The organism is Mycoplasma buteonis, assembly GCF_000733865.1.
Taxonomy (GTDB): domain Bacteria; phylum Bacillota_I; class Bacilli_A; order Mycoplasmatales; family Metamycoplasmataceae; genus Mycoplasmopsis; species Mycoplasmopsis buteonis.
This window is the reverse complement of the sequence record NZ_JPOK01000004.1, coordinates 57,672-173,014: the sequence shown is the minus strand read 5'-3', so window position 1 is coordinate 173,014 and position 115,343 is coordinate 57,672. Positions and strand designations below refer to the sequence as shown.

96 protein-coding genes, 5 tRNA genes and 1 pseudogene (2 of these 102 cut by a window edge) are annotated in these 115,343 nt (G+C 28.4%); 51 read left to right on the top strand and 51 right to left on the bottom strand.

The features are described from left to right. Nucleotides 1-42, top strand: the end of a protein-coding gene (locus EI91_RS00745; protein ID WP_036451965.1) for a M13 family metallopeptidase. 1,863 nt of this gene lie to the left of the window's left edge; only the last 42 of its 1,905 coding nucleotides appear in the window; the start codon falls outside the window, past its left edge; the stop codon is at nt 40-42. Nucleotides 43-143: 101 nt separating this feature from the next. Here EI91_RS00745 and rplT read toward each other — a convergent pair whose 3' ends face one another. From rplT to infC, 3 genes are read right to left on the bottom strand one after another with little or no spacing between them, the layout of a single operon-like run. Then, nucleotides 144-494 carry a 50S ribosomal protein L20 gene (gene rplT, locus EI91_RS00740; RefSeq protein WP_036451964.1) on the bottom strand — a complete coding sequence of 117 codons (351 nt, stop codon included), beginning with the start codon at nt 492-494 and terminating at the stop codon, nt 144-146. Nucleotides 495-554: 60 nt separating this feature from the next. Further along, entirely contained in the window at nt 555-743 is a 189-nt protein-coding gene (gene rpmI / locus EI91_RS00735) for a 50S ribosomal protein L35 (protein ID WP_036451962.1), read from the bottom strand. Next, nucleotides 724-1,326, bottom strand: a complete 603-nt coding sequence (infC, locus tag EI91_RS00730) for a translation initiation factor IF-3 (RefSeq protein ID WP_036451960.1) — start codon at nt 1,324-1,326, stop codon at nt 724-726. The genes rpmI and infC overlap by 20 nt, the downstream gene beginning before the upstream one ends. 448 nt (nt 1,327-1,774) lie before the next feature. Between infC and EI91_RS00725 the strand changes: the two genes are divergently transcribed. The 3 genes from EI91_RS00725 (at nt 1,775) to EI91_RS00715 (ending at nt 2,916) form a co-directional block, all read left to right on the top strand. Next, nucleotides 1,775-1,858: transfer RNA gene (locus tag EI91_RS00725), tRNA-Tyr, on the top strand. Nucleotides 1,859-1,861: 3 nt separating this feature from the next. After that, nucleotides 1,862-1,936 (top strand) — tRNA-Gln (locus EI91_RS00720). A gap of 68 nt (nt 1,937-2,004) precedes the next feature. Next, nucleotides 2,005-2,916 carry an ROK family protein gene (locus EI91_RS00715; protein ID WP_036451958.1) on the top strand — a complete coding sequence of 304 codons (912 nt, stop codon included), beginning with the start codon at nt 2,005-2,007 and terminating at the stop codon, nt 2,914-2,916. Nucleotides 2,917-2,972: 56 nt separating this feature from the next. Here the strand turns inward: EI91_RS00715 and EI91_RS00710 are convergent. From EI91_RS00710 to proS, 6 genes are all read right to left on the bottom strand, one after another. Continuing rightward, a tRNA-Trp gene (locus EI91_RS00710) sits at nt 2,973-3,047 on the bottom strand. Nucleotides 3,048-3,070: 23 nt separating this feature from the next. Further along, entirely contained in the window at nt 3,071-3,283 is a 213-nt protein-coding gene (locus EI91_RS00705) for a phosphopantetheine-binding protein (protein ID WP_036451956.1), read from the bottom strand. Nucleotides 3,284-3,306: 23 nt separating this feature from the next. Then, nucleotides 3,307-3,738, bottom strand: a complete 432-nt coding sequence (locus EI91_RS00700; RefSeq protein WP_036451954.1) for an MHO_1590 family protein — start codon at nt 3,736-3,738, stop codon at nt 3,307-3,309. 1 nt (nt 3,739) lies between these two features. Beyond that, nucleotides 3,740-4,849: a hypothetical protein gene (locus EI91_RS00695; protein WP_036451952.1), complete on the bottom strand. Its 1,110-nt coding sequence runs from the start codon at nt 4,847-4,849 to the stop codon at nt 3,740-3,742. Beyond that, complete coding sequence (locus tag EI91_RS00690) at nt 4,842-5,243, bottom strand: MG284/MPN403 family protein (RefSeq protein ID WP_036451950.1); 402 nt, start codon at nt 5,241-5,243, stop codon at nt 4,842-4,844. Before EI91_RS00690 ends, EI91_RS00695 begins: the two co-directional genes overlap by 8 nt. A 194-nt stretch (nt 5,244-5,437) precedes the next feature. Next, a complete protein-coding gene (gene proS / locus EI91_RS00685; RefSeq protein WP_036451948.1) occupies nt 5,438-6,880 on the bottom strand; it encodes a proline--tRNA ligase in 1,443 nt (480 codons plus the stop codon). Between the two features lie 131 nt (nt 6,881-7,011). On the opposite strand from proS, the gene EI91_RS00680 reads away from it, so the two are divergent. The 4 genes from EI91_RS00680 (at nt 7,012) to pfkA (ending at nt 12,563) form a co-directional block, all read left to right on the top strand. Continuing rightward, nucleotides 7,012-8,112: an SLAC1 family transporter gene (locus tag EI91_RS00680; protein WP_156954220.1), complete on the top strand. Its 1,101-nt coding sequence runs from the start codon at nt 7,012-7,014 to the stop codon at nt 8,110-8,112. A 128-nt stretch (nt 8,113-8,240) separates the two neighbouring features. Beyond that, entirely contained in the window at nt 8,241-10,730 is a 2,490-nt protein-coding gene (locus EI91_RS00675) for a valine--tRNA ligase (RefSeq protein WP_036451944.1), read from the top strand. Then, nucleotides 10,718-11,548, top strand: coding sequence for a bifunctional 5,10-methylenetetrahydrofolate dehydrogenase/5,10-methenyltetrahydrofolate cyclohydrolase (locus EI91_RS00670; RefSeq protein WP_036451941.1), 831 nt, complete (start codon nt 10,718-10,720; stop codon nt 11,546-11,548). Before EI91_RS00675 ends, EI91_RS00670 begins: the two co-directional genes overlap by 13 nt. Before the next feature lie 37 nt (nt 11,549-11,585). After that, complete coding sequence (gene pfkA, locus EI91_RS00665; protein ID WP_036451939.1) at nt 11,586-12,563, top strand: 6-phosphofructokinase; 978 nt, start codon at nt 11,586-11,588, stop codon at nt 12,561-12,563. Nucleotides 12,564-12,677: 114 nt separating this feature from the next. On the opposite strand, the gene rplL is transcribed toward pfkA, so the two are convergent. From rplL to EI91_RS00610, 11 genes are all read right to left on the bottom strand, one after another. Then, nucleotides 12,678-13,049 carry a 50S ribosomal protein L7/L12 gene (rplL, locus tag EI91_RS00660; protein ID WP_036451938.1) on the bottom strand — a complete coding sequence of 124 codons (372 nt, stop codon included), beginning with the start codon at nt 13,047-13,049 and terminating at the stop codon, nt 12,678-12,680. A gap of 31 nt (nt 13,050-13,080) precedes the next feature. Further along, a complete protein-coding gene (gene rplJ, locus EI91_RS00655) occupies nt 13,081-13,578 on the bottom strand; it encodes a 50S ribosomal protein L10 (protein ID WP_036451937.1) in 498 nt (165 codons plus the stop codon). A gap of 183 nt (nt 13,579-13,761) precedes the next feature. After that, nucleotides 13,762-14,241, bottom strand: coding sequence for a hypothetical protein (locus EI91_RS00650; protein WP_036451936.1), 480 nt, complete (start codon nt 14,239-14,241; stop codon nt 13,762-13,764). A 1-nt stretch (nt 14,242) separates the two neighbouring features. Next, nucleotides 14,243-15,091, bottom strand: a complete 849-nt coding sequence (locus EI91_RS00645; protein ID WP_169738026.1) for an HAD family hydrolase — start codon at nt 15,089-15,091, stop codon at nt 14,243-14,245. Beyond that, entirely contained in the window at nt 15,075-15,809 is a 735-nt protein-coding gene (locus EI91_RS00640) for an L-ribulose-5-phosphate 4-epimerase (protein WP_036451935.1), read from the bottom strand. Before EI91_RS00640 ends, EI91_RS00645 begins: the two co-directional genes overlap by 17 nt. 1 nt (nt 15,810) lies before the next feature. Beyond that, on the bottom strand, nt 15,811-16,692 hold the full coding sequence (locus tag EI91_RS00635) for an L-ribulose-5-phosphate 3-epimerase (RefSeq protein WP_036451933.1): 882 nt from the start codon (nt 16,690-16,692) through the stop codon (nt 15,811-15,813). Next, a complete protein-coding gene (locus tag EI91_RS00630) occupies nt 16,667-17,323 on the bottom strand; it encodes a 3-keto-L-gulonate-6-phosphate decarboxylase UlaD (RefSeq protein WP_036451932.1) in 657 nt (218 codons plus the stop codon). Before EI91_RS00630 ends, EI91_RS00635 begins: the two co-directional genes overlap by 26 nt. An 8-nt stretch (nt 17,324-17,331) precedes the next feature. Next, entirely contained in the window at nt 17,332-17,817 is a 486-nt protein-coding gene (locus tag EI91_RS00625) for a PTS sugar transporter subunit IIA (RefSeq protein WP_036451930.1), read from the bottom strand. 24 nt (nt 17,818-17,841) lie between these two features. Then, nucleotides 17,842-18,114 carry a PTS sugar transporter subunit IIB gene (locus EI91_RS00620; protein ID WP_036451928.1) on the bottom strand — a complete coding sequence of 91 codons (273 nt, stop codon included), beginning with the start codon at nt 18,112-18,114 and terminating at the stop codon, nt 17,842-17,844. Nucleotides 18,115-18,207: 93 nt separating this feature from the next. Then, complete coding sequence (locus EI91_RS00615; RefSeq protein WP_036451926.1) at nt 18,208-19,929, bottom strand: PTS ascorbate transporter subunit IIC; 1,722 nt, start codon at nt 19,927-19,929, stop codon at nt 18,208-18,210. A 43-nt stretch (nt 19,930-19,972) separates the two neighbouring features. Next, on the bottom strand, nt 19,973-21,034 hold the full coding sequence (locus EI91_RS00610) for a phospho-furanose lactonase (protein WP_036451924.1): 1,062 nt from the start codon (nt 21,032-21,034) through the stop codon (nt 19,973-19,975). 250 nt (nt 21,035-21,284) lie between these two features. On the opposite strand from EI91_RS00610, the gene EI91_RS00605 reads away from it, so the two are divergent. From EI91_RS00605 to gap, 8 genes are all read left to right on the top strand, one after another. Next, entirely contained in the window at nt 21,285-22,148 is an 864-nt protein-coding gene (locus tag EI91_RS00605; protein WP_036451922.1) for a MurR/RpiR family transcriptional regulator, read from the top strand. A gap of 62 nt (nt 22,149-22,210) precedes the next feature. Beyond that, nucleotides 22,211-25,189 carry a DNA polymerase III subunit alpha gene (gene dnaE / locus EI91_RS00600; protein ID WP_036451920.1) on the top strand — a complete coding sequence of 993 codons (2,979 nt, stop codon included), beginning with the start codon at nt 22,211-22,213 and terminating at the stop codon, nt 25,187-25,189. Continuing rightward, nucleotides 25,176-26,066 carry a 5'-3' exonuclease gene (locus EI91_RS00595; RefSeq protein ID WP_036451918.1) on the top strand — a complete coding sequence of 297 codons (891 nt, stop codon included), beginning with the start codon at nt 25,176-25,178 and terminating at the stop codon, nt 26,064-26,066. The genes dnaE and EI91_RS00595 overlap by 14 nt, the downstream gene beginning before the upstream one ends. Continuing rightward, complete coding sequence (locus EI91_RS00590) at nt 26,060-26,629, top strand: nucleoside/nucleotide kinase family protein (RefSeq protein WP_036451916.1); 570 nt, start codon at nt 26,060-26,062, stop codon at nt 26,627-26,629. The genes EI91_RS00595 and EI91_RS00590 overlap by 7 nt, the downstream gene beginning before the upstream one ends. Nucleotides 26,630-26,665: 36 nt before the next feature. Continuing rightward, nucleotides 26,666-27,661, top strand: coding sequence for a replication initiation and membrane attachment family protein (locus EI91_RS00585; protein WP_051789150.1), 996 nt, complete (start codon nt 26,666-26,668; stop codon nt 27,659-27,661). Nucleotides 27,662-27,667: 6 nt separating this feature from the next. Then, entirely contained in the window at nt 27,668-28,549 is an 882-nt protein-coding gene (locus EI91_RS00580) for an ATP-binding protein (RefSeq protein ID WP_036451915.1), read from the top strand. Between the two features lies 1 nt (nt 28,550). Next, nucleotides 28,551-29,387 (top strand): methionyl-tRNA formyltransferase, encoded by an 837-nt coding sequence (fmt, locus tag EI91_RS00575; RefSeq protein WP_036451913.1) that lies wholly within the window; start codon nt 28,551-28,553, stop codon nt 29,385-29,387. Nucleotides 29,388-29,559: 172 nt separating this feature from the next. Then, a complete protein-coding gene (gene gap / locus EI91_RS00570) occupies nt 29,560-30,555 on the top strand; it encodes a type I glyceraldehyde-3-phosphate dehydrogenase (protein ID WP_036451912.1) in 996 nt (331 codons plus the stop codon). Between the two features lie 40 nt (nt 30,556-30,595). Here the strand turns inward: gap and dcm are convergent. Beyond that, a pseudogene (dcm, locus tag EI91_RS00565) lies at nt 30,596-31,557 on the bottom strand (DNA (cytosine-5-)-methyltransferase). A gap of 51 nt (nt 31,558-31,608) precedes the next feature. After that, nucleotides 31,609-33,114, bottom strand: coding sequence for a 2,3-bisphosphoglycerate-independent phosphoglycerate mutase (gene gpmI / locus EI91_RS00560; protein WP_036451910.1), 1,506 nt, complete (start codon nt 33,112-33,114; stop codon nt 31,609-31,611). A 320-nt stretch (nt 33,115-33,434) separates the two neighbouring features. Between gpmI and EI91_RS00555 the strand changes: the two genes are divergently transcribed. The 3 genes from EI91_RS00555 to EI91_RS00545 all read left to right on the top strand — a co-directional run bounded on the left by EI91_RS00555 (nt 33,435) and on the right by EI91_RS00545 (nt 37,893). After that, a complete protein-coding gene (locus EI91_RS00555) occupies nt 33,435-33,704 on the top strand; it encodes a hypothetical protein (RefSeq protein ID WP_084177980.1) in 270 nt (89 codons plus the stop codon). Then, nucleotides 33,697-37,329, top strand: a complete 3,633-nt coding sequence (locus tag EI91_RS00550) for an AAA domain-containing protein (protein WP_051789149.1) — start codon at nt 33,697-33,699, stop codon at nt 37,327-37,329. The genes EI91_RS00555 and EI91_RS00550 overlap by 8 nt, the downstream gene beginning before the upstream one ends. A 237-nt stretch (nt 37,330-37,566) precedes the next feature. Then, on the top strand, nt 37,567-37,893 hold the full coding sequence (locus tag EI91_RS00545; protein ID WP_036451907.1) for a hypothetical protein: 327 nt from the start codon (nt 37,567-37,569) through the stop codon (nt 37,891-37,893). Between the two features lie 659 nt (nt 37,894-38,552). On the opposite strand, the gene uvrC is transcribed toward EI91_RS00545, so the two are convergent. From uvrC to EI91_RS00500, 8 genes are all read right to left on the bottom strand, one after another. Then, complete coding sequence (gene uvrC, locus EI91_RS00535) at nt 38,553-40,289, bottom strand: excinuclease ABC subunit UvrC (protein WP_036451904.1); 1,737 nt, start codon at nt 40,287-40,289, stop codon at nt 38,553-38,555. 76 nt (nt 40,290-40,365) lie between these two features. Next, complete coding sequence (trmB, locus tag EI91_RS00530; RefSeq protein ID WP_036451902.1) at nt 40,366-40,977, bottom strand: tRNA (guanosine(46)-N7)-methyltransferase TrmB; 612 nt, start codon at nt 40,975-40,977, stop codon at nt 40,366-40,368. A gap of 1 nt (nt 40,978) precedes the next feature. Beyond that, entirely contained in the window at nt 40,979-41,698 is a 720-nt protein-coding gene (gene prmC, locus EI91_RS00525; protein ID WP_036451900.1) for a peptide chain release factor N(5)-glutamine methyltransferase, read from the bottom strand. Next, nucleotides 41,698-42,777, bottom strand: a complete 1,080-nt coding sequence (gene prfA / locus EI91_RS00520) for a peptide chain release factor 1 (RefSeq protein ID WP_036451899.1) — start codon at nt 42,775-42,777, stop codon at nt 41,698-41,700. Before prfA ends, prmC begins: the two co-directional genes overlap by 1 nt. A 65-nt stretch (nt 42,778-42,842) precedes the next feature. Further along, the gene (gene argH, locus EI91_RS00515) at nt 42,843-44,234 is read right to left on the bottom strand and encodes an argininosuccinate lyase (protein WP_036451897.1); all 1,392 of its coding nucleotides are present in this window, start codon (nt 44,232-44,234) and stop codon (nt 42,843-42,845) included. 8 nt (nt 44,235-44,242) lie between these two features. Then, nucleotides 44,243-45,466 carry an argininosuccinate synthase gene (locus tag EI91_RS00510; protein WP_036451895.1) on the bottom strand — a complete coding sequence of 408 codons (1,224 nt, stop codon included), beginning with the start codon at nt 45,464-45,466 and terminating at the stop codon, nt 44,243-44,245. A gap of 105 nt (nt 45,467-45,571) precedes the next feature. Next, nucleotides 45,572-46,726, bottom strand: a complete 1,155-nt coding sequence (thiI, locus tag EI91_RS00505; protein WP_036451894.1) for a tRNA uracil 4-sulfurtransferase ThiI — start codon at nt 46,724-46,726, stop codon at nt 45,572-45,574. Between the two features lie 8 nt (nt 46,727-46,734). After that, nucleotides 46,735-48,228 carry a hypothetical protein gene (locus tag EI91_RS00500; RefSeq protein WP_156954218.1) on the bottom strand — a complete coding sequence of 498 codons (1,494 nt, stop codon included), beginning with the start codon at nt 48,226-48,228 and terminating at the stop codon, nt 46,735-46,737. Nucleotides 48,229-48,428: 200 nt separating this feature from the next. On the opposite strand from EI91_RS00500, the gene EI91_RS00495 reads away from it, so the two are divergent. After that, the gene (locus EI91_RS00495) at nt 48,429-49,937 is read left to right on the top strand and encodes an ABC transporter ATP-binding protein (RefSeq protein ID WP_211245399.1); all 1,509 of its coding nucleotides are present in this window, start codon (nt 48,429-48,431) and stop codon (nt 49,935-49,937) included. 213 nt (nt 49,938-50,150) lie between these two features. Then, the gene (locus tag EI91_RS00490) at nt 50,151-52,064 is read left to right on the top strand and encodes an ABC transporter ATP-binding protein (protein WP_051789148.1); all 1,914 of its coding nucleotides are present in this window, start codon (nt 50,151-50,153) and stop codon (nt 52,062-52,064) included. 35 nt (nt 52,065-52,099) lie between these two features. Here EI91_RS00490 and EI91_RS00485 read toward each other — a convergent pair whose 3' ends face one another. Then, nucleotides 52,100-53,083: an MAGa7180 family putative nuclease gene (locus EI91_RS00485; protein WP_036451892.1), complete on the bottom strand. Its 984-nt coding sequence runs from the start codon at nt 53,081-53,083 to the stop codon at nt 52,100-52,102. After that, nucleotides 53,083-53,721, bottom strand: a complete 639-nt coding sequence (locus EI91_RS00480; protein ID WP_036451891.1) for a hypothetical protein — start codon at nt 53,719-53,721, stop codon at nt 53,083-53,085. The genes EI91_RS00485 and EI91_RS00480 overlap by 1 nt, the downstream gene beginning before the upstream one ends. A 362-nt stretch (nt 53,722-54,083) precedes the next feature. Between EI91_RS00480 and EI91_RS00475 the strand changes: the two genes are divergently transcribed. The 7 genes from EI91_RS00475 (at nt 54,084) to EI91_RS00445 (ending at nt 66,608) form a co-directional block, all read left to right on the top strand. After that, a complete protein-coding gene (locus EI91_RS00475; RefSeq protein WP_036451889.1) occupies nt 54,084-56,648 on the top strand; it encodes a PTS sugar transporter subunit IIABC in 2,565 nt (854 codons plus the stop codon). 154 nt (nt 56,649-56,802) lie between these two features. Beyond that, nucleotides 56,803-57,429 (top strand): uracil phosphoribosyltransferase, encoded by a 627-nt coding sequence (gene upp, locus EI91_RS00470; RefSeq protein ID WP_036451887.1) that lies wholly within the window; start codon nt 56,803-56,805, stop codon nt 57,427-57,429. After that, entirely contained in the window at nt 57,416-58,141 is a 726-nt protein-coding gene (locus EI91_RS00465) for an MPN527 family putative ECF transporter permease subunit (RefSeq protein ID WP_036451885.1), read from the top strand. The genes upp and EI91_RS00465 overlap by 14 nt, the downstream gene beginning before the upstream one ends. A gap of 8 nt (nt 58,142-58,149) precedes the next feature. Beyond that, nucleotides 58,150-60,495 (top strand): class I tRNA ligase family protein, encoded by a 2,346-nt coding sequence (locus EI91_RS00460; protein ID WP_036451883.1) that lies wholly within the window; start codon nt 58,150-58,152, stop codon nt 60,493-60,495. Between the two features lie 9 nt (nt 60,496-60,504). Further along, the gene (gene lon / locus EI91_RS00455; RefSeq protein WP_036451882.1) at nt 60,505-63,225 is read left to right on the top strand and encodes an endopeptidase La; all 2,721 of its coding nucleotides are present in this window, start codon (nt 60,505-60,507) and stop codon (nt 63,223-63,225) included. A gap of 1 nt (nt 63,226) precedes the next feature. Further along, nucleotides 63,227-64,678: an amino acid permease gene (locus tag EI91_RS00450; protein ID WP_036451879.1), complete on the top strand. Its 1,452-nt coding sequence runs from the start codon at nt 63,227-63,229 to the stop codon at nt 64,676-64,678. A 445-nt stretch (nt 64,679-65,123) separates the two neighbouring features. After that, the gene (locus EI91_RS00445) at nt 65,124-66,608 is read left to right on the top strand and encodes a hypothetical protein (RefSeq protein ID WP_036451877.1); all 1,485 of its coding nucleotides are present in this window, start codon (nt 65,124-65,126) and stop codon (nt 66,606-66,608) included. Nucleotides 66,609-66,839: 231 nt separating this feature from the next. Here EI91_RS00445 and EI91_RS00440 read toward each other — a convergent pair whose 3' ends face one another. Then, on the bottom strand, nt 66,840-67,436 hold the full coding sequence (locus tag EI91_RS00440; protein ID WP_036451875.1) for an FMN-dependent NADH-azoreductase: 597 nt from the start codon (nt 67,434-67,436) through the stop codon (nt 66,840-66,842). Nucleotides 67,437-67,630: 194 nt separating this feature from the next. Between EI91_RS00440 and EI91_RS00435 the strand changes: the two genes are divergently transcribed. From EI91_RS00435 to EI91_RS00380, 12 genes are all read left to right on the top strand, one after another. Then, the gene (locus tag EI91_RS00435) at nt 67,631-68,818 is read left to right on the top strand and encodes a phosphopentomutase (RefSeq protein WP_036451874.1); all 1,188 of its coding nucleotides are present in this window, start codon (nt 67,631-67,633) and stop codon (nt 68,816-68,818) included. A 146-nt stretch (nt 68,819-68,964) separates the two neighbouring features. Next, the gene (gene rbfA / locus EI91_RS00430) at nt 68,965-69,300 is read left to right on the top strand and encodes a 30S ribosome-binding factor RbfA (RefSeq protein WP_036451872.1); all 336 of its coding nucleotides are present in this window, start codon (nt 68,965-68,967) and stop codon (nt 69,298-69,300) included. Between the two features lie 130 nt (nt 69,301-69,430). Next, on the top strand, nt 69,431-75,661 hold the full coding sequence (locus EI91_RS00425; RefSeq protein WP_036451870.1) for a hypothetical protein: 6,231 nt from the start codon (nt 69,431-69,433) through the stop codon (nt 75,659-75,661). A gap of 243 nt (nt 75,662-75,904) precedes the next feature. Next, nucleotides 75,905-77,041 carry a methionine adenosyltransferase gene (metK, locus tag EI91_RS00420; protein WP_036451867.1) on the top strand — a complete coding sequence of 379 codons (1,137 nt, stop codon included), beginning with the start codon at nt 75,905-75,907 and terminating at the stop codon, nt 77,039-77,041. Next, nucleotides 77,041-77,478, top strand: coding sequence for an NUDIX domain-containing protein (locus EI91_RS00415; protein ID WP_036451866.1), 438 nt, complete (start codon nt 77,041-77,043; stop codon nt 77,476-77,478). Before metK ends, EI91_RS00415 begins: the two co-directional genes overlap by 1 nt. An 82-nt stretch (nt 77,479-77,560) precedes the next feature. After that, nucleotides 77,561-77,806, top strand: coding sequence for a hypothetical protein (locus EI91_RS00410; protein WP_036451865.1), 246 nt, complete (start codon nt 77,561-77,563; stop codon nt 77,804-77,806). After that, nucleotides 77,806-78,399, top strand: coding sequence for a diadenylate cyclase (locus EI91_RS00405; protein ID WP_036451863.1), 594 nt, complete (start codon nt 77,806-77,808; stop codon nt 78,397-78,399). The genes EI91_RS00410 and EI91_RS00405 overlap by 1 nt, the downstream gene beginning before the upstream one ends. After that, nucleotides 78,399-79,880 carry a magnesium transporter gene (gene mgtE / locus EI91_RS00400; RefSeq protein WP_051789147.1) on the top strand — a complete coding sequence of 494 codons (1,482 nt, stop codon included), beginning with the start codon at nt 78,399-78,401 and terminating at the stop codon, nt 79,878-79,880. Before EI91_RS00405 ends, mgtE begins: the two co-directional genes overlap by 1 nt. Before the next feature lie 12 nt (nt 79,881-79,892). After that, a complete protein-coding gene (locus EI91_RS00395; RefSeq protein WP_036451861.1) occupies nt 79,893-80,228 on the top strand; it encodes a hypothetical protein in 336 nt (111 codons plus the stop codon). Nucleotides 80,229-80,235: 7 nt separating this feature from the next. Then, a complete protein-coding gene (locus EI91_RS00390; protein ID WP_051789146.1) occupies nt 80,236-80,862 on the top strand; it encodes an MHJ_0274 family protein in 627 nt (208 codons plus the stop codon). Continuing rightward, a complete protein-coding gene (pgsA, locus tag EI91_RS00385; protein ID WP_036451859.1) occupies nt 80,837-81,478 on the top strand; it encodes a CDP-diacylglycerol--glycerol-3-phosphate 3-phosphatidyltransferase in 642 nt (213 codons plus the stop codon). The genes EI91_RS00390 and pgsA overlap by 26 nt, the downstream gene beginning before the upstream one ends. Continuing rightward, a complete protein-coding gene (locus EI91_RS00380) occupies nt 81,478-82,266 on the top strand; it encodes a hypothetical protein (protein WP_036451857.1) in 789 nt (262 codons plus the stop codon). The genes pgsA and EI91_RS00380 overlap by 1 nt, the downstream gene beginning before the upstream one ends. On the opposite strand, the gene EI91_RS00375 is transcribed toward EI91_RS00380, so the two are convergent. The 13 genes from EI91_RS00375 to EI91_RS00315 all read right to left on the bottom strand — a co-directional run bounded on the left by EI91_RS00375 (nt 82,263) and on the right by EI91_RS00315 (nt 93,022). After that, entirely contained in the window at nt 82,263-82,532 is a 270-nt protein-coding gene (locus EI91_RS00375) for a hypothetical protein (protein ID WP_036451854.1), read from the bottom strand. The two genes, EI91_RS00380 and EI91_RS00375, sit on opposite strands and share 4 nt — an antisense overlap. Before the next feature lies 1 nt (nt 82,533). Further along, complete coding sequence (locus EI91_RS00370) at nt 82,534-83,373, bottom strand: DegV family protein (protein ID WP_036451852.1); 840 nt, start codon at nt 83,371-83,373, stop codon at nt 82,534-82,536. Between the two features lie 84 nt (nt 83,374-83,457). After that, a complete protein-coding gene (locus EI91_RS00365) occupies nt 83,458-84,672 on the bottom strand; it encodes a CNNM domain-containing protein (protein WP_036451850.1) in 1,215 nt (404 codons plus the stop codon). A gap of 52 nt (nt 84,673-84,724) precedes the next feature. Beyond that, the gene (locus EI91_RS00360; protein ID WP_036451845.1) at nt 84,725-86,251 is read right to left on the bottom strand and encodes a DnaB-like helicase C-terminal domain-containing protein; all 1,527 of its coding nucleotides are present in this window, start codon (nt 86,249-86,251) and stop codon (nt 84,725-84,727) included. Beyond that, the gene (gene rplI, locus EI91_RS00355; RefSeq protein WP_036451842.1) at nt 86,238-86,696 is read right to left on the bottom strand and encodes a 50S ribosomal protein L9; all 459 of its coding nucleotides are present in this window, start codon (nt 86,694-86,696) and stop codon (nt 86,238-86,240) included. The genes EI91_RS00360 and rplI overlap by 14 nt, the downstream gene beginning before the upstream one ends. Further along, nucleotides 86,677-88,689, bottom strand: a complete 2,013-nt coding sequence (locus EI91_RS00350; protein WP_036451837.1) for a GGDEF domain-containing protein — start codon at nt 88,687-88,689, stop codon at nt 86,677-86,679. Before EI91_RS00350 ends, rplI begins: the two co-directional genes overlap by 20 nt. Before the next feature lie 96 nt (nt 88,690-88,785). Beyond that, nucleotides 88,786-89,898 (bottom strand): ZIP family metal transporter, encoded by a 1,113-nt coding sequence (locus EI91_RS00345; protein ID WP_084177979.1) that lies wholly within the window; start codon nt 89,896-89,898, stop codon nt 88,786-88,788. A gap of 17 nt (nt 89,899-89,915) precedes the next feature. Continuing rightward, a complete protein-coding gene (locus tag EI91_RS00340; protein ID WP_036451835.1) occupies nt 89,916-90,647 on the bottom strand; it encodes a YebC/PmpR family DNA-binding transcriptional regulator in 732 nt (243 codons plus the stop codon). A 10-nt stretch (nt 90,648-90,657) separates the two neighbouring features. Beyond that, on the bottom strand, nt 90,658-91,449 hold the full coding sequence (gene nadE / locus EI91_RS00335) for an NAD(+) synthase (RefSeq protein WP_036451832.1): 792 nt from the start codon (nt 91,447-91,449) through the stop codon (nt 90,658-90,660). Nucleotides 91,450-91,550: 101 nt separating this feature from the next. Continuing rightward, a complete protein-coding gene (gene rpsT, locus EI91_RS00330) occupies nt 91,551-91,811 on the bottom strand; it encodes a 30S ribosomal protein S20 (RefSeq protein ID WP_036451830.1) in 261 nt (86 codons plus the stop codon). Nucleotides 91,812-91,907: 96 nt separating this feature from the next. Continuing rightward, on the bottom strand, nt 91,908-92,648 hold the full coding sequence (locus tag EI91_RS00325) for a DUF5378 family protein (protein WP_036451827.1): 741 nt from the start codon (nt 92,646-92,648) through the stop codon (nt 91,908-91,910). 215 nt (nt 92,649-92,863) lie between these two features. Beyond that, nucleotides 92,864-92,940 (bottom strand) — tRNA-Arg (locus EI91_RS00320). Between the two features lie 7 nt (nt 92,941-92,947). Then, nucleotides 92,948-93,022 (bottom strand) — tRNA-Cys (locus EI91_RS00315). A gap of 346 nt (nt 93,023-93,368) precedes the next feature. On the opposite strand from EI91_RS00315, the gene EI91_RS00310 reads away from it, so the two are divergent. From EI91_RS00310 to gyrA, 8 genes are all read left to right on the top strand, one after another. Then, nucleotides 93,369-95,762, top strand: coding sequence for a variable surface lipoprotein (locus EI91_RS00310; protein WP_036451825.1), 2,394 nt, complete (start codon nt 93,369-93,371; stop codon nt 95,760-95,762). Beyond that, nucleotides 95,653-96,270 carry a hypothetical protein gene (locus EI91_RS00305; RefSeq protein WP_156954217.1) on the top strand — a complete coding sequence of 206 codons (618 nt, stop codon included), beginning with the start codon at nt 95,653-95,655 and terminating at the stop codon, nt 96,268-96,270. The genes EI91_RS00310 and EI91_RS00305 overlap by 110 nt, the downstream gene beginning before the upstream one ends. 102 nt (nt 96,271-96,372) lie before the next feature. Continuing rightward, a complete protein-coding gene (locus EI91_RS00300) occupies nt 96,373-96,810 on the top strand; it encodes a hypothetical protein (protein WP_036451820.1) in 438 nt (145 codons plus the stop codon). Nucleotides 96,811-97,141: 331 nt separating this feature from the next. Then, nucleotides 97,142-98,179: a hypothetical protein gene (locus EI91_RS00295; protein WP_156954216.1), complete on the top strand. Its 1,038-nt coding sequence runs from the start codon at nt 97,142-97,144 to the stop codon at nt 98,177-98,179. Nucleotides 98,180-98,263: 84 nt separating this feature from the next. Further along, nucleotides 98,264-99,289, top strand: coding sequence for a nicotinate phosphoribosyltransferase (locus EI91_RS00290; protein WP_036451814.1), 1,026 nt, complete (start codon nt 98,264-98,266; stop codon nt 99,287-99,289). Beyond that, complete coding sequence (locus EI91_RS00285) at nt 99,289-99,648, top strand: hypothetical protein (RefSeq protein WP_051789145.1); 360 nt, start codon at nt 99,289-99,291, stop codon at nt 99,646-99,648. The genes EI91_RS00290 and EI91_RS00285 overlap by 1 nt, the downstream gene beginning before the upstream one ends. 74 nt (nt 99,649-99,722) lie before the next feature. Then, nucleotides 99,723-100,139 (top strand): MscL family protein, encoded by a 417-nt coding sequence (locus tag EI91_RS00280; RefSeq protein ID WP_036451811.1) that lies wholly within the window; start codon nt 99,723-99,725, stop codon nt 100,137-100,139. A gap of 145 nt (nt 100,140-100,284) precedes the next feature. Next, nucleotides 100,285-102,933, top strand: a complete 2,649-nt coding sequence (gene gyrA, locus EI91_RS00275) for a DNA gyrase subunit A (protein WP_036451808.1) — start codon at nt 100,285-100,287, stop codon at nt 102,931-102,933. Between the two features lie 492 nt (nt 102,934-103,425). Here gyrA and EI91_RS00270 read toward each other — a convergent pair whose 3' ends face one another. Beyond that, on the bottom strand, nt 103,426-103,899 hold the full coding sequence (locus tag EI91_RS00270) for an ATP synthase subunit B family protein (protein WP_036451805.1): 474 nt from the start codon (nt 103,897-103,899) through the stop codon (nt 103,426-103,428). Continuing rightward, nucleotides 103,889-107,155 carry a preprotein translocase subunit SecA gene (gene secA / locus EI91_RS00265; RefSeq protein WP_051789144.1) on the bottom strand — a complete coding sequence of 1,089 codons (3,267 nt, stop codon included), beginning with the start codon at nt 107,153-107,155 and terminating at the stop codon, nt 103,889-103,891. The genes EI91_RS00270 and secA overlap by 11 nt, the downstream gene beginning before the upstream one ends. A 170-nt stretch (nt 107,156-107,325) precedes the next feature. Here secA and trpS point away from each other — a divergent pair, with 170 nt between their 5' ends. From trpS to EI91_RS00250, 3 genes are all read left to right on the top strand, one after another. Further along, nucleotides 107,326-108,327 carry a tryptophan--tRNA ligase gene (gene trpS, locus EI91_RS00260; RefSeq protein ID WP_036451802.1) on the top strand — a complete coding sequence of 334 codons (1,002 nt, stop codon included), beginning with the start codon at nt 107,326-107,328 and terminating at the stop codon, nt 108,325-108,327. 194 nt (nt 108,328-108,521) lie between these two features. Next, a complete protein-coding gene (gene thrS, locus EI91_RS00255) occupies nt 108,522-110,267 on the top strand; it encodes a threonine--tRNA ligase (protein WP_036451800.1) in 1,746 nt (581 codons plus the stop codon). Nucleotides 110,268-110,297: 30 nt separating this feature from the next. Beyond that, complete coding sequence (locus EI91_RS00250; RefSeq protein ID WP_036451798.1) at nt 110,298-110,801, top strand: hypothetical protein; 504 nt, start codon at nt 110,298-110,300, stop codon at nt 110,799-110,801. A 43-nt stretch (nt 110,802-110,844) separates the two neighbouring features. On the opposite strand, the gene EI91_RS00245 is transcribed toward EI91_RS00250, so the two are convergent. The 3 genes from EI91_RS00245 to EI91_RS00235 form a co-directional block, all read right to left on the bottom strand. Then, complete coding sequence (locus EI91_RS00245; RefSeq protein WP_036451795.1) at nt 110,845-113,031, bottom strand: IdeS/Mac family cysteine endopeptidase; 2,187 nt, start codon at nt 113,029-113,031, stop codon at nt 110,845-110,847. Nucleotides 113,032-113,181: 150 nt separating this feature from the next. Next, the gene (locus EI91_RS00240) at nt 113,182-114,366 is read right to left on the bottom strand and encodes a phosphoglycerate kinase (RefSeq protein ID WP_036451792.1); all 1,185 of its coding nucleotides are present in this window, start codon (nt 114,364-114,366) and stop codon (nt 113,182-113,184) included. Nucleotides 114,367-114,485: 119 nt separating this feature from the next. Beyond that, on the bottom strand, nt 114,486-115,343 hold the final stretch of the coding sequence (locus EI91_RS00235) for a coiled-coil domain-containing protein (RefSeq protein ID WP_036451789.1). The gene runs 7,446 nt beyond the window's last position; 858 of the gene's 8,304 nt are visible here — the last part of the coding sequence; its start codon lies beyond the right edge, outside the window — the gene reads right to left on this strand; it ends in the stop codon at nt 114,486-114,488.

Genomic DNA, 115,343 nt, shown 5'->3' with positions numbered 1-115,343 from the left:
GGAATGTATGTAGCTCCAGAAAAAAGAGTAAAAATTTGATAATTAAAATTATTAAAAAAAGCCGACATTTAATTTTGTCGGCTTTTTATTTGTTTATGAATTTTAATAAAAAAGTTGAGTAAAACTCAACTTCTATAAAATAATTAAGCTTGTTTTGCAATTTCGATTAACATTGAAAATGTTTTAGGTTCGTTAATTGCTAATTCTGAAAGCATTTTACGGTTAATTGATACATTAGCTTTTTTAAGTCCGTTAATAAATTTTGAATAACTTAATCCTTCAGCTCTAATAGCTGCATTAATACGAGCGATTCATAATTTACGGTAGTTTCTTTTAACTTGTTTACGGTCTCTGAAAGCGTATGTTCAACCTTTAACAACTTGTTGTTTTGCAACTTTGTAACCGATTGATTTGTGTCCAAAGTACCCTTTAGCTAATTTTAATCATTTTTTACGTCTTGCTCTTGTAACTGTTCCACCTTTAACTCTTGCCATAAATATTTTCCTTTCTTAAATAATAAATATTTTTTATCTTGAAAAAATAAATTAACAAGATTAGATTAATGCTTTAAATCTTTTAAGGTCACTTCTTGACATTAGAGCAGATTTACGTGATTGACGTTTTTGTTTAGTTGTTTTGTTTTGTGCTAAGTGTGAACGGTAAGCCTGCTCACGCATAATTTTACCAGTTCCAGTAACTTTAATACGTTTTTTTAACGCACTTTTAGTTTTCATCTTTGGCATTTAATTCTCCTTCTTTAGTCTCTTGACTTTGTTCTTTTAGATATTTAGCGATTTTTTGCTTATTTGGTTGGAGATTCATATCAAGAAAACGGTCATTGACAAGTTTTGGTTCTGTAGATTTATCAGCAACATCTTCTAATGTAGCATAAAACCTTTCGAGTGTTCCTAATCCTAAGTCTTTTCTTCCGATTTCACGACCTCTTAATTTAAGTGATACTTTGATACGGTCACCTTTTAATAAAAACTCACGAGCTTTACGACTTTTAGTCAATAAATCATTTTCACCAATCATCGGTGTTAAACGAACTTCACGATTTTGAATTATTGTTTGTTTTTCTTTTAATTCTTTTTGTTTTTTCTTACGATCGTATTTAAATTTACCGTAATCAATAATACGAGCAATTGGTTTTGGTGATACACTAATTAAAACTAAATCCTTACCTTCGCTTTTAGCGATTTCGATAGCTTCTTTTGTGTATTTAACACCAATTTTTTCTCCTTCTGCTCCTAAAAGAAAAACTTGTTTAAACGGAATGTTTCCGTTAACGTAATGTTCTTGTTGTGGTTTTTTCTTGTCTTGCATATGCTCCTTCAAATAAATAGTGGTTAACCACCTCCCTACTAAAAAAGGTATCAGAATTATTGATACATTAATTGTAGCTAAACCCAAGGCTATGACCATCAGGTGAGAAGTGAAATTCTACTTTTCTGCAATTATGTTATTTATTGCTTTTATATTTTAGCATATATTAAGTAAAACCAAAACCTACAACTTAAAAGGTTTTTCATAAAAAAGTGACTTTTAAACCTAAAAACATACATTAAAAATAATATTTTAATTTTGCTATAAAAAATATTTTAATTAATAATTCAAAATACCTTATTTAATTAAAATTTATTTTTTTCTTCAAAAATTTGATAAAATAAATTTGCTAATTTATTTACTTCAATTTTATATTTTGATTGTTCTAGCAAAAAAATAAATTTTATGAATATAATTAAAATTGTGGTATAATAATTAAGCACTTTATGGGAGGATAGCAAAGCGGCCAAATGCGGGTGGCTGTAACCCACTTTCTTCGGATTCGGGGGTTCGAATCCCTCTCCTCCCACCATTTTGTCCTATAGCCAAGCGGTAAGGCAGCGGGTTTTGGTTCCGCCATGCGTTAGTTCGAATCTAACTAGGACAGCCATATCGTCGTAAGGCGATTTTTTTATTGCTTTTTAATTTAAACTATTCATATTTTTTTATAATTAAAATATGAAAAAATATGATTATTCTGAATTTGCTGCAGTTGATATTGGTGGAACTAATACTAGAATAGGTTTTTTTAATGATAAAGGTGAAATTATTAAAAAAGAAAAGACGAATACTGATTATAATTTTGCTGAATCAACACTAAAATGAGTTGTAGATAAAATTAATCAATACGAAATTAAATACTTAGCTTTATGTATTCCTGGACCAAGCGATTATGAGCAAGGAAAAGTTTTAAAAAGTCCTAATTTAGGTGGTACTTGAGAAAATTTTGATGTTAAGAATTATTTATTAAAAAATTCAAATTTAATTGATATTTTATTTGAAAATGATGCTAACGCTATGGCATATTCAAATCATAAAGCACATAATTTAAAAAATAATGAAATATCACAATTTTTTACTATCTCAACAGGTTTTGGGGCAGGATTAATTATTGATGGGAAAATTTTTCATGGTAATAAATATTATGCACAAGAAATTGCACAATTACCAATCTCTGAAAAACCATTTTTAGGTGATCATAGATTAAAAAATCCCTTCGCTTTAGAGTTACATTGTTCTGGAAGTGGTATTGAAACAAAATCTAAATTTTTTAAATTATCAAATTCTTCTGGAGAAACATTTAAACTAGCAAGCGAGGGAAATGCTTTAGCTTTAAAAATCATTCAAGAAGCTAAAGTATCTCTTGCACGTATGTTTTCAATATCTGCAGCTATGATAGCTCCCAATTATTTTTTTATTGGTGGAAGCTTAGCATTAAATCAAAAAACTTTTGTTTTAGAAGCGTTTGAACTTGCTAAGAAATATAGCGATTTAAATCATTTTAATGACACTAAATTAATATTTGATAAATCAGGAGATGATTCTGCTTTATTTGGTTTATACCACTTAATTAAAGATAAAAATATATAAAATAGCTACCGATTGGTAGCTATTTTATATTTAAGTCCATTTTTAAAATAAAAAAATGGCAGGAGTAGCAGGATTCGAACCCACAACACACGGGGTTGAAGCCCGTTGTTCTACCGTTGAACTATACTCCTAAGCAAAGTAATTATACCACAAATTACTTATTTAAAAGAGAAATTACATCTTTTATGGTTTTAACTTTACTTAGTTCTTCATCGGATATACGTGTGTTAAATTCTTGTTCTGCTTCAAAAATCAACATTGCAAGATCTAATGAATCTATTTTTAAATCAGAAATTAAATCATCAGGATTTACTTTTCTTTTTGCTAATTTTTCAAATGATTTTAAAACTTTTTCTTCTATTTTCATAATTTTATTATATTGAATTATAACTATTCTAGAAAAATTTTATAACTTTTATATTCTGGTTCACTATCAGAATTTAAATATTTTAAATTTAATATTATGTAGTCGTCTTCCTTTGTATTACCTTTAACTATTTCATAGTCAAAATCAATATTACCTTCTGTTTCTTTAAAACGAGAAGTTATATTCTTGATTATTTGTAAAACGATTTCATTATCAATAAATTTAAGTCCGGTTGCATCATTTTTGACATACATATTAAATGTATTTGCTTTAATTTTTGGGAAACTATTTTTATTTTTTTCTGTTGTTCTTTTCTTGAATTTGTCATCTTCTTTAATCCTTTTTGTGTTATATATTTTTGAGTTGTATCAATAAATACCAAAGCTAATTGCTGATAAAATAACACCTACTGAAAAAATAGAAATTATTATTTTTAGTTTTTTTGAATAAAACATTTTATTTTTTTAAAAATCAAGAAAATTGTCAATCAGACTTGGTAATAATTTCTTGATACTTAGACATATCAAAACTAAAACGATATGAATTTTGAATAATAGGTTTTATTTCTTCGATTTTTAATTCTTTATTTTTAGGAATATAATTAGCATCAGTTCAATTTATTGAATTTTTAAAATTGCGTGCAACTTGTGCTTCAAAAAAATCAGTGTTTAAGATTAATGCGGTTTGCATATTCCCAGTAAAACGCTTTGGAACTTGCAAGCCTTTAATTACTGTTATATCTTTGGTTAAAATCAAATCATCTTGCGTTAAATTAGCTTCAAAATTGCTATTTAAAACTAAATCAAATATTTGTTTTGAATTATCTGAATTTTTTAATTCCTTAAGTAAAGGAATTTTAGTTTTAACAAATGGTAAAAAAGTAAAATTATCAGCTTTAAATTTAAATAGACCTTTTTGTGATTTATTTTGATCCTTATCAATAACACTTTCTTTTTGCCTAACAAAGAAAATAATTTCTGCTATTGATTTAGTAAATTTATCATAAAATAAATCATTTCATTTGATTTTGAAAACAGCTTCTGAATAGTAAATTTGAGTTTTTTCTTCCTTACTAAAACAAATTGCTGTATAGTATGGAAAAATTATTGAATTATATTTATATATGTTTGAAATATTGAGTTTAATTTTTTCAAATGGTGAAAAAAGAACGGCATATTTACAAAGTATTTTATTTGGGTACTGTTGACTGTAAATATGTAAGTCCAATCTTTCTATTTTATCAAAAGGTATGTCTGCATCTTTGCTAGTTATTTGTGTATTACTTTTAACTTTGGAATTTTGAATAATTGGCTTTTGATTTATATAGAAATCAATTTTTCAATTTTTATAATCTCTTATAGATTTAATATTTAAATCAATATTTGAATTTTTAATATTACTAGATAATATTTTTTCAATACCGAATTTAATTTTTAAACCGATAAAATCAAATTCGTTTTTTAATTTAGGATCATCATTTATTTCGTATTTTGTGTCCAAATATTGATTTTGTATTTTAAACTCATTTTCAAAACTTATTGCATAAATATCAGCTTCACTATACATCAAAATTATTAAAGTAGAAATTAACGAATTCTTTTACTGCTAGTCTTTTCTTCTTATAAAAGGTTGTTTTTGAAAAATAATCTAAGTATCAATGTGGATTATTGCTAGATTCACTATCTAAATGACATTTTTCTATAATTCAAGCATTTTCTTTATCCATCATACTTAATATTAAAGAAATCAAACTACCTTTACCATTAAGCTTTTCTTCGATTAATTTCATTTGTTTTTGAATTTCTAAATCGTTTACCTTATTCATCAATTCGTACTTTAGTGTGAAAAGGTCATATCGAAGTTGTTTTCGGTACGCTTCATATGTCCTAAAAACACTTTTAAGAAATTCAAGTTGTTGTGTATATAATTCATCATCATCAGATTTATTATTTGTTTTCATACCACTCTTTTCATTTTGTGGATTCTTAATAACTTGCCCTCCTAATTTAAATATTAAGAAAAGAAAAAAGTGCCAATAATGGCACAGTTGTATATTCAACTATTAAGCATTAATTTAATATTTCAATAAATTTACACTTAAATTTACATTTTTTAAAAAATATACCACAGTTAATAGTGGTATTTTAAATATTACTAATATGCTTTAGCAAAAATGACATAACGATTTGTTCTTTTTTTGCAGTCTTTAAAGATACATTCAACATCTTTTTCAGGTTTGTCAATAACTTTTGGAATACATCTTGTAGATGCACCTGTTTCTTCTTTAATTTTTTCTTCAGCAGCGCCTAGACAACAAAATGGAGCTGTAACAAATTTATTTTGAGCAATTTCTTTTTTGAAATCTTCATAGTTATAAACGAAAACAGTATTATTTTTTAATCTTTCTTCTGCTTTTTCATAAAGATTATTATGAATTTCATCAAGTAGAAGTCCTACGGTTGTTTTAACGTCTTCAACTTTTACTAAAATTTTATTTTCAACATCATCTCTACGCACAATTGTAACCATATTATTTTCTAAGTCTCTTGGTCCTATTTCTATTCTTAATGGAACACCTTGAATTTCACTATTTGCTGCTTTAAAACCTGGATTTTTGTCTGTCGAATCTAATCTAACTCTAAATTTAAGATTTAAATCTACAAAAAGTTTTTGAGCAACTTCTGAAACTTGTGGAGCTTTTTTGTTGAATAGCTCTAAAATATCAACCTGAACTGGTGCGACTCTAGGAGGTACAATAATTCCTCTGTTGTCTCCGTGTGTCATAATTAAGGCACCAATTAATCTTGTAGTAACACCTCAAGATGTTTGGTAAACATATTCTTGTTGATTTTCTTTATTTCTAAAAGATATATTGTAAGCTTTTGAAAAATTTTGAGCTAGATAATGACTAGTTCCAGTTTGTAATGCTTTTCCATCTTTCATCATAGCTTCAATTGTGTATGTGGAACAAGCACCAGCAAATTTTTCGTGTGGCGTTTTTTTACCAACAATTGTTGGAATAGCTAAATAATTTTTTAAAAATTTAGCATATGTACTAATCATCAAACGAGTAAATTTTCTTGCTTCTAGCGGATCTGAATGACATGTATGACCCTCTTGTCACAAGAATTCTCTAGTTCTTAAAAAAGGATTTGTTGTTTTTTCTCAACGAACAACGTTAGCTCATTGATTATAAATTAATGGAAGGTCATTGTATGAATTAATTGAACTTTTGAAAAATTCAGCAAATAAAACCTCTGATGTTGGACGAATTACTAATTTTTCACTTAATTCACGATTTCCAACATGTGTAACAGTTGCTAATTCAGGATTAAATCCTTCAACATGTTCTTTTTCAATTTCGAATAATGATTGTGGAATAAAGAGTGGAAGATAAACATTTTGAACACCTTTTTCTTTAAAAATAGCATTTAAATTTTGTTGAATTAATTCTCAAATTCCATAAGCATTTGGTTTGAAAATTAATGTACCTTTTGCAGGACCATAAGCAATTAAATTACCATTTTTAACAACATCTGTATATCATTTTGCAAAATCAGTTTCTAATGGTGTTATTTTTTCTAATTCTTTTTTCATATTAAAAATTTTACATATTTTAATTAAAAAAAAATAAAAAAGTATATTTTTACTTATTAAATAAAACTTTTATTTTTAATTAGTGTCAAAATTATTTTTTTAGTTATAAAATTTTATTTGTTATGAAAAACTTGAATAAATGAAAAAACGTGCCACTTGGAATTAACTCAATAGCATTAGGAACTATGGGAATTGCAACATCTCTTTCTTTTTTATCTACTGAGTTTTTTGAAAGATTTTTTGCTACACAAACAACAATTAATAATTTAAATTATTTTTTACTTGCAGTTTATATTCTGTGCATTTTCATTTGTTTATTTTATTTATTTTTTGTTATATCAAAATATCTTATTTTAAAATTTCAACATTTACCAGACGAGTTTAATAAACCAACCATGGTAGGTTCTATTGGTGTTACTTTACTTTGTTTATGTATAATTTCCAATTCTATCGGGTGAATTATCACAACATTCGTTATCGATCCAAACACAAGGTATTATTCTTTAATTTTTCCTAATATTCTAGTTTTTCTAGCTAATGTTTTTCAATTAATTTATATGTTTTTATTTTTCAAAAAGTATATTTTAGGTAAAAACTGAACAAAAGAAAAAGCTTATGGTTCTTGATTTGTTCCTTTAGTTGGAATTGGTATTTCGGCAGCTTATGCAGATCATTTAGGTGATGTTTTACCAATTTGATACTGACAAAGTATATGATTTTTATCTTTTTTATCTTTTTTATTTACTTCACCTATTTTCTTATACCGTTTTCTATTTAAACCACATACAGATACAAAACATATTCCATCCATGGCTATTTATTCATCTCCAGCAAATATGCTTGGGTTAGGATTTTTAGTGGCTTTTAATCCTGATAGAGGTAAAGAATTACAAAGTAATTTTTTAAATAATGAATATTGCTATCAGGTAGTTTCTATCTTTTTGTTTTGCTGATCGATTTTAGGTGTTTTAATTTATGCAGTAATTTTTGTAAAATCAATGAAGATTAAAAATTATTGATTTACTTATGGAGCATTAACTTTCCCTGCTTCGGTATCTGCTAGTGGAACAGCATATTTTGCTCGCTATTTATTTCTAGAGCATTTTACTGCAATTTATTGATTTTTATATATTGTTGCAATAATTTTATTTTTTATGAGTTTATATGTAGTTATTTACCTAAATTTTAAATATATGAAATTATTAACTCAAATTTTTAAAAAGAAGTTTTAAACCTAGTTTTTTAAAGCTAGGTTTTAAATTGCTAATTATACATATTTTTTATTTACTGTGTTAAAAAAATAAATAATTTATAATTATGTATATTAATATAAAGTTTAATTTTATGATAAGGAGCAACTATGGATAAAAGCTATAATCACAAGCTAGTAGAAGATGGTTTAGAACAAAAATGACGTGATAAAAAGTTTTTTATGACACATGACGAACTTAAAAAACCATTTTCAATTTTACTTCCGCCACCCAATGTTACAGGTAAACTACACTTAGGACACGCACTTGATGTTTATATTCCTGATACTATTATTCGTTACAAAAAGCTGCAAGGATATGATGTTTTATGACTACCTGGGATGGATCATGCTGGTATTGCTACACAAAGCAAAGTAGAAGATGTTCTTTTTAAGTCTACAGGTAAAAATCGTCATGATTTTGGTCGTGAAAAGTTTTTAGAAAAAATTTGAGAGTGAAAAGATGAATATGCTAGTTTATTCCGTAAACAATGAGCGAAACTTGGCCTTGCTCTTGATTACAATTTAGAGCGTTTTACTTTGGATGATGATGCAAATCAAGCTGTATTAAAAGTGTTTGTAGATTTATATAATAAAGGTTTTATTTATCGTGGTGTTAGAGCTATTAATTGAGATATTAAGTTACAAACAGCTTTATCAAATATAGAAGTAAATAACGAACCTACTGAACAAAAAATGTACTACATTAAGTACAAGATTAAAGATACAAATGATTATTTGGTTATAGCTACAGTTAGAACAGAAACACTTCTTAGTGATGTTGCTGTTGTATTCGCTCCTAATGATGATAGATATCAAAAATATTTAGGTAAAGTAGTTATTCATCCCATTACTCAAAAAGAGCTTCCTATTATCGCTGATTCATATGTAGATCCTGAATTTGGTACTGGATTAATGAAACTTAGCGCTCATGCTGAAGCTGATATTTCAATCATTCAAAAATTAGGTTTAGAAATTATTGAAACAATTGATAAAAATGGTTATATTAATGCTCCTGGTTCAGAATTTCATGGTTTAGAACGTTTTGAAGCGCGTGAAAAAATTGCTAATTATCTTAGTGAAAACAACTTTATTGAAAAAATTGAAACTACCGTTTCAAATGTTGGTATTAGCGATCGCTCAAAAACTGTTGTTGAAACCTTAGTTCTACCTCAGTGATTTGTAAAAATGGATCATTTTAGAGATTTAATTTTAAATAACTTAAATTCTGATGAGGCTGTAGAATTTTATCCTAAGCGTTTTAGAGCAACACTTGAAAAATGAATGGAAAACGTTTATGATTGAACAATTTCGCGTCAATTATGATGAGGTCACAGAATTCCGGCTTGGTATGACGAAGAAGGTAATATCAAAGTCCAAATTGAATCACCTGGTAGTGAATGAGTTCAAGATTCTGACGTTTTAGATACATGATTTAGTTCTGGTATTGCTCCTTTTACATTTTTAAATTGACCAAAGCAAAATAAATTACTTGATAGATATTATCCTTATTCACTTTTAGTAACGGGATATGACTTAATTTTCTTTTGAGTTGCAAGAATGTACTTCTTTGGATTAGAATTTATGGATAAAATACCTTTTAAAAACCTATTACTTCATGGATTAATCCGTGATTCACAAGGTAGAAAGATGTCTAAATCTTTAAATAATGGTGTTGATCCAATGGATATGGTAGAGCAATATGGTTCTGATTCATTGAGATGATTTTTATTAACTAACACTTCTCCTGGTATGGATATTAGATTTTCAACAGAAAAAGTTGAAGCAGCTTGAAGAGTTAACAATAAATTATGAAATATTGCTAAATATATTTCTGACATGCCTGAAGATGCTAATAATGAGTTAACAAATGCTGATTATTGAATTATGAATAAATTGGCAAATTTATCAAATCAAATCAATCAAAATATGGATAATTATGAATTTGCAGTGATTGGTTCTGAAATTTATAAATATTTATTTAGCGATTTAAGTAGTTGATATGTTGAGCTTCTCAAAACTAATCCATCTAAAAAAGGTGCTTTATTAGTTTTAGAAAAAACATTGATTGTTTTACATCCATTTTTACCATTTATAACCGATAGAATTTATTCAACAGTGTTTAATAAAGAAATTTTAGAACAACAATGACCGGTATTTAATGATGATAAAAATACTCAATATATTGATGATTTAATCGAAATTGTTACTGCTATTAGAAAATATCGTGAAGATAATCAAATTTCTAAAAAAGATGTTATTGAATATTGTTTAACTTCAGAAATTAGCACTCTAGCAAGTGACACAATTAATAAACTTGCTTTTGCAAAAGAAACTTTAAACAACGATTATCTAATTGCTTTAAAAGAAAATAATTTATACATCAAAATTTCAAGCGAACAAAAAGAAAAAAATAAGAATTTATTATTAAATCAGATTGAATTTGTAAAATCAGAAATCATGCGTGCTGAAAAAATGTTAGCAAATGAAAACTTTGTTAAAAAAGCGCCTAAAGAAAAAATAGAATTAGAGCAAAATAAATTAAATAAATATAAGAGTGATTTAAAACAATACGAGGAGGAACTAAAATGCAAATATTAAGTGGTAAAGAATTAGCTAAAAGCGAATTAGAACAACTTAAAAAAGATTTAGAAGACTTAAATTTAAGTAGACAACCTAGATTAGCAATTGTTCAAGTGGGTGATAATCCAGCTTCAACTAAATACGTTGAGCAAAAAAGAAAAAAATGTGAAGAAGTAGGTATCGAAGTTAAGGTTCATCATTTTAGAGAAAATATTTCTCAAAATAGATTACTAATGAAATTAGACGATATTAATGAATATTCTGATGGTGTAATTATTCAACTTCCACTGCCACATCATATACCAAAACAGGTTATTTTAGATGCGGTTCCTTATGATAAAGACATTGATGGTTTAAGTACAAAAAACGAATTTAAACTTTATAACGATAACAAAGAAAAGCACTTTATTCCAGCAACAGCTAGAGCTGTATTAGAATTAATGGAACACTATAAAATTGATGTAAAAGATAAAAAAGTTTGTGTTGTAGGTAGAAGTCACCTTGTTGGTAAGCCGCTAGCTCACATTATTAAAAGAATGGGAGCTAATGTAGCTACATATGACGAAAATACTGGAATTAAGGGTATTGAAAATGCTGATATTATAATAGTTGCAATTGGTGTAGCTAAATATGTAAAAGCAGAAAATGTAAAAGAAGGTGCTATTATTATTGATGTTGGTACAAACTTAGATGATAAAGTGACAACAGACATTTGCGGTGATGTTGATTATGAAGATGTTAAAGATAAAGTATCAGCAATTACTCCGGTTCCTGGTGGAGTTGGACCCATGACAGTTGTTTGTTTACTTAAAAATTTAGTAGATATTTTTAGATAAGAGTAAAATTAATAAAAAATATTAGGAGAAATGAATTATGAGAAAAATTGCAATTCTAACTTCTGGTGGTGATGCTCCAGGTATGAATAATGCTGTTCGTGCTGTTGTAAAACAAGCGCAAGCAAACGGTTTAGAAGCTTTTGTAGTTTATGAAGGATACAAAGGTTTATACAACAACAATATTGTAAGTGCTAAAAATTTAGATGTTGACGCTTATTTAAACCAAGGTGGAACATTTATTTATTCAGCTCGTTTTCCAGAGTTTAAACAACCTGAAGTTAGAGAAAAAGCTGCCAAAAACTTAAAAGACTTAGATATTGATGCTTTAGTTGTAGTTGGTGGAGATGGAAGTTATCAAGGAGCTCAATTATTACACGAATTAGGTGTAAAAACTATTGGACTTCCAGGAACAATTGATAATGATATTGCTTCAAGTGATTATACAATTGGATATGATACAGCTTTAAATACAATTGTGGACGCTGTGGATAAAATTAGAGATACTGCAAAAAGTCATAAAAGAATTATGATTGTTGAAGTTATGGGTAATATGTGTGGTGATTTAGCTTTATATTCAGGTTTAGCTACTGGTGCTGAAATTATTGCTACTAGCCAATATCGTTTATCTGAAGAAGAAATTATCAATAAAGCAGTTGAATTAACTAAACAAGAAGGCAGAAGAAGCGTTATTGTTATCGTTTCTGAAAAATGTTATAAAGTATCAGAACTTGAAAAACAAATTCAAGCTGCTACAGGATGAGATACTAGAACTAACTCATTAAATCATATTCAACGTGGTGGAACACCTACTGCACAAGAAAGAATTTTATCAACTTTAATGGGAATGAAAGCTGTTGAATACCTTTTAGAAGGTAAAAGCGGTTTAGCTATCGGTATCATTAATAATGATATTGTAGGAGTTCCTATTCTTGAAGCTTTAAGCATGGAAAACAAAGCAAAAGAAAAAGCAGTTGCTCGTGCAATTAAATTTAATAAACTTAACCAAGCAAAATAAAATTATCGGCAATAGCCGATTTTTTAATATAGTCTAACTTTAATAGACACAAATATGGAAGAATAAAAAAATTCACATTGTAGAATGTGAATTTTATATTATTTATTGAATTAATTATTCAACTGAAACATCAGCTCCAGCTTCAACTAAAGCAGCTCTCATTGCTTCAGCTTCTTCTGGTTTAACGTCTTCTTTAAGAACTGCTGGTAATGAGTCAACGATTTTCTTAGCGTCCATAAGTCCAACATTAAGAAGATCTTTAACAACTTTGATAATAGCAACTTTTTTACCGTTATCAGCTTTAAGAACAACTTTAACGCTTGATTTTTCTTCAGCTCCACCTTCGGCTGGTGCTGCAGCAACTGCAACAGCTGCCATAGGGTCGATACCGAATTCTTCTTTCATTGCGTCAACAAGTTCCATAACTTCTTTAATTGACATTTCTTTTAATGATTCAATAAATGTTTCTTTTGTTAATTTAGCCATTTTATTTTTTCCTTTCGTATGCTAATTTATATTATTCTGATTTACCTTCACTTACTAATTTAAGTGATAATGACATTTGTTGTAATGGTGCCATCATTGAACGTGCAAGGATTCCAAGTGCTTCTTCGTATGTAGGAAGTGAAGCAACCATTTTAACTCCAGCAGCGTCAACAACTTTACCTTCAAATGTACCTGCTTTAACAACCATTAATTTGTGTTTTTTAGCAAATGCCACAAGTAGTTTAGCAGCAGACATTTGATCGTTTTGTGAAAAAGCAAAAATGTTAGGTCCTACTAAATGATCTGCTAAGTCAGCAAGTCCAGCTTGTTCAGCAGCAATTTTAACTAATCTGTTTTTGAAAACTTTAATTTCAACACCCATTTGTTTAGCTTCTTTTCTGAATTCTTGTAACTCAGCAACTGTAAGTCCACGGTATTCAGCAAATGCTAAAGCTTGTGAATTTTGAATTCTGTCTAAAATTTCAGCAACAACTTCTCTTTTAGCTGCTCTTAATTTTGATTCTGACATCTTTTGCCTCCTTTCAAAATTTTTGGTGCAATACAACAAGTTAATGACATACACTCGGCAACATATTTAAGCTGTGCAGTTGCTGTCTTTATGTATTGCCTTTATATTATATTAAAAAGTCTGAAATTTTAAAGTGGTTTTAAAAATAAAAAAGCCCTACAAAATAGGGCTTAACACTTTAATTTAATTAAATTCGTCTTTTTTGATTATATTAATTTCGAAATCAAAACCATTATTAAACACAAATTGATAAGCTTCATCTGAATTTAATTTACCTTTTGATTCTAAAGCAAATTTTAAAAAGCTAGAAGTTGGGAAAGAAAAAGCTTTTCCTTTTTGGATATTTTTTAATCCTTTTTGTGTAATTTTAATTTGAATTTGATCTGTTAACATTACAATAAAATCTTTTTGATGAGTTAGTAAATTAGGATTAAGACGAATTTCACTATTATGTATTTTTTGGATTTGATTAAAAGCACGGAAAGATGAATCACCATTTAAACTTATTCAACATGGTGTAGTTTCTAAGTTTAAAAATTTAATACATTGTTGAAATTCCAAAAATGGTCGATAAGCTCATTTGTGCATTGACATAGTCCAAATTGGTGGTTGATATCATCATTTATTATCAACATAATTAATTCTAATTTTCTTTAAACTCATACTATTTTGTGATTAAGTTAATAAACTTAGCCACTCCTTCATTTTCATTTGTATCGGTTACATAATCTGCAATTGATTGAACTTTTTCGTGAGCATTTCCCATTGCAACTGAATAACCTACTGTTTTTAACATTTCGATGTCATTTAGTGCGTCACCAAAAGCCACAGCACGTTTTAAATCTCAATTTTGCTCAGCAAAAAGCTTTTTAATAGCATTACCTTTGTTTTGATTTAAAGGCATAATGTCAAGTACATTACTTTGTGAAGCTACCACATATAAATTTTTAAATTGTTTTAAAAATTCTAGCAAATCAGGAATTTTGTTTTGAACTTTTTCTCTAAGCACTAATAATTTTAATACATTAATTTCTGAATCTTGCTCTAGAACTTTGTAAAAACTAATTTGTTCATAATCTCAGTGATTTGGGTGCTTTACATCTTGATAAGGATAAATTCTTAAATCAAATCAAGAAGGGTGGTTAAAATTTTGCCCAAACATTTTTGTTTTAGTGTAACTAAGGTAGTCAATTTGATTAGTTTCAAAGTATTTAGTAATTTGTTTTGCTTCATCATGATCAAGTTTTCCTAAAATTTCAACTTCATCTTTTTGTCAGTTCAAAACAATTGTACTACCATTAATTGCAATGAGCGGATCACTAATTTCTAAGCTGGTAAAAAGTTCTCTATTCATATAATAAGGTCTACCGGTTGCTATTATCACTTTTTTACCTAGTGTTTTTAGTTTTAAAAGAGCTTCTTTTGTGTTTTGTGTAACTTGACGATTATTATTTAATAAAGTACCATCTAAATCAAAGATAAAGTAATCAAAGTCACTAATTTTTTTGTCCATAAGTAGCATTTTTACCATGTTTTCTTTGATAATGTCTTTCAACTAATGCATCTTGCGCTAAGTGACTTTCGTTATTTGTTACTATCATTGTTTTAATTGCCATTTCAGCAATAGTTTCCATTGTTAATGCGATATTAACTGCATCTTTTGGACTTTTAAATGATCAAGCAAATGGTCCGTGTTCTCTAACAAGAGTTCCTGGTGTTGCTTTAAAATCAAGTTTACGATTTTTGAACATTTCTAAAATAACTAACCCTGTGTTGTGTTCGTATTCACCATTAATTTCTTCAGGAGTTAAAGCACGTGCACATGGAATCGGTCCATAAAAATTATCTGCATGTGTTGTTCCATAGCATGGGATATCTTTTCCAGCTTGCGCAAATGCAACAGCATTTTTACTATGTGTATGCACGATTCCTTTAATTTCTGGATTATTTTTATAAATTAATGTATGAGTTGGAGTATCAACAGATGGGTTATATTTTGAATCATAAATGTTGTTATCTAAATCTGTTACTACTAAATCTAGCGGTGATAATTCTTGATAAGAAACACCACTAGGCTTAATAACCATAAATTTACGATCTTTGGTAATCCCTGAAACATTACCTCAAGTATGAATGACTAGTCCATATTCAACCAGCAACATGTTAGCGTTATAAACTTCTTGTTTTAAAGCATTAATTTCTTGAATATATTCTTGTGGAATTTGTCTCATCTTAATTATCACCTCCTACTTTTGCTCAGCTATCGTGATAGAATTTTTTAGCATCAGCAATATATTTGATTGCTTCTTCTTTAGTTTCATCTTCTTTATTTAAAGATCACATTTCAATCATAATAGGTTGATTGAGTTTTAAATCTTTTAAAATTTGGAGCATAAATGGAAAATCAACTGTTCCAGTTCCAAATGGTATATCGCGGAATTTTCCTGGAACAGTATCTTTGAAGTGAAAAGCAATGAGTTTATTTTTAGCTAACTCAAATTCATTATATAAATCTTTTTTATTAGCTCATTGATAAATATTTCCTAAATCAGGATAAATTCCTAAATATGGACTATTAACTTTGTTTACATAAGTTAGTGCACGAGAATTTGTTCCCATAAAACGGGTATCCATAATTTCAAATGCTAACATTACTGAATGTTTAGATGCTAATTGTGTTGCTTTTTTAATTCCTTCTAAAAAATATTTTTTAGTCTCAGCATCGGATTCTTCATAATAAACATCATATCCGGCTAGTTGTACTGTTCTAATACCTAATTTTTTAGCTAAAATAATAGCTTTTTCCATAATTTCCATAGCACGTTCTCTAATTTTTGAATCATGAGAACCAAAAGGAAACTTACGATGTCCACTTAATGTCATTGAATTAAAATTAAATTGATGTTTAACTAATAATTCTTGTGCATGACGAATTTCGTTTTCGCTTCAATCAAGTCTCGCTAAACGCATATCTGTTTCATCAACAGAAAATTCCATAAAATCATAACCAGCTGCTTTAGCAATTAAAATTTTTTCTTCTAGTGAGAATTTGTTATTAATTGCTTTTTCATAAATTCCGAGTAAACGATTATTTTCAGTATTTTGCAAACTCATCTTTAAATTCCTTAGCCGCTAATTCTGGATTTTCTGCATCTCTTAAGCTACGTCCTGCGATAAAAATATAAATTGGGATATCTTTAAATAATTTAATATCTTCAAGAGCAACTCCACCAGTAACTGTAACTTTAAATCCCATTTCAGCTAATTTTTTAACTGCATCAATATCTCTTTGTCCTCATTTTACACCACTAGCTTGAGAGTCTCTACTGCGGTGTCAAACAACTTGTGGAACTCCAGCTTCTTTTCACTTTTGTGCTTGTTCTCAGCTGAAGTTTGAAGTCATTTCAATTTGAACTTCGTTTGTATCTTTGTGTTCTTTACCAATTTTCATTGTTTCAACAATTGTAGGTACTTCAGCTGCGCAAATACATGTAGTGTAATCTGCACCATTTCCGAAAAACATATTTCCAAAAACCTTACCTGCGTCAGCAATCTTGCCATCAGCAACAATTAGTTTGTCTGGGAAAGCTTTTTTTAGTTCCGCAATTGCTCTTTTACCTTCTGATGCAATTAAAATTGTTCCTACTTCAATGACATCAATATATTTTTCGACTTTTCTTGCAGCTTTAATAGCATCATCGATTGTTAAGTTATCAAGTGCAATTTGTAAAAGTGGTTTACTCATTTTTTCTCCTAAATATTTAAATATTTTGTGTAATCAATTGATTTAATAAATTCAATCACTTCTTCTTTTGACTCCATTTTAGCAATTTTGTCAATATTTGCTGGATCTTCAAAAACAGCAACAATTTGTGGAATAGCAATTTTGACATGTGTTTCACCATCAATTGCAGCAATGCAAATTAACACACTTACTTCCATTCCGTTATCAAATTTAACTGGTTTTTTAAGTGTTACTAGTGAAAAACCATTACCAAAAACAGTTTCTTGTGTTCCTGATGCATGAGGCATAGCTAATCCTGGCATAAGTACATAGTATGGACCATGCTTTGCTGTTGAATCTAAAATAGCTTCATAATATTTTTCATTAATAACTTTTGCATCTTCAAGTGGTTTAGTTGCTAGTTTTACAGCTTCTTTCCAATCTGATGCTTCTTGATGAATTCTAATTGAATCAATTTCAATTAAGGTATCTAATAAATTAAGTTGTTTTGACATATTTTCCTTATTTTGATATTTATTTTATTTATTTGCGTCGTTAAGAGCTTCTTTGATTTCATCTAAGCTCATTACATTTTTTAATCCGTAAACTTTTGCGGTTGTGTTTTTGATTTCTGAGACAAAGTTTGCTGTACATAAAACAACATCAAAGTTGTTAACAACACTTTTTCCTTGTCCTAATCCTAATGCTTCAACATTTCCTTGAATGCCTAATTCTTTAAGAGCTTGTGTTACTTTTAATTTAATAATCATTGATGTTCCCATCCCTGAACCACATAAACATAATACTTTCATAATTTCTCCTTTTTAAATTGTTTTGTAAAGTATATTCCTTTTTATTTTTTATTTAAATAAAATTAATCGGCGTTTGACCGCCGATTAATCCAATTATTCCATAATCAATTGAGGTTTGATTTTGAATACTTTTTGTAATAATGTTGCTTTTGTTTGACGGTTTGTATCAATTAATTGTGAAAGAACAATTAAGGCAACTGGAATTACACCACCAACTACAATACCTGATGCAATTGGGCTTGGTGAAGCAAGCAATGCTAATCCAAAGAAGAAGTTTCAGTCAAACATTCCTAAGAATCCACCTTTAAATGGCATTGATAATCCTGCATATTCTGTTGGTAATGAGCTTTGTGTGTGTTTAAGAGCTCATAATCCTGCGGCGATAACAAAGATTTCAATAAATCCAAAAATTGCTGGAACAATTAATGATGCTTTATATCCACCTGAAGCATTAGCAAATACTCCAATTGATCCTGAGTTAAAGAATAATGTAATGAATAATGGAATTACAATTGGAACTGCACCACTTGTTGCTCTTGAAATACCAATTAAGATACCTACAGCAATAAATTGTGCAACTGTACCAGCAGCAAAACCATATGTTACTGAGTTCATACTAAATCCGTATGTAGCAGCAACGTCAACAGCGATAACTGCACCTGGTGCAAGTTTTTCTGCAATACCTTGGAATGATTGTTGAAGTTCTGTAACGAACATTCTAACTCCGGCTTGAAGTACAAGAATTGATGTTACGAGTTTCATTGAACCAAGTAAAATATTAATTACTCAAAATTGAGCATCAACGTTTCATTGTCCGTATGCAGCACCATTTACTGAACCATCTGGTAATCCAAATGGTTTTGTACTTGCGAATTGAATAATTAAAATTAATGTTAAGAATAATACGAAAATTAATAATGTTTGAGTAAAAATATTGTCTTCAAAGATTTTTACTTTATTACTAATTTTTTTAGTTTCAGCTGATTCTTCTTTTTTACCAAAGTATTTACCAATTCCATAAGCAATTGATAATCCAAGCATTTGTTGGTGTCCAACACAGAAACCAGCTTTTTCTGTAACAACATCTGAACCTTTAATTGTTGCAGATGATCCTACTGATCAGTAAAGTCCAAGAACAAGTCCACTAATTAAGATTGTTCCTGCAACAGCACCTGTTGAGGCAGCAAATGTTTGAAGACTTCCTGAACCTTGTGTAAAGAACATTGTAAAGAATGTAACGGGAACAACGACAGCTGCTTGTTGGAACATTACGTGTCCTGTAAGCATTACTGAGTGCATGTTAGTTCATTTACGTAAAATAACCATTACAATATTGAAAGCGAAACCAATAAGTAATGCGTATGCGATTCAAGCTTCATAACCTGCATTTAATGATTTAAGTCATGCAGCTGAATCATTTCATACGAAATAAGGATCTAATGGTGTAATATCTGTTCCAAGATTTCCGATAGCAGCGAAAATTGGTTTAGCCATACCAACAAGTACTGATGCACCAATTTTAAGCATGATAACACCAATCATTGCTTTAACCATTCCAAGGAATGAATCGGTAAATCCTCTTCCCAGAATTAAATATCCTGCGAATACCACCACTCCGATAAGAATTGTTACTGATCCTAATAAGTTAGAAACAAGAACTTTACTAACGAAGAAACTTGATGCTTTACCAAAATCATCGTTGTAAACTCCCATTCTAACTCCGTAGGTAATACCAGCCATTACTAAGAAAGCTAGTAAAACAATTCCTAACCAAAGGATGGCTTTAAAATTAAATTTTTTGCCATTTGCTTTCATAATTAGTCCTTTAATAAGAAATTAAGTTAAGGTTTTAAAAATATTAGTCTAATTTTAAGTCTTTTTTAAGTTGTTTTAACTCAGGTGAAACTTTTGATTCATCGTAAACACGTGGTTCATCGAATGCAAGAATTTCGCGTGGGTTATTAATAAGCATATCATCGATAGCTTCTTGAGAAACTCCAAGTTGTTTTAATAATGGAATAAATCTATCAAATAAGTAAGCTAAACCAAATGTTTCTTTACCTTTTGTAATTCCATAGTTTCTTTGGTAAAGAATTCTACCTGCGTCTAGGCTTAATGTAATGTGTTTTTGTAATCCTTTATCAACTAAGTATTTAATGTTTTCAGCTAAAGTTGAATCTGGATAATATTTAACACGGTCAGGCCCATCTAAACAAAGTGTAACACCAGTTTCTTTAATAATTTTTTCATAGTAGTATTTATCTGGGTTTTTGTTTAAGTGTGAAATTTGAATTTTGCGTGGGTTAGCACCAAAATCAATTAAGTGTTGAGCAACTTCAAGAGCCATTGTACCTAATTGTGTATGCACTAGAATTGGACAACCTGTTTGAATTGATGTTCTAGCAGCAACTTCTAATGCTTTAAGTTCAAGTCTGTCAATTGCAGCGTAACCTGTACCAGCTTTAATAATTCCAGCTTTTGCTTTTGAACGTTTTACAACTGGTCCGTTGTAGTTATATTCGTCCATACCTTCTTCAATTTCAGCAACACACATTTTAACAATGTCTGCTGTTGGAACTGTTGCTAATCAAGAGCAGTATTTGTCATAGAATTTAGCTTTGTGAAATCCTGTTGACATAATAACGTGTCCACCAAGTGGTTTAACAGCTTCAGCAATTTGAAGTGTTTTAATTACGTCTCTACCTACATTAGGTGGATCCATAGTAACTATTGTTGAACCACCTCTGTTAATGAATTCTTTGAATTCCGCTACAGAAGCATCCACATTTAACATTAAAAAGTCAATGTGTTCTTCAACTTCTGGTCCACCGTTTTTAATAAAGTGATCATGACAATCTGTCACACCAAGTTGTGAAGCAGGAATGTCACCAAAAACAGTTCTTGCGAATTTTTCTTTCATAAAACTCCTTTATATAATAATGTTTTAAAAGTCCAAATAGAAGAGTTTATTAAGTTTTTTGCAACTTCTATTCACTAATATTTTGAACTTTTTTAAGGCTTTGTCACATCGAAAAATGTAAAAAATTTACAAAAAGTTTTATAATTATTCAAAATAACACAATTGTGTAGTGAAAAAGCGTAACTTTTTTACATTTGCTTAAAAAAGCATAATGAAAAAATGTGGAAATTTTTCCAGTTTTTGGAGTTTTATGAAAAAAAGTGTTAATGAAGCATGCAAAGTTAAGAAACCAATTCTAAAAGGAATTTCTGGACTGTCAAAAAATGATTATAAGATTTTGGAATTCATCAATTGTTTTGATGGAGATTTTTTTGATTATAACATTCGTGATTTTGCAGCAGAAATTAATATTTCAGTGGCATCAGTTTCTCGGTTTGCAAATAAATATGGTTTTAAAAATTACCAAGCTTTAACTATATATATTAATAAGTCTATTCAAAAATTTATTGATCAATATCCTATTTCAGAAGATAAGAATAATAATCTATCAACCATTCGTTCAGGAATTAAATATGTTTTTGATAACTTATATAACCAAGAGTTACTATCAGCTACTGAGCAAGCAGCATCACTCATTAACGAAGCGAACAAAATTTATGTTCTGGGTGCTGGAAGTAGCAAAAGAATGTCTGAAACATTAGTTTCCAATTTATACAAAATAGCTAAAAATGTAATTTCAGAAAATGATTTTCACACTTTTATTCCAGCTTTAGCTTGTGCTACTAAAAATGATGTCTTTGTTTTGTTTTCTGACAACCTAAATTCACCTGAACTTTTTTTCTGCATTGAAGAGTGCCATAATAGAGATGTACCAATTATTTTTATTACTTCAAATAATGATGCAAGCTACTTACATAACAAAGACATAGCAATTGTATATCAAAAAATTTATTCAAGTAATTTAAATATTCCTTTGTCTACAAAAATTTCTCAACTTATGATTGCTGATATTTTATTTGAGTCTATTTTGATTGAAAATCAAGAATTACGCGTTAAGCTAAATGAAGCAATTAAGTTAATGGATAAGTGGAAAAAGAATAAACGCAATTCATAGGATTAGATATTATATTTTTAATATCTAATTTTTTTAATTTTTAAATAAGTTAAAATAAATTTATGCGAAAAAGAATTTATTTACATACAAATACTGAATTTTCATTTCTTTATTCAAAAATTAAATTAATTGATTTATTTAAAAAAGCTTTAGAAAATAAATTAGAGTATCTTCCGTTAACTGATGTTAATAATTTATATGCTTTACCTTATTACTATGATTTGCAAGTTAAAACAGGAATTAAGCCAATTGTTGGGATTGAAACTAAGTTTTATGTTGATGAGCAAAATTACTTTAAAATCATCGTTTTAGCAAAAAATAATGATGGTTTAGCATTAATTAATCAATTAATTTATGCAAACTCTTTAAATCAAAAAATTATGGATTTTAACTTGTTAAAAGATGAAAATTTATACGTTATTGATCATTATGAAAAAGGTATGGTTGCTAAAAAACTTAATTTAAGTGTTGAACAGTTACCTAATAACTTTTATTTTAATAGCAAAAAACCAGTTAATGAAAGAACAGTTTTTGCACCAACTAAAAGAATTTTGGATTTTGAAGATAATGAAATTTTAGGAGTTTTAGATCAAATTGCAGGTAAAGAACATCAAGTCTATACATATTATGAATATTTTGATGATGCAGAGTTTGATGATTTGAGTGAAGAAGTTTACCAAAATATGCTTAAAATGGTTGAGTCTATTAAAATAACTCCACCAGATAACAGTATTAAATTAGCTAAATTTTCTGATAATAGTGATCTTTTATTCAAAAAATTAATTCAAAATGAACGTTTTGAAGAATTAAAACAAAAATATGATTTACAACTATTAAAAGATCGTGTTTTGATGGAATATGAAACAATTAAAAAATTAGGATTTATTGATTATTTTTTAATTATTTGAGATGCACTAAAATGAGCTAGAGAAAACAACATAGAAATAGGTCCAGGACGTGGTAGTGCTTCTGGAAGTTTAATTGCTTATTTATTGCACATTACAGAAATTAATCCTTTAGATTTTGGATTGCTTTTCGAAAGATTTTTAAATGTAGATCGTGTTTCTTTACCTGATATTGATTTAGATATTCAAGATAATAAACGTGATTTACTTTTAAAATATTTACAAAATAAATACGGTTCTGATAAAGTAGCTCTAATTACAACTTTTCAAACTTTAGCATCTAAAAATTCAATTCGTGATGTAGCTAGAATTTTAAAAATACCAACAGCTGATGTAAATAAAATTTCTGCCTCTTTAACTAAATTTGATACTTCATTAACTGAAGCTTATGAAAAAAATAAAAAATATCGAATTTTAGTGTCTCAATATCCAAATTTACATGAATATGCAAGCCAAATTGAAGGTCTTCCACGTCAAACTGGACTTCATGCTGCAGGTGTAGTTATAGCAAGTGAAAAATTAATTAATCAATTTCCAATTTCTTTAAATGAAAATGGTTTTAATCAAATTCAATTCACTATGAATAATTTGGAACAATTTGGTCTTATTAAAATAGATTTTTTAGGTTTAAAAAATCTGACTATTTTACAAGAAATTGAAAGTTTAGTTCCAGTTAATAAGCGTTTTGATTATGTTTTAGGTAATAACTACGCTATCTTTGCTGATCATCAAACTTTTGATTTACTTAACAAATTAACAACAAATGGAATTTTTCAGCTCGAAAGTGATGGTATGAAAAAAGCTATTAAGTTAGTCCATGTTGATAGCTTTGACGATTTATATGCTATTATTTCACTGTTTAGACCAGGTCCAATGCAATACATTGAAGTTTATGCTGCAAATAAAAGAAATCCAAATTTAATTGAAAAAATTCATCCACTTTATGATGAAATAGTAGCTCAAACTTATGGAATTATTGTTTATCAAGAGCAAATTATGCAAATTGCACAAAAAGTTGGTAATTTATCTTTTGCACAAGCTGATTTATTACGTAGAGCAATTTCTAAAAAAGATGAAAGCAAGCTCCATAGCTATAAAAATATGTTTTTTGAAGGTGGTAGAGAAAATAATATTTCATTAGATACACTTGATAGAATCTATTCTAATATTGAAAAATTTGCTGCATATGGATTTAACAAGTCTCATGCGGTTGCTTACGCTCTGATAGCTTATAAATTAGCTTATTATAAAGCTCGCTTTCCTTTTGAATTTTATTCAGTATTATTAAGTAATTCTTCTGGAGATCTATTGACTATTAAAAAATATGCATTAGATGCAAGATCTCAAGGAATCAAGGTAAATTCACCAAAAATTAACATTTCGACAGAAAATGTCGAAATATATCAAAATGAACTTTATTTACCTCTTATTATGATTAAAGGTGTTGGAGTAGTTGCGGTAAACAAAATTGTTTCTGAAATAAGACAAAACGGAAAAATTAATAATTTATTGGAAGGATTAATGAGATTAAAACTAGCAGGTGTCGGTGATTCAGTTTTAACCACATTAATTAAAGCTAACGTTTTTCGTGAATTTGGTAATGTAGAAATGCTTTTAGGTTTTTTTGAAGAATTTACTAATGTTTACAATATTTTTGCAGCGTTACTAAAAAAGAAAACTTTTGAAACAGAAAATGAATCAATTGATTTTTTACGTAGTTTCTTAAAAACTTATAGTTATGACAAAATGCCAATCCCAGTTTTAAGTAGAAATATCGATATGGAAATGCGTTATGAAAGTGAACTTTTAGGAGATATTTACAATGCAATTCCTAACTTAGTTCAATTTAATCAAAAATCAGTAACAGTTGTTCGTCCAAAATTAATAGAACTAACAACTGAAAAAGTGTGAGTATTAGCTTATCTTACTAATGTTCGTAAGCATCCTACAAAAAAAATGGTAACTGTTTCACTAAAAGATGAAACAGCATCAGTTATTTGTTATGGATTTTCATCTGAAATGTTAGAATTAGCTAATAATAATACTCCAAGAATGCTTTTAATTTATATTTCTAATACCGATAAAAACTTCTTAAGAGCTTATGATTGAAAGGAATATGTAGATGAAGACAACTAGTTTAGTAATTGATGGTAACTACTTAATGTTTCAAAGTTTTTATGCAACTTATTATCGAAATCCAAATGATATCTTGCGTTCTAGTAAAGGTGTTCCTACAAACGGAATTTCCGTTTTTTTATCCCAATTAACAAAATTAGTAGAATTCATTAATCCTACTCATTTATTTATTGCTTTTGATGCAAAAGAAAAAACGAAACGTCACGAAATTTTTCAGGATTATAAATCAGGTCGCACTAAAGCACCAAGTGAACTTTTTCAGCAATTTGATTTAATTAAAGAAATTTTAAGTTTAATGCAAATTAATCATCAAGAAATTAGCGGTTTTGAAGCTGATGATTTAATTGCTGCTTACTGCGAAAAAATTGAAGGTGAAAAATTTGTTTTTTCTCACGATCGTGATCTTATGCAACTCATTAATCCTAATACAAAAATTATCAATAAATCAAAAGATTTTGCTAGTGGTTTTAAAGTAATTGATGAAGAAATTTTTCTTTTAGATAACGGATACACTCCTAAACAAGTTATTGACTTTAAAGCTCTAAAAGGTGATGCATCAGATAATTTACCTGGAATTAAAGGGATTGGAGATGTAACCGCAGTTAATTTAATTTCAAATTTTGGCAGTTTTCAAGCTATTTTTGATAATATTAATTCAACACTTATTAAACCTGCAGTTCGTAAAAAATTAGTTGACGGTCAACAAACAGGTCAAATGTGCTATGAATTAACAGTTTTAAATCCTAATGTGCCTAATTTTCAAGACGATTTAAATAATTATTCACTTACTAAAGTTAATCTAGAAGCAGCAATTCCGCTTTTAGATGAACTTGAATTAAAAACCGCAAAAGCAAAATTGCTAAAACCAATATGATAGCTGTTGTTGGTCATGCTTGTGCTGGTAAAACTACAGCATTAAGCAGCTTAGAAATACAAAATTATAAAATTTTATATGCTGATAATTTTGTATCAAATTTATATCAATCAAATTCTGCATTTTTATCAAAGGCTTTAAAAGTTTTGCCAGCAACTTGCTTTGAAAATAATGAACTAAGTAAGGTGAAAATTAAAGCTGAATTAAAAAATAATAATTTAATTTTAAAAGAATTAGAAAGCTTAGTTTTTGAATTCTTATATGAACACTTATTAAAGCACAAATATGATTTTGTTGAAATTGCTAATTTCCATAAATGTGAGAAAAAATTAGTAGGATTATTTAGCAAAATTATTGTGGTCGAAACTCAAAAAGAAATTCGACAAAAATTATGTCAATTAAAAGGTGTGGATAACTACTGATTTAATTGATTTAATAACCAAAATGCTTTTAATTGAAGCGAAAAAGAGACTTTTTGTCAAATTCCAGTTGTTAATATCTTAATTAATAATTTAGAAGAATTAAATAATTTACCAAATAAAATAGTGGAATATTATTATACTTAATAAAATTATTATGGACACTTTTAAAGCAAGGAGAACATGATGCAAAATCAACTACGTTTTACATACTTTGCAATACAGAAGAATACATTTATTTCTAGCGAAGATTTATCGAATTTAAGAGAATTTTATGGTTCAGTTTTAGGAGCAGAACCTATTTTTCTCTATGAATATTTACTTGATTTAGGTAAAAATAGTGATTTTGTACAAACTAATTTTGATTTCAGTGCTCTTACTTTGTTTTTAAATATGGATGCTCAAAAATTAGATTTTGCACGTAAAAGTTTAGAAGCAATTGGACTAATTAATACATATTATGATAATAAAAAAGCTATTACTGTTTTTAGTTTACAAAAACCGCTAGATGCACAAGGTATTAAAAATAATACTTTTATTTCACAACTTATTATTAAGAGATTAGGTAAAAGTCATTTTGATTTTCTTATTAAAAATAAACTTAATAAAATTAATTTACTTACTGGTGAGCAATATGAAGACGCTACTACTAGCTTTTTTGATGTTTTCGACTTTGAAGTTTCACAAACCAACAGCAAGCGTATTGATGAGTTTTTAATTGATTTAGGTAAAAGAACTAAACATGAACTTGAAATTAAGCAAATGGCAAAAACAATTAAAGCTAGTCCAATGCGTTTAGAAATTGGTAATGTGCTTTATTCAAATGAATATGAGGGAATTTTAAAATTAAGTTCTCTAGAATTTTATACACAACTTTTTGATCAACAACCAACTGAAATTGCTCAAAAATATTTATTAGAGTGAAAGAAAACAGTTAAAGATGATCGTGTTATTAATTTAGTTCTTTATTTAGCGTTCTTAAAGCTTGGAACCGCTGCTAAAAAAGGTGAACGTTGTTTTAAATTAGCTAATTCATTAATTAAAGAAGTAAATCAAAAACATATTATTGGATTTGATAATATTGAAAACTACCTTGATGGTAAATTTGAATTTTCAAACGAATACAATGATGTTTATAAACAAAAAAGTTTTTTAAAAGCTTCTTATTTAAATAAGTAGGTTTTTATGGATACAATTAAAAAAATATTAAACCGAGATGGCATCTTCACTTCACGTGAAGATTTAATTATTTCTTTAAAACAATTTAATCCAATTAAAAAAGTTATTAGTAAATATCAAATTTCAGATTCAGAGCTATGGGATAATTTTGTCCAAATGAGTGATTACTTATCTGAACAACAAAATCCTGACGATTTTGTTTATTCAACAAAAATTCAACGTGACTTAGAAGGCAATCTTATTTTTGATAAAAAAATTAACAGTAATGAAAAAGCTAAAAAATATTTATTAACTCAAAATATTTTTTTTAAAAATATCTCAAAACCAGTAATTGATAAACCAATCACTGAGATTGAATGAATTGATGATGTTAACCATTTTGATTTGTTTGAATTTATTATCAATTTAAAAAATAAACTAGAAAAAACAAATAATTTAAAGAAAATTCGCGGTTGCTTTATTGATGGTGAATCAAGTTTATTTCGCAATCAAGTTTTAAGTGCCTTTGCGAACTTCTTTGCAATTAATGATTATTCAACAGCGTATTTAAATGTTAATTATTTAGAAGATGAGTTAAAAAAATCTTTTAATTCTAGTGATTCAGATATAAATTATATTTTAGATACATTAAGTAAATTGGATGTTTTAATTTTGGATGAAATCGGATTTAAAACTTATAATCCTTGATTTTTCGAAAATATCTTGATTAAAATTTTAGAAAATCGTTATATTAATCAAAAAACTACATTTATTGGTTCTTATGTTGATTTAATGAATATTGAGAAGAATATTTCAAACAAAGAAAAAAGAATTTCAAAAATTGCTTTAACTAAATTTAGACACTTAGTTAAGCAATTATGTCAAACAGAAATATGAGTAGGTAAGTAATATGAAAATTATTTTAGCTGGTACACCTGATTTTTCTGTACCAATTTTTGAGGAAATTATTAAAAATTTTGATGTTGTCGCTTTAATTTCACAGCCAGATAGACCGGCTAATCGTGGTTATAAGCTGCAACCAACTCCAACAAAACTTTTAGCAGAGCAATATAATATTCCTGTTTACCAACCTAATAAAATCGGAGATATTTACGAAGAGCTTTCTAAAATTGACTTTGATATATTATTAACTTGTGCTTTTGGTCAATTTATTCCACAAAAGGTTTTAGATTTACCTAAAAAAGCTGCGTTAAACATTCATGGTTCATTACTTCCTAAATATCGTGGTGCTGCACCCATTCAACATGCACTACTTAATGGTGATAAACAAACTGGAATTTCATTAATGTATATGTTTTTAAAAATGGATTCAGGAGATATTATTAAAACTGCTGCTTTAGATATTTTAGAAACTGATACTAGTGACACACTTTTTGAAAAGTTATCTATCTTAGCTACAGAAAATATTACTCATTGACTTAAGGAATTTGAGCAAGATAATTTTACGAAAATTAAGCAAGATGAAGCTCAAGTAATCTTAAGTCCAAAACTAGATAAAGCCGATGCTTTTTTAAGCGAAAACTTAACCTGTGAGAGTGCTTTTAACAAAATCAGAGCTTTTAGCTCAAATCCTGGAGCTTACTACATCTTAAATGATAAGAGAATTAAAATTTATTATGCTTCGAAAACAAAAACTCATAATAATGCTTTAAAATTACAATTTTCTGATGGTTTTCTTTTTGCGACAGATTATCAGTATGAATCCAAAAAAAGAGTTAAACTATAAATGGAAATATTACCATATATTAAAAATCTATTAAATTTAGATTTTTTTTATAATTATAAAACTGTTATAATATCGGTGTAAGATATTAATATCTTATTAAAAGTTAACTTATAAAGTCTTACACAAAATTAAAATAAATAGAAACTTTTCTTAGAAAGGAAAATTAAATTTTATGAAAAAAGTTGCAATCAACGGTTTCGGAAGAATTGGAAGATTATTTTTCCGTAGATTATTAGAAACAAACTCAAACTTAGAAGTTGTTGCTGTTAACGATTTAACAGATCCAAAAACATTAGCACACTTATTAAAATTCGATACAGCTTTCCACAAATTACCATATGAAGTTGAAGCTAAAGAAGGTGCTATCGTTGTTAACGGACACGAAATTAAAGTATTTGCTGAAAGAGATCCTGAAAACCTTCCATGAGGTGAATTAGGAATTGACTTAGTTGTTGAATCAACAGGATTCTTCACATCAAAAGAAGGTGGAGAAAAACACGTTAAAGCAGGTGCTAAAAAAGTTGTTATTTCAGCTCCAGCTGGAAGCGACCTTAAAACAGTAGTTTACAATGTAAACCACGACATTCTTACAGGTGAAGATCAAGTTATCTCAGCTGCATCATGTACAACAAACTGTTTAGCTCCAGTTGTTAAAGTTTTAGTTGACAAATTCGGAATTAAATCAGGATTAATGACAACAATTCACTCATACACAGGAGACCAAAGATTACAAGATGCTCCTCACCGTGATTTAAGAAGAGCTAGAGCTGCTGCTCAAAACATGATTCCTACATCAACAGGTGCTGCAAAAGCTATTGGTTTAGTAGTTCCAGAAGCTGCTGGTAAATTAGATGGTCTTGCAGTTCGTGTTCCTACAATTACAGGTTCAGTTGTTGACTTAACAGTTCAATTAGTTAAAGAACCTACAGTTGAAGAAATTAACGCTGCTATGAAAGAAGCTGCTAGTGAAACATTAAAATACGAAACAGCTCCAATCGTTTCATCAGACGTTGTTAACTCAAACTACGGATCAATCTTCGATTCATTATTAACATCAGTTAAAACAACAGAAAGTGGAAACTTATACAAATTATTCTCATGATACGACAATGAAATGTCATACGTATCACAACTTGTTAGAACAGTTGTTCACTTCGCAAACTTATAATTTTAAAAAATAAAAAAATAGTCCTAGTTAAGTCTAAGGACTATTTTTTATTTTTAAGCATAGCACTAACAACGCTTTTTACGACGTTAACTGTCATTGCATTACCTGCTTGGGAAAGCACTTTATTTTGGTTTATACTTGGATTATTTTTTATTTTAATTGCGTAATTTTTAGGAAAACCTTGTAAAAGAAGAGTTTCATAAGGACTTAATTTTTTTAATTCATTTTTATAAAAATATAAAATACCATGTCTCCCATTTCTTAAAGTAGGACAATATTCCTTATAAACACGAATATCTGATTGTCTAATATCAATAAAATTTTTTTCTAATAAAACCTTGTCTAAATTAATATTTTTCTTAATATTGTATTTATTATTAATATATTTTTGAAAAATCAATGAATTTGTATCAAATATATCATCATTTTCTTCATCAAAAAAATCTGTAATATTTTTTTGATTAACGCCATGAGGGAATTGAAAATTTTTCACACCTAATTCCTTTTTGAAACCGACTAGGTAAATTCTCTCTCTGTGCTGCGGTACTCCAAAGTTTAAACTATTTAAAACTTGATAAAAAACATCATAACCTGCTTCGTTTAACTTTTCTAAAATAATTTTTAAAGTATTACCTTTGTCATGAGAAATTAATCCTTTAACGTTTTCGAATAAAAAATAAGGGACATTTTTCTGTTTTAAAATTTCAATTAAATAATAAATAATAATTCCGCGATTATCATTGAATCCATCTCTTTTCCCTAGAATGCTAAATGTTTGACATGGAAAACCTGCAATCATAAAATCAAAGTCAGGTAGTGTTTTGGAATTATTTTAGTTAAATCTCCAAAATTATTTTGATCATTAAAAAATAATTGGTAAGTTTTATCAGCATGAGTATCAATTTCGCTATGTCCTACGCATCGGAGTCCATTTTGCTCTAATCCGATTCTACCACCTCCAATACCAGAACAAAAATCAAAGAATTTTAAAGTATTTTTCATAAGTTAATTCTATCAAAAAAGCAACTACTAATAGTTGCTTTGTGGTATTTATTATTTAACTAATAATGATTCTTCATCCATTTGTGATGGTTTTTCTAATCCAATGTAATCAAGTACTGTTGGAGCGATATTTGCTAATTTTCCATCTTTAAGTTTAACATTTTTATCTGTACAAATTAACATAACTGGGCTGCTTGTGTGTTTTGTAGCTGGTTTTCCATCTTTATCTTCTGTAATTTCAGCATTTCCGTGATCGGCAGTAATAAATACTGTTACATCATTATTTTCAGCTCAATCAACAATTCTTTTAATTTGTGTATCAAGGAATGAAACTGCTTCAATAGTTGATTTAAGGTTTCCTGTATGACCAACCATATCAGGGTTAGCAAAGTTCATAATTGTTACGTCGTAGTTTAAACCATTAGCAAGTAATTCGTCTGTAATTCCTTGGGCTGACATGTGTGGAGCATCAGCGTATGATTCAACTTTTAATGAATCTACCATAATTCTTTTTGAATTTTTAAATTCAATGTCATTTCCACCGTCCATAAAATACGTTACGTGAGCATATTTTTGTGTTTCGGCAATTCTAAGTTGACTTTTTCCTGCTAATTCTAAGACTCTACCTATTGGCATTGAAACTTCCATTTCGTCAAAAGCAACAATTGTGTTAATTCCTTCGTATTTCATCATTGATACGAATTTATTAATAGTAACTGGGTGTACAGGTTTTTCTGTATATAAAGGTGAACCTATAAATAAGTGTGTAAGTTGTCTTGCGCGATCAGGACGGAAGTTAAAGAAAATTACACTATCACCATCTTTTGCAAATGCATTTTTGTTTAATGTTGAATTAATTGCTGGAACAAAGAATTCATCTGTAATTCCTTCAGTGTATTGATCTTCAACATATTGAACTGCGTTTGAAAATGAGCTTTGTGAGTTACCTAAAATAGCATCATAAGCTTTTTCAACACGATCAAACATTTTATCACGATCCATTGCATAAAATCTTCCAGCAACAGTAGCAATATTGTAACCATATTTATCACAAATTAATTGTAATTTTTCCATTGATGCTTTGATTGATTGAGGAGCTACATCACGACCGTCTCCGAATGTATGAACTGAAACATTTTTAACACCATTTTCGTGTGCTGCGTCTAAAAGTTCAAATAAATGATTTTCTAATGAGTGCACTCCACCAGGTGATAAAAGTCCCATTAAGTGTAATGTTGAATTATTTGCTTTAACATCTTCAAAAACTTCTAAAAATGCTTTATTACTTTTGTATGTTCCATCATTCAATGCTTTTTTAATTAATGATAATCCTGTGTATACGACAGTACCTGCACCAATATTAAGGTGTCCAACTTCTGAATTTCCCATTTGTCCAGCAGGTAAACCAACAAATTCACCACTAGCTTGAATAATGCTATTTGGATATTCTTTAAATAATTTATTAAATTCAGGTGTGTTTGCAAGAGCAAAACCATTACCTTGAGTTTCTGCTCTTAAACCTAAACCGTCAATAACAATTAATACAGTTTTTTTCATATTTTCTCCGTTTATAATTTTTCTATTTCTTAACTTTTATTAACAAGTTAATAACTTTTTTTATTTTACTATTTTACGTTAATTTTTTTATGAATAATTTGAAAAAAGTAATTAATATTTTGATTTTGAAACTTAAACTAAAATTTTGGTTCTTTTATAAAAAGTGAAATTTATTTTTCATTTTTTAGTCCTAAAAATAAAAAACAAAATAAAAAAGTAAGTAATAGTATAATTTAAATAATATGTATAAAAATAAAGCAAAAATAGTACTCTTTACGTTGCTAACCTTTGGTTTAATTTGGATTAAATGAAAAAAACAAATGAAACATAAAAGCAACACAATTTATCAAGTAGAAAAAATACCATTTGACATTAATTTGTTAAAAAAATACTTAGGAGAAACTAACTATAGTGATGTTGAAATTAAACCATCACGAGTAGTTGTTAAGATTAATGAACTTGGACAAGTTAATTTAGAAGAAATTAAAAAATTAAAAGCGGTAACTGGTGTGGTAGCTAGTTCAAAGAGCGTTTCAATAATATTAGGAGAGTTTAGCAAAGCTGTTGCTAACGGATTAAAACATGATTAATACAACAAACAAATACAAAGTCATCTTAGACAATTTACTAGAAGTTTCAAACAATGATTCAGCAATTTTTACTAAAGTCAATGATAAGGATTATTTTGATATCCTTTCTTTAATTCGTCCTGAAGATTTTCGTAGAATCTGTAACTTAGAAAATTTTGAAGTTAGCTTATATGAAATTGGATTGAATAAAATTGTTGCTAAATTAAAAGAAGCTGAAAATGTTAAAGAGTTTATTTCTGTACTAAAAGAATGAACAAACATTAGTGAACAAGAAATCGAACAAATTCAAAAAGACTATAAAAAAATTCGTAATCATACCATTTCTTCTATTGAACTTAAAATTCAAAAATCTTTACTTAAATGAAAAGTTTTAAATGATAAGACAATTAATATTTTAGATGAAACAAATATTTGACCGCTACATTTAGGATTTTTATTTGTATCTTTCAGAAAAGAAGATAAAGCTATTTATGCTCCTCTTTTCTTTAAAGAAGCACACATAACATTCCGTAATGGTAGACCATATTTAAGTTCAAATGGTGATATTAAAATTAATGAAAAATTACTGTTTTTCTTAAATAATCAAGGTTTTGACTTATTTTTAGAAGATCAAGTAAAAGAACTTGAAATTAATAATTTACTAGATAGTTTAAGAACAAATTGAAAAGATTTATATGCAATACCAAAAGATATTTGTAAGAACTTTAAAAAATTCCGTCCTGATGAAATTCAAAATGAATCTCTCAGTTTTTATCCCGGAGCAGTTTTAGGTATTTTTCAACCTGGTGGTGGTTTTTCTCGTACGCGGATGAAAGAAATTATTCAAAACGGTGAAATGGATGAAATTATTGATGTAGAGTTTAACAAAAATATTTATAAAAATAGAATTGATCGCTCAATTTTTAATCCAAAATTAGCATTGTTCAAAATTACTCAATCAAATCTTTCACAAGATAAAGCAATTTTAAGTGCTTTAAACCAAAATACAGTAATTTGAGGCCCACCAGGAACTGGTAAATCACAAACAATCGTTAATTTAATTGCTAATATTTTAGTTTACGGCAAGACTGCAATTGTTGCATCACAAAAACGTGCTGCACTTGAAGTTATTTATCAACGTCTTAATAAGCTAGCTCCTTTTGCGTTATTTATTACTAACTCAAAAGAAATGAAGAAAACAAGCTTTTATCAACCAATTCAAGATTATTTAGAAATGCTTGAAAATTTTGATGAATACAATCAAATTAAACATTGCAGTACAATCACTGCTGAAGAATTAAATTTTGTAGCTAAAGCTAGTGAATATTTAGCTGATCCAACTTCACAAAATGTTTTAAAAGCATATTATTACATTAGTGTACACAAAAAAGATTTTGATTTCCAAAAAGAAATTGACTTTTTAATTAATTTACCTAGAGATTTATACTATCCAACAGAAGAATTTAAATATGGTGAAACAGCCAAAGAACTTTTAAAAATTAACAACTTAACATACATGCCTTTTGTTAAGAAATACTTTGAAGTTAAACGTTTAGGTACAGAAATTGATAATAAATTAGCAACATTTAATGGTTCATTACATGATTTAATTTTATTCATGCGTAATATTGGATACTTACCAGAACAAAATGTTCCAAGTCCTTTTGCAAAAATTAATGAATTAATTGAATTAGAAAAAAGTGTTAATTATGAAAATTTAATTTCTGACGAAGAAGCAATTAAAAATGTTGTTTTAGAAAGAATTTTTAAAGTTATTGCTAATTTCAATGAAGAAGAAAGAATGCTTTACCGTGAGTTTGCTCAAAGCATTAGAATTGTTAATTTTGAACCATATCGTTTTATCAAAAAATATGCTCCAATTATTAAAAAGATTTTTCCAATTATTATTGCAACTCCAAACACAGACTTATCAAATTGAACAAAAAATGAATTTGATTATGCAATTTTAGATGAATCAAGTCAAATTTTCATCGAAAATGGTTTACCTATTCTTTATTTAGCTAAACGTAAAATTTTAGCTGGTGATACACAACAAATGAAGCCAAATAACTGATTTGGAACACGTCAATCTGATGATTCTATTTTTGGTCAAGTGGATTCACTACTAGATTATGCGCTTTCACTTGGTGTATACCCAATTTTGCTTGATAAAAACTATCGTTCAAATCATGCTTCATTAATGACGTTTTCAAGTAAATACTTCTACAATTCAACTTTAGACGCTATTGATAGTGCTGATAGTTGAAGCACAAACCCAATTGAAGTAATTCAAGTTGAAAACGGACAATGAGAATCACAAAAAAATGTTGCTGAAGCACAAAAAGCTATTGATTTAGCTATTGAAAATATTGATAAATATAATAAAATCATCATTTTAGGATTTAACGGAAAACAAAGTGATTATATTACTTGATTAATTTTTAGAAATCACCCTGAATTAGAAGAAGCTATCAAAAAGCGCAGACTTTTAATTAGAAATATTGAAAACATTCAAGGTGACGAAGCTGACTTAGTAATTGCTACGCTAGCTTATGATAAAAATACTAAAATCGGTTATTCATACGTAGCTCGTCAAGGTGGTAAAAACGCATTAAATGTTGCTATATCACGCGCAAAAGAAAAAATGATTGTTTTAAAAACAATTAATGCAAGCGATATTCCTTTAACACCAAATATGCCTGAAGATTTAAGAGTTTTCAAAAAATGATTGGAATTTTTAGAGTTATCAGTTGAAAATCGTAAAGGACTACTAAAAGAAGCTTTTAAAAAACCTGAAGAAATTGATGAAGTTTTATCAGAACGTGAAAAATGATTCAAATTAGTAGCTTATACTTACTTAAGAGAATTATCAAAACAACTACCTAATTGTGAAATATTCCGTGATTACGTAGTTGGTTCAATGACAATTGATATTGTGATTACGGTTAATAAAATACCTTATAAATGCTTTATTTTTGATACTTACAATTACAATTCACTTCCAATTAATTATGCTAAAGTTCGTGACAAGGTTCGTTTCTTGAAGTCTAAAAAATACGATGTTCGTGTTATTACACCTATATCATGAATTACTTTACAAAATGAAGTTTTAAAAGATTTCAACCCAGCTGCAGTTCGCCATTTTTATGATAGTTCAATCCAAGGAGCAACAAGCACTTATATTTTAAATACAGAAGTTTTAGATGAAAAACCAAAAAGTGTTGTTTTAGATACTTGAGTAGGTTTAGATAGTTTACAAACACAAAGTGCTACTCAAAGTGTCAGAATTACTAAGGAAGAAAAAGAAAACTTTAAAGAAATAAACAATTTTGATTTTGCAAAACTAGAAGAACAAAAACAAGAAAATACTAAAGAGACAATGCAAACAGTCAAAGTATGAATTAATGATACTCATACTCAAGAAATGACTGTAGAAAAAACAACAGAAATCGAAAATACTCCAGAAATGGATAAAGTAGAAAACATTGATACAAATTCTGAAGCTTTTTCAGTGACTAGTGAATGAATTTTAGATGATGCAATGGTACCAGAAGAACCTAAAACAAACTTTGAAAAAGAATTAGAAGGATTTTCAATTGATGAAGATTTCTTAAATGATTTGGAAGAAAAAATTGATAAAAAATAAAACATTATAAATATTTTCTCTATCACTATTTGATAGAGATTTTATTTATTATGTAGATGAAAAACTTTTAATTTTGCTTAAAAATATATTTCTTTATTAATTTTTTAAATATTATTTCTTTAATAGTTTAAAATTATTGATATATAAATTACTGTATAGGAATAAATAAAACTAATTTATTTTGTTTTAGTAATTTTGTAAATTAAAATTAAATACTTGACAGTATTGGAGATTGTTATGACTACTGTGAAATTGTTAGGCTTACTTTCGAAAGAAGTTAAATTAAAATTAATCATTCATTTATTTTCTTGTGTTGATAATGAGTGTGAAGTTAACACTTTTGTTGACATTTTTAACGAAAAGCAAGCTAATATTTCTAAACACCTTAGCGATTTAAAACGTGATAAAGTTGTGGGTGTACGAAAAAATGGAGTATACTCTTATTACTACATGCTTCCCTCTTTTCGTCAAAAATATGCAAACTTAATGCAAGAAATAATTAACTTAGAGCATTTTGATAAATTTGAATGTAAATGCTCAACAGACCTTGAAGTCAAAAAATAATTTTGACTTTTTTTGTTCACTTTTTTGTCCATTTAAATATTTTTTTACATATTAAATGAGGCAAAAATGAAGTACACTATTATTCAAACTTTAAAGAATTACTTAAAGTTTTCTCGAATCTCAAGTTGAATTTTAATTACCAGTGTTATTGTTTTGATTTTAGCGAGCAATGCACTTTTGTGGATGGTGGTTTTACAAAGTTATTACTTAGATAATAAGCCTGCAAATTTTAATTTTGTTAAAGAGTATTGAAATTTATTTGTTCAATGGATAAAAGATATTTTTAATAACTTTGCTAAAACAAAAGAAGAATTTCAAAATTACTTTTTGCTGAAAAATTTTGATTTACTAGAATCAGATTTTAATTTTAAAAATCTTTTAATATTAAAAATTATCAATTATATTTTTATATTAATTTTTTTAATAGTTTTATTTTTCGTTTATATTTTTTCTTTAATTAATAAACTGATTTTATTAATTAAAATTAGTTATTTTATTAAAAAACAAAAAAGCAACATTTTATTTTTTAAAATGTTGCTGAATATTTATTGGTTGTTAATCATAAGTTTTATTTTAATGTTGTTAATTGTATTTGTAATATATATACCACTTTCTAAGTATTTAAATTACAAAGCTGTAAATTATTTAAATTTGATTTGTTAATCTTTGTTTCCTAGTTCATCAACTAAAATTTTCGCAACCTTTTTATTGGTTATTTTTTCTATTTCTTCAAAAGAGGCATTATAGATATTATTATAAGTTTTAAAATGAGATAACAATTTTTGCTCAGTTTTTGCTCCAATTCCTTTTATTTGTGTTAATTTACTTTCAAAAGAATTAGCAAGGTGTTTTTTACGCATGAAGCTTTTAGCAAATCTATCTACTTCAATTTGCATTTGACTTAAAAAGTTAAATAAATCTTTTGAAACAGAAATTTGATTGTATTTTTCATCAATTAATTGTTTAGTTCTGTGAAAGTCATCTTTTATCAAACCGTATACTGGTATTGTAAAAGGTAAATTAGCTTCTTTTAATGCGTATATAGCTTCTGCAATTTGTTGTTTACCACCATCAACTATAAAAACATCATTTTCAGACAGCTCATTTTTAAAGCTGTTTAAAAAGCGAGCAACGGTTAAATACATATATTCGACATCGCTTTTTCGAGTAAAATTGTCCGATAAATTACTGTGATTAAATTTTTTGTACAAACTTTTATTCTTCTTTAAATTTTGATAAGCCACAACAGCACCCACAACAAAATTATTATTTAAATTAGAATTATCAAATAAAAAAATATTTCTAACACTAGTACTTAAGCTGAAAATACTGTTAATTTCATTTTTAAGTAATTCATTTTTTGTTTGTTTCATTATGTTTTCTGTTTCAAAAGTATTTTTGGTAATGTTATTATTTTTATTAGCTCTTTCTAAAATTTGATGGTAAACACCTTTTTCAGGGTAAATAAATTTATTTTGAAAATTAATATCCAAATGCAAATCTTTAAAATCATGGCTAATCAAAATTTTTTCTGGCTTTTCAATTGTTTTATAAAATTGTTCAAAAAATTTGGTTAAAACTTCTTCAACTAATCCAAAGTTTTCTAAAGTAATTTTTTCATGCGAAATTTGAACACCATATCTGTATAAAACTGCATAAATTCATACAAATTGTTCTGTGATAATAACACTAAATACATCTATATTTTTGGAATTAGATAATTCAGCAATTTGATTTTCACGCATCATCGAAATTAAATTAAGGGCATCTTTATACTCTTTTGCTAATTCAAAATTTAAGGTTTCTGCAGCTTGATACATTTTAGTTTCTAAAAGTTTTTCAAAAGTTTTATCTTTTAGTTTCAATAATTCTACTATTTGTGTAAATTTATTTTTTCAATTTTCATAACTATCGTTTTCTATTAAAATACCATTTTCAAATAAAAATAATCGTTGTAGAATATCGGTCATTGTTCTTGCTAGCGAACCTTTAGTAAAAGGACCATAATAAAAGGTATTTACATCTCTTTTGTTAATTCTAAATTCTCTTGTAATTGATAGTTTATTAGTTAATTTTAAACAAATATATGGATATCTTTTATCATCTAGCAATTGAATGTTGTATTGTGGTTTATGAATTTCTATATAATTTTTTTCTAAAATTAAAGCTTCTTGTTCGTTATTGCATACAAAAAAATCAAAATCCACAATTTGTTCAACCATCTTGCTGGTTTTAAAAGAATTAATCGAACCTTTAAAATATTGATGCATTCGATTAAAAAGATTTTTTCCTTTTCCAACATAGATAATTTGCTGGTTTTGATCTTTTCATAAGTACACGCCTGGTTGTTTAGGTACGTTTTTAAGTTTTTCAAGTACTTTTTCTTTATCGTTCATTTTATTCCTTTTTAAAATTTTACTAATTTATACTTTTAATTAAAGAAAAACTTAGTTACCAAGTAACTAAGTGCATTTATTTTTTCGGTTTTGCAATTAAAAAATTAATATTTTTACCAAGTTGTGATCATTTCATTTCGTAGCCAGTTTGAACATTTGTTTGATTGTATTCACTAGCGTGTAAGTCAAAAGTTTGAAAGACTATTTCTCAATTATTTTCGATTAAAGATTCTATTGAATACTCAAATAATTTATCATTATCAGTTTTAAAATATAAGTAACCATTTTCACTTAGTAATTCTTTATATAAATTTAAAAAAGTTTTATATGTTAAGCGACGTTTGGTATGAGCTTTTTTAGGTCATGGATCACTAAAAGTTAGTCAAATTGTATCAATTTTTCCTTGAAAAATTTCTGGGAGCTTGAGTGCATCTTCTGTTAAAATAAATAAATTTTTTAAATCTAAATTTTCAATTTTACTCAAAATCTTTTTTGCAACAGTTGGATATTTTTCTAACGCATAATAAGTAATTTCAGGATTTAAACGTGCTAATTCAGAAATCATTTCACCTTTTCCTGAACCAATTTCCAAGACATTATTTTCGTTAAGTTGAATTGGAAAATTTTTTAAATAAAATTCAGAGCTATTTAGCTTATCTTGTGCTGTTTTGTCGTGTCTTAATCTCATATTATTTAATTGCTATTTTAACCATTCTAGGCAAACCAGCAATATCCTTTCTTATTTCTAAATCATATTTTTCTTGTAAATTGATTCAATATTTTTCATCTAAAGCATTAATTTCGAAATAAATAATTCCTACTGCATTTTTTAAATATTTTTTAGCTTCCAAAAGTATTTTTTCATAAAATTCTAAACCATCATTTTTAGCAAATAGAGCATGATGTGGTTCAAAATCTAAAACACTGTTTGATAAAATTTCACTTTCTTTAATGTATGGAGGATTAGAAACAATAACATCAAAGCTATTTTTATGTAAGTTATTAAATAAATCAGATTCAATAATGTTTACATCTACTTTATTTAATTTAGCATTATATAAAGCTTGTTTTATAGCGGTTTTATCAATATCACTTAAAGTTAACTGGTGGTGATTCATAGCTTTTTTTAAAGCTATGCCAATAAATCCACTTCCAGCACATAAATCTAAAATATTCATAGCTGCTTTATTTTTTAAATCTTCTATAACTCAGTAAATAAGCTCTTCAGTTTCGTATCTAGGAATAAGTACTTTTTCTGTTAAGTCTATTTTTACATCAGCCATTTCAATATATCCAATAATTTTTTGTACCGGCATTCCTGAATTTAATTTTTCTAATTCAGAAAAAGATACAGTTTCGTCTAAACCATATCTTCTTTTTTCTCTGAGTAATTCTGATTTTGTGGGCATTAAATTCCGGCTTCTTTAATTTTTTCGTTTTGTTCTTCCGCAAGAAGGGCATCAATAATTGGGTTTAATTTTCCTTCCATTACAGGAGAAAGACTTGTCGAAAAACTTACACGGTGATCAGTTACACGATCTTGAGGATAATTGTATGTTCTAATTTTTTCACTACGAGCACCACTACCGGCTAATTTACGATAACTTGCTTCTTCTTCTTGTTTTTTCTTAATTTCAATGTCATAAAGCTTTGACTTTAAAATTCTCATTGCGATTTCTTTGTTTTGAATTTGGCTTTTACCTTCTTGACATGAAACTACAATCCCACTTGGGAAGTGTGTAATACGGACCGCACTATCTGTGGTATTAACAGATTGACCACCATTACCGCTTGAACGGAAAACATCAATACGAATATCTTCGGTTTTAACTTCAATTTCAATATCATCATCAATTTCAGGCATAACAGTTACAGTTGCAGTAGAAGTATGAACTCTACCTTTTGTCTCTGTTACAGGAACACGTTGAACTCTATGTACTCCGTTTTCAAATTTTAATTTAGAATAGGCTTTATCACCTTTAACTGAAAATGTCACTAATGTGAAACCACCACTTTCAGCTGCTGATAAGTCTAAAACTGTTGCTTTCATATCATTTTGTGCACATCATTTTTGATACATTCTAAATAAATCACCAGCAAAAATATTTGCTTCATCACCACCTGCAGCACCACGAATTTCAACAATAACATCCTTATTGTCGTTTTCGTCTTTAGGTAAAATTAGAATTTTTAATTCTGCAGTTAATTTCTCCATAATAGATTCTGACTCTGAAATTTCACTTTTAGCTAAAAATTGCATTTCTTCGTCTTTTTCTGTTGCGAGCATTTCTTTTGCATTTTTTAAATTTTCTTCAGCTTGTAAGTATTGATTAAAAGCAACTACAATTTCTTTAATTGAATTAATTTCTTTGTTAATTTTAGTGTAGTTTTTAATATCTGACACAACATCAGGTTGCATTAATTTTTCCTCTAATTGATCATGCTTTTCTTTGATTTGTAATAATGAATTATAAATAGTGTTTTCCATAGTTATTTTATTTTATCATAAAAAATTGCATACCGCTTAAACTCAAATTATTCAATAAAAAAGCTTTAAATTTTTTGATTTCATTTTGCAATAACAGCTTGAATTTCTTTTACTCTTTTTTTGTTATTAATTGGTGCAGGACCTCCAAAACCATTACGCTGTAAAATTGATTTTTCAACATCTAGAACTTCATAAACTTCCTCTGTTATTCTATTATCTATTTCTCTTAGTTCTTCAATTGTCATTTTGTCTAAAAATTTACCTAGTTTTATTGCTTTTAAAACCGCTTTACCTGCAATTTTGTGTGCATCACGAAATGGTATGTTAATTTTAACTAAATATTCAGCTAAATCAGTAGCGTTTGCATAGCTTTCTTTCACGCTTTTTAGCATAACATCAGTATTAACAGTTCAAGTGTCTATCATTCCTGTAAAAGCAGGAAGAGTAACTAAAATAGTTTCAATACTATCAAATATAGCTTCTTTATCTTCTTGTAAATCTTTATTGTATGCCAAAGGTAACCCTTTAATCATTATTAGCAATGTAACCAGATTACCAATAACTCTTGCACTTTTTCCTCTTGTTAACTCTGCAACATCCGGATTTTTCTTTTGAGGCATTATGCTACTTCCGGTTGCATAACTATCATCTAGAGTAATATAATTAAACTCATCAGTTGTTCATAAAATAATTTCTTCACTTAATCTTGATAAATGAAGCATAACTAATGATAAATCACTAGCAAATGATATGCAATAATCACGATCTGATACTGCATCTAGTGAGTTACTTACAGGTCCGGTAAATTCTAATAATTTAGCTGTGTACTCTGAATCAATATTAAAAGTAGAGCTTGCAAGTGCTCCAGCTCCTAAAGGAGAGTAATTAAGCATTTCTTTAGTATTTTCAAGTCTTTTGATATCTCTAAGAAGCATATCTATATAAGCTAGAAGTTGATGCCCAAAAGTAATCGGCTGTGCTTTTTGCATATGTGTATATCCACACATTATTGTTTCTAGATGCTTGCTAGCTTGTTTGTTTAAAGTTTTAATTAAAGCTAAAATTTGTTTTTGTATTACAGAAATATTTTTTCTGAGATATAACTTTAAATCGGTAGCAACTTGATCATTTCTAGATCTACCTGTGTGCAACTTTTTACCAATTTCTCCAATTTTGTTTGTTAATTGTTGTTCAACTCACATGTGAATATCTTCGGCATTAAAATCAATATTAATTTTTCCTTCTTCTAATTCAGTTAGAATTTGCTCTAATCCAGCAATAATTTGTTTTAACTCTTCATCGTTTAAAATTCCAATTTTATTTAAGTGTTTAGCATGAGCAACTGATGCAACAATATCTTCGTGATACATTTTGTAATCAAAATAAATTGAAGAGTTAAATAAATCTACGCTTTGATGTGTTGCTTTGGTAAATCTACCATCTCACATTTTTTTCATATTATTTTTTAGTTTCCCTTCTTATTTTTAATTTTCATTTGCGCTATTGTTTTACTTGAAAGTCCGAATAAATTGATAAATCCTGTTGCATCACCTTGATTGTAAACATTATCTTCACCAAAAGTTGATAATTCTTCACTATGTAATGAGTATTTAGAACTAATTCCAGCAGGAAAAATATTCCCTTTGTATAAGTTTAGCTTTACAATACCAGTTAAATTTTTGTTTAAATCATCAACAAATTTATCTAACGCTTCTCTTAGCGGGTGGAATCACATTCCATCATAAACAAGCTCAGCATATTTTTGAGCTACTAAATCTTTGTAATGTAAAGTTGTTCTGTCTAAATTTAGCAATTCTAATTCTCTGTGAGCTGCATAATAAATTGCACCTCCAGGTGTTTCGTATACACCTCTAGATTTCATTCCTACTAATCTATTTTCGACAATATCTACAATTCCAATTCCGTTTTCTCCACCAATTTTGTTAGCATATTGTAGCATTTGCACGTCTCCTGTTACGTTATCAATTCTGACAGGAACACCTTCTTTAAATTCAATTTCTATTGTAGATATTTCGTCTTTAGCTTTGACTGGAAATTGTGTCATTTTTAATAAAGTATCATACTTTGGTGCATTTTTAGGAAACTCTAAATCCATTCCTTCATGGCTTAAGTGTCAAATATTTTGGTCTCTAGAGTAGTTTTCTTCTTTGGTAACTGGAACAGGAATATTTCTTTTTATTGCGTATTCTAGTTCTTGATCTCTGGATTTAATTTCTCAAGTTCTTCATGGTGCGATAATTTTTAATTCTGGTGCTAGTGATTTGATAGCTAGTTCAAATCTAACTTGATCATTTCCTTTTCCAGTACATCCGTGAGCAATAGCGCTGCAGTTTTCTTTTTTTGCAATTTCAACCATTCTTTTAGCAATACAAGGTCTAGCTGTTGAAGTACCTAATAAATACTTTCCTTCATAAATGGCGTTTGCTTTTAAAGTTGGATAAACATAATTTTGAATGTAATCTTCATTTAAATCTTCAATATAAACTTTTTCAGCACCACAACTGAGTGCTTTTTGTGTAATAAATTCAGGATCAGTATCTGTTCCTAATTCTCCCAACATTGCAATAACTTCGCAATTATAATTTTCTTTTAATCATGGGATGATAACTGATGTATCAAGTCCTCCTGAGTAAGCTAATAAAATTCTTTCTTTGTTTTGTGTTTTCATAATAAAATTCCTTTTCTAAAAATAAAAAATTTCATAGTTGCCTATGAAATTGATAAATATGTTGCTAATTTATCAAAATCACACTTATTTGTGGATAAATTAGCTTTAGTTTGTTAAATCTTTTTTGGTAAATTTGATGAGTTCAATTCTACTTGTTACTAATTGTTCTTCTAACTCTGGTAATAAATCTAGTTCAGCTTCTAAACGCAATGCTTCATCGATTGTTGGTTTAGTTACTGGTTCTTTGGGTGCAAATAGTTCACAAGTTTCATTAGCTGAAATAATTGAAATATCATGTGTTTTAATTTTTTTTGCAATATCAATAATTTCGTTTTTATCAAAAGTAAGTAAAGGTCGCAGGATTTGCATTCTTGTTGCTGACCCAATAGTATTTAATGACTCTAATGTCTGTGAAGCTACTTGTCCAAGATTATCACCGTTAGAAATAGCTAATTGTCCATATTTGTCCGCGATTGCTTGTGCAATACGGTAAAAAGAACGTCGCATTAGTGTGATTTTGTATGATTCTTTAGAAACCATAGCAATGTAATTCATTAAATATGAATAATCTGCAACCAGTAAATTTGAACTTACTTGATAATTATTTAGTGTTTTCACTAAATTAGAAATTTTTTCAATTGTTCTTTCATCAGTTTGTGGAGGAGTGATAAAAGTTAAAAAATCAACTTTTAGTCCGCGCTTCATTAAATTAAATGCAGCAACAGGAGAATCAAAACCACCAGAAATAAGGTGTAAAACCTTACCTGAGACACCTACTGGTAAACCACCTAATCCTCGTTTATAATCAGAAAAAATGTATGTATTTCGTTGTCGAACTTCTACATAGAAAACTTGATCTGGATTATGTACGTCTACTTTAAGCTCTGTATTTTTAAGTACATGAGCACCTAATATTTGGTTAAGGCTGTCGCTTCGGTAAGCGAAATTTTTGTTATTTCTGCGTGCTTGAATTTTAAAAGTTTTTGTTGTTTGGTTTATCATTTTAAGAATTTTTGTTTTAAAAACTTCAATATCGTTTTCAACAACCATTACAGGAGAGTATGAACTAATTCCGAAAATATATTCCATTTTAGCTAAATTATGCTCTGAATAAGAAAGATACATTCTATCAAATTCAACTTGTGGTTGTTCACCAACAATATGTAAAATATTGTTAGTTAATTGATTAATGAATGTTTTTCTGTTTTTCTTTTTTAGAACTAATTCACCATAACGAATTAAAATTTTATCGTAGTTCATTTTCTCTCCTAGTTTTTGCGTGCGAAATTTTTCAAGATTGCATAAGCTTCTTGATACTTTTTATTTAAAAGTTCAATTTTAGCTTGTTTTAAAACTTCTTTTGTTTCATTTGTTTTTGAACGGAATTTTGAAGCATTTGAAATATGAGCTTCTAACACTTTATACATTTTCAGATACTCTTCATTTTGAGCGATAATTTGTGTTAACTCAGTTAGCTTTTGAGTTCAATCATTTCAAATATTTTCAATTTCAGTTGTATTATTAATTTTAGCAAAATGTTTATTATATATTTTTATTAATTCATCAATTTTTTTGTTAGTTGTTTCCGAACTATCTAAAAATTCACTAGTTGTAATTAAAAAGTAAAAATTAATACTGTCAAAAATCTCTTCAACTCAGGCACATGTATGTGTACTTTTTAGTTGATTTTTTTGAATAATGTAAAAATATTCACGATCAAATGTTTTAGCTAAAGTTAAAAAATACTTTAAATTATTTAAAGCTGTTTCGAAATTTTCAATATTTTGTAAAGTTGCAGCAATTTTGTTTAAATTAGCATAAGTTTCAACTAATTTGTTAGATGGTTTTTTTAAATTGTTAATTTGTAATTTGTAATCAGTTAAAACTTGCTGAATTAAAGCGCTATTTTGAGTGTAAAACTTCTTGAGTAAAACTTTTTTTGCACTATCATAATGCATGCTATAAATCATTTGATAAATGCTTCTGATCCGTGTGATAATTTGTTCATTTGTTAGCTGATCAGAGTTGCTAATCATTTTTTCTAAATCAGCATATAAATTATGATAGTAATTTCTTGCAGCTTGTGAAAGTTGCGAACTATTAGCTTTTTTATATAACACATCTGGTAAATTGTGATGCATTGAATATTCAATTTTTTCTAAAGAATTAACATCTGTAATTAAATTTTTAATTTGATTTTTTAAATTATCTAATTGTAAGTTAGCTTGATTAAATTCAGCATTAATTTTAGCTTGCTCTACTAAATTGAGTTCTTTTCTAAAGTCTAAAATATTTTCACGATACTTATTAAAGTAAAACGGAATTGTGTATTTTTTAGTTTCAATAAATTTTAATAAGTGTTGTGAAACGTCCAAAATATTTGAAAAATCTTCATCAATAATTGTTCAAGGAATTTGGAACTCATCAGCAATTTTTGAAAAATGTGCAAAAAGTTCGTTAAATTTATAATTTTGAAAATTAAAGCTTTCTTTAAATTTCATAGTTTTTAAATATTTATATTGAACTGCCAATTCATTGATTTGAAAATATAGCTGCTGAATACTCTCGAAGCTACGCTCCATATCACCAAAAAGCTTTTGCAATTGTAAATAAGTTTTTTGATAATCATTTTTTTTAGTTCTTTGCAGTACTTCAGCTTTTTTTAAAGTGTTTTTAGCATTATTTAATGATTGCTGTGCAAAGATAAAAGATTTATTACTTTTTGTTGCAAATTTTTTCAAAATTAAGTTTTTTGAAAACATAACTAATAAACCTATTAAGCAGATGGTAAGCAGCACTAATAAAAATATATAAAATCCTAACATTTAACCTCTTTTCAATTATTTATTAAATTATAACTTTATCGCTTTATTTTATTTTAAGAATAATCATTATTTTGCAAAATACATGTAAAATAAAAAATATTTATTATAAGTAAATATAAAAAAATAGAAGGGACAAAATGGACTCGAAACAAAACAAAAATAGAGTGACTTTATTTTCACAAACTCATAATTATCGAATGGCATCTATGCTTTCAATTATTTTTGTGATTATTGAAGTTATTTGTGCAATTTTTATTCCTCGTTTAACTTCAATTTTAATTGATCAAGGTATTACTTTATCAAATAAAACTATTATTTGACAGTATTCAGGAATTATTTTTACTTTAGCAATTATTTCACTAGCCAGCGGAATGATTAGTGGATTTTTTGCATCAAAAGCAACAGCAGGAGTTGCTAAAAACTTAAGATATAGTATGTTTAAAAATATTGAAAGTTTTTCTTTCGCTAATTTTGATAACTATTCTAAAGCTTCCCTAATTACAAGACTAACAAACGATATCACTAATATCCAAAATGCTTATATGATGGTTATTAGAGCTTTTGTACGTTCACCTTTTATGCTTGTTGGAGCTATTATTATGGCTTTTAGTTCTAATGTAAAGCTAGCTTTAGTGTTATTAATTGTCATTTTTATAGTAACGGTTATCTTAATAACAATTATTTATTTTGCATTTCCAAGATTTACCAAAATGCTAGAGGGATATGATTTATTAAACTCAAAAGCAAAAGAAAATATTGTAGGTATAAAAACTATTAAAGCTTTTGTTACCGAAAAAAAAGAATACGAAAGTTTTAAAGAAACTTCACAGTGAGTTAAAAAGCTTTCTATTCGTGCAGAAAGACTGGTAGCTTTAAACTCACCTTTAATGGTTGGAACTATTTTTATTTCACTTTTCTTCATTATGCTTGTTGCAAGTATTCAAATTGCTAATGATCCGCACGGTGAAATGACAATCGGATTACTAACTTCTTTTGTCAGTTACATGTTTCAAACTTTAATGTCACTAATGATAGCTTCAATGGTGGTTGTTTCTATTACAATTGCTAAAGCATCAGCAACTAGAGTGCTTGAAGTTCTAAATGAAAAACCAATTCTAACAAATAGTTCTAATCCAATTTATGAAGTTCAAGATGGTTCAATTACTTTTTCAAACGTTTTTCTTCAGTATGAAAAAGCTCATAAACCAACATTAAAAAACATTAATTTAAATATTAACTCTGGTGAAACTATCGGAATTATTGGTGCAACAGGAAGCGCTAAAAGTTCTTTTGTAAATTTAATACCTCGTTTATATGACGCAACAGAAGGTCAGGTGTTAGTGGCTGGTAATGATGTTAAAGATTATGATTTATTTACTTTAAGAGAAAGTATTGCTATTGTTTTACAAAAAAATACTTTATTTAAAGGAACGATTCGTGAAAATATGAAATGAGGTAAACCTGATGCGTCTGATGCAGAAATTATTGAAGCGTTGCAAAATGCAGCAGCTTATGATTTTGTTTTTGAAAAAGAAAAAGGATTAGATACCCTTGTTGAGGAACGAGGTAATAACTTTAGTGGTGGTCAAAAACAACGTTTATGCATAGCAAGAGCTTTAATTAAAAAACCAAAATTATTATTTTAGATGATTCAACTAGTGCAGTTGATAATAAGACAGATAAAAAAATTCGCAATGCATTTGCTCAAAAATTAGAAAGTACAACCAAAATTATTATTGCTCAAAGAATTAGCTCAATCGAAAATGCAGATCGTATTATTGTGCTTAGACGCGGTAAAGTTGATGCTTTTGATACCCATGAAAATCTTTTAAAAACTAACGAATTTTACAGAGGATTATATGAAACACAAAACAAAGAAACCGATTAAACCTAGAGCTGGAAAAGGTACTTTTAAAAGATTATTAAAATATATTTGAGCTAAAAACAAAGTCAATTACCTTATTGTTATTTTTTGCATTATTTTATCGACTGTCGCTCAGGTTCTTTCGCAAGCCTTTTTAGGTTCTATTTTAGTTAATAAGTATTTAGCTCCATATGAATCGGGAGCTGTAGAAACTTTTGATTGAAATGGATTTTCTGTTGCTATGAGTGTAATTGGTTTAATTTATGTTATTGGTTTAACTGCAAATTATACTTTTTCAAGAATTTTAGTTTCTATTACTCATAAAACTATTAAAAATTTACGTGATGATTTATATCATCATATGCAAAAATTACCATTACAATTTTTTGATTCTCGACAAGATGGTGAAATTGTTTCACTATACACTAATGATATTGTGGTGCTACGTGATGTTATCTCACAAAGCATTCCGCAAATAATTAATTCAATTTTTACAATTTCTCTGTCTCTTGTAATTATGTTCATTTTAAGTTGATTTTTAACTATTGTAATGCTTTTATTAGTAACAATTATGTTTTTTATATCACAATTAATTGCACGAAAATCAGGACGTTATTTTAGAAATAGACAAGCTGCTCTTGGTGCAGTTAATGGTTACATTAATGAGTTAATTGAAGGAATTAAAGTTGTTAAAGTTTTCAACTATGAAAAACATGCACTTAATAAATTTAGTGACCTTAATAATAAGCTTTACCATAGTGATTTTAAATCTAAAGTAATTACAAACATTTTAATGCCAATTATGATGAATATGGGAACAATTAATTTCGTAGTAATTGCCTTTATTGGTGGTATTTCGTTAGCAAATACAAGCAGTGATTCTAGCAGTATTTTAAGTTTAAATATTGGTGTTTTAGTATCCTTTTTACTGTATGCACGTAGCTTTTCAAACCCTATTTCAACAGTTGCTCAGCAATTTAACGCCATTAATATGGGAGTAGCTGGAGCGGAAAGAGTTTTTAATGTTTTAGATCAAAAAACAGAAACTGATAATGGTGATATTTCGCTTGTGAGAGCATCAGAATTATCAGATCAAGAAAAAAATCAAATTTCATCTCTGGATTCAGAATACTTATGAAAAGTTACGGATAAAAATGAAGTTAAGTTTCTTAATGCACTAGGACATATTAAATTCGAAAATGTCTGTTTTGGTTATGATTCAAATAAATTAATTATTGACAATTTTAACTTAGAAGTAAATCCAGGTGAAAAAGTAGCTTTAGTTGGGTCAACTGGTGCGGGTAAAACTACAATTGCAAACTTAATCAACCGTTTTTATGATTTAACTAGCGGAACAATTTACTTTGATGGAATTGACACTCGCAAAATTAAAAAAGATGATTTGAGAAGAGCATTTGGTTTAGTATTGCAAGATACTTCTCTTTTTAGTAAAACTGTTAGTGAAAACATTGGCTATGGATTACTGAAACCAACACAAGAACAAATTGAACAAGCAGCAGTAGTTTCTAACGCTAATGAATTTATTGAAATTATGTCTGATGGATATCAAACTTATTTAGAAAATGCAGGTGAAAATCTTTCACAAGGTCAAAAACAGCTTTTATCAATTGCTCGAACATCAATTTTAAATCCTTTGGTTTTAATTTTAGATGAAGCAACAAGTACAATTGATACTCAAACAGAAAAACAAGTTCAACAAGCTCTTGATAAATTGCTGCATGGTAAGACTTCTTTTATTATTGCTCACCGACTTAGTACTATTAAAAATTCCGACAAAATTATAGTTTTAGAGCATGGAAAAATCATTGAACAAGGTTCACACAAAGAATTGCTTAAAAACAAAAAATATTATTACCAACTTTACACAGGTGCTACTGAATTAGATTAATTTAATATAAAATCCAGAACAAAAGTTCTGGATTTTTAAATAGTTTTATCTAAATCTGCTTTTCCTATTTTTTTTCATTCATCAAGTAAAGTTTGTCATTGTTCTTCGTTTTCACAAAGTAAATAATCAATTTGATCTTGATCTTTGCTTAAATCAAATTTAGGTGAAATTTTAGTGCTAGTGTATTTTTCATATCACTGGCGGACTGTTGCTATATCATCTCGAACTTCATTTTCATTAATTTCAAATTTATAACTACGCATATTTCGTTTATCTAAATCTACATTTTGTGGATCTAAGTAGTCATTTTCTTGTAAAAATAAAGCGACAATTACATATTTATAATTACCATTTAAGTAAGCGTATAGTTGACTTTGCTTACGATATGATAGTTCCACTCCATCAGTGGCTCATTTTTCTAGTTTCTTTTCACCTGCTGTTTTAATTTCTATAATCACACCTTTTGAGTGTTCATCTTTATATATAGCTTCAAGTTTTTTTAATTCATCATTTAAATTATTTACTAGCTGAATATCATTATCTAAATTCGCTTTCGCAATTCTTTCTTTTAGTTTATTGATTTGTGCTTCTGTTTCGATTTCATTATAAGAACACATGTATCCATCTGGCACTCCGCCAAAAATTGGATCTAAACCAGCAAAATAATCATAATTATAATTTGCTGCTTCGTAGTTAATTATTTTTGCTAACTCTTTATTTGGCTGATTTTTTCTGAGTTTATCAAAAATAATAGGTTCTAAAATAATCCCAGCATGTACATATTTATCTACTAATACTGGCAGTTTTAAACGTGTGATGTGACAAAAAGCACTAAATTCAGATTTAAATGGTTCATCTTTAAGTAAAATATCACCAATTGAACTTCCACCAATTTTTTTGTATTTAGTTCATTTGTTATTACTATTTAAAGTAGCATACAACTTGTCACTTAAAACTAAAACATGATTTTCTAAATCAACAAAATAATCTTTGTTATTGTAATATTTACGTGCTGCCATTATTTAAGGAAGTTACTAATAATTACATCAGCCATAATGTCTACGTTTTGAAAATTAGGAACTCAATCACGGTTAATTAAAACATCCATAGGTACAATGTGATCAAAACAAATATTTACTAATTTATCAAAGCTAGTTTCTGTTGAGTTATCATCAACTCCTGGAACAAATTTTTCTGCATCCATGAATTTTTCAATGCGAATTGAAACGATTCTAACTTCATCACCTTCTTTGACAATTTCTTGAATTCTCTTTTTGTTTCCTTTAAAAAAGTCAAGTTCATTTGGAAATCTTAAGTCATCAATTAAAAATAGACTATTTTTATTTTGCTGTGATGATTCTTTAGTAATTTCTAAAATTTTGTCAAATACTTTAGAACATCAAACGTTGTTATCAATATTTCTTCCAACTTCTCCCATAGCAATTCATAATGGACGAACAATTTCTTTGTCTTGTCCATTTCAGTTAATAGCTGCCAGAATTGGTTCGGTAATTTGTTTGATTGGTTGAGCAAAAGATAAGATATTAACGTTATTATCGAATTCTTTTGCACATTTTTCTTTTAATTTATTACTTAATAAACCTTTTCCACTTCTTCTTTTACCATTAATTAAAATAATAATATGTTTATTTTTCATCTTTACTCCTAACGAATTTTTTGTGTATTTATTATATATTAGGTTAATTTTAAAACAAAAAATAAAACAATATTCTTGTCTTACTGTGGAAACTTTTTTGCAGAATAAATTTTGCTAAAAATGATCAAAAAAGTAAAAAGTTAAATTTTAATTAAAAATAAGGAAATGTTACCACTATTTATTTGTTTTGAATTTTCACTTTTGGTTTTGACATGTGAAATTTAATAAAATTATTTTGCATACGTTTTAAAATGTATGTGTCTAATTTTTAAAACAATTTTATTCAAAAAATAAAAACTAGTTTCTTATTATCTTAATATTGATTATAAGAATTTTTAGTATCTTTATAAGAAAGGAGACTAATGAGCTCATTATTAAAAACAAGTTTTTTTAGTAAATTTAATAAAAAAACTAAGTCAAAAAACAATAGTGGTTCAGGTAAAGCTAGAAAAATCTTATCTAAGATTTCAGGTGCATTTATGTTACCTATTTCAGTTATGGCTATTGCCGGATTATTCCTAGGTGTTGGTGCTGCTATTTCATCAAATGCTGGTGATTTAGCAGGGCTTAAAACATTCGGAAGCTTTATCGAACAACTTGGTAACTCTGTATTCTACATTTTACCATTACTATTTGCGGTAGCTTTTGTTATCGCCTTTACTGATGAAGCTGGAGTTGCTGTTTTCGCAACTTTAATCGGTTATGTTGTATTCTTATTAATTCAACAAGTTTTCATTAAACCAGTTGAAAGTACAGAATATTTACAATTAGTTACATCAGAAGGTAACAAACCTGCATGAAATTCAATTTCATTGCCTGACAGTATTACTTCAATTGTTGATAAAAAAGAAAAAACTGAAGCTGTTGATGCATGAGTAGCTAATAACGGTATTATCGTACAAAAACATCTTACCGGATATACTGTTTTATTTGGTGGTGCAGGAAGAAATCCTGAATCATTACTTAAATTAGTTGGTTCAACAATGGGAATCACTTCATTACAAACATCTGTTTTTGGAGGTATTGTTGTTGGACTTGTAATGCAATATTTATACAACGAATTGCATACAATTAAATTACCTGCTGCAATCTCATTCTTTGGAGGAAAAAGATTCGTTGCTATCGCTGCCATCCCTGCAATGGCTGCATTAGCTATTTTATTCTTAATCTTCTGACCATGAGTTGGAGTTGCACTTAACAAAATTGGTACAGCTCTTGGTTCAGCTAAATACGTTGATTCATTTGTTTTCGGTTACATCGAAAGATCACTTATTCCATTTGGATTACACCACGTATTTTACGCACCACTTTGATATACTGAAGTTGGTGGTGATGTTGAAGCATCATTAAATACATTCACAAAAGCAGCTACTGAATTTGCTGCTGCTAATAATTCAAACGAATTATTCTACGGATTTACACAAGCACAAGTTAATGAATTATTAGAATCAGGGAACTTCCTTGCATTCCAAAAATTTGTTGCTGAAAATGCTGACAAATTAAAAGGTGACTCAACAATGTCACTTAGATTAATTTCATTTGAGAAAAATGATATTTACGGAATTCCTCTTTTTGCTTTTATTTCTGATTACTTAGGAATTAGAGTAGGAAGATTTATGGATGGTAAATTCTCAATCATGATGTTTGGTTTACCAGCTGCTGCTGTAGCGATGGTTTTTGCTGCACCAAAAGAAAATAGAAAAGTAACACTTGGAACAGTTATTCCTGCTGCAACTACTTCATTTATTACTGGAGTTACTGAACCAATTGAATTTACATTCTTATTCTTATCACCATTCTTATTCTGAGGATTCCACGCATTTATGGCTGCTACATCATTCCTTGTAGCAAACTTATTAGGAACACACATTCCTATGGCTTTCTCAGGTGGAGCACTTGATATGGTGATCTACGGAGCAATTAACGTACAAAAAGGAACACACTTCTGATGACCATTAGTAGTTGGTCCTGCATACGCAATTATCTACTTTGGATTCTTCTACTGATTTATCAAATGAAAAAACCTTGATACACCAGGTAGAGGTGGAAACACTAAATTATTTACAAAAGCTGACGTTAGAGCAGCTAAAGATTCAAAAAGTTCTGTTGAAGGTGTTGATCAAAAATCATTAGATATTGTTGCTGCTATGGGTGGTGTTGATAACATTACAGCATTTAACAACTGTGCTTCACGTTTAAGATACGACGTTAAAGATAAATCAAAAGTTAGCGTTGATGGTCTTAAAGCTGCTGGAGCTTACGGTGTACAATTTGTTGGAGAAAACCACGTACAAGCTATTTTTGGTACAGAAGCTGAACAAATCAATGCTTCAATTAACAAAAATAGAGATGCTATTGCTTCTGCATTAGCTAAAAATCCAGAGTTATTATCAAGAACTGAAACAGAAACAATCGAAGCAGTTCATGAAGCTATGGAAGATGATTACCAAGAATTAGTAAATCCAGTTCAACTTAACACAGTTGCACGTGGAAAAATTATTCCAATTGCTGAAGTTGAAGATCAAGTATTTTCATCTAAAGCAATGGGTGATGGATTTGCTGTTAAATTTTCATCAGAAAAAGTAGGAAATGTTTACTCACCAGTTGATGGTGAAGTAACACTTGTTTTCCCTTCAAAACATGCATACGGAATTACAACTAAAGATGGTGTACAACTTCTAATTCACATTGGAATTGACACTGTTGGACTTCAAGGTGAAGGATTTAAATCATTAGTAGCACAAGGAGACAAAGTAACAGCTGGACAACCTGTTGCTGAAGTTGACTTAGAGTTATTAAAATCAAAAGGTTTAATTACTGACGCTATTTGTGTTGTCTTAAACGAAGGAAAACACAACAGATTCAGCTTTACAAACAGCAGTTTTAATGCTGATTCAACAACAACACTTGTTGGTGAAGTTAAATAATAATTTCCTAAAAAATACCAGTTTTTCTGGTATTTTTTGTTGTTTTTTCCTAAAATTTTATTAATTTAATTACTTTAAAAAAGCTGTAAAAATTAACAATTTATTTAATATAATATAAAACATAAATATATCTTATAAATAAAACGGAGGTACAATGCTTAAAATTATTGATCACCCATTAATTCAAATTAAACTGACAAAAATGCGTGATAAAGATACAGATCACTTAGCTTTTCGCAACAATTTAAATGAAATTGCATCATTAATGGTGTACGAAATTTTAAGAGATTACCAATGTTTAGACAGTGAAATCACTACTCCTTTAAATCAAAAATTTTTAGGTAAAGCTTTTAGTAAAGAGATTGTTTTAGTGCCAATTTTAAGAGCTGGTTTAGGTATGGTTGAAGGAATTTTAAATTTAGTACCACAAGCTCGTGTTGGACACATCGGAATGTACCGTAATGAAGAAACACTAGAACCAGTTCCTTATTTTTTCAAAATGCCACAAGTTGCAAAGGATTCACTAATTGTTGTTGTTGATCCGATGCTTGCTACTGGTAATTCTGCAGCTGATGCAATTCATTCTTTACGTAAAGAAGGTTTTACTAACATTCAATTAGTTTGTCTTGTTGGTGTACAAAATGGAGTTGATAAAATCGAATCTGAATTCGGAAAAGATTTTAAAATTTATCTTGCTTCACTTGATTCTAAACTTAACAGTAAAGGATACATTGAACCTGGTCTTGGTGACGCAGGAGACAGAATTTTTGGAACAAAATAAAAAACTCAGTTCGTACTGAATTGTACTAACTGCTCTTTTGCTAGCTTTATCAATGATTATTGAAGCTGGAAGTTCTTTTTTAAAATTTAGTTTTTTGAGTTTTAACTTATCATTAGTTATTGTTTTGTTCTTTTTTTATTTAGCTGGCTACAAATACGTTTTGTTTTTGATTTTTTTAAAAACGATTTTAATGATTTTATTTAAGCAATCAGGTTTTATATTACTTACCATTTTAGGTAATGTTTTAGTCTTAATTGCTCAATTACTTTTTGTCTTTTTCTTTTATCTAGCTAGTCTTGGATTTAAGAAGATGCTAACAGTTAATGCACGTAAAAGTTTAACTAAAAACAGAATTTTATCCGAAGCTTTGAAATGAAATTTTGCTTTATTCGTGGCTATGCTAATTACTAGCTTATTTTTAGCTTTGCTTAATACTTTTTTTACTAATTCAATTTATTTTAAAATTTTAAATTTATTTCCAGAGCTCACTTTTAATCTAACAAAAGTTCAAGAATTTTATGAATCAAAAAACCTTAGTAGTTTATTTTTCGGCATAAAATCATATTTTTGGGCAAGTTTTAGTTTTTATTTAGTTTTTAACCTCTCAAATTTTATTTTTAATATAGTAGTAACTAATTTGGTTATGCTATTTGAATTTAAAACTATGTTTTTCAAAAACAGCAGTATACGCATTTCATTACACAAATATTAGGAGAAATCATGGCAAAATTTAATTATTCTGAAATTGATGCTAAATGACAAGAAAAATGATTGTCTGAAGGTTATTTTGAACCTGCAGATAATTTTGAGTTACCTAAAAAATATATTGTAAGTATGTTCCCATACCCGAGTGGAAAATTACACATGGGACATGTTAGAAATTATTCAATTGGTGACGCAATTGCACGTTACTACCGTCGTAGAGGGTTTAATGTACTGCACCCATTTGGTTGAGATGCTTTTGGTTTACCAGCAGAAAACGCCGCAATTAAAAATCAAATTCATCCACGTACTTGAACATATCAAAACATTAACTCAATGAACGAAGAAATTAAAAAACTCGGAATTTCTTATGCTTGAAACTATTTATGCATTACTAGTGATGAAAATTACACTAAATGAGAACAATATATTTTTATTAAGCTCTGAGAAAAAGGTTTAATTTATCAAAAAACTTCACAATTAAATTGATGCGAAGGTGATCAAACAGTTTTAGCTAACGAACAAGTTGTTGATGGAAAATGTTGAAGATGTGATGAACCTGTAGTAATTAAAGAAATGGAAACATATTATTTAAAAATTACCGAGTATGCTGATGAACTTTTAAAAGATTTAAAAACTCTTGAAGGTAAGTGACCGCAACAAGTTTTAACAATGCAAGAAAATTGAATTGGTAAAACTGAAGAGTATAAATTATCTTTAGCACTTAATTCTAAAATAAAATTAGAAAACTTACCAAGCTTTTTAATTGTGACGGATAAAAACAAAGAAAACATTATTAATGCTAATTATGTAGTAATTTCAAATAAACATGCTTTAGTAAACTTATTAAAAGAGCAAAATTATTTTACTGATAAAGAACTTAATTTACTTGAAGATATAAATAAACATTTTACTAACAAAGATTTTAGTCATAAAATTGCAATTAGAACACCATTTACTGTTTTTAATAATATTACTAATAGTGAACTTGCGGTTGTAATTGCTGATTTTGCTTCACATAATCCGAATAAAGTTTCTCAGTTTATGACTTATTTAAATCCAACACATGTATCTTTCATGCAAGCTAATGATTTAGAATTTACAGAGCTTAATAATGATTTAAGTAATTTCGAAAACAACAATTGAGAAAAAGAAATTAAATATAATCTGCGTGATTGAGGTATTTCACGTCAAAGATACTGAGGAACACCAATTCCGCTAGTTCACTGTGATAATTGTGGTGTTGTAGCTGAAGATATATCACATTTACCTATTACACTACCATTTAACGTTGAATTTACTGGTCAAGGTAATCCGCTCCAAACTAATCCTGAATGATTAAAAACTAAATGTCCTAAATGTAAAGGTTCTGCTACAAGAGAAACTGATACGTTAGATACATTCTTTGAATCTTCATGATACTTTATGCGTTACACTACACCAAATCATTTACGTGATGAAATGATTTTTGAACCAAAACATTTAAATTACTGAAATAATGTAGATGTTTACATCGGTGGTATTGAGCATGCTATTTTACACTTACTATATGCTCGCTTCTTTACTAAAGCTTTAGCAGATTTAAATTTAGTTCCTTACCGTGAACCTTTTAATACTTTAATTACCCAAGGTATGGTGCTTAAAGATGGTGCAAAAATGTCAAAATCTAAAGGTAATGTAGTTGAACCAAGTCAAATGCTTGCTAAATACGGAGCAGATACTGCTAGATTATTTATTTTATTTGCTGCACCTCCACAAAAAGAATTAGAGTGAAGTGATGCTGGTATTAATGGGTGCTTTAAGTTTTTAAATCGTCTTGCTGAACGCACTGATGAAATTATGCAAAATTTTGATATTAGACAAATTAAACAAAATGAATTAAATGCTGATGAAAAACTAGCGCGTATGAAACTTTATCAAGGTATGCAAAAACAACTTGAAACATACGAAAATAATGCTAATACTTACGCGTTTAATACTTTAATTTCATGAGCTATGGAAACATTAAACGCATATGATAAAGTTAGTTCACCACTTTTAATTACTGAAATGTTTTATGTTTTAATGAACATTTTAGAACCATTTATTCCTCATTTTGCATGAGAAGTTTCAGAAAAATATTTTGCTTTACAAAATTTAAGAGACTTTAATATTGTTAAAGAAGCATTAGAAAGTGATGAAGTGGTTTATCCAATTTCAGTTAATGGTAAATTTAGAGTAGAACTAAAAGTAAGTAAAAATGCAACACAATCAGAAATTATGAATTTAGCTAAGCAAACAGTAGCTAAATGAATTGAAAACAAACAAATATTAAAAGAAATTTTTGTACCAAATAAAATTATTAATATTGTGGTTAAAGGATAGGAGTAATTTATGTCAAAAAAAGCAGAAAAAACAAGCAAAGTACTTTGACACCTTGGAATCCCTGTTTACTATAAGTATGCAGCTTTTCCAGGTGCGTTATCAATTACTACACTAGAAGGTGATAACCTCAAGCTAGGTAAACTAATTGAAGATTTTGGTGCTCGTAATAATGGTGATTTATCACTTTTTAGATTTGTTTTTTATTTTGTTGAAGAACATAATGAAAAACAATTTAAATTAAAAAGTAATTATGCTATTTTAATTGAACCACTTAGTTTGGAAAAAGATACAGATGATAGATACATTTTAGCTTATCGTGTGACTAAAAGAGTTCAAATTCTTCCAGATAAAAGAATGATTGAATTAGATTTAGAAACCAATTATAAGCTTAATCCATGATTAAAAGATGAAGAAAATGTTGAACATTTTGTTAACGAATACGGTAACAAATATGATTGATTCTTCCTTGCGATGGAAGTAACTGATAGTTTAGAAGATTTAGTATCAGAGCAAAATCCATTAACTTCACTTCGTGGTTTATATGATTTATTAGCAACAAATATTTTTAAGCTTACTGATGAAAACAGACTTATTAAGCCGCAAGATACAATCTTTTTACAAAACCCAGTCTCAAAACGTCCATTTACTTATGATACTGTTATTGATTTAATCAAAAGATTTGAACCACACCACTTGGATTATCAAAGTAGTGCAAAAGCTCTTGGTGTACATATTGCGACATTAATCTCACTTTTTGATTCAAGAGTAGTTACTAAAAAAGATGACAAAATTTTTGGTGGCATGACTTTCTTAAGTTATGAAGATATTTTAGGAAGTGTAGTTGAATTTTTCACAACTATGTTACAACTTGATCAAGATCTTAATGAAGATATGAATCAAAAATTAACAGAGCAACAAAAAGAGTTTATGCTCCGTGAAAAAATGCGTGCTATTCAAAATAAACTGGAAGAAATGAATGCTTCTCCAAATGAAGAAGATGAATATGCATTAACTATTCGTGATCCAAAATTAAGTCAAATGTATCCTAAATCAGTTCAAAAAGTTATTGATTCAGAAACAAAAAGAGTTTCAGAAATGATGCAAGCTTCACCGGAAGCAACACTTGCAAAAACATATATCGATATTATGAAAAAACTTCCTTGAAGAAAAACGGAAAAAGAATATCTCGATATGAAAAGAGTACGTAAAGTACTAGATGAAAATCATTATGGATTAGATAAGGCTAAAGAAAGAATTATTGAATATTTAGCTGTTATTATTAATCAAAAATTAAAAACTAAAAATTCAGATGATAAAAAATTAATTAATATTGACGAACATTATCAAATCGATTTAAACTTATTCAAAGAAGGTGAAGAAGCTAAAAAACGTACTTTTAATAATGTTCCAATTATTGCATTAGTAGGTCCTCCAGGGACAGGAAAAACATCACTGTCAAAAGCAATTGCTGAAGCTTTAAACCGTAAATTTATTAAAGTTTCACTTGGTGGAGTACATGATGAAAGCGAAATTCGTGGGCATAGACGTACTTATGTAGGAGCTATGCCAGGAAAAATTATCAAAGGAATTAATCAAGCTGGTGTTTCAAACCCTGTCATTTTACTTGATGAAATTGATAAAATGAAATCAGATATGAAAGGTGATCCAGCTAGTGCGATGCTTGAAGTTTTAGATCCAGAGCAAAATATTCGTTTCCAAGATCACTATCTTGAACATGAATATGATTTATCTAAAGCAATTTTTATTGCAACAGCTAATTACTATGAATATATTCCTGAACCGTTATTAGACCGTGTTGAAATTATTGAGCTTTCTTCATATACTTTAAGTGAAAAAGTTAATATTGCACGTAAACACCTTATTCCAAAAGTGGTTGAACAAACAGCACTTGATAAAAAATATTTCCAAGTTTCTGATGAAACATTAGAATATATTATCAAACATTACACACGTGAAGCTGGAGTTCGTGGTCTAAAACGTTTACTTGACAAAATTGCACGTAAAATTGTTGTTAAACTGATGGAAAATAAAAAGCTGAAAGCTAACCCAATTACAATTGAACAAGTTACTGAGTATCTTGGTGTAATTCAATTTAAAGAAGAAACTCAAACAGAGGTAAACTTACCAGGGATTGTCAATGGACTAGCTTATACTTCATACGGTGGAAGCACACTGCAAATTGAAGTTAATACTTTTAAAGGAAAATCAGATATTAAATTAACTGGTTCACTAAAAGAAGTTATGCAAGAATCAGCCCAAATCGCTTTATCATATGTTAAATCTAATGCTGAAGAATTCGGAATTTCGGACTTTGATTTTGAAGAAAATACAATTCATATTCACGTACCAGAAGGAGCAGTACCAAAAGATGGACCTAGTGCTGGTGTAACCTTTACTACTGCTTTAATTTCTGCATTAAGTAACCGTGCAGTGCCACATGAAATTGGTATGACTGGTGAAATTACTTTACGTGGAAAAGTATTAGAAATTGGTGGGTTAAAAGAAAAATCATTTGCTGCTAGTCAAAAAGGACTGAAATATATTTTTATACCTGCAGGAAATGCAAAAAATATACAAGAGATACCAAATGAAATTAAATGTTCTTTAACTTATATTCCTGTTAAAGAATATAAAGAAATTTTTGATTTTATCTTTTTAGGTAAAAAACCGCAAGAAGTAATAACTACAGCTTGCGAAGAGAAAAAATAAGTTGTCTCAAAACGAAAAACACTTTACAGAAAAATCCTTCACCTTTTTTACAATTAATTATGTAGTGGGTGTAGGATTTTTAACAACCATTGGTTCTCTTGTTCTTTTTAACTATTGAAGCTATTTAATTATTGCTTTAGCTGGTTTTGTGATTTTTGCAGTTTCACTATTATTTTCAAGATTAGCTAATAATTTTAAAGAACACTATGGCGGAAGTTACACTTTTGCCAAACACATTAATGATGGTAATTTAACACCACTGCAAGCAAAAGTAGCTCGTTATTTTTCATTTTTTGTAGGTTGAAACCAGTTTTTACAAGCACCAATTTTATCATCAGTTTCTCCATTATTTCTTGCCAGTACCATTATTAGTTTAATTGATAAAAACATTGAAAATTACAATGTTTATGTCTGAGTAATTCGCGTTTTATCTCTTTTATTTTTTGTCTTTTTAATTTTCTTATCAACAATTGGTTTAAAAACAAACAAGAAGATAATTTTAATTACGAGTTCAATTAAATGATTTACAGTTTTACTTGGTATTGGAATTTTAGTTTATTCAGTTATTTCAACACCACAATATAGTGCGAATTTAATGCAATTTAAATCACACGAAATTGGTAAAATTAATGCTCAGTTAATTTTTGCAAACGCTTTATTATTTGTGTATGCTTTTGCGGGAACTGAAGATGTTTCGGCTATGGCAAAAGATGTTAAATTTAAAAACTTTCGAAAAATACTTTTAATTTCTTTTGCTTTTGTTATTACATTTTATTTCGTCACATTTACTCTCTTGCTTGGATTTGATGTTGTCAAAACTAAGCAGGGATTAATTGGTATTTATAGTGTATTTTTAGTTTTTGGAAGTATATTATTTATCATGGGATATTTAGCAAATGATGTTACAGCAAAAATTACTATTAGCGTTTCTACAGCCAGAAAATTAGTTCCAATGTGTGAAGATGGTCATTTATTTAGTAGCTTAACTAAACGCAATACTAAAGGCGAATTTAGAAATGCGATTTGATTTACAACCGGAATTACACTTGCTACTTTAGTATTATTTTGACTTTTAAATATTTTCTTAGGTAACCAAACCCAAGAACAAATGGATAATTTCTTTGAAACTGCTATTTTAGGTAGCTCGCTAGGTTTACTTGTAGAGGATTTATGTTCATTTATTAGTGCCTTTGTTTTAGATAAAAGAAAAATTATTAAAAAAATTCCAATTTGAGAAAAAATTATATACATTTTAGCTATTATTTTAATTTTAGTTATGGTAATTAGTTACTTTTTCCCTCAAATTTATGGAATAGCACCAAATGTTAACACAATCGTTGTAGTTTCAATTTACTTTGGATTTTTAATTTTAGGTTTTATTTTAAAACTAACTAATAAGTTTATTGCACCAAAAATTATAAAGTTATATCAAAAGAAATTTAAAAAATCATAAGCCTTACTTTTGTAAGGTTTTTTACTTTCAAAATGAAAATAATTTTCTAAGATTAACTAGAAAAGATGTCAACTTGACTGGTTATGTGTAGTGATTTTGCTTAATTTTGAAATAAATAAACATTTTTTATTCTTTCTTAGCTTTTTGTTAAACAACTTATTGATAAAGAATATTATTTATATGTAAAGGTATCTATGTCAAAAACAAGAAGTTTTTTCAAAACTATAATCAATTTGACTATTAATTTGTCGTATTTTAGTGCGACTTTTTTGTTACTTTTACAAAAAGTAATTTTACAATTCAGAAAACTGGTTCAATTTAATTAGTTAAATTTTTAAATTCATCAGACAAAATTTATATATAACAAATCAATTTAAGAATTTTGACTTTCAAAGTAATTGAACTTGAAATTTAGTTTAAACACAAACTAGAAAAGAGAACTATCATGTTAAAGAAATTTATAAAAAAATCTCTTCAATTTTCACCTATTATTACATTACCTATAGTAACTATTGCTTCCTCATGTGAAGGAGAAAAGAAAGAAATAACTGAATTTAACAAAGAATTTAATACTAATATCAGTGATATAAACAAAAATATTAATCTTAAAAAAGTTATTGAGCTTAAAAATCAAATCAATAATTTTGATAATAAAACTAGTCAGGACTTTTTTATAAATACATTCAAACCTAGTGTCCTTGATTTAGTAAATTCAAGACACAATAATGTTGATAAAAATATTTTAAATGGATATATAGATTTTTTAGGTTATTTAGTAACAGAATTTAACAAAGCTAATAACTCACAGTTAGAGATAGAAACAGTAAGCTATGAAAAAACTGTTGATGTTGCAAAAGAGGAAAACTTAAATCAAGATACTAAAGAATTTATAAATGCTAAAAAAGAAAAACAAATTGAGAAATTAAATACTATAACTGATAAAAAGATTATTTCAGAGTATTGACAAACAATTAAAAATGGTATTAATGAAAATTTAATTTACTTTTTATTAAAAAATAATAATGTTTTAGATAAACACAAAAATATTTCTATTTGAAATTATTTATTAACTCATAAAGATGTTTCTTTAGAACAAAATACAGCAAATACATTTAAAAATTATTTATCTTGATATCCAACTTTTGAAAATTTAAGTACCGAAGAAAAAAACTTGTTAATTAACAAGCTTTCATATTTTTCAATCAATACTTTGAATAATAATGAAATTATTTCAACTAACATTCAAAAAAATATTATTACTAAAAATGATAAAAAATTTATTGAAATTACTGCTGATTTTTATGTGCTTAATAACCAAACACCACAACTTGAACAGACACAAACAGAAATTAAAATAGTAAAAAATCCACAAACTAACAAAAAAGTTTTGGTTTTAGATTTAACGACTGAAAATCTACCAAAAGAAAATCTAAATTTACCTAACAATCATTATTTAAGTTTTGACCAATTTAAGTATCTTTATAATTCTAATTTAGAAATTAATAAGCCTGTAGATGATGATTATACAACTTATCCTGAAGTTTTATTTAGTGGTAAAACGCCTGATCAGTTAGCTAAAGAGTTAGCAAATAGATTATCAGGTTCAGAAATAAATATTGGTATTTTACCAGCTATTTACTATCCAGATGTAGAAGTAAAAATGCTACCTAAGAAAATTTATAAGGTAACTAGAAAGTATGTTATTCCTTATAAAGCAGACCTAGAAAACCTAAATATTGTTGTAAATTGATCTTTAAATAGTTTTTCAAATATAGATAAGATTATCCAAAGTGCTAATGTTATGAATTTAACAAATTTTGCTTTATCAGTTTCAAATAATTCTTTAGATGTAATTGATAATTCTTTATTTAACAATTTTGGTTTAAAAGAAAACTTAATTAATCAATTAAAACAATTCTATAAAAAATAAACTAATTAAATAAAAGTAAAGGTGTCTAAAATTTAAGATTTAGTAATTTCTAAAATTAACAATTTAGGTAAAAAGTTGGCAAGTTATTTGTCAGCTTTTTAATACTGAAAAAATTAATTTATTAAATTAAACTATTAAAAAATATTAAGCAAATTTATTAATTAGCTAGTAAAGGTAATAAAAAATCAGTGCATTATACGCACTGATGTTTAATCTTATTTTGAGTTTAAATTATTTATTTTCATTAATAAAAGATAAAAATAATTTTACTTGTTCTTCGCTTGCTTTACTTGTTCCTTGTGATTTAAGAGGTTCAACTTTTGTACCATATGTTCCGATGTGGTAAACTTGTGCACCTAAAAATTCAAAAACACCTTTTAGTCAGGTTTCATTATTGTTAAAAGGATATCATCCAAGTGGTGCACCTTGTGATGTTACTAAAACAACTTTTAAATTTGTTAAAAGTCCAATCGCATCACCTTTTTTAGAATATTTATAACTGAAAGTTTTATCAGCAACACAAATTGAATCTAAAAAATTCTTAACAACTACACTAGGTCCAAAATTAATCATTGAACTAGATAATACTAGAACATCTGTTTCTTTTAATAAATTAATTCATTTGTCTGAATTAACATCTTGAAAATAAGTTTTTAAAGTATTAGCGTTTAAAAAGACTTTTGAGTGTTCTGTTTCATTTAAATTAAATCTTAAAACTTGATTATTTGTATCTGCTGTGGCTACCTGGTGGAAGCTATCCATTAAGTGATGTGAAAAAGAATTTGCATCTGAAACCACATTACCATCTAAAAAAACAATTTTTTTCATTTTTTTCTCCTTAAAATTAACTTTTTTATTTTTTGTTCTTAACAATTATATTTTTTTACCAAAAAAATTGTGAAAAAAACTCAACAAAATTTTCCAGTTTTATGAAAAAAATCAATTTTAAACACAATATTAATTACAAAAAATTTAAAATATATAAGATGTTATCATTTGATAACGTCCAGAATGGAGAATAAATGGCAAAATTTAAACGTGTATTTATGATTGTAACTGACGGTCTTGGAATTGGTCCAGATCGTGATCAAAAAGCTTTTGGAGATGCAGGTGCTAATACAATTAGATCTGCTTCAATGGCTGAAGAATTTAAAATCGATACATGAAAAAAATTAGGAATTGGTAATATTACTTCTTTAAATGGTAATTACCATGTAAAACAACCACTTGCTTATATGGCTAAAGTGCAAGAAGTTTCAAATGCAAAAGATACCCTTGCAGGACACTGAGAAATGATGGGAATTAAAACAATAGTTCCTTTCCCAACTTTCTTTGAAAATGGTTTTCCACAAGAATTAATTGATGAATTATCAAAAGCTTTTGATAATCGTCCTATTGTTGGAAATAAAGCTGCTTCAGGAACAGATATCATTAATGAATTAGCTCATGAAGAAAAAAACAGAGGAGCAATCATTGTTTATACATCAATGGATTCTGTGCTTCAAATTTGTGCTCACGAAGAATGAACAGGACTTGATAATCTTTACAAATATGCAAAAGCTGCAAGAGAAATTTGTTCAAGCAAACCCGAATGAAATGTAGGAAGAATTATTGCTCGTCCATACATTGGTGAAGAAGGAAACTACACAAGAACATTCAATCGTCATGACTATGCTAATCAACCAAGAGAAATGATTTTAAATGAACTTCAAAAAAGCGGAGTTGAAGTCATTTCAGTTGGTAAAATTAATGATATTTTTGTAGGACAAGGAATTAGTAAGCACTACCCAAGTGCAGGTGATGCTAATGGAATGGATATTACAATTGATTTAGCTAGTCAACCTGGTGAAAATAAATTTATTTTCACTAACTTAGTGCAATTTGATTCACACTATGGTCACAGAAGAAATGTGCATGGATACGCACAAAATATTGCAGACTTAGATGTTAAATTAGGTAAATTAATCAATGCTATGAATGATGATGATTTATTAATTATGACAAGCGATCATGGTAACGATCCACTTTATCCAGGATTTAACCACACTAGAGAATTTCTTCCTGCTACAATTTACTCTAAATCATTTAAATCACCTAAAGTGTTAGATAACTTCCAAGGACTTGGAACATTAGGAAATATTGTTGCTCGTAACTTTGGTGTACCAACAGTATCAGAAACTGGTGATGATATTTTTGATAAATTAGTTTAATTTATTTTTAATAATTCAAGATATAAGTTCGCTTATATCTTTTTTATTATTTGATTATTTTGTTTCATTCTGAAACAGTTTTTCATATCTATTTTCATTTTTTCAGTCAGATTATACTTATTTATAGTTTTTGATATAATAAACGCATGAATGAAATAAATTTAAAGAGAAAGGAATCTCAAATTCATCAGTTAGTGGCAGACGTAATCACAAATGATTTATCGAATGTAAACATTGTTGACCCTGTGGTTATGGATGTGAAATTAACAAACGATTTGTCACATTTAAAAGTTTTTGTTAACCTTTCAGGAAATAATCAAAAAGGAATTATCGCCCTAAATAATTCTGCTGGTTATGTCCGTAAGGTCTTAGCAAAATCATTAAACTGACGAAAAGTTCCAGAAGTTCATTTTTTACTAGATGAAGTGAGCCAAACTGGTAGTCGAATAGACGAAATACTTAGAAAAATTAAAGATAATTAATTTCTCTAAACAGTTCCGCAAGGAATAGACCAAAAATCTCACTGCAATTTAATTTTTTAAATTGTCAGTACTGACTTTATGCTTCAAGCATAAAAATTGATATCAAACTTTTTAAAAGAAAGGGAATAATATGACTAAAAAAAGTAAATACTTACTTTTAGGTGTTTCAGGTATCTTAGTTGGAACAGCTGTTGTGGCTATACCGGTAGCAGTTACAAGCAGCATTAAAGCCAACGAAGAGAAAGAAAGACAAAACGCATTAGATAGTCTTCAAGTTGCTGTTGAAAACGCAAACGTTAAAACACAACAAGTTGAAGGTGACTATGCAACACCAACAGAATTTGATGGATGAAGAGTTAATTCATTTAACTTATTAGGTGCTTACAACGCTCCTGCTGAAGTTCAAAATTCATTAGATGCTGTTAAGAAAATTGTTAATGACATTAAAGGTAAAGAAAATGGTGGTGAATTTTCTACCGATGACATTAAAGCAAAAGAAAAAGAACTTTCAGCAGCTGTTGAAGTTCTTGAATCAGCACAAACAACTGCTAAAGCTGAAACTAAAGATGCGGTTGAAAAATTACAAAGCTACATCGATAGCTTACCTCAATCAGTAAGAACAGGATTAACAGCTAACAAAAACGTTAAAGATGCTACTGATGCAATTAGTAACAACTTAATTAAAACAGCTACACAAGCTAAAGCTGTTTATGTTCTTATTGCACAAGATACAATTAAAGAAAATCTTTCAAAATTAGTTTTTGAATTCTTTAATAATTCTGATAAAAAAGATGAAGTTGTTCCATACAACAGAGTTTTATTAGATGCTTCTCAAGACATTACTAAAGATAACTACAAAACATACGAATATAAAGCAGAAGTTTCAAAAGCTCGTTACCAAGATTCAGAAACTGTTGCAATCTTCTCTAAATTATTAAACGAATTAAGAGATGCAATGGGAAAAATTGAATCAGCAGATAACATTATTGCATACATTCAAAATGTAAAAATTTGAAACACGCTTCCAGATGCTGCTAATTTAGTTGTTACATCATATGATGCAGCTGTTGCTCAAAAAGCAAAAGTTAATGCAGAACTTGCTGAAAGCAAAAAAGCTTACGAAGATGCAAACAACGAATTAACTAAACTTGTTGCTAACGGAGTTTACAGTGATGACAGTGTAGTTGTTACACTTCCAAAACCTGCAAATGCAAAAGCTGAAGATGCTGCTCCTACACAAGCTGCTAAAGCTTACACAGCTGAACAACAAACAGTTATTGGAAAAACAGTATTTACTGACAAAGATCTTTCAGAAGCTTCAGATAAAATTACATCTGCTTTATACAATACAGCTAAAGATTCAGTATTATTAGTAAATGCTAAAGATAACTTTGCACTTCAAAAGAACTTCTACACAAGAGCTGCTGCTCACGCACATACATTAATTAACAAAGGTGAACACCCAGTTCAAGAAGTTACTACAGCATATAGTTCAGTAGAAGGATACGAAGCTAAAGTTACTGAATTAGAAAATTCATTAAAAACTGTTGAAACAGAAATGGCTGACAAACTTTCAGTTCAACCTGAAGATACAACAGATTCATACACAACAAATGCTGATTTATTTAAATCACACAAAGAAACAGTTAATGCTGCAATTCAAAAATTTGTAACAGATATGACACAAGCTTTAGCTGACAAGTATGCTCAAACAACAGCTACAATGGCAGCTAACAAAAAGTTATACAGACTTATTTCTACACTTGTTGCAGGAAAAGTTGATAATGCTGACAAATTAGCAAGTGACTTTGAAAACTTAACAAAAGCACAAGCCGATTTAGTGGCTTCACTTAAACTTTATGTAAATCCTACAAATCTTTTCCCAGGAAAAGAAGAAACTCTTAAAGCAGTTGCTGCATTAGTTACAGAACTTAAAGGTAAAGAAGCTGTTGAAGCGGCTAAAATTGTTGAATTTGACAAAGCTCTTGCAGCTGCTACAGAAAAACAACAACCTGAAGATACAGTATTTGGTTTAGTTAACACAACAAATGTTAAAGATGCAATTGAACTTTATACTTCAGTAAATGAATTATTAACTAAATCATTAGCAGAAGCTGATAAAAAAGCTAAAGAGTTAATTACAAAATACTTAGAAAAACTTACAGAAGACAAAAATAATACACTTAAACAATCTCCATTTAAAGATGTTGCTAAAGAAAACCTTGATGCTTTCAACGCTGTAATGGATAAAGATAATGCAATTGAAGGAAATGAAAAACCATCAGATTATGAATTAGCTGAAAATGGATACAAACTTGCTGTTGAAAAATTAGATACATATGGACAATTTAAATACAATACATATCTTGATTTAGTAAACGCAATTAACGTTGCTGCAGATGCTGCTAAACCAGCATTAGCACAAGGTCAATATGTACCAGCTGTTGCAGAATACAATCCTGCTGCACTTGTTAACGCAGCTAAAGATGCAGCAGCAGCTAAAGTTGCTTTAGTTAAATATACAAAAGAAGACTTATTAAACGAAGAAGCAAACAACCCTACACAATACGAACAATTATTTAATGAAGCAGTTGAACTTCTTAAAAATGCAATCAAAGATGTAGATTTAGATAGTGCAAGATATGACTACGAAAAATCAATTCACGATACAGATTACCTTGCAAAAATTTACTACGATTACGAACGTAACAATGCAAAAGATTTATACAAATCAAACATTGCTGCTGCAAACCAAATGGTTGCTGAAGCTAAAAAATCAAGCACTCTTACAGTAGATACATACAAAAAAGCTGCTGCTAAAGTGCAAAATGCTGTATGAATTTCAAATACAGCTGCTGATTGACAACTTGCTGACATGAAACAACAAGCTATCGATACAATGCTTCTTTCAATTAAAAGAGCTGACATGCTTGTTGAAATCCAATTACAAGCTCAAAAATTACAATCAGCTAAAAAAGCTGCTGACTTATTAGCTAAAGCATTAGAACCAAAATTCGAAGCTGAAAAATCAACAGCTGAAACAGCTAAAGCCAATGCAGAAAAAGCTAAAAACGAAGCTGAAATTAAAACTCAAGAAGCCGCTGTTAAAGCAGCAGAAGCTAAAATTGCAGCTCTTGCAAAATACAAAGAACTTGTAAATAAAGAATCAAGTACACAATCACCTGAAAAATTAGCTGAATACATTTCAAAATTCCAAAAAGATTTTGACGAAAATTCTAAAAAATCAGTTGAAGAATTAAAAGATGAATTTGATAAAGGTGCTAAATTCAAAGCTGCTTACGAAGAATTAAAAGCTGCTACAGAAAAACTTTTAGCAGATACACACTTTGAAGCTAATGAAGATTACAACAATGTATTAACTGTGGATACAAAAGATACACAAGATACACTTCAAAAACGTGATGCTGAACTTGCACGTAAAGTTGAAAACGAAAACAAATTCAAGATTTACAGAGATACTCAAGCATTACTTGATGGAATTTTAAAACCAGAATTCAAAAATGCTGAAGCTCTTAAAACACCAGCTGAAAATAAATATACAAAAGATGATTTAATCGCTAAATCTGAAACACAACCTAATGCTGGTTACCCAACTGTAAGACAAGATCTTGTTAACGATATTACAGATTTAGGACAAATTAATGGATACAAAGAATTATCAGATTCATTAATGAATGAACTTGAAGCTGCTAAAACACCAGAACAAGTAGATCCAATTTACGAAAAATTACTTGCTCCTGTTAAAGAAGCTTACCAAGCATCACTTGAAGAACTTAAAAACTACAGAGCAAATGATATTGCTGATTCTAAATATAGAGATGCACAAGGTGTTGCTGACAAAGCACTTAAAGGTGTTACAGATTACAGTAAATTAAACAACCAAACATTCAAAAACTACGTTGTTGATACTAAGAAACTTCAAGACGCTTTAGTAGAAGCTAAATACTACAAAGCTAAACAAGATATTCTTGATAAATACAATGAAGTTCAAGAATTCAAAAAACAATTACAAAACAATGAAGAAGGAAAAGCTCTCATTGATCAAACAGTTTATGATGTAATTGGACGTATTCATGCTGAAGAAGCTAAAAAATATGTTGAATTAGTTAAAACAACAGATAATTCATCTATCACAGAAAAACGTACAGCTCTACTTCAAGCTATTGAAAAATCAGGTAGAACTCCAAGAGAAGTTCAAGATGCTATTTTAGAATTAGATCAAATATTTAATGCTGAAAAGAAAATGTTCAATGAGTACATGAGTGATAAATTTGTTTTAGGTGCTCCAGCAATGACTGAAGAATACATTAGAGAAATTAAAGAACTTGAAAAATCAGTTCTTAACGCTAAAGTAGCTCCAGCATACAAAGAATTTAACGACTTTGTTAAAGCACTTGAAAAAGAAATTACAATCCCTTCAAAAACTGATGCAGCTGATCAAGATTACGGATTACTTTACGCTCAAAAAGATACAGTACGTTCAGCTATTGATGCAGCAGTAAATAAACAAGAAGAATTACAAAACAGAGCTCAAGCTGAACACAATCCAGTAGAAGCTGAAAAAATCTACTCATCAGATAAAGTTAAAGAACTTACAGTATCACTTCGTAAAACTCAATACGATGCATATAAAGCAAGAGTAACATCATTTGTTCCATTATTTGCAACTATTGATGAAAAAATTGAAGAACAAAATGTAAGTCTTGATAATCCTCTTAACGCAGATATTAAGAAAGCAAACGATCAATTAACAACTGCTTTAAATCAAGAAAATATTACAAATGATCAAAAGATTGCTGCTTACAAAGCAGCTTACGAAGCTTTATTAAAAGGATTTAAAGATGCTTCATCAAAAGCTTCTAAAGCACTTCAAACATCATTACTTGATGTAAATAACAATGATATTCAAGCAGCTGCTAAATCAGTTTCAGAATTTGCTGATGGTACATCTGAAGCAAGCAGTGAAAACGTTAAAGAATTCACAACAAAAGATGGAAGCAAAATTCCTGCTACATTATCAAGTATTAAAGCATACATCAAATCTGATAGACAATCAAACTTTGAAAATGCTGATGATAAATTAGTATTAATGTTAATGAATTCTTTAGATGATTCACATGCTTGATCAATTGATACAAGTATTACTAACAAACAAATTAAAGCTTTAATTCATGAATCAGCAAGTATGTTTGTCAAAGGTTCAAGTGATGATGAATATACAGCAGTTCTAAACAAAGACAAGAGAACAAAATTAATTGAAAGAATTTATGACGATGCTACTGCAATGATTATTTCAGAAGCAGAAAAAACAGCTCTTCTTGAAAAATTATTTGGAGCATTCTCTAAAGATAAAGTTAAAGAAGTTCGTGAAGCATTAGAAAGAGCTGAAATTCTTTCAGAAGCTAGAAAAGCATACCACACTGCTCTTGATAAAGCTGAAAAATTACAAAATAAATCAGAAGCTGAAACTACCCAAATTAACAACATTAAAGCTGATATTCAAGCTAAAGATGTTGAAGCTACACCAACAGAAGAATTAGAAAAAGCTTACCAAGACAATACTGCATTATTAGACTTATTAAATTCAACACACGAATTAAACGATTTAATCGCAACAGTTGAAGATATAACCTCATTAATTCCTGAATTAACAAGACCTAATGTTGGAGTATTTGCATGATTTACATTAAAAGATGATGCTAAACAAGATTATCTTCAAAAATGAAATGCAGATGAGCATGGTAAAAAATTATTTGATAAAATTAATAAAACAATTTCAGATTACAATAAAAATGTAGCAGCTGAAAATGCAACTACAGCTTCAAAACAAGCACTTGTAAGCAAAACATTAGAAACATTAAAAACTGATTGAGCAACAGGAGAAAACTCAATTACACAATACACAGAAAAAATTGCTGAACTTGCAGGTAAATTGAGAGATGCTGCTGTTACAAGAATTAAGAAATATGCTGAAACTCTTAAAGATAACACAAAATCACAACAAGAAAAACAAGATGCACAAACTCAATTACCAAACGCTACAAACGAATTAATTGAAGCTCTAGCATACTTACAATATGTATCACCACTTGCTAGACAACAAATGAGAGAAAGTCTTTCAGGAGATGATTTAACAAATTACAATAATGCATTAAAACAAGCTCACACAGATATGAAAACTTTCCTTACAACACTATCAACTTCAAACCTTAAAATGTTAGAAAAAAATGGTGTTGCACCAAAACCTGCTGCAGCAGAACCATCACCAGTTCAAGCAGACGATTCTAGAGAGGGTTCACAAGCACAATCTGCAGAATCAACAGGTGGTCCACAAGCTTAATTAAAGTCATATTATAGTTATTACACCAGATAATTATTATGGATATCCGTTCTCACCAAACGGATATCTTTTTTAATTTAAAAACAAAAGTTTTTAATATAATAATATAGCTTACTTGCATAAAGAGTATGGTAGCTTGACAGCGATGACCATTGCCAACCTGCAAATTTGTAAGGTGGAAAGTCAGGAGAAATCAACATGCATATTTTATTTCTCTCCGAGCAGTAAGTGTAAGGAGAAATTATGAAAAAATTATTTACAAGTGAATCAGTGGGTAGCGGACACCCAGATAAATTATGTGATCAAATTTCGGATGCTATTTTAGATGAGTATTTACGTTTAGATCCAACCGCTAAGGTAGCGATTGAAGCCATGGCTAGCGGACATAACATTTTTATTGCAGGAGAAGTTAATTCTATTGTTGAAATAGATGTTATTGAAATTGCTAAAAACATTTTAAAACAGTTAGGTTATTATTCAACTAGAACTAGTTTTCAAACTGATATAAAAATTCAAAGTCCAGATATTGCTCAAGGTGTTGATAAAGGCGAACAAATTGGAGCAGGAGATCAAGGTTTAATGTTTGGTTATGCTACAAACGAAACACCTGAATATATGCCATTAGCAATTACTTTAGCTCATGCATTAGTTAAAAAAGCAGAAAAACTCAGAATTAATGGTGAATTTAAATGAGCTAAAGCGGATATGAAATCACAAGTAACTCTTGATTATACAGATCCAAAAAATGTTTTTGTTGATACTGTATTAATTAGTGTTCAACATGATGAAAAATTTAACGAAGTAGAATTTAAGGATTACATTATTAATTCAATTATTTTACCTGTATTACAAAATTATTCATTAGCAAAACCAGAGAGAATTTTAATTAATCCAACTGGTAAATTTGTTGTAGGTGGACCTATTGGTGATACAGGTTTAACTGGTAGAAAAATAATTGTAGATACTTATGGTGGAGCTGCTCGTCATGGTGGAGGAGCTTTTAGTGGTAAAGATGCTACTAAAGTAGATAGAAGCGCCGCATACGCTGCTAGATGAATTGCTAAAAACGTAGTAGCTGCCAAACTAGCTGATCGCTGTGAAATCCAAATTGCTTATTCAATTGGTATTGCAGAACCTGTTTCAATCATGGTTGAAACATTCGGAACAGAAAAAGTTGCTATTTCTGCAATCGAAACAGCTATTTTAAACACTTTTGATTTAACACCAAAAGGAATTATTCAGGAATTGAACTTACGTAAACCTATTTATTTACCTACTGCAACTTATGGACACTTTGGAAGAGATGATTTAAACTTACCTTGAGAACAATTAAACAAATTATCTCAATTACAAGCACAAATTAAGGAAATTTTAGACTAATGCAGCACGAAATTTCATGCGGTTGTGTTGTTTTTAAGGAATTTAGCACCGGGACAAAGGTTTTATTAATTAAACAAATTAATAAAAATTGAACATTCCCAAAAGGACACCAAGAAAAAGGTGAAAATCTTTTAACAACAGCTATTAGAGAGTTACAAGAAGAAACTTCAATTAAAAAAGATTTTAACCTCACAATTTATCCAGAATATCATTATCAAATGAATTATGTTTTACCTAACTTAAATACTAAGGAAGTTATTTTCTTTCTTGCTCAATATACAGGTAGCTCTAATCCGATTAAACAAGAATCAGAATTATTAAAAGCTGGCTTTTATCCAGTAAACAGAGCGAAAAATTTACTAACTTTCAACTCCGGAAAACGAATTTTAAAACAAGCATATCAAGACTATTTAAAAGTACAAAAACAAGGAAAATAACCCTTGTTTTTCTTTTATTTTAACGGAAAAACGTTATAAACAGTTATAATTTTATTAAATATATTTAAGTTAGGAAAATAACATGCGAGAAGAAAAAGAAACATCCACAAATAATTTAATGGATTTAATAGAATTTAGGAAGCAAGAAATTCAACATGAAATTTTACTTGCTAAAAGTGAATTAATTCAACAAAATAATTTAAGAAGTGAACAGTCCAAGAAGTGATACCAAAGAGGAGTATTTTTAAATTTATTAGGTGCTGGAGTTACGGTAGTTGTAATTATTGCTTTGATGCTAATTGCTTATTTAGTCTCTCTTAAGTTATAATGGAAACACTTGTAATTGTAGTAATAATTTTAGTTGCCGTTATTTTAGTTATTTCGGCAATTACAGCAATTATTATAGCCAAACCTTATCTAGCTAATTTAATCACAGGTAAATTTAAAAAAACAAAATATGATAAATTAGGAAAAAGTTCACAAATTCGTTTAATTAATCAATTGCGTGAAAGCGTTGAATATTTTTCGCGTTATAAAATTGGTGCTTTAATTACTATTGAAAATACAGATAATATTGATAACTTACGTACTGATGGAGTTGTATTAAATGCTAATATTTCTAGTGCACTTTTAATCTCTATTTTCAATAAAAATTCACCACTGCATGATGGTGCAGTCGTTATTCGTGATAACAAAATTTATTATGCTGCGACTTTTTATAAAATTACAAGACGTAGCGTGGAGAATAACTATGGTTCACGGCACCGTGCGGCACTGGGTATTTCAGAGCAATGTGATGCAACAACAATCGTTGTTTCTGAAGAAAACGGTAGTGTTAAAATTGTTAAAGGTTCTAATATTCATCATGTTAAAATCGAAGAGTTTCAAGAGCAATTAATTAAGTATTTAAAAGAGCAGTAATGCATTTTAACGAACAACTTGAACAACAATTAGCTTTTGCATTAACTGATGCAGCAGCTAATCATCAAGTAAAAAAAATTCGTGATTTAGAAGAAGAAAATACTTCTGCTGAATTTGCTAATGCTCTCGAAACTCTTAATGGTGCTCAGCAGCTATATATACTTAGGGTACTAAAAAAAGATGAAGCTGCTGAAGTATTCTCTTACCTGGATGATGATATTAAAGCTTCTCTTGCCTTATCTTTTACAGAAGATTGAGGATTAAATATTTTAAATGAACTGCAATCTGACGAACTTGCTGATGTTCTAGAGGATCTGCCAGTTAATTTAATGCGTAAAATTCTTTCGGTAACCGATGAAGAAAAACGTAAAAAAATTAACAATATTTTCCAATATGATGAAAATCAAATTGGAAGTATTATGAGTGTTGATATTTCGGTTATTAAATCAGAATGAACTGCTAAAAAGGCCTTACGTAAAATTCGTAAGGATTACAAAAATAAAAAAGAAATGTCACACCATTTTTATGTAGTTAATGATGATATGAAATTTTTAGGAGACATTTCATTAGAAGACATTGTCTTCGCTAACGAAGAAGCTAAAATTGATGAGCTTTATGATGTATCTGCTAGCGTCTTACCAGAAGATGATAAAGAAAAAGCTGCTTTAATTTTCTCAGAACAAGATCAATCAACTCTCCCAGTTGTTTCGCGTGATAATTATATTATTGGAATGATTACTGCTGATGATGTTATTGATGTTATTCAAGAGGAAGCAACTGAAGATATGTACCGTATGGTAGGGATTAATCCAGAAGCTGCTGAAGATTCATATTTAAAAACATCAATTATGCAAATCGTTAAATCTCGTGTTTTTTGACTGTTAATTTTAATGATTTCGGCAACATTAAGCCAATTTATTATTCAGCAATTTACTGAGATTTCATCTAATTTTATTAATGAAATTCATATTACAGTAAGTACTGGTATTATAGTTGGTTTAATACCAATTATTTCTGGTTCGGCAGGTAATGCAGGAAGTCAGTCTTCTACAACCATTACTCGTGCTGCTGCACTAGGAGAAATTAAAAATAAAGATTTAAGTAAAGTTATAGGAAAAGAAGTTAGTGTTGGTGTAGTTATTGGATTTATTATGTTCTTCGCTAACATTGTTCGTTTATATTTATACTTTACTATTCCTGATTTCCGTCGTGATGCCAACGGAAATGAAGCAAAATGAAGTGAACTGAGCTTTATTATTATTGCTAGTTCATTATCACTATTTATTGTTATAGTTTTTGCTAAGTTCTTAGGTACTATAATTCCGATTATTGCTGTACGCTTTAAAAAAGACCCTGCAGTTATGTCAGCACCAATTTTAGCTACCTTAAGTGACGCAATCAGTACTTTAATTTTCTTTGGATTAAATATTTTAGTACTTTGAGTGGCTCACAAAGGTGGAATTATAGGAAACGCAGTTTAATTGAGGAGAGATATGGAAAAAGAAATTATTAGTGCAAATATCGAGCAAATTAAACTGCTTGCTGAAGAACTTTTAGACTACAAACAAAAAGTAAAAGAAATTAACCAAATGTTAAAAGACTTGGTTAAAGATACAGAAATTTCATTTGATGAACCTTTAAGTGATGGTGGAAGAGTGTCATACCAAATTGTCACTCCTAAACCAAGAATTGATTATCCTTCATATAGTCAATATCTATTTACTTTGCTTAATCGTGGTGAACAGCTTACCGAAGCTGAAATGGAAATGTTAATTGAACAATTTATTGTACAAAAAGATCCCAAATGAAAATTAACTGTCAAAAAATAGGAGTATTATGATTTTTCAATTAGAAAATTTATTAGAAGAAGCAGCTAATAGTACTAATTCAGATACACAAGGTGCTTTTTCTGGACAAAACTTAATTTTATGAATAGTCCTTATTATTTTAGTTTTAATTATTGTTTTCTTTTTCATTTTCTCTTGAGTAAAAGAAAGAATTGAAAAGAAAAAAATTGCACAAGCAACACATGAATTAAGAAAAAATACTGTAATTTACTGATATGAACTTAGCTGTAAACTTAGAGAATTATTAGAAATTAATTCAACTGAACAAGAAAAATTTCAACCAAGTATTGGTAAATTTAAAATGTCAGATTTAAATACTACTGCAAGAAAATTAATTGAAGATGAGATTAAAAGCGATCGTTTTCAAGCATGTTTTCAAGACACAGAAGAACATATGGCTTTTGTGCGTACAGTTTTTGAGTTAAAAGATACTAACAGTAATTTATGAGACAAAAAGTTACCGTTAGATCGTGAATATTTTGATACTGCAATTGCACAAGCAATTGAAGCGGCAAAAAGTTATCAAGAAAAAGATTATTTCGATTTACGTAATCAAGATGAACTTGCTGAAGAAATCAGAAAGGAATATTATGAAAAACTTAACAAACAAAGTTAATCTTCCTAATTTATTAACTATTTTTCGATTAGTTTTAATTATTCCATTGCTATTTTTAATGTCATTAATTCTAAGCCGTTTTTTTAATAATCAATATTTTATAGGTGCTATGGGTATTTTGATTTTTATTATTTTTATTGTGGCAATGATAACCGATTTTCTAGATGGATACTTAGCTAGAAAAAACAATCAAGTAAGTGAATTTGGAAAACTTTGAGACCCTATTGCTGATAAAGTTATTACTAATGTTTTACTAGTTTTTCTTGCTGTAATTAGTGCAATTCCTTTTTGAGTAGTAGTTTTATTTATTATTCGTGATTTAGCAGTAGCTGGTTTTAGAAATGTTATGTCAAAACATAACATTGATGTACAAGCTAATAAATTTGGTAAAATAAAAACTCTTTTACTTTCAATTGGAATTGGTATTTCTCTTTTTGTTTGAGTTATTTTAAAATTTACTTTATTTAATCATCCTTTACCATCTGAATTACGTTTATGAAATTATCTGCTTAAATACGTTTTTGGATTACCAATAATTATTGCACTTGGGTTTTCACTATTTTCAGGATATCAATATTTTATGGCTATCAAGCCTTATATTTTCTTTAATAAATAATGCTTGCTTTTTTATCACATAGTTTTTTATGACAAATCGGAATTGCTGAGTTTTGTGCTCTATCATTTTTGATTATTATGTCATTTACTTCAACATACTACGCTAAAAAATACCTTAAGCATAAATTTGTTTATGGTATTTTTTATGGAAGTAGCATGTTTTTCTCAGGAATTATTGGTTTTTCTGTTTTATACCTTTTACTTTTAATTAGTAACACTTTAGATGAAATACCTACTACAGCTGTACCGTTAATTAATCCGATGGGTAATCTTTTATTTTTATTTAGTCTGATTTTTGATCACTCTAACTTAAACACAAATAATTGATTTTGAATCAATTTAGTATATTTATTTTTAATTCATTTACTAGCAATTGTTTTTAGCTGTTTATTTTGAAGTTTTTTACGTAGAAAATTAAAGTTAAGCAATGATTTTAAACACGTAGATATTTTAAGAAAAAAGGAATTTCTTGTTGGGTTGTTTTTAATTTTTATCTTCACGTTAGCAACATATATAATTAATCGCTTTGTCAGTGCTAGTGGTTTATGATTAACAGGATTAGCTCGGATTTCATTAAATGGTGTTGCCACAATTTCCTTATTACTAAGTGCAAGGTATTTGTTTAAAGAATTTAATTTTCCAACAAATATTTATGTTTCACTAGCATCCTTTATTATGTCATTAGTGCATAAAAAAACTAGATTTATTGAAAATCTAGTCTTTATGTTACATACAGTTTTGGCATTTGTCTCTAGTTCTTTTTTTGTAAGTTTACTCACTTTTATTTAAGCAAAAGTAGAAACGAAATAAAAAATAACTAATAAAATAAAAACTAAAAAAATTAAAACAATAATACTAATCGCAGCAATATATGTTCTGCGATATTTTTTTAATTCTTTAATTTTTTGTTCATCAATTTCTTGTGAATCAATTTCAATAATATCTTGAATGATTTGTTCTTGAATTTGAGTAACTCTATCGTGTTTTAAAAATTCATTAATGTTTTCATTTATTTCATATTCAACTGTTTTGATTTGTTTGTTTTTCTTTTTCATGTTAATTTAACTGTGGCATGATTGTAATGCTAAAAGCCTCTGGACCTGTGTGAATCGCTACTACTGATGAAGTATTTTGTTCATGTGTAAAGCTAGCGTTATTTTCTTGTATTTCATGTAGAACAAAGTCATTAATTTCCTGGTCAATACCATGCATTCAATTAATCTCTGGTTTTGGCAATTCTTTAGCTAACTCAACTGCTTTAGCAACACATTTGCTAATAGCACCTTTAATTGTGCGTTTTAAAGCAATTGGTACTACCTTACCTTCTAAATCAAATGAAAGTATAGGTATCATAGTGATTTTTGTCATTAAAAACTTTTTAATTCCAGTAAGCCGACCACCTTTAATCATGTAGTCTAAAGTTTTAGGGACAAGTAAAGTGTGTGATAGAGAATTAATGTTTTCAATTTTTTGAATAATTTCTTCAATTGAATGCCCTTTGTTAATTAATTTTTCAGCATAAAGTGCTACATTAATAAATTGATAACCTGAAAAATGATTTGAAACTACATGAATATTTGCAAAACTAGCTGCAAAATTTCTTGCAAATCTAGTCGTAGAGCTAAGTTGGTCATGAATTGTTAATACAATTACATTCTCACATTCTTTAGCTGCTTTTTCGATTGTACTTTCAATTAATTGTATTTTAGGTAAACTACTTAAAAAATTGTTTGATTTAGATAATTTTTCTAAAATTTCAATATGATCAGCAACTCCATCTTGATAAATTTGATTATCAATTTGTACTTGTAAAGGAAGGAAATAAAATCCTAAATCGTGAGCTTCTTTTTCAGTAATTCCTGAGAAAGAATCAATAACTATTCCGAGTTTTTTCATAACTTTTTAATTATACATTAAATTTGTTTTTTACTAATTAGATATAAAAAAGGTGCAAAAGCACCTATAATTTGTGTATTTCGATTATTGCACTGTGTTTTGCGTTTTTCACAATTTCAATAACTTTAAATGTGCTTGGTTTTCTAAGGTATAACGAGTGTTTTTGGTTAATCTAGTTTTATTTGTTTTACTTAATAATCATTCACGTAGTGTCATTTTGGATTCTTGATCAGTAAGTAAATCAGTATCAATTTCTAATTGTTTAAATACATCTCAAATATTAACGTTAGATTGAACGTGTGATTTTTCTAAAGAAATTTCATAAATTTCTTCATCATCATCGAATTCATCGTAAATTTCACCAATAATTTCTTCGATAATATCTTCAATAGTAATAATTCCAATAGCTTCTGTTGAACTATTATTTTCAACTACAAATCCCATTTGCGCTCTAGCTGCACGCAATTTTTCAAGTGCACTTGATAAAATTGAGTTAGCTGAAATATTAGGAACACTTTTTAAAAAGTCAATCACTCTTTCGTCTTTATTAACATGAAAAATATCTTTAATTAGGACAATACCAAGCAATTGACCATCTTTAGCTACTGGTAAACGAGAATAATTTGTTTCTTTAAAAATTTCTAAAGCTTCTGTAACTGAAGCTTTAAAATCAACAGTTTGAACATCTTTTAAACGTACGTAGTGTGATAAGACTTTAGTTGAATCTAAATCCAAAGCGTTTTGAGCTAAAATTGATTCACCTGTTTGCAAGACACCTTCATCTTGTGCAATTTTAATAAAGTTTTTTAAGTCTTGTTCACTATTAGTTTCGTAAACTTTTTTACTTAACTTTGAAATTGGATAAGTTAAAATGTAAAAAATTCAAAAATTAAGTTCAATAAAAATTGCAAAAAGTTGTAAAAATCTTTCTGGATATGATTTTGCTAGTAACTTAGGCATTATTTCACCAAAAAGAACAAGTAAAGGTGTTATAACTGCGGTAGAAATAATTGCTGCAGTTTCATCACTTGACATTACTTTAGATAAAATAAAAGTCATCAGTGACGCACTAGCTACGTTTACCAAGTTATTACCAATTAAGATAGTACTTAAAATTTGGTTATAACGTTTTGACTGTTTGTTTATTAAACTAGCAAATTTTTTGTTTTGTTGCACCATTTCGTGCAGCTTAGCAGCCGAAATTGTTGAATAAGCGGTTTCGCTACCACTATAAATGCTACTAAGTAAAAAGAGAAATACTAGTACAATTGATAAAATAATTTGTAGCTCTAAAGACATAAATACTCCTTAAAGCAACTTAGAATTATTAAACAACTGGAATAACCATCCATTAGAAAGCTCCTTTATTTTTGTTACGGTCAAAAAAGGTAACTGTTGAACCTAAATAAATAAATTCACCACTTCCTATTTGACCATTACGGTTTTTAGCAACTGAGACAATTGTTTTACTACCGCTCATTTGCTCGTTAAAATGATTTTTTGAGTTTGTTTCTTCATCGTTTTTGAGGTTAGTTGTCATATCACGATGTAATAAAATAACTATATCTGCATCTTGTTCTATTGCTCCACTTTCACGTAAGTCATGAATTTGTGGTCTTTTGTCTTCACGATTTTCAACGCTCCGTGAAAGTTGTGATAAAGCTAAAATTGGAACTTTTAATTCAAGTGCTAAAGTTTTAAGTGAACGAGAAATCACTGAAACTTCATTTTGACGATTCCCGTTTACATCTGAAGCACTAATTAATTGTAAGTAATCAATTACAATTAAATCTAAATTTCCATTTAATTGTTTGTGTAAATTTTTAATTTTTCAAATCATATCGCTAATTTTACTTGTTGCAGTATCATCAAAATAAATATTCATCTCTTCTAATTTACTTTCGAAAAAATATTGAAATTTGTTTATATTAATTTGATTTTCAACTAATCTTTTAGGATTTTGAATGTAATTTAGAGGTAATTGAACTGTTGATGAAATTACACGTGAAATTAACTCTTTCACTGGCATTTCAAGTGAAATGAAAGCGACATTTTTTGCTCTATGCTTGCTTTTTTCTGCTTCTGAAAGTTGATCTACTTTAATTTTAGTGTGTTGCAATGCTACGTTATTTGCGATATTTAATGCCAAAGCTGTTTTACCAACTCCGGGTCTGGCAGCTAAGATTATAAACTGTCCTGGTTTAAACCCTTGGACGTAGCGATCAATTGCTTCAAAATCTGTTTTAAGCTCATCTAAGTCATGTTTATTTGCTAAAATATTATTTATTGTTTGTTGAAGTTCTTGTGATACATCGTTAATTGTTTTAAATTGTCCACCTTCAATTGTATTATTGTTATTTATAACAATATATTCTTCAAAATCACCTAAAATTTCTTTGAATTTTTTATCAAATTTAATTTTTTGCATTTCTGAAGAATAATAATTAAAAATTGCTTCTAAATTTCTTAAGTTAGCCTTTTCTTTAAGGGTTTCTAAATCTTCGACAAAGTTTTCTTCGTTAAATAAAATAACAGCAATTTCGTTTAAAAAAGCAATATCAATTTTTTTATATTTTCTTTCTGGAGATTCTAAATCTTCATTTATTACTTGAAAAATATTATTGTAGTCAAATCAAGTAATTTCAGAACTTTTATTACTTTTTCATTCAACAAATAAATTAAACATTTCACGACACTTTTGGTCAAAAAAGAGCTCTGGCTTTAAATAACTGATTCCCATAGCTTGTTTGTCTGCAAAAGCGAGCATAGTTGATAAAATACGTTTTTCTAAGTTTAAATCGAAAAAAGCGGTATCTGGATTTATTTTGACATTTTTAAAATTGTCTGTGTTTTTTTTAAGTAAATTATTTTTTGACATGAATTTTGAGCTCGATGTGAATTTTAGCTACTATATCTTTGTATAAAACTGCTTCCACTTCGTGCAATCCTTCTGAAATTAAGTGAATTTTTGATAAAGCGTGTTTACTTACACTATATCCTAAGTCTTTTAATTTTTTATCAACATCTTTAGTAGAAATTGAGCCATGAACGTTTAAATTTTTATTGGCATCAACATTAGCTGTAAGTTCAAATTTTAATCTTAACTGTTCTAATTTTTCTTTTAATTCAAGCATTTCTGAACGTTTTTCACGTTCATCTGCTGCAAGTTTATCTAATTTTTTTTCTAACATTTTAGCGGTTTGTGGATTATAAGGAACTCCAAAACCATTTTTAACTAAATAGTTACTTCCGTATCCGTTTGATACTTCAATTACTGTATTAGCTTTTCCATCTTTACAATCTTTAATAAGTATTACTTTCATAATCTGTTTGTCTCCCTGCTGTTGTTATTGCGTGTCTAATATTATCTACAAAAGTTTCTAAATCTTCGTCGCTAGTGGCTGCAGCGGTACCAAAATGTCCTCCACCTCCAACAGCTTCACAAATAATTTGTACATTTGTTTCAATCCCACGAGCACTTAATTTATATAATTTCGTACCTTTTAATTTTGCTACTACAAAACTAGCAACTCTACCACGCACTTTTAATAAATCATTTGCTGCAATTGAAATTAAATCATTGCTGCATTCTTTTTCAGTGTAAGCTAAGAAATATCCTTTTCTGATTTCAATTGCATTTTTTAAAATTTCTTGTACTTCTTTCGAAGATTCTTCATCAACTTTCAGCATTTCTGAACTAAGTACTGCATTAGCTCCTTTAGATTCTAATCAAGCTGCTGCTTGAAAACTTCTTGGTGTTACAGACTTAGTAAATTGATTTGTATCTAAATATATACCACTTAAAAGTAGTTGTGCTGCTACTTGTGACAAGTCAATTTGTTTTTTAAAGAAGGTAATAATTTCTGTCACAATTTCACAAGCACTACTTGCACTAGTTTCGATATAAACGTTAATTTGTGGACAGTAATCAACTGGTTTAGTGATTCTATGATGATCGAAAACAAAAATATTTTCGCGATCAGCATTAATTAAAGCATCTTTATTGTCGGTTCTAAATGGGTCTGAGTTATCTACTAAAACAACAATTGTATTCTCATCAGTCATTTTAGTTAGTGTTGCATCATTTTTAATAAATAAGTTCGCAAAAACACTTTTGTTTTTAGGCACTAAGTCCTTTAAAGCTTTTTCGGCTGTTGAATCAAAAGTAAAATTCCCAATATAAACTTTTTTACCAAAATTCTTAGCTATTTCACAAATTGCAAGAGCAGAACCTAAAGCATCTAAATCTGCAAATTGATGTCCGTACACAATCACCTTATCAATGTTTGGTTTTAACAAGGTTTTTTCAAATTGTAATGCAATTTGATTAATTTTTGTTTTACTATTATTAACTAAAATTTCTGAGTTTGAACCATAGTAAGAAGGTACTTCATGATTTGAAAAAATAGTAACTTGATCACCACCACGGCTTTGAGCTTGAACTAATGCTTTTTTAGCTTGTTCGATTTTTTCTTTTAATGAAGACCATCCGTGTGCAAATCCAATACTTAAAGATAGTTTACTAATATTGTTTTCTTTAATTCTGCTGTTAATATTCATTAAATCACGAAAACCATCTTTACGCATTTGATTTAATGAAACTTCATTTGTAAAAATAACAAATTTTCCATTTGTATATTGACGATATACTAAATTATATTTTTCCATATATTCATTCATTACGTCAATAACCACTTTACTAATGGTGAAAAGTTGCTCCTCAGATAAAATGGATTGAAAAAGTTGAAAATTATCAATTTCTAATTCTCCAATTACTGGTTGTTGCTCTCAAGTTTCCACTTTAAAAAGATATTCACTGGAAATATCTCTAATTACAATAGTATTTGAAGTAGGTCAAAACTGGGCTTCATAATAATTTCCGTTATCTTTAAATTCTAGTTTTGTTTCGGTAATATTTCAATTTTGATCTAAATTTAAGTGGACACGATTAAACAAATCATTAATTTTTTGTCCTATAAAATCACGATTAAACTTACTAATTATAAAATTACTTGATCAGATAATTTTTTGATCAATATCGTAAATAATAATTCCAATATTGTTATTTGACATAATTTCTTCAATAAAACCATTAAAAGAACCTTTAATTAATTCTCGAGATTTAGCAAAACTATGAATTGCAAAGTACAGTAAGATAGTGGTAAACACTAAAATTAGCAAAATTCCAAGTGAGAAAAAAATGGAAGTTCAATAATTTTTATCACTTTTAATTAGAGCGACAATTAAGGCTACTAAAATAAAAAATGATAAAGTAATTGATGCACTAAAAATTCAAATTTTTTGATTTTTTTTCATTTGAACCTTTCTAAATTTATATTTTTAATTATATCTAATTACAACTTATTTTATTGTGGTTTACTAAGAAAAAGAAAAAAGTTGATCGATGATCAACTAAAATGTAGATAAATAACTAACAGTATCTTTAATTGTCTTAATTGGACTAAGCAAGATATCGCTTGCTGCTGGACTTTGTGGATGACTGTGCGTATGAAATGATAGAACTAACACCGCAAAACTTACACCAACAAATAAGCAAACAATTGTGATAAATCAACTCTTTTTCTCCATGTTAACATGATAAAATTCTGGGAAAAATTCAACAAGTGAAGTAAAGAGGAATATACCAGCGATAATTGCCATCATAGCACCTTGTGCGTATAAATTAGAACCAATTTCATGTCCAGCATAAATACCTATAAGCATAAATGGTAAGAATAAAAAGTCCATTAAAGTTGAAACTCCAAGAGCAGCTCAAGGACCATAACCAGCTTCTCTTAAACGATAATAAAAGACTAGTTCTTCTGGAATCATGTGTAAAACTAGCGAAATAAAGTATGCTAGTGATAAAGTAGTTAATTGTGATTGACTTTGGTTAACAAAAAATAAACTTAAGTTGTAACCAATTAAAAATCCTTCAGGAATTCTGTGTGTTAATAAAAGTGCTAAAGCTATAATTTTGAGCTTACCACTAATTTTTTCAGTTAAAGCATCTTCAGCCAGTTCTACTGAGTCTTCGTTAGTAAAAATATGATCAGGGTGTTGGTGTACGTGATGATGTCCTGCTTCTAAACTATGATCATGAACAAAAATGCTAAGTTTTTTGTTTTTCATAAGTTTTTTATTAATTCGGTAAGAAATAACGAATTTTAAAGTAAATGAAAAAGCTAATCCACCCAGTAAACCACAAAAAACAACTAATATATTATATAAATATGTTTTTTCTGCAGTAAAACCATTTTGAGAGGAACCAATTGAGGTTTGCTCAAGAGCTTCACGAAGAAATCCGAAAGTAGCTAAAATGATAAAAAATCCAGTTGAAAAAGCATATAAATATACTTTTGTACGGTGGTTTAAAGATTTTTTAATAATTGGAAATAAAGCTGAAATTGCAACTGGAATAATTAAAAGCAGCAATAAAAAGATTAAAACTAATAAAAACTTAGCTGTATTAGTATCTGTATAGTATTCTAATGACTGAGCTAAATCAGATAAAAATTTACCCATTTTCTTATCTTTCGTTTTTAATTGTATTTAATATCGATGTTATGATATACATCTTGAATATCATCATCGTCTTTTAATTTTTCAGCAAATTCTAATAATTTATTTTCTTTTTCTTGATCGTATTCAACATACATATTAGGTATGTAAGTTACTTCACATTGAATAAAATTATCAATGCCTAAGTTTGATTCGATAGCTGATTTTAAACCTGAGAAGTTTTCAGGTAAACTAAGAACTACAAATGATTCTTCTTCTGTTTCGATATTTTCAGCACCGTTTTCAAGTGCTACCATCATTAAGTCATCTTCAGAAACTAAATCTTTTTCAATTTCGATAATTCCCATTTTATCAAAAGCAAAAGGGATTTGGTTAGTTTTACCAAGTGTTGCATTTTGTTTTCTAAAGTATGATTGTACATTTGATGTAACTCTATTAATGTTATCTGAAAGAGTTACTACGATAAAGCTAGCACCTCCAGTAACTGTGGCATTAAAAATTGTTTCGATAAATGAACTTCCATTTTTATCACCTTTAGCTTTTGCAATTGCTCTTTCAATATTATCTTTTGGCATATTTTTTGATTTAGCTTTTGAAATAGCTAATTTTAAAGCTGGGTTTGTTTCTGGATCTGTTCCTTTTTGAGCTGCAACATAAATTTCTTTAGAAAGTTTTTGAAAAACTTTTCCTCTTGCTGCATCTTGTGCTCCTTTACGGTGCATAATATTGGCTGCGTGTGAATGTCCTGCCATAATAATCCTCCTAGTTGATGCCTTCTGGTTTATAAGCTGCATCACGTTTATGTTGTGTTATTTTGTGTTTATGTTCAATTTTTTCAATTGTATTTGCATCTAAATATTGTTTTAATAATTCTGGTTGATTTTGATGATTTAGATAAAAATCTAAGTCAGCATAACTAAATCCTAATTCTGCTTCATCCGTTTGACCTTCTCAAAGACCAGCAGAAGGTTTTTTATCTAAAATTACTTGTGGTACGTTTAATAATGAGGCTAAATAACGCACTTCACCTTTAGTGAGGTTGGAAATTGGTAATAAGTCTGCGCCACCATCACCAAATTTAGTAAAGTAACCAATATGCACTTCGTCAGCATTATCTGTTCCAAGTACTAAATAATTGTTTTCTTGTGCAAGTGCGTATAAGGTTGTCATTCTTAATCTAGGTTTAATGTTAGCGACTGCAAGAGGGTTACTTACTTTTGTAGCTTCTTGCATTGATGTAAAAGCGTTCGTTAAATCAACAGTAATAAATTGATCGTTAAAGTTTGTTTCAAGTGCTTTAATGTGCGCTAAATCACTTTCTGTCATTTTAATTACTGGCATAACAACAGCCAGAGTGTTATTTGGAAAAACGCTTTTAGCAATAGCGTAAACTAGTGCTGAATCAATTCCACCACTAATTCCTACAACTACTCCCTCTGCTTTTGCAGCTGCAACTTTTTCCTTTAAGAATTCTTGAATCTTTTGATAGTATTGCAAAGCAACTTTTTCACTATAAGTTACTTGTTTTTCTTGATAAATTGAAACTTTACTCATTAGTAATATATCCTTAATAATTATTTTTAAGTATATTTTACAATATTTTATTTTTTTCAGTAAAAAAATAACTTCCCATCGGAAGTTAAAAGTAATATACCTTATTTGTTTGCGTTAACAAATTGGTCTAAACGTGAGTGTTTTCTAGCACCTTTGTTAGCGTGGAAAACACCTTTTGAAACTGCTTTAGCAATGGTTTTGTGTGCGTTAGCAACAAGTGCATCAGCATTTTCAGCTTTAGCTAAAACTGCTTCTCTTGCTTTTCTAATTGCTGTTTTAACACGTGATTTCATAGCTGCGTTTTTTACACGAGCAGCTTCCATTTTAGCAATACTTTTAATTTTTGATTTAATATTAGCCATAATTTAGCCTCCCTTTTTCGAATTAACCTAAGTGGTTTGAAAAATCAAATAAATTATATTATATATATCGTTTTTCTAAAATAATTTTTTGAGTTTTTAATCTAAATCAGTAGTTTTATTTTTAACCTTTTTTCAAAGATTATTTTTTAACTTTTCTAAAGTAAAATAAAAGTTTTTTGGTATTTGGTTTGCTTTTAAAAATTTAATATACCAAATACTATTTATTACTAAGTAAGCAAATAAATAAAATGGAATTGCTGCAAGATAAGAATTATCAGTATGTAACATTTTGCTAATTGCAAAAAATGAACCACCAAGCTCTCAATCTTTTTTTGAAATCCCGGTTGTATACTTATCAATGTTAAATGTATAACTAATTAAAATAACGTAACTAAAGAAAGCTAAAACTAGTAATTGCACATCAATTCAAACTTTTTTAGCATTCACATTTTTTAATGAATAATTTTGTAATGCTAATCCACTAAAAATTAATAGCATTCAGTGCATAAAGAAGTATAGTTCAGCTTTATCTGTTCCGTAAAATACAAAATGAAATGTAAATTGAGGATTTGGATTTGGGTCAGTAAAAGGAACAAAAGGAATCACAATTGCTGATGCAAAAAGTCCAAAAGGTGCTGCTAAGAATGATGAATATTTACTTTTGTCAAAAATCATAGTTAAGTAAAGTACAAAACTAAAAAATGGACATAAATCAAGTAAAAAGGATCTACCTAGCACGAAAGAGTAGTAATCACGATAGCTTTCATCTCATCACTCTGGAGTTGAGTTTTGGGTTAAAAAAACTAATTTGTTTTCAAGTTGGTATAAAACGAACAATTACTAAGTAACCTAGGACAAGAACTCCAAAAATAATACGTAGATAATACTTATCAAAGTACTTTTTAAAGTATTTATTTATTAGTAAAACACCCGCTAATGAACCAAAAGCTAGTAAAGAACAATAAAGTATCATTAAAACCATTTTTCCTCCCTCAATTTAATAAAAAAATCAAATAAGAAACTTACTTGATTGGTACTATTTACATAATATATGGCGCGCCCGGCAGGAGTCGAACCCGCAACCTTTAGGGCCGTAACCTAACACTCTGTCCAGTTGAGCTACGGGCGCATTTTTTTGGAGGCACCAGCGGGATTCGAACCCGCAATCAAGGTTTTGCAGACCCATGCCTTGGCCATTTGGCTATGGTGCCATTTAATTAATTTAATTGCTTAACTATTATATTACAAACCAAAATATTTTTTATAAAAAAAGTAAAAAATCTAAATTACTGTTTATTTTTTCATATAAAAAATACTTATCATATTTGCTATAAAAATAAAATATTTTCACATTTTTTGAATGAAAAAAACAAATATTGACATTATTTGTGGAAATAATATGGTAATACATTTATTTTTTAAAAAATTATTTCATTTTTATTCTAGATTTAAATGAAAAATTCAATCTGTTTTTATAAAAAAATATAATTTAAATGTAAAACATAACAAATAAGTTTTAGGGCACTTATTTAAATATAATAAAAGAGGTTTTAGAATATGAAATTTAAAAAATTACTTATTTTAGGAGCAACAACTACAATGCTACCTTTAGTTGCTGCTTCATGTCAAACAACTAAAAATGAACAAACACAAGAACAAAAAGATCTTAGAAGCGTCATTGATCTTGCGAAATTAAAATTAACAGTTTCAAATTGAAGTAATGAACACAAAGATACTTTAAGAAAAGGTATCGCTGATGCTTTAGCAATTTTAAGTAAAAAAGATGCTTCAAAAGAAGAGCTTACTAAAGCAAAAGAAGATTTAAATAACTTATATACAACTGTTATTCCAAACCAAGTAAAAGAACAAAAAAATGAAGAAAATAAAAAATTAAATGAGGCTAATAAATCTAAAGTACAAGAAGAATTTAATTCTGATAAAGAAAAATTTGCTTATGAAAATAAAATTAAATCATGAGCTGACGTTTTAAGCAGACCAGAAACCTTCTTTTTAAGTCAAAATGATAGAAAAACTTTATACAAAATTCTTTATAGAAAAGAAATGGACTTAACTAAGAAAAATGTTGTAACTGTATATTACGATTTTAGAAAAGGTAGAGTACAAGTTCAATTACAAGATTCATCACAACCAAATAGCAAAGGTTACTTCAAAAAACTAGGAGCTGTTAAATCAGAAATGATTGCTCCACAATTAGTTACAAATGAAGTGATGGACAAAAAAGAAGAAAAGAAATTTAACTTAGCTTCAGAAAGTCAAGCAAACAATCATTATTCAACAGGTAACCCAGATAATACACTTGATTACACATTTGATTTTTATACAAAACAATTTACTTTAATCTTTAAAGCAGCTTACCGTGAAGCAAAAGATAACTACTCAGTTTATGGAAAAGCAGATGGTGAAGCTTACAAAGTTAAATTTGATTTAAGTGACGAGGCACAATATTTTGATGAAAATAAAGCTGAACTTGATGCACCTCTTCAATTACCAAGAGAAGCTTATGGAGCATATCTAGATGTTAAAACATTCTATGATCAAGATAAAAGAAAAGAATTAGCTAAAGCACTTAACTCATTAACTGATGAACAAAAATCTAAATTAAGAATGCAATATATGTTTAAACAACAAACTCTTATGTTAAGAGTAGAAAAAGACAAAAAATTTGCATTTAGCTCAAAAGCAGGTACATTACCTAAAAACATTCAATTAGGGAATGTTAAATCAAAAGAAAGTTCTAAGTATCCAAATAGCAATGTAGATCTTAAGTTAGATGGTAATAAAGTAATAATTACATACGGATTATTTGATGTTACTGATAAAAGTAAGTGAACTCAAATTGAAGATAATGATAAAAAAGAATTTAAATTTGAATTAGACTTAACAAAAGAATTTGAAGATCTTAAAGAAGAAGAAAGAGTTGCAAAAGAAGAAACTTTAGGACAAATTAATGCTAAAGTAACTGAAGCTAAAGAACTTTTAGCGAAACTAGGTTCTGAAGATACTTATGCAACTGACAAAGAAACTTTAACTGCTAAAATTGCCGAAGCACAAGAAGGTAATGAAGAACTTAATTCAGTAGAATTAAAAGCAAAACTTACTGAATTAGAAAAGAATGTTGCAGCAGTAAATACAAAGTATGAACAACATGAACAAGAAAAACAAGCTTCTAAAGATGCTGAAACACCATCAGAAAATAATGAAAAAGATGGTGCTGGTTCATCAGATTCAGTAGCTTCAGGTGAAGCTGATGGTGCTGAAGAACATCAAGCTGATCAACCTAGTGGTACAGCAGGTGATGACCAAAATAAACCTAGCTCAGATGTAAGTGGTTCTGCTGAAGATTCAGAACCTAAAGCAAAAGGTGAAGAAGAAGACAAAACTTCTTCAGTAGATGGTTCATCAAGTGATTCACAATCAGATCCTGCACCTAGTGCTGAAAAACAAGTTTCACCTGGAAGTCCAGAAGAAAAATCAGGAACTGAAACTGATTCTAATAATCAACAAGGTGACCCTAAACAATCAGGAAGTGAAGAAGAATCACCTAAAGTTACAGAACCAGAAGAAAAAACAGAAGTTTCTGAAGAAAAAAATAAATCAGAACCTGGAGCTGATTCAGTAGAAGATACTTCATCTACACAACAAGGTGAAACTAATTCAGAAGATCCAAAACCTGCTTCATCAGAAACTAAACAAAAAGATTCTGGCGTTGAATCAGAAAGTAAAACTGAAGAAACAACTGTACCGGGTTCAGGTGAAGAACAACAACCTCCAGTAGCTGAAGAAACTGCTCCAGAAGGTAAACAAACTACACAAGAAGGTGATGGAACACCAGCGGCTTCACCGGCTGCAGAAGGAGAAACAGCAGAAAAACAAAATCCATCTCCAGCTACAGCTGAAACAGAAGATTCTGGGAGTAATAGCAGAGGATAAAAAATCAGAATTAAATTCAGAATTTAAAGATTCAAGTTTTTCTACAGGTAATTCAGAAGAGTTGTTTACAAACAAAGAAGTTTATAGTACATCAAATTATAAAGCAGGTTATGAAGTAAACGATTCAAAAGAATTATTATTTGGAATTACTGGAAAAAAGAAAAATGGATATATTAGAATTAGAGAAAAACAAGATAACAATAAATGAGGTAATTTTACAAATCTTTACGAATTAAATAAGGATGTAAAATTCGAAGATTTAATATTAGTTTCTCCAGAAGAAGCGAATGGAGACTTAGCAGAGTTATTTTCAAAAAATAAAACTTGATACCCTTTAAAACTAAAAGAACAATCAAATCTAGATACAAATACATATCAATATACTTTTGAGTATGTTGTGGCACTTAAAAAAGATGGTAAAACTTATATTTACAAAGATGAAGCTGGTAAAAATAAAGTATTTACACAAACAATTCAAACAGTGCAAAAAGTTAAAACAAAAAATTAATATTAGAAAGCAAGAAATAAATTCTTGCTTTTTTTAAATAAAAAATAGTTCATTTTTTGTCAAATTTATTTAAAAAAATACTTAATAAATGAGGAGCAAAAAATGAAAAGAAGCAATTTATATAAAATTTATAAAATCAATGAAAAAATTACCGAAACAATTAGAAGAAATTTTGGTATAAATACCAACTTAATTCTTCCTATAATTTTAGAAAAAACAAACTTATATCTTTTACCAGTTTATAAAATTCAAGAAGCATTCGATAAAGATTCTATTATTCTTTTTACTGATAATGAAATTATTGATTATTGTGTTAGTTTTAATACTATATTAAAGTTAAATGTTAATCAGTTTGAAAATTTACTTTGTAAAAACCAAAATGAAATATCAAATATATCTCTTTCAAATTTTGATATTTATACCATACTATTACAAATTCAAAATTTATTCATAAATAAAGATTATAGTTGAAAAATTGTAAAAATACCTACTTTTTACAAAACTATTAAGAATAATTTGGAGGTAAATTTATTAAATTAATTATAATTATTAAATGAATTACAAATACCAATATAAAATTACTGTTTTAAAAACAAAAAAACTTATTAAACAATTTTTTAATATTTTTTTAATTAAACTATTATTTATTATTGCTTTTGGAGTTTTTTTATCTGTCTCATTGTATACATTGTTAAATGTTATACCTGAATTAAATGAAAAGCTTACAAATGAAAAGATTACGCTAGAGATATTTAATAATCAATATAAAAGTACTATTTTTCAATTTGGTTTATTTTTATTTTTTTCTGTATTATCTATATTACTTTATTTTTGAATCAAATATTATGAGATATCTTTTTGATTTCAAAATTTGAAAAAAGGAAAAATTCAAACCGAAAAGTTTAGTTATTTTTTACTTTTACTTCCTATTTATTCTTTTTTTTACCAAAAGAAAATTTCAACTAAATTAACAATATTAACTAATGATTTTTTAATCAGTCTTGATGATTATGATTTAAATTATTATTTAAGCATTTTAAAATCAGAAAAAATAAGAGGAATCTTTAATAAGCATTTTAAAATTTCGATAATGGATGTATCTTTAGGTTCACTTTTATTAGCATTATTTATTATTGCTACCGTTTTATTAAAGTTAACACCTCTTAGATTTGTTAGTTTTAATTTTGAATTTCTTTTCGCTATAGTTTATGCCTATTTATTTAGATATGTTAAAGGAATTTTTCTTGCATTTCTTTCTGATGCATTAGGAATGGTTGTGACAGGTACAATTGGGCAATGGTACTGAATGTATGCTCTTTCACCAATTTTTATAGTTATATTTAGTTCTTTACTTTTTGATTTATTTCAAAGAAATAAAAAAATTACATTGGTAATTTCTATTCTGATGCTAATTGGTTCTTTTGTTCTTTTAGGAGCTCTATTTTTTATTAAAATTAGTCAAACAGAAGGTAATGACTTTCGAATTTCATCTATTTTTAACCTAAAAAGTTTACCAATTTATGTTGGATACATTTTGTTTTCTGTAGGTCTTATGATAACTTTATTATTAGTTTCACTATCTATATGATTACTTTTTACAAAAGATTCAAAACGTAAGCAAAATTTAACAAGACTTATTTTTTTAATAGCATTAGTGGTTTCTGTTGTTGTTATTGTTCGTTGAATATGAGGACCATATGCTTGAATTAATTTTAGTATGTATATAGGTCGTATGCGTAGCGCAACATATGCAAATGATAAAGATTGATATTTTGGCTTAATGATTCTAATTGCTCTTAAATCTTTTATAGCAATGCCAATTTACGTATTTTTCTTATTCTTTATTCTTTCGCCATTAGAATTTTTAAAGAAAAGATACTTTGAACAAAACTTAAAATTAAAGTATTAACAGTGTCTAATTCTTCGTATTTTTATATAAAATAATATAATTTTATTTAACAATATGTTTGTTAAAGCTAATTGAAAGGATACTATGTACGAAAAAGAAAAATACATTGCTAAGTACTTTAAAAATACACAAACCATTTTAGCTACAAAAATGCCTGATAATATTATTACTTTACAATTTTTTCAAAGAAAAAATGACGTTATGCTAGCTGGTATGTCTGAAGTTTTATCACTACTTGAGGAAGTCACGGATACTTCTAAATATGAAATTAAGTATTTACCTGATGGAACGATTATTAATAATCTAGATATTGTTTTACAACTAACAGGTAAATATCAAGATTTTGGTATTTGAGAAGGTATGATAGATGGAATTTTAGCAAGAAATACCTCTATAGCTACAAATGCTTATCACTGTAAAAAGGCAGCAGGTGATAAAGAAGTTATTTTTATGGGAGATCGAGCTGATCATTATATTACTCAAGAAATTGATGGTAGAGCAGTTGCTTTAGCAGGCATTAAGTTAGTTTCTACTCAAGTTCAACAAGAACAACAAAGCGATTTTTCTAATAAAGATCAAGCTATTTTTGGTAGTATGCCACATATTTTGATTCAAGGTTTTGGTGGAGATGTTGTTCAAGCAACCCAAGCATTTCATGAATGTTTTCCTGAATCTAAATTAATTGCTTTGGTTGATTATCATAATGATGTAATAAAAGATTCTTTACGTGTTTATGAAGCATTAAAAGATAAAGTTTGAGGAGTAAGGTTAGATACCAGTAAAAATATGGTTGACCACATGTTTGATAATGAAGAACCTCAATACGGAGTTAACCCAGAACAAGTCATTAGATTAAGAAAAGCACTTGACAAAGCAGGAGCTAAAAATTATAAAATCATTGTTTCAAGTGGATTTGATGCTAAAAAAATAGAACAATTTGAACAATTGCAAGTCCCTGTAGATTATTATGGAGTAGGGCAAAGTATTTTTAAATTAAGTTGTTCTTTTTCAGCGGATGCAACATTGCTTAATGGTGTTCCACAAGCTAAAGAAGGTCGTGGTTACCGCCAAAATAATGCTTTACAAATTTATAACAAACAAGGAGAATAATGTTAGTAACTAATTTTACAAACTTTTTTGAAGTTTCAGATCCAATATCTAGTTCTTCAGAACATATTTTTAAAGCTCCGCAATCTGTAATAATTTCAATTTTTATCGTTTCTTTAATTTTAGCTTTAGTTTTCTTTGCTATTTATATTAAAATCAGCTTACCAAAAATGAGACAGTATAAGCAAGAACAACTTGAAGATTATAAAAATGAAAATCCACGCAAAAAAAACGTTTCTTACAAAAATTCCGGTTTATATTTACCTTCATGAGAAAGAGCAAAATATAATTCACCGTTATTTTTATCTGTACTTTTTGCTGTTACTTTTGTTTTATTTTTAGTTGCGTTTTTTATTAAATAGTATTGCAATTATTTTATATAATACTTATATAAAAAATTTGAAAAATTTTTTCAAATTTAATATAAGGAGATTTTATGAAAAAATTTAAAAAAGCTATGTCTGATTCTAAATCAATGCTTAAAAAGGGTAATGTTCTCTTATTAGCAGTTGGTTTATTACTTGGTGCAGTATTTGGTGCTGTAGTTACATCACTTGCTCAAGACGTTATTATGGCGCCTATTGCTAAATTGTTCAATTTTGATGAACTTAAATTATGAGTAACAGATAGTGGTGTTAGAATTGGAAACTTTTTAGCAGCTGTTATCGCCTTCTTAATCGTTTCAATAGTTATTTTTGTTCTTTTAATTGGTTACTTTTTAATTGCTAACTACATTAAGGAAAGAAAAGAAGCTAAAAACCCTAAACCAGCACCAGTTGCACCTGCACCTACAACAGATGAGCTAATTTTAGCTGAACTTAAAAAGCTAAATGAAAATTTAGATAAAAAATAATTCAAATGGATACTTAGTATCCATTTTTATTTTTATTATTTTTAGCTGTTCAATCTTGCTTTTAGTAGTAAAAAAAGCAAAAAAATGTATAATTTAATAAAATATTTATATTTTATTAAATATTACTTTTAAGCTAGGAGCAAATATGGATCTTAAAGATAAAAATTCAATTATAGATGATACGAAAGAAACAAAAGAGACTTTAACATTAGAACTTGATAAAGAATACGAATTTGAAGAGGATAATCGCAGAGTTTTTGGAAAGAAAAAAACTGTTGAACTAAAAGAAGAATTTGAAGAAGAGGTAGTTCCTCAAGAACTTGAAGAGTATCAAGTTCAATCACAAATTATTTCTGAACCTACTGATGGACTTGAACCAGTTGTTATTGATTCTGAAATGCGCAATTCATTTTTAGAATATGCAATGAGTGTTATTGTATCACGTGCTCTTCCTGATGCTCGTGATGGATTAAAACCAGTACATCGTAGAATTTTATTTGATATGGCTGAGTTAGGTATAACACCAGGTAGTCAACATCGTAAAAGTGCAAGAATTGTAGGTGATGTTCTTGGTAAGTATCACCCACACGGAGATAGCTCTGTTTATGAAGCAATGGTAAGAATGGCTCAAGATTTTTCAATGAGATATCCTTTAGTTGATGGTCATGGTAATTTTGGTTCAATTGATGGTGATGAACCTGCAGCAATGCGTTATACAGAAGCTAGAATGTCTAAGCTTTCATCTGAAATGCTTAATGGAATTAAAAAAGATACAGTTGATTTTGTTGATAACTATGATGCTAGTGAAGTTGAACCTTCTGTGCTTCCGTCTCGTTTCCCTAATTTACTTGTTTCAGGATCAACAGGAATTGCAGTTGGTATGGCAACTGAAATCCCACCACATAACTTATCAGAAGCTATTGATGCTACAATTGCACTTGCAAAAAATCCTGAAATTACAACTAAAGAGTTAATGAATTACATTAAAGGTCCAGATTTCCCTACTGGTGCAACAATCCTTGGTACTAAAGGGATTTTAGATGCTTATGAAACAGGTAGAGGTAAAATTACTATTCGTTCAAACTGTGAAGTAATTGAACACGCTAACGGAAGAAGTAAAATTATTGTTCGTGAAATACCTTATGCAGTTAGAAAAACTACTTTAGTTCAAAAGATAGCTGAGCTTCATAAAGATAAAATTATCGAAGGTATTTCGGATTTACGTGATGAATCTAATCGTGAAGGAATAAGAATAGTTATTGATGTTAAACGTAACGTTAACCCTCATATTCTTTTAAATAAGTTATACCAAAAATCATATTTACAAAATAACTTTAATGTTAATATGGTTGCACTTGTTAAAGGTGAGCCAAAATTGCTTAATTTAAAACAAGCATTAGAAATTTATTTAGAGCACCAAAAAGATGTTGTCACACGTAGATTAAAATTTGATTTAAATAAGGCGGAAGAGCGTGCTCATGTTCTTGCTGGTTTAAAAATTGCTGTTTCTAACATTGATGAAGTTATTGCAATTATTAAAGGTTCAAAAACAGATCAAGAAGCACAAAATAAACTTGCTGACAGATTTAGTTTAACTGAAGTTCAAACTAAAGCAATTTTAGATATGAACCTTAGAAGATTAACTGGTTTAAATATTGAAAAAATGAACCAAGAAATTTCTGATTTAGAAGCAGAAATTAATCATATTAAAGAAATTTTAGCTTCTGAAGAAAAACTACTTGATTTAATTGTTACAGAATTAACTGAAATTAAAGAAAAATATGGTGACAATAGACGAACAAAAATTGATGAATCTGCAGCTGGCAATATTTCTGATGAAGATTTAATTGTTGAACGTGAAATTGTAGTTACAGCTAGTGTTAACGGTTATGTTAAACGTGTTGATTTAGAGGATTATAATTTACAAAACCGTGGTGGTGTTGGTTCAGTTGGTATGAAAACATATAACAATGATGATATTTCAATGCTTGTTCAAACTTCGACACATACAGATTTACTTTTATTTTCTAACTTTGGTAAAGCGTATAAAATACGTGGACACCAAATTCCAGAAGGTTCAAAACAATCAAAAGGACTTCCATTCATTAATGTTATTCCAAGCCTTGATGTAGAAAATGGTGAAAAAATCGTTTCTATGCTTGATATTAAAGATTATTCAGAGGATTTATATTTAGCTACTTTAACCGAAAAAGGATTATTTAAAAAATCTTCTTTAAGCTACTTTGAAAATATTCGTGCTAATGGATTAAAAGCTTTCTCACTTAAAGAAAATGACTTTTTAGTACGTGCTCTTGTTGTTAGTGATGATGATTTAATTCTTGTGGCTAATAATGATAAAAATATTGTTAAATTCAACTGTTCTGATGTTCGTCCAATGGGAAGATCAGCTTCAGGAGTAAAAGCTATTAATTTATCAGAAAACCAAAAAGTAATTTCATGTTCTTCAAATAAAGATGGTGATTTAATTTTATCAATCGGAAGCAAAGGATTTGGAAAGCTTACTCATCATGATGAATATCGTTTAACAAAACGTGGTGCTAAAGGTATTACGGGTATTAACACTACAAAAGCAGGACACTTAGTATTTGCTCGTTTTGTTTCTATGAGTGATGAACTTTTAATTATTACATCTTCTGGTATTACTATTAGAACAAAAATTAATCAAATTAGTGAAACTTCACGTAACTCAAAAGGTGTTAAGATAATTAATCTAAAAGACGGTGATGAGATTGTTGCTATTGATGTTATTAAAAACGAAAGTAATGAAGAATAAAACTGGTTTTTAGACTTAAAATGTGGAAACATTCCACATTTTTTATTTTAATAAAAATTAAAAAGTTAAAAAAATAGGTGAAAAAAATATAAAAATTACATTTTTGCTTTTTAAACTTTTTTATGACTAAAAATCTGTTTAATTTTTCTAAAATTGAGAATATACTTTTAATGAGGATTTAAAATCCTCAACAGAACTCTATTTATTTTTTGATATTTTATTTTTATATTTTCTATATCTATTTATCGCTTATTAAAGAAATTTCTAATTTGATTTATTTCAAAATTTCTATCAAATATTTTTAATATAAATTCATTCATTTACTTTTAAATTAAGTATTTCTTAATTTCATTTATTTTGTAAAAGGTTTTCAATCATAAGTGTTGTCCTTTTTATTAAACAATTATAATTTTTTTCATATTTCATTTAAATAATAATGTAAAAAGCACTTCGTGTGCTTTTTTTGTATAAAAAAATGCCACATTGTGACATTTAATTAATTGCATTAATAATAATTGCAATGACAGGAAGAGTTAAAACAAATCAAAACAGTAAAGCAAAATAATAAGGGAAATTAGTATAAACTTTATTAAGTTTATTTTCTCTTTGTGCTTCTTTTTCAGCTTGCATTTTTAAATAAACTTTTTTCTCAGTTTCAGTCATTTTCTTTAATTTTGCTTCTTGTCTCATTTTTTTATTAGTATCTAGTGAATCACGAGTTTTATTAATTGTATGTCTTAAAAAACCTCATTTAAATACTAAAATTAATAAAACAATTAGAAAAGTAATAAAACTACTTACGCTAAAAGCATCTAAATATTTAGAATTGTTTGGTACATTTTTGTAACCCAAAAAGCTAACAAGTAAAAATAAAACTAATCAGAAAATTAAAAATGAAAAATTTATAATTCAAAATCTTTTTGAAGTAAATTCAAATCTTAATTTATCTTTAAATTTATTTTTCATTTTCTTTTACTGCTTTTTTCTTTTTAGCAACAGGTTTTGCATTATTTTTATTTTCTTTTTTATCTTTTACATCTTTAGCTTTTTTTGTTTCTTTTTGTCTTTTCTTAGCAGGTTTTTCACTTGCTTTTTTATTTTTTACAGAAACTTTCTTCTCTGTTGTTTTTTCTTTTTTATTTACATCTTTTTCATTTTGTTCGTTAACTACTTTTTTTGGTCTTCCACGTTTTTTAGGAGTGTGTGTTTGAGTTTGCTTGTCTTCTTTTTGCTCAATAAAACTGTTATCTGTAATTAAAGGATTATCTACTTGTTTAGCTATTCCTAAATCTTTTTCATATCGAGCTATTTTTTCTTTTAGATAATTAATTTTATTTTCTTCATCAATAACTTGTTGCATAATTCTGCCTAAGCGAAGCAATAGCATCATATTTTCAGGCTCAACTTCAGTTTGTTTAATGATGTTTTGAGATTCTTCATTAGTTTTTTCGTGCTCTTTTAACAAGCTTTCTAATTCATTTTTAGTTTCTTCTAGCTTATTTTGAAGTTCTTCCTCGAAAGTTAATTCAACTGCTTGCTTTGGCATTACTAAAAACTCATCATTTATTTGCTCTGAGCTTTGTGAACTATCAAAATCTACTATAAGACTATTTTCATTATCTTCTAATTGATTAATATTTTCTTTTTGCTCTTTACCATCTGCATTTTCTAAATCTTTTTCATTTATTGAAGAGCTATCTTGCTGCAATTTAGCTTCTTGTTCAATTTCATCTAAACGTCTTTTTACTGAATAATAAAGTTCTAAAAGTTGTTGCTCTTGTTGTTCGACATCAAGGTATGGATCAAAATAAAATGTTCTAGAAATTTGTTGAAAGACAGAATCATTTCTAATTTCTTTAGTAATAATTGATTTTTTACCAATTCGATGACTAAAGATTTTAAGCATTACACCATAAGCAATATCTTCTAACATGAATTTAAAAGTTTTTGTACCTTCATCGGTATAAACTTGATATGGATTTTTTTGTGAATATTGCACTAAGTTAACGTTTGAACGTAATTTGTCCATCATATTAATATGTCTTTGTCATTTTTCATCCAAAGTAGTTAAAATGATTTCACGTTCAATTGCTTGCAATTCTTCTGAAGAAGAATTTTCTAAAGCATTTTCTTTTCAATGTGAATAAACAGTTAAAATGATATTCGCTATATATTCAGGTAAATCATTTTCGTGAATTTTATGAATTTCTTCATAATCAAAATTAAATTGAACTAATTTCCCAATATTTTCGTTTAAAAATTGTGTAAGTGCTTCATAGTTATAAGTTTTATTATGTAAGTAATACTCTCCACTATGAACAATCGCTTTCGCTGATGATTCAATCATTCTTCGAACTACTTGATCTACATAAGGAGTTGTTAAGATTAAATCTCTTTGTGCATAAATTAAATCTCTTTGTTGACGAATAACATCATCATAGTTTAAAACAGATTTACGAGAATCGTAATTAAACCCTTCAATTTTTTTCTGAGCTTGATTGAAAGCAAATCTTAGGTTTTTGTTTGTAATTTCTTTACCTTGCTCGCTTTTATATGCATCAGCAAAATTTTCATAGTTTGAAAAACGCTGCATTAATTGATCTTGAATTGACACATAAAATTTACTGGTACCTACATCACCTTGACGCCCACTTCTTCCACGCAACTGATTATCAATTCTTCTTGATTCAGCTTTATCTGTTCCTAAAACATATAATCCACCAAGTGCGATAGCCTCTTTAGATGGTTTAATGTCCGTCCCACGTCCAGCCATGTTAGTTGCGATTGTAACAGCTTTAACTTGTCCAGCTTGTGAAATAATTTCTGCTTCAGATGCATTTTGTTTTGCATTTAAGACAGTATGAGGAACTCCTCTATTTAATAAAATATGGTGCAAGATTTCTGAATCTTCAATTTGAGCAGTACCAACTAAAACAGGTTGTCCTTTTTGATAAAGTTCTTGAATTTTATCAGCAGCAGCTTGTCATTTATCATCATAAGTTGCAAAAATTGCATCAGGTTCATCAATTCTTTGAATTGGTTTATTAGTTGGAACAACATTCACACGCATATTGTAAATATCGATAAATTCTTGTTCTTCAGTTTTTCCTGTTCCTGTCATTCCACACAGCTTTTTAAACATACGGAAAAAGTTTTGATAAGTAATAGTTGCAAGAGTTTTAGTTTCTGGTTCAATTTCAACCATTTCTTTAGCTTGTAAAGCTTGTTGTAAACCTTCTGAATAGCTCCGACCATCCATAATACGACCTGTGAAAGCATCGACTAACTCAATTTTTCCTTCACGAACAATGTACTCTACATCATTACGCATAATTTTATGAGCTCTTAAAGCATTAGAAACTAAGTGAACTGTTTCTGAATTTTCAATATCATAAAGATTTTTTACTTTATAAAAAGCGTTTGCTTTTGCAATTCCAGAGTGAGTTAAGTTAATTGCTTTACTTTCGTCATCAATTACGTAATCACCATTACCTAAAGTACGAACAAATTGATCTGCAGCAAAATAACTAGAAATATCTTCTTGTTCTCCACCTGAAATAATCAAAGGTGTTTTAGCTTCATCAATTAAAATAGAATCAACTTCATCAATTAAACAGAATTGTAATCCTCTTTGAACTTTTTCGCTTGCTGATCCAACCATGTTATCACGTAGATAATCAAAACCTAACTCAGAGTGAACTGAGTAGGTAATATCACAAGCATAAGCTTCACGCTTCATACTTGGATCCATTTGTGCTTTATTAATACCAACACTTAAACCGAGAAAATTAAAAACTTGACCCATTTCTTCGGCATCACGTTCACTAAGATATTCATTAACTGTTGAAACAATCGCTCCCTTACCAAGAAGAGCGTTTAAATAAACAGGAGCAATTGAGGTTATAGTTTTACCTTCACCTGTTTTCATTTCTGCAACAGAACCTAAATCTAACAATAATCCACCTAGCATTTGCACGTCATAAGGGCGTTTACCAAGCACACGTTTTGTTGCTTCACGAGAAACTGCGAAAACATCATTTCTAATCTCTTCTAGCGTGTGTCCTTTTGCAAGAAGAGATTTAAAAAAATCAGTCTGTGCTTTTAATTCTTCATCTGTAAATTTTTCAACAATATGTTCTATTTCGTTAATTTTCTTTAATGATCGTTCTGCAATCTTCATTTCGGAAGTTTTAAAATCAAAAAAATCTCTTATTTTTTTCATAATTGTTTTAATTATACCTAGTTTTATAGATTTTTAGCAGAGTAAATCCCTTATTAATCTAAAAAATAAAATGATTTTTAGCTTCAAAATTTGATAGTTATAAAATTACTTTTCTAAGCTAAATGGATTATATTTTAATATAATTAATAAAACAAATTCGAGAGGAAAATATGCAAAAAAAATTAGTTAGCGGAATTAAACCAACTGGTGATTTAACATTAGGGAATTACATTGGTGCAATCCGTAATTTTATTCAACTTCAAGATGAATATGAATCATACTTTTTTGTAGCTGATTTACACGCTTTAACAACTGGTACAGTTGATGCAGCAGAACTTAGAAAAGGACGTAAAACTATCGTTGCTCTTTATTTAGCTTGTGGTTTAGATCCTGAAAAAGCTACAATTTTTTATCAATCACAAGTAGAGGCGCACGCAATGATGCAATGACTTTGTGCATCTGAAACAACAATTGGTGAGCTTCAAAGAATGACGCAATACAAAGATAAGGCAACTAAATTAAAACAAACAAATGGAACTAATAAAATACCAACTAACTTATTAATGTATCCAACTTTAATGGCAGGTGATATTCTTTTATATAATCCTGATATTGTTCCAATCGGTGAAGATCAAACACAACATTTAGAGTTAACTAGAAATATTGCTGAAAGACTTAATTCAAAATATAATACCTCTTTTACCTTGCCTGATGGATATATTCCCACTGTAGGAGCTCGCATTAAATCTTTAACTGATCCTACTTCAAAAATGTCTAAAAGTGAACACGGAACTAAATCAACTATTTATCTTTTAGAAAATCCACAACAAGCTTATAACAAAATTATGAAAGCTGTAACTGATTCAGAAGGTAAAGTATATATTTCAAAAGATAAGCCTGGTATTTTAAACCTTTTAAATATTTATGCAGCTTTAACGAATATTTCAGTCGAATCAGCAGCTGAAAAATTCAAAGATGCAGATTATAAACAATTTAAAGAAGCTGTTGCTACTGAAGTAAAAACTTTACTTGAAAATATTCAATCTAAATATAATGAAGCTTTAAAAGTTGTTGATCAAATTACCGACCGAGGAGCGATTAAAGCAAGTATCATTGCTAATAAAAACGTAAATAAATTAATGAAAAAAATGGGACTTTACTTTAAAAAATAAAGTAAGTTAATTTTAGTAATCTAGTTTTAACAAAGAACTAAATTTTTACTCGTTTTTTCTTATTTTAAAGTTTTAAAATCTTTGCTATATAATTTTAAATAATATTAAAAACATATTTGATATCACTGACTTTCTTAGCAGTATGTACAAAATGAAAAAGTTATATAATAACGTTACCTAAAATAGGAGAAAAAATGAAAGCTAACAAACATTTAAACCACACAACAAGTCACCTTTTAGCTGCAGCAGTCCTTAGACTTTATCCAGAAACAAAGTTAGGTTTTGGTCCTGCAACAGACGAAGGTTTTTACTATGATTTTGAATTTAAAGAACCATTAACAGATTCAGAATTAAACAAAATTGAAAAAGAAATGAAAAGATTAGCATCAAGAAACTTAGAAATGAAAGAAGTTTCAATTGATGGTTATGATTTTGCTAACAAACCATACAAAAAAGAGTTATATGATGAATTAGTTGCTAAAGGTGAAACAATCACTTTTTATGCACTTGTTGATCCGCTTAACCATAAAGTAATTTTTACAGATTTATGTGCTGGTGGTCATGTTGAATCTACTAAAAATATTAAAAACTTTAAATTATTATCACTAGCTGGTGCTTATTGAAGAGGAAATAGTGACAATATTCAATTAACTAGAATTTATGGTACTTCTTGAGAAACTAAAGAGGAACTAGATTCTTATTTAGAAATTTTAAAAGATCGTAAAGAAAGAGATCACCGTAAAATAGGTAAAGAACTTAAATTATTTACTTTTAATAAATTAGGTGGTCAAGGTTTACCGTTTTGACTTGAAGACGGAATGTACATTCATAATGAAATTCGTAATTTAGTGCTTAAAATGGATCGTAAATATGGATTTACAGAAGTTTTAACACCACATTTTGGTGAAGAAGAGCTTTATAAAATTTCAGGACATTTAGCACACTATAAAGATGACATGTTCCGTCCAATTGTCGTGGAAAATGAAAGATTAATTCCACGTCCAATGACTTGTCCACACCATATTTTATGTTATAACACAGAAAAACGTTCATATCGTGATCTTCCTATTCGTTATTCAGAACAATCTCAATTATATCGTTATGAAAAATCAGGTGCTCTTACAGGTCTTGAACGTGTTAGAGGGATGCTTTTAACAGAAGGACACCTTTTTGTTCGTAAAGATCAAATTGCTGATGAATTTAAATCAATGTACTCATTAATCAAAGAAGCATTAGCAATTTTTAAAATTAATATTGCTTACGTTTCACTTAGTCTTCGTGATCCAGAAAATAAAGAAAAATATTACGAAGATGATCAAATGTGAAATGAAGCTGAAAGTCAGTTAAGAGATGTGCTTAATGAACTTAATGTTGAATATGAAGAAAAAGTAGGTGAAGCTGCTTTCTATGGTCCTAAAATGGATATTCAAATCTTTACTGCTTTAGGACACGAAATTACTGTTTCAACATTACAACTTGATTTCTTATTACCTGAAAGATTTGACATTACTTTTACAAATAAAAATGGTGAAGACGAACGTCCAGTTATGATTCACCGTGGATTAATTGGAACATACGAAAGATTTGTTGCTATTTTAATTGAACAAACAAAAGGTGTTTTACCATTTTGACTAGCTCCTAAACAATTCACTGTTATTCCAGCTACAAATGACAAGGAAGATTTAGAATACGCAAAAGAAGTTAATTCAACTCTTTTTGAAGCTAACTTCCGTAGTAAACTTGATGATCGTGATGAACGTTTAGGTAAAAAAGTTCGTGAAGCACAGATGTCTAAATCTAAATATCAAGTAATTGTAGGTGAAAAAGAACGTCAAGATAACACTGTTTCATACCGTGCTTATGGCTCACAAGACACTCATACAGCTAAATTAAGTGATTTTGTTCTTGAAATGCTTAAATTAAGGGAATCTAAAAAATAGATAAGCCTAGCTTATCTCTTTTTTATTAAAATGAAAACACAGCAAAAAGTTAAAAATCCATTAAAATGATATAAATTAAGCTTAATTTTAACAGCTGTTATTCTTGGTATTCTTGGAGTTATTTTTAGCAACAACATTTTTCAAATAAATCTTTTCCCAAGTAACCAAACTAGTGGTAAAGCACCAATTGTATATTACGGTAGAATTATTTTAAATCTTATTTATACACTAATTATTTTAAGCTTAGGTTTAACTCTAGCCTTTAAAAACAAAATTTCAGCACTTACTGTCCAAAATTTAATTTTTCTAAGTGGTGTTTTTGTAACTTTTACTTGAATTCCAGTAACTGTAGTTGAGAATGTTAGCGATCAAAAACAAGAAATTCATTATGAATGATTATGATATAAAGGTGACGTATTTGTAGTTTTTACTATTTATGCTTTTAGTTATTTTCTTTCATTTAAATTAATTACAAATCGTAATATTTATCTAATTAAACAATGATTTAGAAAGAAGCACATTAGCGGTAAGTAACTAAATATAAAAACGAATAAAGCATTGCTCTATTCGTTTTTTATTATTTAACATTAACTTTTAATACTTTCGTTTGTGTATTATTAAACTTATCAGTTGCTTGATATTTAATGTTGTATGTACCTTTTTTATTAATATCAAAAGTATCATCATTAATTAGGTTAACAGTTACTTGATCATCTTTTCCAATTTCTTTTTCATATCAGCTTTTTCAAATGTTTTGACCAAGTGATAATCTTTCAAGTGAAAGAATTGTTCAAGAATATTTTAAGTTATTTGCTAATCCATCTTTTAGTTGAACATCACCTACTATTGAAGCTGTTCTGTTATCATCAGAATATAAAACTTTCATTCTTTGAATTTTTTCTCTTCTAACATTGGCTCTATTAACTTCATCGCTATCTGAGTAATAAATGTATTGAACAATACCATCAGAATCAAATTCTGCACCTCAAAGTGTTACTGCGTGGTTATATCTATCTCTTGGTTGAATAGCAAATGTTACGGCATCATTAGCAGCAAAGGCTTCTTTAATATAATCGCTTAATACATGTTTAACATCAGTAACACCACCAGCAATTTTTCTGTAGCTAACTAATGATTCAACATTTGCTTCATTAAACACTTTAGGGAAGAAACCTTTAAAGTTTATAGCATCTTGCTGCATGTCTGATTTAATTGGGTTGTCAAATCTATTATCTTTAACTCCTGAAAGTAATCATTTTGATCCAAAAATTGAGTATCCACTTTGGTTATTGAAGTATTGTACTAAAAAATTCAAAATAAAAGCATAATCTTTAGGGTTATAACTTTGCAAGATATTTTTACCATTTAACATAAGTTTAATATCTTCAGGGTGTGCTTTATAGTAAGCTTCGATGTATTTTCTATTTTGTTGAATTCATCAAAGCATTGTGTTACTTGCAGCAGCTGCTCAGCAACAACGAGCGTCTCCACCACCATTACCAAATTCACGTTCTTTTGTGCGTCCATAATCATCTGGTAAATATCATTTATTGGAATCAAATCAGTTACCATTATCACCTAACATAAAAAAATTTCTTCCTTGCGAATCAAATCATTGTTCTGTTGGTGGAGTTTCATCTTCATCAAAAATAGATGGTCCTTTTTTAAGTACTTTGTTATATCCTGGAAAAGGAGGTAAATCAATCCCTTTTACAGTCATAACGTTATATTCGTTCATTTTGTTAGTTTTTTGGACTGCTTCATAAGTTGGATCTATTTGGTAAAGATTAGTTAAATTAAAGTTACTATCTCCTTTATTAACAGTTATTGTATCGCTTGTAAAATTAAACATATTTTTAATTTGTTTTGAAGGATCTGTTGGACGCTCTTCACTTACGTGTGAATTATTTTGCGATGAGGTTGTGCCAGAAGGATTTGTATTTGAGCCATATGAACTATTTTGTTGATTTTGTTTTTTAAGCTTTTCAATTTCTTTTTGTAATTCAGAAACTTGAGATTGTAACTGAGAAGTTTGTTGTTTTACAGAACTGATTTCATTATCCTTGCTTGAAATTGTTCTGTTAAGCTCATCAATTTTTCTTCTTAACTCACTTATTGTACTTTGGTTTTGAGTGTCTTTATTTGTGAGTTGTTGGTTAGAGTTTGTTAACTGAGTAACTTTATTTTGTATCTCGGTTAAAGTTTTTTGTAACTCTTGTAACTGATTATTTTTCTCATTAACACTTTGTTCTAATTCTGCAATTCTATTATCTTTTTGTTGATCTGCACTATCGCTTTGTGGATTGTTTTGATTACCATTTGATGTAGAACCATTATTATTTTCATTTTTTCGTTTTTTAAGCTCTTCAATTTCTTTTTGTAATTTTTGTGTTAATTTATTAATTTCTGCAATTTTAGAATCTTTTAAGTTAATATCACTAACTAACTGTGTAATTTTTGCTGTTTTTTCACTAAGTTGTCTTTCTAAATCTATTACTTGTTGAGATTTATTACTATTATTTTGTTTCTTAAGTTCTGCAATTTCATTTTTTAAAGTTGCAATATCATTTTGATATTGATTTATAGCTGTAATTTTACTATTAAGTTCTTGTTGTAATTGAGTAATTGCTGTATTTTCAGCATCGTTTTGATTAGTAGTGTTTTCAGTTTTTGAATTATCATTTTCTTGACATGATGCAGCAATCATTGGAGTTGCTAAGGTTATAACTGAAATAGGATAAATAAAAAATTTTTTTAATTTCATTTGTATCTCTTTTCTTATGAATATATATATATATATATATATTATAAAACTTATTAAAAAAAGTTTATTTGTGAAAATCTAATATGAAAATTATTTTTAAAACAAAAAAACGAAGTTATTTAACTTCGTTTGCTAATTTCTAAATTTAAATTATTTGTTTTGTACTGATACTACACCTGGAAGTTCAAGTCCTTGAAGTAATTCTAAACTTGCACCACCACCTGTTGAAACGTGTGAGAATTTGTCTTCCATACCTAATTTTTCAACAGCAGCAACTGAGTCACCACCACCAACTACTGAGTAAGCACCTTGAAGTGAAGCGATTGCTTTACATACTGCAAGTGTTCCTTCTTTATAGTTTTCAAATTCTGTAACTCCCATAGGTCCGTTTCATACTACTGTTTTAGCACCTTCTAAAGCAGCTTGGAAAGCTTTGATTGATTTAGGTCCTAAATCAAGTCCCATGTATCCATCTGGAATATTTTCTTCAAATACAGTTGCTTTAACGTCAGCAAATTCTGTAGCGCATGCGTGATCTGTTGGAAGAATTAATTTATCTTGATATTTGTTAATAAAATCTTTAGCTAATTCTAAGTAATCATTTTCAACTAATGAGTTACCAACATTGTATCCTTGAGCTTTTAAAAATGTGTACGCCATTCCACCACCAACAATCATTTTGTCAGCAATTTTAATTAAGTTTTCTAATACTTGAATTTTATCTGAAACTTTAGCTCCACCAATAATTGCTACATAAGGGTGTTCTGGGTTCTTAATAGCTTTTTCTAATGAAGAAACTTCTTTTTCCATTAAGTAACCTAATGCACTTTCACTAATGTTTGATGCAATACCAACGTTTGAAGCGTGTGCACGGTGTGCTGTACCGAAAGCATCATTTACAAATACATCACCAAGAGAAGCTCAGTATTTACCAAGTTCTGGGTTATTTTTGCTTTCAGCTTTATTATTTAAATCTTCATAACGTGTGTTTTGAACAAGAATAACATCACCGTTTTGCATGTTAGCAATTGCACTTTCTAATTCTGAACCACGTGTTTCGCTTACAAATTTCACTGGTTTTTTAAGTTGTTTAGCTAATTCTACTGCAACAGGTTGTAAGTTTTTGCTTGCTAAATCTTCTTCTGATTTAACTCTTCCCAAGTGTGAAAATAAAATTGCTTTTCCACCGTCATTAACAATTTTTTGAATTGTTGGTAAAGCAGCAGAAATTCTTTTAGTTGATGAGATAACTCCGTTTTTAACAGGAACATTGAAATCCACTCTAACTAACACTTTTTTTCCGCTTAAGTTTAAGTCGTTAATTGTTTTTTTCATAACTCTCCTTTATATTTTGATGTTAAATCAATTATATTAAATTAAATTTAATATTTTTGTATCTTAATCAATTTTTTTAACAAAAAAAGTCACATAATTAATGCGACTTTTTATATTAATTATTTTCTAATTTTGTATCAGAATTCACCGATAGATGTACTGTAAAGAGCTTGACGCGCTGATTCTTTCATGATACCTTTATCTCATTTTCCGGCAAAATCATTTTTGTGTGCTAAAGGTACTAAATTAGCATTTCAAGGATCGTTATTTCAGTAGTTAACTGTAGCTTGTCCACCATTAAGAGGTCAAACAGGAACAGCACCATATAATCCACTTTCACCTACTGGAAGAAGTAAGTGACCAAATGGATTTGGTTTTTTATTAAAGTTAAAAATTTTATCATCATTATCAATCATTGAGTAATATGCATAAAATTTAGTGAGTTCTTCTACACTTAAAATGTAATTAGGATTAGATTTTCATTTTTCAAGAACTTCTTTACCTCAATTACGGTAAGCTTCTTTAACTCCACCATTTTTAACAAAACCTTCGAACCCTTTTTTAACATCAATAGATCCTTTATGTAAGAATACTGAGTTTTCTACTCAAGAGTTATAAATATAAAGATTTTTGGTGTTTTCATCATAGTCGAATGTAAATTTGTATAAGTTAACAGAAACAGCAGGCTTAATTTGATCTATTCTAGCATTTCATCAATTACTTGAAGGAACAGCTTTATATTTAGTTCTTCAAGATCAATCGTATACTTCAGGCTTAAAGTATCCTGTATTTGCTCCACGAGTTGGATAACCAATTGTTTTACCACCTAAAAATTGTAAGAAAGCAATTTCTTTTTTACCATCATGTGCAAATACTCTATTTATTTGAGTATCTAAAGGTGTATAAAGTGAAATGTTATAAGTTAAACCTAAAAATTCTTGTGTATTAAATAAGAATTTATAGTTTTCTGAATGTGT